The organism is Pseudomonas sp. COR18 (assembly GCF_048568395.1).
GTDB classification, from domain to species: domain Bacteria; phylum Pseudomonadota; class Gammaproteobacteria; order Pseudomonadales; family Pseudomonadaceae; genus Aquipseudomonas; species Aquipseudomonas fuscovaginae_B.
On the sequence record NZ_CP183808.1, the window covers coordinates 6,742,544 to 6,856,821 of the forward strand.

Annotated in this window: 103 protein-coding genes, 7 pseudogenes and 1 riboswitch (1 of these 111 cut by a window edge); of the genes and pseudogenes, 53 read left to right on the forward strand and 57 right to left on the reverse strand. The window is 63.2% G+C overall.

Translation table 11 applies throughout. From position 1 onward, the window contains the following. On the forward strand, positions 1–463 hold the 3' portion of the coding sequence (locus tag ACM62G_RS30205) for an aspartyl/asparaginyl beta-hydroxylase domain-containing protein (protein ID WP_054056454.1). Its footprint begins 362 nt before the window's first position; the window shows 463 of its 825 coding nt (coding positions 363–825); its start codon lies off the left edge, out of view; the stop codon is at positions 461–463. 389 nt (positions 464–852) lie between these two features. Here ACM62G_RS30205 and ACM62G_RS30210 read toward each other — a convergent pair whose 3' ends face one another. Beyond that, the gene (locus ACM62G_RS30210; protein ID WP_054056453.1) at positions 853–2,130 is read right to left on the reverse strand and encodes a serine/threonine transporter; all 1,278 of its coding nucleotides are present in this window, start codon (positions 2,128–2,130) and stop codon (positions 853–855) included. A 488-nt stretch (positions 2,131–2,618) separates the two neighbouring features. Here ACM62G_RS30210 and ACM62G_RS30215 point away from each other — a divergent pair, with 488 nt between their 5' ends. Continuing rightward, positions 2,619–3,164, forward strand: coding sequence for a DUF4946 domain-containing protein (locus ACM62G_RS30215; RefSeq protein ID WP_054056452.1), 546 nt, complete (start codon positions 2,619–2,621; stop codon positions 3,162–3,164). 10 nt (positions 3,165–3,174) lie between these two features. Here ACM62G_RS30215 and ACM62G_RS30220 read toward each other — a convergent pair whose 3' ends face one another. The 6 genes and pseudogenes from ACM62G_RS30220 to galU form a co-directional block, all read right to left on the reverse strand. Then, positions 3,175–3,633 (reverse strand): DUF2214 family protein, encoded by a 459-nt coding sequence (locus ACM62G_RS30220; protein ID WP_273820501.1) that lies wholly within the window; start codon positions 3,631–3,633, stop codon positions 3,175–3,177. A 210-nt stretch (positions 3,634–3,843) separates the two neighbouring features. Continuing rightward, positions 3,844–4,802: pseudogene (locus tag ACM62G_RS30225) on the reverse strand (quinone oxidoreductase family protein). A 34-nt stretch (positions 4,803–4,836) separates the two neighbouring features. Further along, the gene (locus tag ACM62G_RS30230) at positions 4,837–5,010 is read right to left on the reverse strand and encodes a DUF1427 family protein (RefSeq protein WP_017906538.1); all 174 of its coding nucleotides are present in this window, start codon (positions 5,008–5,010) and stop codon (positions 4,837–4,839) included. A 105-nt stretch (positions 5,011–5,115) separates the two neighbouring features. Then, positions 5,116–5,883, reverse strand: a complete 768-nt coding sequence (locus tag ACM62G_RS30235; protein WP_273820497.1) for an AraC family transcriptional regulator — start codon at positions 5,881–5,883, stop codon at positions 5,116–5,118. Between the two features lie 2 nt (positions 5,884–5,885). Further along, positions 5,886–7,244 carry a glutathione-disulfide reductase gene (gene gorA, locus ACM62G_RS30240; protein ID WP_054059650.1) on the reverse strand — a complete coding sequence of 453 codons (1,359 nt, stop codon included), beginning with the start codon at positions 7,242–7,244 and terminating at the stop codon, positions 5,886–5,888. Between the two features lie 131 nt (positions 7,245–7,375). Further along, positions 7,376–8,215, reverse strand: a complete 840-nt coding sequence (gene galU, locus ACM62G_RS30245) for a UTP--glucose-1-phosphate uridylyltransferase GalU (protein ID WP_054059651.1) — start codon at positions 8,213–8,215, stop codon at positions 7,376–7,378. Between the two features lie 280 nt (positions 8,216–8,495). Between galU and ACM62G_RS30250 the strand changes: the two genes are divergently transcribed. Together ACM62G_RS30250 and ACM62G_RS30255 are read left to right on the forward strand one after the other, a co-directional pair. After that, positions 8,496–8,672, forward strand: coding sequence for a hypothetical protein (locus ACM62G_RS30250; RefSeq protein WP_419736340.1), 177 nt, complete (start codon positions 8,496–8,498; stop codon positions 8,670–8,672). A gap of 19 nt (positions 8,673–8,691) precedes the next feature. Further along, positions 8,692–8,973 (forward strand): hypothetical protein, encoded by a 282-nt coding sequence (locus ACM62G_RS30255; protein WP_054059652.1) that lies wholly within the window; start codon positions 8,692–8,694, stop codon positions 8,971–8,973. A gap of 20 nt (positions 8,974–8,993) precedes the next feature. On the opposite strand, the gene ACM62G_RS30260 is transcribed toward ACM62G_RS30255, so the two are convergent. Further along, entirely contained in the window at positions 8,994–9,353 is a 360-nt protein-coding gene (locus tag ACM62G_RS30260; protein ID WP_054059653.1) for a hypothetical protein, read from the reverse strand. Positions 9,354–9,564: 211 nt separating this feature from the next. On the opposite strand from ACM62G_RS30260, the gene ACM62G_RS30265 reads away from it, so the two are divergent. Genes ACM62G_RS30265 through alkB form a run of 3 tightly spaced genes read left to right on the forward strand, consistent with a single transcriptional unit; the run spans position 9,565 to position 10,762 of the window. After that, entirely contained in the window at positions 9,565–9,870 is a 306-nt protein-coding gene (locus ACM62G_RS30265) for a DUF1883 domain-containing protein (protein WP_017906757.1), read from the forward strand. Positions 9,871–9,903: 33 nt separating this feature from the next. Then, the gene (locus ACM62G_RS30270; protein WP_162491336.1) at positions 9,904–10,065 is read left to right on the forward strand and encodes a hypothetical protein; all 162 of its coding nucleotides are present in this window, start codon (positions 9,904–9,906) and stop codon (positions 10,063–10,065) included. 31 nt (positions 10,066–10,096) lie between these two features. Further along, positions 10,097–10,762: a DNA oxidative demethylase AlkB gene (alkB, locus tag ACM62G_RS30275; protein WP_054059654.1), complete on the forward strand. Its 666-nt coding sequence runs from the start codon at positions 10,097–10,099 to the stop codon at positions 10,760–10,762. Here alkB and ACM62G_RS30280 read toward each other — a convergent pair. Both ACM62G_RS30280 and ACM62G_RS30285 read right to left on the reverse strand, forming a co-directional pair. Then, positions 10,752–11,735, reverse strand: coding sequence for an MDR family oxidoreductase (locus tag ACM62G_RS30280; protein ID WP_419736341.1), 984 nt, complete (start codon positions 11,733–11,735; stop codon positions 10,752–10,754). The genes alkB and ACM62G_RS30280 overlap by 11 nt on opposite strands. Positions 11,736–11,782: 47 nt before the next feature. Beyond that, the gene (locus ACM62G_RS30285; protein WP_273820490.1) at positions 11,783–12,418 is read right to left on the reverse strand and encodes a TetR/AcrR family transcriptional regulator; all 636 of its coding nucleotides are present in this window, start codon (positions 12,416–12,418) and stop codon (positions 11,783–11,785) included. A gap of 198 nt (positions 12,419–12,616) precedes the next feature. On the opposite strand from ACM62G_RS30285, the gene ACM62G_RS30290 reads away from it, so the two are divergent. From ACM62G_RS30290 to ACM62G_RS30310, 5 genes are all read left to right on the forward strand, one after another. Then, positions 12,617–13,681: an NAD(P)H-dependent flavin oxidoreductase gene (locus ACM62G_RS30290; RefSeq protein ID WP_419736342.1), complete on the forward strand. Its 1,065-nt coding sequence runs from the start codon at positions 12,617–12,619 to the stop codon at positions 13,679–13,681. Between the two features lie 133 nt (positions 13,682–13,814). Further along, on the forward strand, positions 13,815–14,582 hold the full coding sequence (gene modA, locus ACM62G_RS30295) for a molybdate ABC transporter substrate-binding protein (protein WP_273820488.1): 768 nt from the start codon (positions 13,815–13,817) through the stop codon (positions 14,580–14,582). Continuing rightward, complete coding sequence (gene modB, locus ACM62G_RS30300; protein ID WP_054062596.1) at positions 14,583–15,263, forward strand: molybdate ABC transporter permease subunit; 681 nt, start codon at positions 14,583–14,585, stop codon at positions 15,261–15,263. A 3-nt stretch (positions 15,264–15,266) separates the two neighbouring features. Continuing rightward, a complete protein-coding gene (gene modC / locus ACM62G_RS30305) occupies positions 15,267–16,355 on the forward strand; it encodes a molybdenum ABC transporter ATP-binding protein (RefSeq protein WP_419736343.1) in 1,089 nt (362 codons plus the stop codon). A gap of 70 nt (positions 16,356–16,425) precedes the next feature. Continuing rightward, the gene (locus ACM62G_RS30310; protein WP_273820486.1) at positions 16,426–17,445 is read left to right on the forward strand and encodes a DNA topoisomerase IB; all 1,020 of its coding nucleotides are present in this window, start codon (positions 16,426–16,428) and stop codon (positions 17,443–17,445) included. A gap of 15 nt (positions 17,446–17,460) precedes the next feature. Here ACM62G_RS30310 and otnI read toward each other — a convergent pair whose 3' ends face one another. After that, a complete protein-coding gene (otnI, locus tag ACM62G_RS30315) occupies positions 17,461–18,246 on the reverse strand; it encodes a 2-oxo-tetronate isomerase (protein WP_273820484.1) in 786 nt (261 codons plus the stop codon). Positions 18,247–18,424: 178 nt separating this feature from the next. Here otnI and traD point away from each other — a divergent pair, with 178 nt between their 5' ends. Further along, entirely contained in the window at positions 18,425–20,527 is a 2,103-nt protein-coding gene (gene traD / locus ACM62G_RS30320; RefSeq protein WP_419736344.1) for a type IV conjugative transfer system coupling protein TraD, read from the forward strand. 16 nt (positions 20,528–20,543) lie between these two features. Here the strand turns inward: traD and ACM62G_RS30325 are convergent, their stop codons facing one another. Then, entirely contained in the window at positions 20,544–21,455 is a 912-nt protein-coding gene (locus tag ACM62G_RS30325; protein WP_273820482.1) for an alpha/beta fold hydrolase, read from the reverse strand. Between the two features lie 40 nt (positions 21,456–21,495). Beyond that, positions 21,496–22,293 (reverse strand): crotonase/enoyl-CoA hydratase family protein, encoded by a 798-nt coding sequence (locus ACM62G_RS30330; protein ID WP_419736345.1) that lies wholly within the window; start codon positions 22,291–22,293, stop codon positions 21,496–21,498. Positions 22,294–22,430: 137 nt separating this feature from the next. On the opposite strand from ACM62G_RS30330, the gene ACM62G_RS30335 reads away from it, so the two are divergent. Both ACM62G_RS30335 and ACM62G_RS30340 read left to right on the forward strand, forming a co-directional pair. Further along, complete coding sequence (locus tag ACM62G_RS30335) at positions 22,431–23,006, forward strand: TetR/AcrR family transcriptional regulator (protein ID WP_419736346.1); 576 nt, start codon at positions 22,431–22,433, stop codon at positions 23,004–23,006. A gap of 84 nt (positions 23,007–23,090) precedes the next feature. Then, positions 23,091–24,536, forward strand: a complete 1,446-nt coding sequence (locus ACM62G_RS30340; protein WP_273820480.1) for a PucR family transcriptional regulator — start codon at positions 23,091–23,093, stop codon at positions 24,534–24,536. 57 nt (positions 24,537–24,593) lie between these two features. Here ACM62G_RS30340 and ACM62G_RS30345 read toward each other — a convergent pair whose 3' ends face one another. The 4 genes from ACM62G_RS30345 to ACM62G_RS30360 are packed head-to-tail and all read right to left on the reverse strand — an operon-like array spanning position 24,594 to position 29,357. Further along, a complete protein-coding gene (locus ACM62G_RS30345; RefSeq protein ID WP_419736347.1) occupies positions 24,594–26,105 on the reverse strand; it encodes a CoA-acylating methylmalonate-semialdehyde dehydrogenase in 1,512 nt (503 codons plus the stop codon). Positions 26,106–26,157: 52 nt separating this feature from the next. Beyond that, positions 26,158–26,508: a cupin domain-containing protein gene (locus ACM62G_RS30350; RefSeq protein WP_273820476.1), complete on the reverse strand. Its 351-nt coding sequence runs from the start codon at positions 26,506–26,508 to the stop codon at positions 26,158–26,160. A 12-nt stretch (positions 26,509–26,520) separates the two neighbouring features. Next, a complete protein-coding gene (locus tag ACM62G_RS30355) occupies positions 26,521–27,903 on the reverse strand; it encodes an NAD(P)/FAD-dependent oxidoreductase (RefSeq protein WP_419736348.1) in 1,383 nt (460 codons plus the stop codon). A gap of 59 nt (positions 27,904–27,962) precedes the next feature. Then, on the reverse strand, positions 27,963–29,357 hold the full coding sequence (locus tag ACM62G_RS30360) for an amino acid permease (RefSeq protein WP_419736349.1): 1,395 nt from the start codon (positions 29,355–29,357) through the stop codon (positions 27,963–27,965). 311 nt (positions 29,358–29,668) lie between these two features. Here ACM62G_RS30360 and ACM62G_RS30365 point away from each other — a divergent pair, with 311 nt between their 5' ends. Next, positions 29,669–29,965 (forward strand): chorismate mutase, encoded by a 297-nt coding sequence (locus ACM62G_RS30365; protein ID WP_273820473.1) that lies wholly within the window; start codon positions 29,669–29,671, stop codon positions 29,963–29,965. A gap of 41 nt (positions 29,966–30,006) precedes the next feature. Here the strand turns inward: ACM62G_RS30365 and gabP are convergent, their stop codons facing one another. The 6 genes from gabP to ACM62G_RS30395 all read right to left on the reverse strand — a co-directional run bounded on the left by gabP (position 30,007) and on the right by ACM62G_RS30395 (position 37,436). Beyond that, positions 30,007–31,413 (reverse strand): GABA permease, encoded by a 1,407-nt coding sequence (gene gabP, locus ACM62G_RS30370; protein ID WP_419736350.1) that lies wholly within the window; start codon positions 31,411–31,413, stop codon positions 30,007–30,009. 264 nt (positions 31,414–31,677) lie between these two features. After that, the gene (gene msrA / locus ACM62G_RS30375; RefSeq protein ID WP_419736351.1) at positions 31,678–32,136 is read right to left on the reverse strand and encodes a peptide-methionine (S)-S-oxide reductase MsrA; all 459 of its coding nucleotides are present in this window, start codon (positions 32,134–32,136) and stop codon (positions 31,678–31,680) included. After that, positions 32,133–33,044: a homocysteine S-methyltransferase family protein gene (locus tag ACM62G_RS30380; protein WP_419736352.1), complete on the reverse strand. Its 912-nt coding sequence runs from the start codon at positions 33,042–33,044 to the stop codon at positions 32,133–32,135. Before ACM62G_RS30380 ends, msrA begins: the two co-directional genes overlap by 4 nt. Continuing rightward, complete coding sequence (locus ACM62G_RS30385; protein WP_054062600.1) at positions 33,041–34,087, reverse strand: glycine betaine ABC transporter substrate-binding protein; 1,047 nt, start codon at positions 34,085–34,087, stop codon at positions 33,041–33,043. Before ACM62G_RS30385 ends, ACM62G_RS30380 begins: the two co-directional genes overlap by 4 nt. Positions 34,088–34,095: 8 nt before the next feature. Then, positions 34,096–36,153 (reverse strand): ATP-binding cassette domain-containing protein, encoded by a 2,058-nt coding sequence (locus ACM62G_RS30390; protein ID WP_419737582.1) that lies wholly within the window; start codon positions 36,151–36,153, stop codon positions 34,096–34,098. 227 nt (positions 36,154–36,380) lie between these two features. After that, positions 36,381–37,436, reverse strand: a complete 1,056-nt coding sequence (locus tag ACM62G_RS30395) for an NAD(P)-dependent alcohol dehydrogenase (RefSeq protein ID WP_054060787.1) — start codon at positions 37,434–37,436, stop codon at positions 36,381–36,383. Between the two features lie 442 nt (positions 37,437–37,878). Between ACM62G_RS30395 and ACM62G_RS30400 the strand changes: the two genes are divergently transcribed. From ACM62G_RS30400 to ACM62G_RS30450, 11 genes are all read left to right on the forward strand, one after another. Further along, complete coding sequence (locus ACM62G_RS30400) at positions 37,879–38,037, forward strand: hypothetical protein (RefSeq protein WP_160319901.1); 159 nt, start codon at positions 37,879–37,881, stop codon at positions 38,035–38,037. Positions 38,038–38,074: 37 nt separating this feature from the next. Next, positions 38,075–39,307: an alpha/beta hydrolase gene (locus tag ACM62G_RS30405; protein WP_054060786.1), complete on the forward strand. Its 1,233-nt coding sequence runs from the start codon at positions 38,075–38,077 to the stop codon at positions 39,305–39,307. A 79-nt stretch (positions 39,308–39,386) separates the two neighbouring features. Beyond that, positions 39,387–40,289 (forward strand): LysR substrate-binding domain-containing protein, encoded by a 903-nt coding sequence (locus ACM62G_RS30410; RefSeq protein ID WP_273820467.1) that lies wholly within the window; start codon positions 39,387–39,389, stop codon positions 40,287–40,289. Positions 40,290–40,444: 155 nt separating this feature from the next. Next, positions 40,445–41,371 carry an AEC family transporter gene (locus ACM62G_RS30415; RefSeq protein WP_273820466.1) on the forward strand — a complete coding sequence of 309 codons (927 nt, stop codon included), beginning with the start codon at positions 40,445–40,447 and terminating at the stop codon, positions 41,369–41,371. 74 nt (positions 41,372–41,445) lie between these two features. After that, on the forward strand, positions 41,446–42,294 hold the full coding sequence (locus tag ACM62G_RS30420) for an AraC family transcriptional regulator (RefSeq protein WP_054060783.1): 849 nt from the start codon (positions 41,446–41,448) through the stop codon (positions 42,292–42,294). Positions 42,295–42,342: 48 nt separating this feature from the next. Then, positions 42,343–42,729, forward strand: a complete 387-nt coding sequence (locus ACM62G_RS30425; RefSeq protein WP_054060782.1) for a cupin domain-containing protein — start codon at positions 42,343–42,345, stop codon at positions 42,727–42,729. 449 nt (positions 42,730–43,178) lie between these two features. Next, on the forward strand, positions 43,179–44,444 hold the full coding sequence (gene codB / locus ACM62G_RS30430) for a cytosine permease (RefSeq protein ID WP_054060781.1): 1,266 nt from the start codon (positions 43,179–43,181) through the stop codon (positions 44,442–44,444). Further along, positions 44,441–45,661, forward strand: a complete 1,221-nt coding sequence (locus tag ACM62G_RS30435; RefSeq protein WP_419736353.1) for a PucR family transcriptional regulator — start codon at positions 44,441–44,443, stop codon at positions 45,659–45,661. The genes codB and ACM62G_RS30435 overlap by 4 nt, the downstream gene beginning before the upstream one ends. Beyond that, the gene (gene codA, locus ACM62G_RS30440) at positions 45,658–46,893 is read left to right on the forward strand and encodes a cytosine deaminase (protein WP_419736354.1); all 1,236 of its coding nucleotides are present in this window, start codon (positions 45,658–45,660) and stop codon (positions 46,891–46,893) included. The genes ACM62G_RS30435 and codA overlap by 4 nt, the downstream gene beginning before the upstream one ends. Positions 46,894–46,985: 92 nt before the next feature. Continuing rightward, positions 46,986–47,627 carry a DUF2239 family protein gene (locus tag ACM62G_RS30445; RefSeq protein ID WP_273820462.1) on the forward strand — a complete coding sequence of 214 codons (642 nt, stop codon included), beginning with the start codon at positions 46,986–46,988 and terminating at the stop codon, positions 47,625–47,627. 34 nt (positions 47,628–47,661) lie between these two features. Next, positions 47,662–48,540, forward strand: coding sequence for an alpha/beta fold hydrolase (locus ACM62G_RS30450; RefSeq protein ID WP_419736355.1), 879 nt, complete (start codon positions 47,662–47,664; stop codon positions 48,538–48,540). Between the two features lies 1 nt (position 48,541). On the opposite strand, the gene ACM62G_RS30455 is transcribed toward ACM62G_RS30450, so the two are convergent. Next, a complete protein-coding gene (locus ACM62G_RS30455) occupies positions 48,542–49,408 on the reverse strand; it encodes an AraC family transcriptional regulator (RefSeq protein WP_054061235.1) in 867 nt (288 codons plus the stop codon). Between the two features lie 130 nt (positions 49,409–49,538). Here ACM62G_RS30455 and ACM62G_RS30460 point away from each other — a divergent pair, with 130 nt between their 5' ends. After that, positions 49,539–49,925, forward strand: coding sequence for a hypothetical protein (locus ACM62G_RS30460; protein WP_273820460.1), 387 nt, complete (start codon positions 49,539–49,541; stop codon positions 49,923–49,925). A 10-nt stretch (positions 49,926–49,935) separates the two neighbouring features. Next, positions 49,936–50,292, forward strand: a complete 357-nt coding sequence (locus ACM62G_RS30465) for an antibiotic biosynthesis monooxygenase (protein WP_273820459.1) — start codon at positions 49,936–49,938, stop codon at positions 50,290–50,292. A 19-nt stretch (positions 50,293–50,311) separates the two neighbouring features. Here ACM62G_RS30465 and ACM62G_RS30470 read toward each other — a convergent pair whose 3' ends face one another. The 5 genes from ACM62G_RS30470 to ACM62G_RS30490 all read right to left on the reverse strand — a co-directional run bounded on the left by ACM62G_RS30470 (position 50,312) and on the right by ACM62G_RS30490 (position 54,406). After that, positions 50,312–50,983: a DUF3313 domain-containing protein gene (locus ACM62G_RS30470; RefSeq protein WP_273820458.1), complete on the reverse strand. Its 672-nt coding sequence runs from the start codon at positions 50,981–50,983 to the stop codon at positions 50,312–50,314. Between the two features lie 98 nt (positions 50,984–51,081). Continuing rightward, positions 51,082–51,465 (reverse strand): DUF4180 domain-containing protein, encoded by a 384-nt coding sequence (locus ACM62G_RS30475; protein ID WP_419736356.1) that lies wholly within the window; start codon positions 51,463–51,465, stop codon positions 51,082–51,084. Next, complete coding sequence (locus ACM62G_RS30480; RefSeq protein WP_419736357.1) at positions 51,458–52,327, reverse strand: alpha/beta fold hydrolase; 870 nt, start codon at positions 52,325–52,327, stop codon at positions 51,458–51,460. The genes ACM62G_RS30475 and ACM62G_RS30480 overlap by 8 nt, the downstream gene beginning before the upstream one ends. After that, positions 52,324–52,746, reverse strand: coding sequence for a helix-turn-helix domain-containing protein (locus ACM62G_RS30485; protein ID WP_419736358.1), 423 nt, complete (start codon positions 52,744–52,746; stop codon positions 52,324–52,326). Before ACM62G_RS30485 ends, ACM62G_RS30480 begins: the two co-directional genes overlap by 4 nt. An 85-nt stretch (positions 52,747–52,831) precedes the next feature. Continuing rightward, positions 52,832–54,406, reverse strand: a complete 1,575-nt coding sequence (locus ACM62G_RS30490; RefSeq protein WP_419736359.1) for a L,D-transpeptidase family protein — start codon at positions 54,404–54,406, stop codon at positions 52,832–52,834. Positions 54,407–54,539: 133 nt separating this feature from the next. Between ACM62G_RS30490 and ACM62G_RS30495 the strand changes: the two genes are divergently transcribed. Continuing rightward, a complete protein-coding gene (locus ACM62G_RS30495; RefSeq protein WP_054061227.1) occupies positions 54,540–55,256 on the forward strand; it encodes a murein L,D-transpeptidase catalytic domain family protein in 717 nt (238 codons plus the stop codon). A 136-nt stretch (positions 55,257–55,392) separates the two neighbouring features. Here ACM62G_RS30495 and ACM62G_RS30500 read toward each other — a convergent pair whose 3' ends face one another. Continuing rightward, positions 55,393–56,604, reverse strand: coding sequence for an MFS transporter (locus tag ACM62G_RS30500; RefSeq protein WP_419736360.1), 1,212 nt, complete (start codon positions 56,602–56,604; stop codon positions 55,393–55,395). A 275-nt stretch (positions 56,605–56,879) separates the two neighbouring features. Between ACM62G_RS30500 and ACM62G_RS30505 the strand changes: the two genes are divergently transcribed. The 3 genes from ACM62G_RS30505 (at position 56,880) to ACM62G_RS30515 (ending at position 61,050) form a co-directional block, all read left to right on the forward strand. Then, positions 56,880–58,799, forward strand: a complete 1,920-nt coding sequence (locus ACM62G_RS30505; protein ID WP_419736361.1) for a HAMP domain-containing methyl-accepting chemotaxis protein — start codon at positions 56,880–56,882, stop codon at positions 58,797–58,799. 78 nt (positions 58,800–58,877) lie between these two features. Next, a complete protein-coding gene (locus ACM62G_RS30510) occupies positions 58,878–59,558 on the forward strand; it encodes a class I SAM-dependent methyltransferase (RefSeq protein ID WP_419736362.1) in 681 nt (226 codons plus the stop codon). A 35-nt stretch (positions 59,559–59,593) separates the two neighbouring features. Further along, a riboswitch (Fluoride riboswitch) is annotated at positions 59,594–59,664 on the forward strand. A gap of 78 nt (positions 59,665–59,742) precedes the next feature. Further along, complete coding sequence (locus ACM62G_RS30515) at positions 59,743–61,050, forward strand: voltage-gated chloride channel family protein (protein WP_419736363.1); 1,308 nt, start codon at positions 59,743–59,745, stop codon at positions 61,048–61,050. A gap of 70 nt (positions 61,051–61,120) precedes the next feature. On the opposite strand, the gene ACM62G_RS30520 is transcribed toward ACM62G_RS30515, so the two are convergent. The 5 genes from ACM62G_RS30520 to ACM62G_RS30540 form a co-directional block, all read right to left on the reverse strand. Next, positions 61,121–62,836: an amidase gene (locus tag ACM62G_RS30520; protein ID WP_419736364.1), complete on the reverse strand. Its 1,716-nt coding sequence runs from the start codon at positions 62,834–62,836 to the stop codon at positions 61,121–61,123. A gap of 234 nt (positions 62,837–63,070) precedes the next feature. Beyond that, a complete protein-coding gene (locus tag ACM62G_RS30525) occupies positions 63,071–63,544 on the reverse strand; it encodes a MarR family winged helix-turn-helix transcriptional regulator (RefSeq protein ID WP_419736365.1) in 474 nt (157 codons plus the stop codon). After that, positions 63,541–63,972 (reverse strand): SRPBCC family protein, encoded by a 432-nt coding sequence (locus tag ACM62G_RS30530; protein ID WP_419736366.1) that lies wholly within the window; start codon positions 63,970–63,972, stop codon positions 63,541–63,543. The genes ACM62G_RS30525 and ACM62G_RS30530 overlap by 4 nt, the downstream gene beginning before the upstream one ends. 128 nt (positions 63,973–64,100) lie before the next feature. Further along, positions 64,101–64,877: an N-acetylmuramoyl-L-alanine amidase gene (locus ACM62G_RS30535; protein WP_419736367.1), complete on the reverse strand. Its 777-nt coding sequence runs from the start codon at positions 64,875–64,877 to the stop codon at positions 64,101–64,103. Between the two features lie 139 nt (positions 64,878–65,016). Further along, positions 65,017–66,096 (reverse strand): hypothetical protein, encoded by a 1,080-nt coding sequence (locus ACM62G_RS30540; RefSeq protein ID WP_419736368.1) that lies wholly within the window; start codon positions 66,094–66,096, stop codon positions 65,017–65,019. A 933-nt stretch (positions 66,097–67,029) separates the two neighbouring features. Between ACM62G_RS30540 and ACM62G_RS30545 the strand changes: the two genes are divergently transcribed. Continuing rightward, on the forward strand, positions 67,030–68,016 hold the full coding sequence (locus tag ACM62G_RS30545) for a DUF1176 domain-containing protein (protein WP_419736369.1): 987 nt from the start codon (positions 67,030–67,032) through the stop codon (positions 68,014–68,016). A gap of 59 nt (positions 68,017–68,075) precedes the next feature. Here the strand turns inward: ACM62G_RS30545 and dinB are convergent, their stop codons facing one another. Genes dinB through speD form a run of 5 tightly spaced genes read right to left on the reverse strand, consistent with a single transcriptional unit; the run spans position 68,076 to position 74,169 of the window. Next, positions 68,076–69,188, reverse strand: a complete 1,113-nt coding sequence (dinB, locus tag ACM62G_RS30550) for a DNA polymerase IV (RefSeq protein ID WP_419736370.1) — start codon at positions 69,186–69,188, stop codon at positions 68,076–68,078. Beyond that, the gene (locus ACM62G_RS30555; protein WP_419736371.1) at positions 69,181–71,178 is read right to left on the reverse strand and encodes an ornithine decarboxylase; all 1,998 of its coding nucleotides are present in this window, start codon (positions 71,176–71,178) and stop codon (positions 69,181–69,183) included. Before ACM62G_RS30555 ends, dinB begins: the two co-directional genes overlap by 8 nt. Continuing rightward, the gene (locus tag ACM62G_RS30560) at positions 71,156–72,373 is read right to left on the reverse strand and encodes an MFS transporter (protein WP_419736372.1); all 1,218 of its coding nucleotides are present in this window, start codon (positions 72,371–72,373) and stop codon (positions 71,156–71,158) included. Before ACM62G_RS30560 ends, ACM62G_RS30555 begins: the two co-directional genes overlap by 23 nt. 15 nt (positions 72,374–72,388) lie before the next feature. Continuing rightward, the gene (locus ACM62G_RS30565) at positions 72,389–73,795 is read right to left on the reverse strand and encodes a coproporphyrinogen-III oxidase family protein (protein ID WP_419736373.1); all 1,407 of its coding nucleotides are present in this window, start codon (positions 73,793–73,795) and stop codon (positions 72,389–72,391) included. Then, entirely contained in the window at positions 73,771–74,169 is a 399-nt protein-coding gene (speD, locus tag ACM62G_RS30570; RefSeq protein WP_419736374.1) for an adenosylmethionine decarboxylase, read from the reverse strand. The genes ACM62G_RS30565 and speD overlap by 25 nt, the downstream gene beginning before the upstream one ends. A 1,150-nt stretch (positions 74,170–75,319) precedes the next feature. Here speD and ACM62G_RS30575 point away from each other — a divergent pair. Together ACM62G_RS30575 and ACM62G_RS30580 are read left to right on the forward strand one after the other, a co-directional pair. Further along, complete coding sequence (locus tag ACM62G_RS30575) at positions 75,320–75,664, forward strand: DUF6124 family protein (RefSeq protein ID WP_419736375.1); 345 nt, start codon at positions 75,320–75,322, stop codon at positions 75,662–75,664. 343 nt (positions 75,665–76,007) lie between these two features. Further along, positions 76,008–77,090, forward strand: a complete 1,083-nt coding sequence (locus ACM62G_RS30580) for a DUF1176 domain-containing protein (RefSeq protein WP_419736376.1) — start codon at positions 76,008–76,010, stop codon at positions 77,088–77,090. 14 nt (positions 77,091–77,104) lie between these two features. Here the strand turns inward: ACM62G_RS30580 and ACM62G_RS30585 are convergent. The 3 genes and pseudogenes from ACM62G_RS30585 to ACM62G_RS30595 form a co-directional block, all read right to left on the reverse strand. Further along, positions 77,105–77,344, reverse strand: a pseudogene (locus tag ACM62G_RS30585) (hypothetical protein); the annotation flags it as partial. After that, positions 77,319–77,750, reverse strand: a pseudogene (locus ACM62G_RS30590) (MFS transporter); the annotation flags it as partial. The pseudogenes ACM62G_RS30590 and ACM62G_RS30585, both read right to left, overlap by 26 nt. Positions 77,751–78,098: 348 nt before the next feature. Then, positions 78,099–78,923, reverse strand: a complete 825-nt coding sequence (locus tag ACM62G_RS30595) for a helix-turn-helix domain-containing protein (RefSeq protein WP_419736377.1) — start codon at positions 78,921–78,923, stop codon at positions 78,099–78,101. Between the two features lie 107 nt (positions 78,924–79,030). Here ACM62G_RS30595 and ACM62G_RS30600 point away from each other — a divergent pair, with 107 nt between their 5' ends. Then, entirely contained in the window at positions 79,031–79,345 is a 315-nt protein-coding gene (locus ACM62G_RS30600) for a DUF2834 domain-containing protein (RefSeq protein WP_419736378.1), read from the forward strand. After that, on the forward strand, positions 79,342–79,773 hold the full coding sequence (locus tag ACM62G_RS30605; protein WP_419736379.1) for an MAPEG family protein: 432 nt from the start codon (positions 79,342–79,344) through the stop codon (positions 79,771–79,773). Before ACM62G_RS30600 ends, ACM62G_RS30605 begins: the two co-directional genes overlap by 4 nt. A gap of 184 nt (positions 79,774–79,957) precedes the next feature. Here the strand turns inward: ACM62G_RS30605 and ACM62G_RS30610 are convergent, their stop codons facing one another. The 4 genes and pseudogenes from ACM62G_RS30610 to ACM62G_RS30625 all read right to left on the reverse strand — a co-directional run bounded on the left by ACM62G_RS30610 (position 79,958) and on the right by ACM62G_RS30625 (position 83,341). Next, on the reverse strand, positions 79,958–80,995 hold the full coding sequence (locus ACM62G_RS30610) for a GGDEF domain-containing protein (RefSeq protein ID WP_419736380.1): 1,038 nt from the start codon (positions 80,993–80,995) through the stop codon (positions 79,958–79,960). Between the two features lie 85 nt (positions 80,996–81,080). Continuing rightward, a pseudogene (locus ACM62G_RS30615) lies at positions 81,081–81,446 on the reverse strand (methyl-accepting chemotaxis protein); the annotation flags it as partial. A 174-nt stretch (positions 81,447–81,620) separates the two neighbouring features. Then, positions 81,621–82,349, reverse strand: a pseudogene (locus ACM62G_RS30620) (PAS domain S-box protein); the annotation flags it as partial. Between the two features lie 98 nt (positions 82,350–82,447). Continuing rightward, positions 82,448–83,341 (reverse strand): hypothetical protein, encoded by an 894-nt coding sequence (locus ACM62G_RS30625; protein ID WP_419736381.1) that lies wholly within the window; start codon positions 83,339–83,341, stop codon positions 82,448–82,450. Positions 83,342–83,865: 524 nt separating this feature from the next. On the opposite strand from ACM62G_RS30625, the gene ACM62G_RS30630 reads away from it, so the two are divergent. Then, entirely contained in the window at positions 83,866–84,057 is a 192-nt protein-coding gene (locus ACM62G_RS30630; RefSeq protein ID WP_054062621.1) for a hypothetical protein, read from the forward strand. Between the two features lie 13 nt (positions 84,058–84,070). On the opposite strand, the gene ACM62G_RS30635 is transcribed toward ACM62G_RS30630, so the two are convergent. Together ACM62G_RS30635 and ACM62G_RS30640 are read right to left on the reverse strand one after the other, a co-directional pair. Continuing rightward, entirely contained in the window at positions 84,071–85,033 is a 963-nt protein-coding gene (locus ACM62G_RS30635; RefSeq protein WP_419736382.1) for a bifunctional helix-turn-helix transcriptional regulator/GNAT family N-acetyltransferase, read from the reverse strand. A gap of 207 nt (positions 85,034–85,240) precedes the next feature. After that, complete coding sequence (locus ACM62G_RS30640; RefSeq protein ID WP_419736383.1) at positions 85,241–88,147, reverse strand: EAL domain-containing protein; 2,907 nt, start codon at positions 88,145–88,147, stop codon at positions 85,241–85,243. A gap of 228 nt (positions 88,148–88,375) precedes the next feature. Here ACM62G_RS30640 and ACM62G_RS30645 point away from each other — a divergent pair, with 228 nt between their 5' ends. Continuing rightward, the gene (locus ACM62G_RS30645) at positions 88,376–88,684 is read left to right on the forward strand and encodes a hypothetical protein (protein ID WP_419736384.1); all 309 of its coding nucleotides are present in this window, start codon (positions 88,376–88,378) and stop codon (positions 88,682–88,684) included. Here ACM62G_RS30645 and ACM62G_RS30650 read toward each other — a convergent pair. After that, positions 88,632–90,002 carry an MFS transporter gene (locus ACM62G_RS30650; protein ID WP_419736385.1) on the reverse strand — a complete coding sequence of 457 codons (1,371 nt, stop codon included), beginning with the start codon at positions 90,000–90,002 and terminating at the stop codon, positions 88,632–88,634. The genes ACM62G_RS30645 and ACM62G_RS30650 overlap by 53 nt on opposite strands. A gap of 94 nt (positions 90,003–90,096) precedes the next feature. On the opposite strand from ACM62G_RS30650, the gene ACM62G_RS30655 reads away from it, so the two are divergent. Continuing rightward, positions 90,097–90,957: a LysR family transcriptional regulator gene (locus ACM62G_RS30655; protein ID WP_419736386.1), complete on the forward strand. Its 861-nt coding sequence runs from the start codon at positions 90,097–90,099 to the stop codon at positions 90,955–90,957. 112 nt (positions 90,958–91,069) lie between these two features. Further along, the gene (locus tag ACM62G_RS30660) at positions 91,070–93,271 is read left to right on the forward strand and encodes an OsmC domain/YcaO domain-containing protein (protein ID WP_273820431.1); all 2,202 of its coding nucleotides are present in this window, start codon (positions 91,070–91,072) and stop codon (positions 93,269–93,271) included. Between the two features lie 77 nt (positions 93,272–93,348). Here the strand turns inward: ACM62G_RS30660 and mobH are convergent, their stop codons facing one another. Together mobH and ACM62G_RS30670 are read right to left on the reverse strand one after the other, a co-directional pair. Further along, complete coding sequence (gene mobH, locus ACM62G_RS30665) at positions 93,349–94,557, reverse strand: MobH family relaxase (protein WP_419736387.1); 1,209 nt, start codon at positions 94,555–94,557, stop codon at positions 93,349–93,351. Positions 94,558–94,750: 193 nt separating this feature from the next. Further along, on the reverse strand, positions 94,751–95,086 hold the full coding sequence (locus ACM62G_RS30670) for an ArsR/SmtB family transcription factor (RefSeq protein WP_054056713.1): 336 nt from the start codon (positions 95,084–95,086) through the stop codon (positions 94,751–94,753). A gap of 58 nt (positions 95,087–95,144) precedes the next feature. Here ACM62G_RS30670 and ACM62G_RS30675 point away from each other — a divergent pair, with 58 nt between their 5' ends. The 7 genes from ACM62G_RS30675 (at position 95,145) to ACM62G_RS30705 (ending at position 99,698) form a co-directional block, all read left to right on the forward strand. After that, a complete protein-coding gene (locus ACM62G_RS30675; RefSeq protein ID WP_054056693.1) occupies positions 95,145–96,236 on the forward strand; it encodes an NADH:flavin oxidoreductase/NADH oxidase in 1,092 nt (363 codons plus the stop codon). Between the two features lie 244 nt (positions 96,237–96,480). Then, positions 96,481–97,146, forward strand: coding sequence for a hypothetical protein (locus tag ACM62G_RS30680; RefSeq protein WP_054056694.1), 666 nt, complete (start codon positions 96,481–96,483; stop codon positions 97,144–97,146). Further along, positions 97,143–97,664: a hypothetical protein gene (locus ACM62G_RS30685; RefSeq protein WP_054062626.1), complete on the forward strand. Its 522-nt coding sequence runs from the start codon at positions 97,143–97,145 to the stop codon at positions 97,662–97,664. Before ACM62G_RS30680 ends, ACM62G_RS30685 begins: the two co-directional genes overlap by 4 nt. Next, positions 97,661–98,182, forward strand: coding sequence for a hypothetical protein (locus ACM62G_RS30690; RefSeq protein ID WP_054056696.1), 522 nt, complete (start codon positions 97,661–97,663; stop codon positions 98,180–98,182). Before ACM62G_RS30685 ends, ACM62G_RS30690 begins: the two co-directional genes overlap by 4 nt. 62 nt (positions 98,183–98,244) lie before the next feature. Continuing rightward, positions 98,245–98,472, forward strand: a complete 228-nt coding sequence (locus ACM62G_RS30695) for a hypothetical protein (RefSeq protein WP_273820427.1) — start codon at positions 98,245–98,247, stop codon at positions 98,470–98,472. A gap of 35 nt (positions 98,473–98,507) precedes the next feature. Then, a complete protein-coding gene (locus ACM62G_RS30700) occupies positions 98,508–99,086 on the forward strand; it encodes a DUF4291 domain-containing protein (RefSeq protein WP_054056698.1) in 579 nt (192 codons plus the stop codon). 51 nt (positions 99,087–99,137) lie between these two features. Beyond that, positions 99,138–99,698, forward strand: coding sequence for a hypothetical protein (locus ACM62G_RS30705; RefSeq protein WP_054056699.1), 561 nt, complete (start codon positions 99,138–99,140; stop codon positions 99,696–99,698). Positions 99,699–99,849: 151 nt separating this feature from the next. Here ACM62G_RS30705 and ACM62G_RS30710 read toward each other — a convergent pair whose 3' ends face one another. After that, the gene (locus ACM62G_RS30710) at positions 99,850–100,215 is read right to left on the reverse strand and encodes a winged helix-turn-helix transcriptional regulator (RefSeq protein ID WP_273820424.1); all 366 of its coding nucleotides are present in this window, start codon (positions 100,213–100,215) and stop codon (positions 99,850–99,852) included. A gap of 73 nt (positions 100,216–100,288) precedes the next feature. Between ACM62G_RS30710 and ACM62G_RS30715 the strand changes: the two genes are divergently transcribed. Next, positions 100,289–100,843, forward strand: coding sequence for a carboxymuconolactone decarboxylase family protein (locus ACM62G_RS30715; RefSeq protein ID WP_273820423.1), 555 nt, complete (start codon positions 100,289–100,291; stop codon positions 100,841–100,843). A 204-nt stretch (positions 100,844–101,047) separates the two neighbouring features. On the opposite strand, the gene ACM62G_RS30720 is transcribed toward ACM62G_RS30715, so the two are convergent. The 4 genes from ACM62G_RS30720 to ACM62G_RS30735 all read right to left on the reverse strand — a co-directional run bounded on the left by ACM62G_RS30720 (position 101,048) and on the right by ACM62G_RS30735 (position 111,269). Then, the gene (locus tag ACM62G_RS30720; RefSeq protein ID WP_419736388.1) at positions 101,048–101,518 is read right to left on the reverse strand and encodes a hypothetical protein; all 471 of its coding nucleotides are present in this window, start codon (positions 101,516–101,518) and stop codon (positions 101,048–101,050) included. A 16-nt stretch (positions 101,519–101,534) separates the two neighbouring features. Further along, complete coding sequence (locus ACM62G_RS30725) at positions 101,535–108,836, reverse strand: DUF637 domain-containing protein (RefSeq protein WP_419736389.1); 7,302 nt, start codon at positions 108,834–108,836, stop codon at positions 101,535–101,537. Positions 108,837–108,869: 33 nt separating this feature from the next. Continuing rightward, positions 108,870–110,585: a ShlB/FhaC/HecB family hemolysin secretion/activation protein gene (locus ACM62G_RS30730; protein ID WP_419736390.1), complete on the reverse strand. Its 1,716-nt coding sequence runs from the start codon at positions 110,583–110,585 to the stop codon at positions 108,870–108,872. A gap of 159 nt (positions 110,586–110,744) precedes the next feature. Then, entirely contained in the window at positions 110,745–111,269 is a 525-nt protein-coding gene (locus ACM62G_RS30735) for a hypothetical protein (RefSeq protein WP_054062634.1), read from the reverse strand. Between the two features lie 307 nt (positions 111,270–111,576). On the opposite strand from ACM62G_RS30735, the pseudogene ACM62G_RS30740 reads away from it, so the two are divergent. The 3 genes and pseudogenes from ACM62G_RS30740 to ACM62G_RS30750 all read left to right on the forward strand — a co-directional run. Then, positions 111,577–112,710 (forward strand): annotated as a pseudogene (locus tag ACM62G_RS30740) (cache domain-containing protein); the annotation flags it as partial. 339 nt (positions 112,711–113,049) lie between these two features. After that, positions 113,050–113,571 (forward strand): annotated as a pseudogene (locus ACM62G_RS30745) (methyl-accepting chemotaxis protein); the annotation flags it as partial. A gap of 139 nt (positions 113,572–113,710) precedes the next feature. Continuing rightward, a complete protein-coding gene (locus ACM62G_RS30750; RefSeq protein ID WP_273820416.1) occupies positions 113,711–114,175 on the forward strand; it encodes an SRPBCC family protein in 465 nt (154 codons plus the stop codon). The last annotated feature ends 103 nt before the right edge of the window (positions 114,176–114,278 follow it).

The following is a 114,278-nucleotide window of genomic DNA, read 5'->3' on the forward strand; positions in this document are numbered from 1 at the left end:
CCGCATGGCCCAGAACAAACGCGGCATGCTGTTCTTCCAGTGGTACGGGCGCAAGATCGACACCGAACTGGACATCCGCGAACTGCAGCAGAAATTCCCCTATGTGAAGACCGTCGGCGTCTCGGTGTTCAACGCCAACCAGTCGACCTCGTTCCACTTCGGCCCGCTGCGCATGATGTTCCGCGTGCTCTACAACATGGCGCCGGCACCGCATCATGACGGTGTCTACATCCAGTGCCGCAAGGACAAGCACTTCTGGCATGACGACCCGTTGTTCATCTTCGACGACACCCTGCTGCATGCCTCATTCAACAAGAACGACACCAAGCGCTACTGCCTGTTCATCGACATCGTGCGGCCGTCCCGCACGCCGTTCATCCTGCGCGGCGTGATCGCCGGCTTCGCCGGTGCGGTGTTCGCCCTGCGCCGGGTGTTCTACAAGAACTGGAAGCTGATCCAGTAAGCCCCACCCCACCCTGGGCGCCGCGTATCCGCTCGCCCAGGGCCCTCCTGCTCGAACACCACCCACTACCTGCCCACCCCCGCTGCCTGACGGTGGAACACGGCCCGGCCGAGGTCCGCCGGCATATCCAGACGGCCTTCAGCCGGGTCGGTTGCGAGGGATTGAGCGAGCGTGAGCACAAGACGGCGCACATGCTGCCGCGTGGCCATTGGGCGAAGGCCACGGCGAAGGAAATGAACAGTTCCCGCAGCCCGTGCGCCTGCACCGCAAGAATTTCTATCTGAAGCCTTGAGGTGGGAGCCGGCCTGCTGGCGATCCGGACAACGCGGCTTTCAGCTCTACCGCGTTGAGGCCATTGCCAGCAACCGTCTGCTGCAGGGGGTGTTGGATCAGGAGGCCAGCGAGTAGATCAGCGCCGAAATCGATACCAGACCGACCAGCGTGACGAACACGTTGGACAGCTTGCCCGAGTACTGACGCATCGAGGGAACGCGGCGGATCGCATACATCGGCATCAGGAACAGCAACGCGGCGATGATCGGCCCACCCAGGGTCTCGATCATGCCCAGGATGCTCGGGTTCAGCGTTGCCACCAGCCAGCAGACCACCAGCATGAAGGCCGCCGTCATGCGGTCCAGGGCCTTGGCACCGGGCTTGCGGCCGCTCTTGATGATCAGGCCCTTGAGTCCTTCACTGGCACCGATGTAATGGCCCAGGAACGACTTGGCGATCGCCACGAAGGCAATCAGCGGCGCGGCGAAGGCGATGGTCGGGTTGCTGAAATGGTTGGCCAGGTACGACAGGATCGACAGGTTCTGCGCCTTGGCTTCGGCCAGTTGGGCCGGCGACAGGGTCAGCACGCAACTGAACACGAAGAACAGCACCATCACCACCATCAGCAGGTGGGCGCGGGACAGGATCTGGCTGCTGCGCTCTTCGGCGTGCGCCCCGTAACGGCGCTTCTGGTCCACGGCGAAGGCCGAGATGATCGGCGAGTGGTTGAACGAGAACACCATCACCGGAATCGCCAGCCACAGCGTGTGCAGCAGTGCCGAGGGCTCCGGCAGGCTGCTGGCGGTGGCGAGAATACCGCCGTTCCAGTGCGGGATCAGGTACACCGCCAGGAGCGCCAGGGCGACGATGAACGGATAGACCAGCATGCTCATCGCCTTGACGATCAGTTGCTCACCACACCGTACCACCGCCAGCAGGCCGAGGATTAGCGCCAGGGACAGGATCGCCCGCGGCGGCGGCGCGATGTGCAACTGGTGTTCGAGGAAGCTGCCCACGGTGTTGGTCAGGGCGACACTGTAGATCAGCAGGATCGGGAAGATCGCGAAGAAGTACAGCAGGGTGATCAGCGCACCGGCGGTCAGGCCGAAATGCTCCTCGACCACTTCGGTGATGTCCGAACCATCGCGCCCGGAGAGCACGAAGCGGGTCAGGCCGCGGTGCGCGTAGAACGTCATCGGAAACGCCAGCAACGCCAGGATCAGCAGCGGCCAGAAGCCGCCCAGCCCCGCATTGATCGGCAGGAACAGGGTTCCGGCGCCGATCGCCGTGCCGAACAGGCCCAGCATCCAGGTGGTGTCGTGGCGGCTCCAGCTGCTCAGTGCAGCGGGAGCCGATTCATAGCGTTCGTCGACGCTGTTGGCCTGGTCATTCATCCGGTCGAGTCTCCGTTAGCCGGTCATTACCACGCGACCGGGGCGGAAAACAGCTTATTGGCAGCGCCCCGGCCATAAGAGGGGCGCGATTGTCCGGGATAACGCTTGAGAAGCAAAGGGCTAGCTGAGCAACGGTTGCCTGTGCCGGGGTTTCCGGGGGCGTCTGTGCCGTTGCCTGACGGCCTGTACGCCCTGGTTGCGACCTGTCGTCACAGCGCTGAAAAGCCGTACGTTCCTTGAACTTGCCGGCAATAACCCACGCAATCGCGCATGGAGCCTGGATCCACCCTGGCGCTCAACGGCGGGTTCGGATTAAGTTGCTGATTCAGCAGGAAAAATGGAAATTCCGATAAAAATACCCAGGGGCGCGCCCCGTCGGGCACCCGAAGGCGCTCTCCCCACCCGGCCCCGCAGAAGAATCGGCCTGTGGCGCCCAACTATTGATACACTGTAACAACCCATTTCATCCTCCCTTGCCAGTACCCTCCATGATCCCAGTGCAATGTCGTGTCTGTTTCACCGCCCTGCTCCTGCTGCTGGGCGGCTCGTCCGCCCTCGCCGATGACCTGATGATCACCTGGCCCGGCGACTGGGAAGTGCAGACCCTGCCACCCGCGCAAAACGCCGTGGGCGAGGTGATCAGCGGTCTGCGCCAGCGTGCGGTGAAGAACGATGCCAACGGCGACCCGCTGATGGTCATGGAACTGACCCAGTCCGCCCTCACGCCCGGGCATCAGGTCAACCTGCCCGGCGTGCTGCTGGAAATGCGCAAGGCGGTCCAGAAGAACTTCGTCGAGCGCGGTTTCATGAGCGTCTGCAACCGCATCCACGACAGCACCCTGGGCGGCATGCCAGCGGTGGAAACCACCTGCACCATCACCCAGAACGGCGGCCACGTGATGACCCAGACCCTGGTGGCCGCGGCGCGTGAGGGCAAGGCCTACTCCCTGCTGTACGCCGGCTCCGCGGATGGCTACAAGGCCCAGGAAGCGACCGTCAATGGCATCCGCGCCAGCCTGCACCTGGAGCCCTGAACCACGGCCCTCAACCGGCCAGGAAGCCTCGGGCCATGCCACTGGCGGCGATCACGATCAGCATGATCAGCAGCGCCTCGACATGGCTGAGCCGGGCGAACAGCCGGGCCCGGCCAATGTCGATAGAGGCGCCCTTCTTCTGCGCGATGCGCCACTTGATCAGGCTGATCATCGGTGTCAGCTCCAGCAGCAGGACAATCACGAACAGCGTCAGCTTGAGGTGAAACAGCGGCTGGTGCAGGTAATAGTCACTGCCCTTCTCGAAACCGCCGAAGGCGCGCAGACCACCGGTGATCAGCAGCACCGCGGCACTGGTCCCCCACAGGTTGTCCCAGACGAAGACCGGGCGCAGATCGGTCGCAGCGCTGCCGCCAAGACGCAACAAGGCACCACCCCGACCGAACACGGCGGCCAGGGCAATGCCGTAGGCCAGGAGGTGAAGAGCGGCCAGGAACCAGTGGACGAGCATGGTGGTGTCTCCATTGTTGGACACCACAGTTGTAGCTCACTCCCCCGATCTCTGCCGATGACTTCCTGCTGATGAGCGCCTGTAGGAGCCGGCGGTGCGGCGATCCGACTTGCCCGCGAAGCTTTCAGCGACCTCAAGGGCCTCTTCGCGGGCAAGCCGTGCTCCTACAGAGGGTCCTTCGTACGCATTTCGGTGCACGACTCCGTCATCTCAAGGCAACAGAATCACCTTCTCGCTGCTGCCCTGGTTGACCTCGGCATAGCGCGCCGGCCCTTCGGCCAGCGGCGATTCGCGCAAGCCCGACGGCAGCTCCAGCAGCCCCTCATCGAAGAAACGCCCGAACTGTTCGAGCATCCGCGCGCAGGCCGCAGTGCCATAGAGCAGCGAATTGATCCCGACCACCGAGCCACCCTTGCGATACAGCGCCAGCGCCGGCAATTGCACATGCCCGTCGACCGGTGCGGCGATGATCGCGATACGGCCGAATGTCGCCAAGGCACCGACTGCCGCCGGCAGCCAGAAGCCGGTGGTATCGAAGATCACCTCGGCCCCCCGGGGAACACGCCATTGACCGAGGCTGCCAGGTCTTCGGGCTGGCCCAGCACGACCGTCTCGAACCCCCGCGCCTGCAACGCCAGGGCCTGCTCCGGCCGACGGACTGCCGCCAGCACCTGCGCCCCACGGATCTTCGCCAGGGCGATCGCCGCACTGCCGACCGCGCCATTGGCGCCGATGACCAGCAGCCGGGTCCCGGCCTTCACCAGGCTACGCTCCAGGGCATCCCAGGCGGTGGTGTACGGCACACCGAGGCTGGCCGCCTGGGCAAAGCTCAAATGCGCCGGCTTGCGCGCCACCCCCTCGGCCGGCAGGGTCAGGTACTGCGCATGGGAACCGTCACCGGTGAAGCCCAGCTCCTTGCCGGTGCCCCAGACTTCCTGGCCGAGCAGCGCCTGCGGGCCCTCGACCACCACTCCGGCGAAGTCCCGCCCGGGTACCCGCGGCAAGGTGGTGTAGGAAAAACGACCCAGTACGTTCTTCACATCGCTGGGGTTCAGGCCGGCAGCCTTGACCTGTACCAGCACCTCGCCGGCGGCGGGCACGGGCATGGGCAGGTCAACCCATTGCAGGGCGCAAAGATCACCGGTTTTCGAAAATTGCAGAGCTTTCATGGAGTGCGTATCCAGACAGGGAACGGAAAGGGGTTCAGGACAACCAGCCAGCCACCAGTTGCTTGCCCAGCGGCCAGGCCTTCTCGCCCAACTGCATGCCGAGCAAGCCCACCAGGGCCACGGCGGGAGGCGCCGGGGAACGGAAATCGAGCCCGCCGTACAGCAGCCCGACAGCAAGACCGATAACGAGAGAAATCAGGTAGCTCATGATGAAATCCAGGCTCCGAAAGGGAATGCCTGCAGTTTATGGCCGACAAGCACGGGCTGTCGGCCAAAGGCTTCTGGATATCGGTCAAGCGCGGGAGAAAGGGGTTCAGTTCACCGGGTAATGCGAGGGCGAGATGCCCAGAGCCCGACGGAACATGTCGCTGAAGCTGCTGGGCGAATACCCCAGTGAACGGGCGATGCGGCTGACCGGTACGCCCTGGATCAGCTCGGCCACTGCGGTCGCCAACTGCACCTGGCGCCGCCATTCGGCGAAGCCCATGCCCAGTTCCGCCTGGAACAACCGCGCCAGGGTGCGCACGCTGGCCCCGGCGGTCTCGGCATGCTGGTCGAAGGAAATCGCCAGCGACGGGGCACTCATCACCGCCTGGCACACCGTCAGCAGGCGCCGGTCGCTGCCGGAAGGCAGGGCGATCTTCAACATCGAACGCCGCGCCCGCCGCAGCTCCAGCAGGGCCAGGCGGGTCAGTGCGTCGTAGTACTCGCCCTGGGTCTCGTCGGCCTGCGCCACCAGGCCGATGATCAATTCGCGCAGCAGGCCGCCGACCTCGATCACCTGCACCGTGCTTTCCAGCGTCGCGGCCAGGGCCGGACGCAGGTAGATGTTGCGCATCTGCAGGTCCGACACCACCCGGATCCCGTGGGAGACGCCCGGCGGCAGCCAGACTGCCCGCTGCGGCGGCACCGCCAGGGCCTCATGGGGCGTCTCGACCCACATCACCCCGGACATCGCATACAGCAACTGCCCCCAGACATGCTCGTGGGGCTCGATGAACAAGCCCCGCGGGTAGGTCCGTGCCAGCGGTTGCACCGGCCGGTCGGTGTCACTCAGGTCGGGCGGCGCGGCCAGGGCCATGGTCAGCCCGCGACAGGCGTACGCAGGGTGACGAATTCTTCGGCCGCCGTCGGGTGCACGCCGATGGTTTCGTCGAAGTCACGCTTGGTCGCCCCGGCCTTCAGCGCAATCCCCAGCCCCTGAATGATCTCGCCAGCGTCCGGTCCGACCATGTGGCAACCCAGGACCTTGTCGCTACGGGCATCCACCACCAGTTTCATCAGGGTTTTCTCCTGGCAATCGGTCAGGGTCAGCTTCATCGGCCGGAAGCGGCTCTCGAAGATCGTCACCTCATGGCCCTGCTCCCGCGCCTGCTCCTCGGTCAGGCCGACGGTACCGATGTTCGGCTGGCTGAACACGGCGGTGGGGATCAGCTTGTAATCGACCGGGCGATACTGCTCGGGCTTGAACAGCCGCCGGGCGACGGCCATCCCTTCAGCCAGGGCCACCGGCGTCAATTGCACACGGCCGATCACGTCGCCCAGCGCGAGGATCGACGGTTCACTGGTCTGGTACTGCTCGTCGACCTGGATGAACCCCTTCTTGTCCAGTTTCACCCCGGTGTTTTCCAGGCCCAGGTTGTCCAGCATCGGACGCCGCCCGGTGGCGTAGAAAATACAGTCGGCCACCAGCTCGCGACCGTCCTTGAGGGTGGCCTTGAGGCTGCCATCGGCCTGCTTGTCGATACGTTCGATATCGCTGTTGAACTGCAGCGTCAGGCCCTGCTTGGTCAGTTCCTCGGCCAGGTGCTTGCGCACCGCGCCATCGAAGCCGCGCAGGAACAGGTCGCCGCGATACAGCAACTGGGTCTCGGCGCCCAGGCCGTTGAAGATGCCGGCGAACTCCACGGCGATGTAGCCGCCGCCCACCACCAGGATGCGCTTGGGCAGTGCCTTGAGGAAAAACGCCTCGTTGGAACTGATGGCGTGCTCATGCCCCGGAATGTCGGGGATCTGTGGCCAGCCGCCAGTGGCGATCAGGATATGTTTGGCGCTGTAGCGCTGGCCGTTGACCTCGACCTGATGCGGGTCGACCAGCTTGCCATGGCCTTCGAGCAGGGTGACGCCGCTGTTGACCAGCAGGTTGCGATAAATGCCGTTGAGGCGGTTGATTTCCTTGTCCTTGTTGGCGATCAGGGTCGCCCAGTCGAAGTTCGCTTCGCCCAGGGACCAGCCAAAACCCTTGGCCTGCTCGAAATCCTCGGCGAAGTGCGATCCGTAGACCAGCAGCTTCTTGGGTACGCAACCGACGTTCACGCAGGTGCCGCCCAGGTAGCGGCTTTCGACCACCGCCACCTTGGCTCCGAAACCGGCGGCAAACCGCGCTGCCCGCACACCGCCGGAACCGGCGCCAATCACAAACAGATCAAAATCGTAGGCCATGTCTATCTCCTCGGCAGGCACACAGCATACCCGCTGTAGCCTCTCAGGTCAGTTAGCCATTACATAAGGGCGCATAACAAAAAAGCCACCCGAAGGTGGCTTTTTCTGGAACGCTACGAAGCTGAAGGCGCTTAGTAGGCCTTGCCAGTCTTGTAGAAGTTCTCGAAGCAGAAGTTGGTCGCGTCGATATAGCCTTCGGCGCCACCGCAGTCGAAACGCTTGCCCTTGAACTTGTAGGCAATCACACAACCGTCCTGGGCCTGCTTCATCAGGGCGTCGGTGATCTGGATCTCGCCACCCTTGCCCGGTTCGGTCTGCTCGATCAGGTTGAAGATGTCCGGCGTCATGATGTAGCGACCGATGATCGCCAGGTTCGACGGCGCATCTTCAGGTTTTGGCTTCTCGACCATGTTGCGTACGCGGTACAGGTCATCACCGATCAGGTCGCCGGCGATCACACCGTACTTGCTGGTTTCCTGCGGGTCGACTTCCATGATCGCCACGATGGTGCAGCGGTACTGCTTGTACAGCTTGACCATCTGCTTGAGGACGCCGTCGCCTTCCAGGTTGACGCACAGGTCGTCCGCCAGCACTACCGCGAACGGCTCGTCGCCGATCAGCGGACGGCCGGTCAGAATGGCGTGGCCCAGGCCTTTCATTTCGGTCTGGCGGGTGTAGGAGAACGAGCACTCGTCCAGCAGGCGGCGGATACCGACCAGGTATTTCTCCTTGTCGGTGCCCTTGATCTGGTTTTCCAACTCGTAGCTGATGTCGAAGTGGTCTTCCAGCGCGCGCTTGCCGCGGCCGGTGACGATCGAGATCTCGTTCAAGCCAGCGTCCAGCGCTTCTTCGACGCCGTACTGGATCAGTGGCTTGTTCACCACCGGCAGCATTTCTTTGGGCATGGCCTTAGTCGCTGGCAGGAAGCGAGTACCGTAACCGGCTGCTGGGAACAAGCATTTCTTGATCATATGAGTCCTTAAAAAGGGCGGTGTGTACGAGTTTCGGCGCAGTCTAATCAGGCGGCGGTCACCTTACAATGCCCCGCTGATAGCATCCTGACGCCAACATAGAGAAAAACGACGGCAGATAGTTCCAAGGCATCGACAAATAGTCTGACGCCCGGTATTCGAGGCGACTGATGAGCCCCTTCTGCCCCACCTTCAAAACCCTGATTCTAGCTGCTGATAGCAGCTCGCGCCGGGTTCTGCGCTATCATCGTGACATTTCCCCAACCAGTGAGACGAAGCGATGTCGGCAGCGAAGAAAGTGAACGGTTACCTGATTACCCAGGCCGCCGATGGCCAATGGTGGGTGGCCGGTGTCGACGGCGAGCAGATTGCCGGGCCGTTCGCGACCGAGGCCCTGGCCAGCGAAGTGGCATCGGTGTTCGAGGATACCCCCGCCCCAACGGCCAAGCGCCGCTAAAAATAAAGGGCTGAACGACATGAAGGGGTTTCTGGCATTGCTCGCGGTACTGGCCCTGGCGGGATGCGCAACGGCCTCCAAAACCTACCTGGACAACGGCCAGCAAGGCCTGGAAATCGATTGCTCCGGCGAAGCGATGTCCTGGGCCAAATGCTACGAAAAGGCCGATGACTCCTGCGCGGGTACCGGCTACACCATCGTCGGCACCGATGGCACGCCGCAGCCGAAGGAAAGCGACAAGACCCTGGGCGTGGACGTCGGCAACTTCAAGAGCCGCACCGTGGTCGTGATCTGCAAGTGACCGGCGTGGGCGGGCCGGCCTCAGGGCTGGCCTGAAATGCAGCGGGTCGCCGCATCGAGCACCGCGCTGGAACGCAGCGGGTTGTTCGACATGCTTTCATAGAGGCGGATGCTGCTGCCCCCCGAACGCTCCTCGATATCGAGCAGGGCCGCCGGCGAACTCGACAGACGATCGCGCACCACCATCCTGATCCCGCTCTTGTGCGGGGTCAGCAACGAAGGACCGCGGCTCTTGTTCAGAATCGTGTCCACACAGTTGGCATATTCATTGGGCTTCTTGCCCGAAATCACATTCAGCGTCGGCGGTGTCTGCTGGATTTCCGAAACACTTGCACATCCGCCCAACGCCAACATCGCAGCGACCCAAGCGCCCCACTTCATGAAAAACCCTCCAATAAAGACGCTCCGACAGCATCAATGCGATTTTTCTCCATTGCGAAGAGGAATTTAATCCAACTTTTATGGCGACAAGACGGTGTAATCCGTCAGACTTGTCACCCTACCCACAGAATCCATCCATCGCAGCGATAAAACCAGGCTGCGCCACATGCTATCTTTTTGATTTTGTAGAAAAAGCCTTCTGGAGGCGGTCATGAAATTCATCCACCAGCGCGAGCACCTCAACGAAGACGACATCGTCGTGATCGAATGCTCCCAGACCTGCAACATCCGCCTGATGAGCGACGCCAACTTCCGCAGCTTCAAGAACGGCGGCCGCCACACCTACCACGGCGGCGCCTTCGACACCTTCCCGGCCCGGATCACCGTGCCCAGCACCGGTTTCTGGAACATCACCCTGGACACCGTGGTGACCAAGCGCGCCATCAGCGTCACCCGCAAGCCGAACCTCAAGCATTCGATCCGCATCATCCGTCGCTCCGCCTCGAAGCTGCGCTGAATCTCCCCTTTCCTTTTAATGAGTGGAATGACCGTGACTACCAAATACGTCATCAAGTACACCCTCAACGGTGAACGCCGTTTCGAGTTCGCCCAGTTGGAAAATGGCACAGAGGCCGAGGCCCGTGCCGCGCTGGAAGCCGTGCATGGCAAGGACGATGTGATTGCCGACGTGAAAGTCAGCAAGGCGCTGTAAGCGCCGCGCCGGACAATGCCGCGAGCAGCGCATGACCCTTGATCTGTTTGCCGACGACGAACTGCGCCAACCCGAACGCCACGAGCGGATCGGCGAGCAATCGTGGGTGCTGCGCGGCTTTGCCCTGCCCCGGATCGAGCAACTGCTCCCGGCCCTGCGCGAGGTGTTGCGCCAGGCGCCGCTTCGTCAGATGGTCACCCCCGGCGGCTTCACCATGTCGGCCAGCCTGAGCAGTTGTGGCCGTTGGGGCTGGACCAGTGACCGCGACGGCTATCGCTACAGCGCCGTCGACCCGCAAAGCGGCCAGCCCTGGCCGGCGATGCCCGAGGTGATTCGGCAGTTGGCCGTCGACGCCGCCCGGGCAGCGGGTTTCGAAGACTTCGAACCCGATGCCTGCCTGATCAACCGTTACGTGCCGGGAGCGAAGATGTCCCTGCATCAGGACCGCAACGAGCGCGATCTCGGCGCCCCGGTGGTCTCGGTCTCGCTGGGGCTGCCGGCGATGTTCCTGTTCGGCGGCCACGAACGCGCCGACAGGAGCCAGCGCATCCCGCTGCTGCACGGCGATGTGGTGGTCTGGGGTGGCGTCGACCGCCTGCGCTTTCACGGCATCCTGCCGGTCAAGGACGGTCACCATCCAGTACTGGGGGCCCAGCGCATCAACTTCACCCTGCGCCGTGCCGCCCTCAACGGTTGACGTCCACCACCACTCGTCCACGCACGTGCCCGGCGAGTAGGCGCGGCGCGACCTCCAGGGCTTCCTGCAGACCGATTTCGTGACTGATCAATGCCAGTTGCTGGAGATCGAGGTCTCTTGCCAGGCGTTCCCAGGCCAGGATGCGCTGCGCCCTGGGCTGGGTCACGCTGTTGATCCCGGCCAGGGTCACGCCACGCAGGATGAACGGCGCCACCGTTGCCGGAAAGTCCATGCCCTGAGCCAGGCCGCAGGCGGCGACGGTGCCATTGGCGCGGGTGCTGGCACAGACATTGGCCAGGGTATGGCTGCCCACCGAATCGATGGCGGCGGCCCAGCGTTCCTTCGCCAGCGGCTTGCCCGGTTGCGACAGGGTCTGGCGATCGATGATCTCGGCGGCGCCCAGCCGTTGCAGATAATCATGCTCGCAGGTGCGCCCGGTCGAGGCCACCACCCGATAACCGAGCCGGGCCAGCAGCGCCACGGCAAAGCTGCCGACACCACCGTTGGCGCCGGTCACCAGCACTTCGCCCTGGTCCGGCGTCAGGCCATTGCGCTCCAGCGCCAGGATACTGAGCATCGCGGTGTAGCCGGCGGTGCCGACGGCCATGCTCTGCGCCGGGGTAAAACCCCTGGGCAGCGGGATCAGCCAGTCGCCGCTGAGCCGGGCCTTCTGCGCCAGGCCGCCCCAATGCCCTTCGCCGACACCCCAGCCATTGAGCAGCACCCAGTCGCCGGCCTGATAGTCGGCATGACTGCTGTGCTCCACCGTCCCCACCAGGTCGATGCCCGGCACCATGGGGAAACTGCGCACCACCGGGCTGGCCCCGGTGATCGCCAACCCGTCCTTGAAGTTCAGAGTGCTGTAGGCCACCCGCACCGTCACATCGCCTGGCGGCAATTGTGTTTCGTCGAGAGAGGCCAGGTTGGCCCGGTAACCGCTTTCGTCCTTTTCGATCAGGATGCCGCTGAACATGCTCACCTCCAATTTAGACCGATCGTCTAGAAATAGTCCTGAAAAAACTACCGCGCCAGGCTGCCCATGAACCCCTGCATGAAGGTCTCCAGCGGAGCCTCGCTTCCCACCAGCCGGGCCCGCAGTACCGCGCCTTCCCAGCCGATCCAGAAGAAACTCGCCAGGGCCGGACAATCGGCGGTCACCGCCAGCTCACCGGCCTGTTGCGCCGCCTGCAGGCAAACGCTCAGGCGCTGCTCCCAACTGCGCAGCACCGCCTCCAACTGCTCACGGTAGCTGTCCGGCAGTTGGGTCACTTCCTGGCCCAGGTTGCCCACCAGGCAGCCGCGGCGAAAACCGTGCCGGGCCATGCCGGCCTTGGCCTCATCGACGAAACCGCGCAGACGCTGCAAGGGCGACAGCGATTCGTCCAAAAGCCAGCGGTCGAGCTTGCGCGCGAAGTAGTCGGCGTAATTGGCCAGCACCGCCTGGCCAAAGGCTTCCTTGCTGTCGAAGTAGTGATAGAACGAGCCCTTGGGCACACCTACCCGCTTGAGCACGACATCGATACCGGTGCTCATGAAGCCTTGCTCGGTGAGGATTTCCGTGCCACAGCGCACCAGCAGCTCGCGGGTCTGCTGGTGTTCCCGAGGCACCTTCGGCGGGCGGCCGGGCTTGCGTGGCAAAACGTTGCGGGTCGTCATGGGAACAATATAGACCGATCGTCTCAAAAATACATCCGACCCGGGTCGTGATATCGGCTCGACCGACCAGGCCGAGGCTTTCGCAACGATGCCGAGCCTGCTCAGGCGCAGAAGTCACTGGCCTGGCCGATGGCATTCCTGATACAAACCTGTGCTGTTCCCGTCGTCATTCCCTTATCTGCCCGGAGAGAAGTCGTCATGAGCAACTGGCCTGACACCCGTCTGCTTGAGCTGTTCGACATCCAGCAACCGATCATCCAGGGCCCCCTGGCGGGAGTGACCACGCTGGCGATGCTGGTCGGGGTCGCCAGGGCTGGCGGCCTGGCCTCCCTGCCCGCCGCCATGCTGACCGCCGAACAGATCCGCCAGCACACCGAGGCGTTTCGCCGCGCGGTCCAGGCTCCCCTGAACATCAACTTCTTCTGCCACTCGATGCCCACCCCGGACCCGGAGCGGGAAAAGCGCTGGAAGGAACGCCTGGCGCCCTACTACCGCGAGCAGGGCCTGGACTTCAACGCCCCCACACCGGTGTCCAGCCGTGCGCCCTTCGACGAAGGCAGTTGCCAACTGGTGGAAGAACTGCGTCCGGAGATCGTCAGCTTCCACTTCGGCCTGCCGCCCCAGCCCATGCTCGACCGGGTCAAGGCCACCGGCGCGACCCTCGTCGGCTGCGCCACCACCGTGGATGAGGCACGCTGGCTGCAGGAACGCGGCTGCCACGCGATCATCGCCATGGGGGTCGAGGCCGGCGGCCATCGCGGCATTTTCCTGAGCAACGACCTCAACACCCAGGTCGGCACCATGGCCCTGGTTCCGCAGATTGTCGACGCGGTGAAGGTCCCGGTGATCGCCGCCGGCGGCATCGGTGATGCACGGGGCATCGCGGCGGCCTTCATGCTCGGCGCGAGCGCGGCGCAGTTGGGCACCAGCTACCTGTTCACCCCGGAGGCGAAGGTCTCGGCGTCTCACCACCAGGCGCTGCGCACCGCCAAGGAAAGCGAGACGGCCCTGACCAACCTGTTCACCGGCCGCCCGGCGCGCGGGATCATGAACCGGGTCATGCGCGAACTGGGACCGATCAGCGACATGGCGCCGGCGTTCCCGCTGGCCGGCGGCGCGCTCATGCCCCTGCGGGCCAAGGCCGAGGCGGACTTCAGCAACCTGTGGTCGGGCCAGGCCCTGCGGCTGGGGGTGCAATTGCCTGCCGAGGAACTGACCCGGCAACTGGCGCAGCAGGCACTGGCCAGGTTGCAGGGCCGCTGATCGTGGGGGATGGCCCACTCGCCATGGCCATGAAATCGCTATATATTTCTCTATATAGCGTTTCATCCCAGCCGGCGCCGCACACGTCCTATAACAAGCGACGCCCGTCCCACCCCTTGAACGGAGCCGCTTCATGATCACTCGTGCCTCACGCCTTGCCCCGACCTGCCTCGCCGCCCTGCTCGGCGTGTTCGCCTTCGCCCCGGTCCAGGCCGCCGAAGTCCAGGTGGCCGTCGCCGCCAACTTCACCGCGCCGATCCAGGCGATCGCCAGCGACTTCGAGAAAGACACCGGGCACAAGCTGATCGCCGCCTACGGCGCCACTGGCCAGTTCTATACCCAGATCAAGAACGGCGCGCCATTCGAAGTGTTCCTCGCCGCCGACGACACCACCCCGGCCAAACTGGAGAAGGAAGGCGACATCGTGGCCGGCTCGCGCTTCACCTACGCCGTCGGCACCCTGGCCCTGTGGTCGGCCAAGGACGGTTACGTCGATGCCAAAGGCCAGGTGCTCAAGGACAATCACTACCAGCACCTGTCCATCGCCGACCCGAAGGCCGCCCCCTACGGCCTGGCCGCCACCCAGGTCCTGGCCAAGCTGGGCCTGACCGACAAGGTCAAGGACAAGCTGGTCACCGGCCAGAACATCACCCAGGCCTACCAGTTCGTGTCCACCGGCAACGCCGAGCTGGGCTTCGTCGCCCTGTCGCAGGTCTACAAGGACGGCAAGCTCGCCAGCGGTTCGGCGTGGATCGTCCCGGCCGACCTGCATGAAGCGATCAGGCAGGACGCGGTGATCCTCAACAAGGGCAAGGACAATGTCGCCGCCAAGGCGCTGGTGGAATACCTGAAGGGCCCGAAAGCCGCGGCCATCATCCACGCCTATGGCTACGCCCTGTAAATGCCGCTCGACAGTACCGACTTCGCCGCGATCTGGCTGACGCTGAAACTGGCGTCGCTGACCACGGTGATCCTGTTGCTGGTCGGCACCCCCATCGCCCTGTGGCTGTCGCGCACCCGATCCTGGCTGCGCGGGCCGATCGGCGCGGTGGTAGCCCTGCCGCTGGTGCTGCCGCCGACGGTAATCGGCTTCTACCTGCTGCTGGCCTTCGGCCCTCACGGTTTCATCGGGCATTTCACCCAGGCCATCGGCCTGGGCACCCTGACCTTCAGCTTCACCGGCCTGGTCATCGGTTCGGTGATCTACTCGATGCCGTTCGTGGTCCAGCCGCTGCAAAACGCCTTCAGCGCCATTGGCACCCGCCCGCTGGAAGTGGCCGCGACCCTGCGCGCCAACCCCTGGGACACCTTCTTCAGCGTGATCCTGCCGCTGGCGCGTCCCGGTTTCATCACCGCCGCGATTCTCGGCTTCGCCCACACCGTCGGCGAGTTCGGCGTGGTGCTGATGATCGGCGGCAATATCCCGGACCGGACCCGCGTGGTTTCGGTCCAGATCTACGACCACGTCGAGGCCATGGAATACCTCCAGGCCCACTGGCTGGCCGGCGCCATGCTGGTGTTCTCCTTCCTTGTCCTGCTGGCGCTGTACTCGAGCAGAAAAACCAGGATGGGCTGGAGCTGAGCCATGACCGCCTCGATACAGACCCGCCTGAAACTGCACTACCCGGGCTTCGCCCTGGATCTGGACCTGCGCCTGCCCGGCCGCGGTGTGACCGCGCTGTTCGGCCCCTCGGGCTCGGGCAAGACCACCTGCCTGCGCTGCCTCGCCGGCCTGGAAAAAGCCCCGCAGGCCTTCATCCAGGTCAACGACGAAATCTGGCAGGACAGCGACCGCCAACGCTTCGTGCCCCCGCACAAGCGCGCCCTGGGTTACGTGTTCCAGGAAGCCAGCCTGTTCCCGCACCTCTCGGTGCGGGCGAACCTGGAGTTCGGCCTGCGCCGCATTCCCCGGGCCCAGCGGCGGGTGGACATGAGCCAGGCCTGTGAGCTGCTGGGCATCAGCCACCTGCTGGAACGTCACCCGCAACACCTCTCCGGCGGCGAACGCCAGCGTGTCGGCATCGCCCGGGCGCTGCTCACCAGCCCTCGCCTGCTGCTGATGGACGAACCCCTCGCCGCGCTCGACAGCCAGCGCAAGAACGAGATCCTGCCGTACCTGGAACGCCTGCAGGACGAGCTGGATATTCCGCTGCTCTACGTCAGCCATTCCCAGGACGAGGTCGCCCGCCTGGCCGATCACATCGTCCTGTTTTCCGCCGGCAAGGCGCTGGCCAGCGGGCCGATCGGCACCACCCTGGCGCGGCTCGACCTGCCCCTGGCCCTGGGCGACGACGCCGGCGTGGTGATCGCCGGCCAGGTCAGCGCCTACGACCCGCATTATCAGCTCGTGACCCTGCAACTGCCCGGCAGCCCATCGAACATCCGCGTGGCGCACACCCCGCAGGCCATCGGCAGGCAATTGCGCTGCAAGGTCCAGGCGCGCGACGTCAGCCTCAGCCTGCAGGTGGAAGAACACAGCAGCATTCTCAACCGCCTGCCGGTCACCGTCACCGGCGAAACCGCCGCGGACAACCAGGCCCATGTGCTGGTGCGGCTGGATGCCGACGGCACCCCGCTGCTGGCGCGGATCACCCGCTACTCGCGCGACCAGTTGCAACTGCGGACCGGCCAGCGGCTCTGGGCACAGATCAAGGCGGTGGCGGTACTGGCCTGATAAAAGGCACCTCCGGGCACGGCCGCGGTCAATCGGTCATACCGTCTGATTCTCCTTCAAGGACGCCGCCATGCCCGATGCTTCAGCACCCGCCGAGCTGTCACCCGACCTGCATTACGTCGACGACACCCAGCCAGGTATCCGTCGCAGGAAATGGCGCAAGCGGTTCGCCTATTTCAATGCCGAGGGCGAGCGCATTCGCGACCCGCAGGAGATCCGCCGCCTCGACGCCCTCGCCGTGCCCCCGGCCTACACCGACGTGTGGATCTGCGCCGATCCGCAAGGCCACCTGCAAGCCACCGGGCGCGATGCCCGGGGCCGCAAGCAGTACCGCTATCACCCGCGTTGGCGGGAGATCCGCGATCAGGACAAGTACGCCCGGCTGCTGGCCTTCGGCAAGGCGCTGCCCAAGTTGCGGCAACAGTTGCAAACGATCCTGGCGAAACCGGGGTTCAACCGCGACAAGGTCATGGCCACGGTGATCAGCCTGCTCGACACCACCCTGATCCGCATCGGCAACAGCCGCTACGCCCGGGAGAATCGCTCCTACGGCCTGACCACCCTGCGCAACCGGCATGTCGCGATCAACGGCAGCGCCATCGTCTTCCAGTTCCGCGGCAAGAGCGGCGTCGAGCACCGGGTCACGGTCAGGGACCGGCGCCTGGCCACGGTACTCAAGCGCTGCCTGGAACTGCCCGGCCAGCACCTGTTCCAGTATCTGGACGAAAACGGCGGGCGGCATGTCGTCAGTTCCTCGGACGTCAACGCCTGCCTGCAGGAACTGACCGGTGCCGATTTCACCGCCAAGGACTTCCGCACCTGGGCCGGCAGCGCCATGGCCCTGACGGTACTACGTGAACTGCACTGGGAACCGGAGGCCGAGGCCAAACGGCAGATCGTCGAAACGGTCAAGAGCGTCGCCAGGCAGTTGGGCAATACCCCGGCCGTGTGCCGCAAGTGCTACATCCATCCCGGCGTCCTCGAGGCCTTCGTCCTCGGCGAGCTGGCCAGCCTGCCCAAGCCGAGGCTGCGCAAGGGCCTGCACCTGGAGGAAGTCGGCCTTGCGATGTTTCTGCAACGCCAGGCGTGACACAGCCCCCGTCGGTCAGTGCCGGGCCTTCCAGTCCCGCAGCCATTGCAGGCCGGCCGAGGTGTTGCCCCGTGGGCGATACTCGCAACCGATCCAGCCCGGGTAGCCCAACTGGTCGATCAGTTCGAACAGCCAGGGGTAGTTCACCTCGCCCAGGTCCGGCTCGTGGCGATCCGGTACTCCGGCGATCTGGATATGGCCGATATGGGCCAGGTCGCGGCGCAAGGTGGTGGCCAGGTCACCTTCGACGATCTGGCAGTGGTAGCAGTCGAACTGCACCTGCAGGTTGGCTGCGCCGACCGCCTCGCGAATGGCATGGGCCTGGTCCTGGCGGTTGAGGAAAAAGCCGGGCATGTCCCGTGGGTTGATCGGCTCCAGCAGCACCGTCACCCCGACCTTGGCGGCCGCCGAAGTGGCATGGGCGAGGTTTTCCAGGTAGGTCGCCTGATGGCGTTCGCGGCTGGCATCGGCGGGCAACAGGCCGGCCATCACATGGATATGCCGGTTGCCCAGTACGCTGGCGTACTCCAGGGCCCTGGCAAAACCGTCGCGGAACGCCTGCTCACGGCCGGGCAAGGAAACGATACCGCGCTCTCCCGCCGCCCAGTCGCCCGGCGGTGCATTGAACAGCACCTGGTGAAGGCCATGATCGTCCAGGCGTTGTTTCAGCTCCTGCACGGGATAGTCGTAGGGAAACAGGTACTCCACCGCCTCGAAACCATCGGCGGCGGCGGCCTGGAAACGATCCAGGAAGTCGTGTTCCGGGTAGAGCATGCTCAGGTTGGCAGCAAAACGGGGCATGGGAATTCTCGGTGTCCGTGGCGAAAGGCGTAGCAATACACAAGGTTGGCGGATCGGGCAATGACGGAGGATGGCCGCGAACGGGCAAACCCGCCCGGCCCGTTCCGGTTTTACCGCAGCGCAGGGCCTTCCGCCCTGCCACCTTAGGCCTTCGAGATCACTATGGAGCGCCACTCCCATGACCCAACAGCATACGGTCGAGGTGCTGCTGCGCCCGGCCGTGGAGTTGTACACCGTCGCCGTCTGCGCCGGCTGCATCGGGCTGTGCCTGTTCGCGCCCTGGGTACTTGGCCTGACACCGCTGTTCGGTGCACTGACGGCACTGGGTTATCTGCTGCTGGGCTGGATACGTTTGCGCCAGGCACTGATGGTACTGCGCTTTCGCCGCAATATCCGGCGCCTGCCACGCTATGTCATTACCAGCCAGCGCATCCCGGTCAGTCACCAGCGACTGTTCGTCGGTGCGGGTTTCAAATGGGAGCAACGGCATACCCAGCGCCTGATGCAGACCTACCGTCCGGAATTCCGTCGCTATGTCGAGCCTTCGCCGCTGTTCCTGCAGGCCCGTCGACTGGAGCGACGCCTGGAACAGGCGCGTTTGCCCCTGAGCCTGCTGCCTCGCCTCACCGCCTGGGACAGTCCGTTGAACCCGGTACGGCCACTGCCACCGGTAGGCGGCTCGCCCCGCCTGCATGGCGTGGAGCCCGATGAAGTCGAGGTGTCACTGCCCCTCGGCGAACGCGTCGGCCACAGCCTGGTGCTGGGCACGACCCGGGTCGGCAAGACCCGCCTGGCCGAGCTGTTCATCACCCAGGACATTCGCCGGGTCAAACGCATCGAGGGGCGCACGGAATTCGAACCGGTGATCGTCTTCGACCCCAAGGGCGATGCCGACCTGCTCAAACGCATGTACGTGGAAGCGCGCCGCGCCGGACGCGACAAGGAGTTCCATGTGTTCCACCTCGGCTGGCCGGATATCTCCGCCCGCTACAATGCCGTCGGCCGCTTCGACCGGATCTCCGAGGTGGCCAGCCGGATCTCCGGGCAACTGTCCGGCGAAGGCAGCAGCGCCGCGTTCCGCGAGTTCGCCTGGCGCTTCGTCAATATCATCGCCCGGGCCCTGGTGGAGCTGGGCAGCCGCCCGGACTACCTGAAGATCCAGCAGCACGTGATCAATATCGATGCCTTGTTCATCGACTACAGCCACCACTACTTCGCCCGTCATGACCCGGATGCCTGGGAGTTGATCGCCGGCCTCGAAGGCAAGCTCAACGAAAAGACCACCCCGCACAACATGCGCGGCCGCCAGCCACGGGTCACGGCCATCGACCAGTACCTGTCGCGCACCCGGGTCGCCGACCCGGTGATGGACGGCCTGCGCTCCGCCGTACGCTACGACAAGACCTACTTCGACAAGATCGTCGCCTCGCTGCTGCCGCTGCTGGAAAAACTCACCACCGGACGCATGGCCGAACTGATCTCGCCGGACTACGGCGCCCTCGACGATCCGCGACCGATCTTTGACTGGATGCAGGTGATCCGCAAGCGCGCAGTGGTGTATGTCGGGCTCGATGCGCTGTCCGACCCGGAGGTCGCCGCGGCGGTGGGCAACTCGATGTTCGCCGACCTGGTCTCGGTGGCCGGGCATATCTACAAGTTCGGCGTCGACGACGGCCTGCCCCACGCCGACCGCGAACAGAAGATCCCGATCAACCTGCACGCCGACGAATTCAACGAACTGATGGGCGAGGAGTTCATCCCGATGATCAACAAGGGCGGCGGCGCCGGCATCCAGGTCACCGCCTACACCCAGACCCTCAGCGACATCGAGGCCCGGCTCGGCAACCGTGCCAAGGCCGGCCAGGTGGTCGGCAACTTCAACAACCTGTTCATGCTGCGGGTACGGGAGACCGCCACGGCGGAACTGCTGACCCGACAATTGCCCAAGGTCGATGTGTACTCGACCACCCTGGTCAGCGGTGCCACCGACAGCTCGGATGCGTCGGGCAGCACCGACTTCACCAGCAACACCCAGGACCGGGTCAGTTCGACCTGCGTGCCGCTGATCGAGCCGGCCCACGTCGTCAGCCTGCCCAAGGGCCAGGCCTTCGCCCTGATCGAGGGCGCCAACCTGTGGAAGGTCCGCATGCCCCTGCCCGCCCCCGATCCGGACGAGAGCATGCCCAGGGACCTGCAGGCCCTGGCCGCCCACATGCGCAGGCGCTACGCCGACGGCGGTGGCGAATGGTGGAGCGCCTCGACGCCCTCCTGCGCCCCCTGAGCGATGTCCCCCGGCATCATGGCCCCGCTGCCCGCCATGTCGCCTGCGCCTCGCGCTGTGCCAGAAGCCAATCCAGTGCCTCGTCCCAGATCGCCGTGGCCGTGGGACGGAAGTAGCCCATGTGGCCGATGGGCTCTGCGGGCAGTTCCGAGCCCAGGTCACGCGTCGACCTGGGCGCATTGCGATAACCCTGGATGAAGGCATCCCGCGACACCGGTGGCGCCCATCGATCGTCCACCGCATTGGCGAACAGACAGGGTACGCACACCTGCGCATAACGTTCGGTGATGCCCGCCATCGCCGGATCGTCGAAGAAATAGCGGGGATACGCGCACCAGCGCTTCCAGTCCCGATAGACCCCCAGGGGCAGATCATCGCCCATGCCCAACAGGCTCCAGGCCATGTAACCCTTGCACCGGACGATCAGCGGCAGGACCCAGCGCCACAGCAGGCGGACCTTGAAGGCCTCGATCCTGGGCATCCAGCCGGCCCAGCCGGCGCCCGTGCCGAAGCAGTAGGCCGCAGTCAACCTGTGGTGATTGGGCAACAACCCCAGGGCGTGCCCGCCAAAGGAATGGCCGACCCAGAAGGTCGGCATACCGCCTTCGTCCATGCAGTCGACGGCTGCCGCCAGGTCGCGCAGCCCCCAGTCCAGATAAGACATCTCGAAGCCCTTGAGCGACGCCGGTGCGGAGTCGCCGACACCCCGGTAGTCCAGGGTCAGGACGTTGAAACCGCGGGCACACGCATGCAGGGCAAAACGACGATAGAAGCGCCGCTGCACGCCGGTGGCACCCGCCATGATCAGATTGCCTTTCACCGGTACGCGGGTGCGATAGCGAGTCGCGGCGAGACGAAAGCCGTCGTCGGCCAGCAGCGACAATGGCTCGATCAGCGCCAGGTTCGTTGCAGGGTCGGTTTTGTTCATACGAATGATTCCAGTCGTTGGATCGTAAACGCAGCGTCGCTCAGCGTCCCCTAAATACCGGCTCGCGCTTTTGCATCATCGCCATGACTCCCTCACGGACGTCCTCGCTCCCGATCAGCGAAAGCAGCAGCTCATTGAGCTGCGACAACGCGGCATCGTCGCCCTGGTCACGGGCCAGGAAAGCCGACTGCAAGGTGGCCCTGATGGCCAGTGGCGCGGCCTTGGCAATCCGCTCGGCATATTCGAGCGCACGGGCCAGTTCCTGACCTGGCTCAACGACCTCGGTCAGCACGCGCATGGCCAGGGCCTGCTGCGCATCGAAGGCTTCGCCGGTCAGCATGTAGCGCATGGCATTGGCCCAGCCGGCAGCCTGGGTGAAACGCACGGTGGAGCCGCCCGACGGCGCAATGCCACGCAGAACCTCCAGGTGGGCGAATCGCGCATTGCTGGCGGCAATGGCGATATCGGCGTTGAGCACCAGTTCGATGCCGGCCGTCCAGCAGGTGCCCTGCACCGCCACCACCACCGGCTTGCTGCGCCGCGGCCGGGCAAGGCCCCAGGGGTCGATACCCTCCGCCGGATAACTGAAGCCGCCACCGGCCAGCCGCGGCGCCAGTTCCATCAAGTCGAGGCCGGCAGTGAAGTGCTCGCCATGGGCGAACAGCACAGCACAACGCGACAGGTCGTTGCGCTCGAACTCGCCGAAGGCCAGGGCCAGATCGGTCAGCATGGCGCTGTCGAAGGCATTGCGTTTGCCGGCCCGGTCCAGGCCGATCAGATACAGGTGGCCACGCTGTTCCCGGGTGACGCGCCCCGGACCGCTGTTTGCCTCGTTCATTGCCAGATACTCCAGGTGAAGTTACTTACCATTTGTTTGGTTACTAGAAACTAAACAAACATTCGGTAACCGTCAAATTGAGGCGCCATGGCTTATGACATACAATCAACGCGCATGATCGAGACCAGGAGCCGTCCGTGCGCCCACTGAAAATCCCTCGCGACGAACTGCTGCAGCGCTGCGCCAATACGTTCAAGCGCCTCGGCTACCACGGCACCACCATGGACGCCCTGTCCAGTGCCTGCGGCCTGACCAAGGCGTCCTTCTACCACCACTACCCGAACAAGGAATCGCTGCTGCGGGATGTGCTGGGGTGGACCCACGAACGCCTGAAGCAGTCGCTGTTTTGCATCGCCGACGATGACAGTCTGCAAGCATGGGAACGGCTCGCACGCATGGGTCGCCGCGCCAGGAAGCTGTTCCAGGACGACTCGATCGGCTGCCTGATGGGCGTCGTGGCCGTCGATGCCAGCTATGGCAAGGTCGAGCTGATGGAGCCCATCCGCCACTTCCTCGATGACTGGACGGCAGCCTTCGCCACACTGTACCGCACCCGCTTCGACCAGGAGGCTGCCCAGCGCCTGGCCCGGCAACTGGTCGCCGACTTCGAAGGCGCGATTCTGCTGGCACGCATCTACAACGACGCCAGCTACATCGACGCGGTGATCGAGCGCGGCGTACAACAGTTGCAATCGGCACAAGCCGTAACCTGAAGCAGCCTGCGGGGTGACGTGACCATGGTCCGACAGCGCTTTACCCGGTAGCATGGCATACCAAAAACGGCCGGACGGTACCCCATGCTCACGGTGCAGGACCTGATCGATATCGACTTGCTGAAACTGCAGGCCGTCGCCGGCCTGGCCGGGACGGGCCGGCTGATCACCTGGGCGCACGCCGTCGACCTGCCGGACCCGTGGCGCTGGGTATCTCCCGGCGACCTGGTGATGACTACCGGCATGGGCATGCCCAGCGCCGCCGAGGAGCAGGTCGCCTGGCTGGAACAGTTGGTGCAGAGCAACGCCAGCGCGCTGGTCTTCGCGCCCCGGCCGGGTGCACCGAAGCTGTCGCGCAAGCTGCTCAAGGCTGCCGACCGCCTGCTCTTCCCGATCCTCCTGGGCAGCTTCGAACTCGAGTTCGTCAAACTCTCCCACCATGTGATCGAAAGCGTCCTGCAGGCCCAGCGCGAACGCTTCAATGCCAGCGAACGGCTGTTCCAGACCTATGCCGAAGCCTTGCGCAAGGAGTCCGGCATGGCCGGCCGCCTGGCGATCCTCGCCCAGACCCTGGACCTCGACCTGGCCATCGAGGACGCGGCCAGCGGCGTCAACCTCGTCGAAACGAAAACCGCCGTACCGCAGGCCGCGGGACGGGTCGAGCGCATCCCGATCGCCGGGCGCGCCCGGGCCAACCTGGTGCTGGCCCGCCAGGGCAAACGGACGCCGGAGGACCCGATCCTGGTGCGCTCGCTGGTCGGCCTGCTCGGCGTCGAACTCGAACGCCTGATGATCCACCGCGACCTGCAGCGCGAGGAAGGCTCGGCCCTGCTGCGCAGCCTGCTGGATGGCGAGACGGAATTCGCCCTGGCCCGCCCGCTGCTCGAACGACGTGGCCTGGGCGGCACGCTGGTCAGCCTGGCGATCCTGCCGGGCAGCACCGGCCCCTGGCGCGCCGACGAACTCCATCAGGCCCCTGCCCTGCACCCGTGCAGCCCGATCCTGCTGAGCGACAAGGGCCTGCTGCTGGCGATCAGCCGTGACCACAGCGATACCTTCAACGCCTTGATCGACGCCCTCGGCACAGACAGTGTCATCGGCATCAGTGGCCCGATCGCGACCGCCACCGGCTTTCGCGAAAGCGTCCGCCAGGCCCGCCTGGCCCTGACCCAGGCGCGGGAAACCGATGCCCGGATGTTGCGCTACGGCGAGGCCGAAACCGGCCTGATCATGGCGCCCAAGTCCCTGGCCGAAGCCCGGGCCCTGGTCGGTCGCTACCTGGGGCCGCTGATCGAGCACGACCGCACCCAGGGCGCCGCCCTGCTGCCCACCCTGATGAGTTTCCTGGAGAACGACGGCAACTGGAAAGCCGCCGCCTTCGACCTGGGGATTCATCGCCAGACATTGGTCTACCGGCTCAAGCTGGTGGAGCAGCTGACCGGCCTCAAGCCCACCACCACCCAGGGCATCGCCCGCTTCTGGATCGCGATCCAGGCCGGGCGGAACACCGAGCTGTTCGACACGCCCTGAATGCAAACGGCCCCGCTGCGTGGGCGGGGCCGTTTACCTTTCGACTAGCCGGTCACCTCAATGACTGGTCGGCATCGCGAACTCCGCACCCTTGGCGATGGCCTGCGGCCAACGCTGCATGATGCTCTTCTGCTTGGTATAGAAGCGCACACCCTCTTCGCCATAGGCATGCATGTCGCCAAACAGGCTCTTCTTCCAACCGCCGAAACCATGCCAGGCCATCGGCACCGGAATCGGTACGTTGATGCCGACCATGCCGACCTGGATACGCCGGCCGAACTCGCGGGCGACGTGACCGTCACGGGTGTAGAGGCTCACGCCGTTGCCAAACTCGTGGTCGTTGATCAGTTGCACCGCCTCGGCGAAATCCTTGACCCGCAGGCAGGCGAGCACCGGGCCGAAGATCTCCTCCTTGTGAATGCGCATGTCGGTGGTGACGTTGTCGAACAGCGTGCCGCCCATCCAGAAGCCGTCGCCGCAGCCCTCGCCGGCGGTCTGGCCGTTGAACGCTCGGCCATCGACCAGCAGGGTCGCCCCCTCTTTTACGCCCAGGTCGATGTAACCGGTGATGCGCTCGTGCGCGGCACGGGTGACGATCGGGCCCATCTCGGCCTCGAGGTTGGTGCCGTTGAGCACCTTCAGCTCACGGGTGCGCTCGATCAGTTTCGGCATCACCTTCTCGGCCGTCTCGTCGCCGACGAACACCGCCACGCTGATCGCCATGCAGCGCTCGCCGGCCGAACCATAGGCCGCACCGATCAGGGCGTCGACGACCTGGTCGATATCGGCATCGGGCATCACCACCAGGTGGTTCTTGGCGCCGCCCAGGGCCTGCACGCGCTTGCCGTGACGGGCACCGGTCTCGTAGATATGGTTGGCGATCGGCGTCGAGCCGACGAAGGAAATCGCCTGCACATCCGGGTGCTCGATCAGCGCGTTGACCGCGTCCTTGTCGCCCTGCACGACGTTGAACACGCCATCGGGCAGGCCGGCCTGCTTGAGCAGTTCGGCGATGAGCAGGCTCGGGCTCGGGTCGATCGGGCTCGGCTTGAGCACGAAGGTATTGCCGGTGGCCAGGGCCACGGGGAACATCCACATCGGCACCATCACCGGGAAGTTGAACGGGGTGATGCCGGTGACCACGCCCAGCGGCTGGCGCAAGATCCAGTTGTCGATGTTGGTGCTGACCTGGTCGGTGAAATCGGTCTTGAGCAACTGCGGTGCGCCACAGGCGAACTCGACGATCTCGATACCCCGCATGACCTCGCCCTGGGCATCGGTGAACACCTTGCCATGCTCGGCGGTGATCATCCGGGCCAGGTCGTCGCGATGGTCGTTGAGCAGCGCCAGGAACTTGTTGAGGATGCGCGAGCGGCGCAGCGGCGACAGGTTGCTCCAGGCCGGGAACGCCGCCTTGGCCGAGGCCACGGCCGCCTCCACGTCCTTCGGCGCGGACAGTTGCACCTGGCCGGTCACGACACCGGTGGCCGGGTTGTAGACCGGCAGTTGCTGGCCACTGGTGGTTTCGACCGGGGCGCCGGAGATCCAGTTCATGATGGTTTGGGTCATGGTTTTTCTCACATCGAAAAGTAACGGTGGCAGCATGCGGCCGCCGGTGAAGTCAGTAGATCGCATAGACCTTGCGGACGGTTTCCAGCACATCCCAGCGGCCGGTCCAGCCCGGCGGCAGGATGATCAGGTCGCCGCCGGTCACTTCCACCACTTCCCCGCTGCTGCTGTCGGTGAGCAGGGCCTTGCCGGAAATGATGTAGGTGAACTCGGTGTCGGGACGCTCGATCACCGGCCAGCCGCCCGGCTGGCACTCCCAGACGCCCAGGTTGCCGACCGCTTCGGGGGCCAGGGTCTGGATGGCGATCTGCGGGTCGCCCTTGTCGGCGCCGGCACGCTGGCCGGCTGGGGTCAGGGGCAGCGCCTGGATGGCGGCATGCTTGATGATGGTGAAGGTAGTCACGGCTTACTCCTGTTAGTGCGCACCGGTCAGCTTTTCCAGCAGCATGGCGGTGCGAGAGGGACGATGGGTGAAGCGCTCCTCGATATCGCTCAACGAGGCGGCGGCCAGGCCGCTGTTGATGCCGAACCAGCGCAGTGGCTCGCGCTCCCAGGACGGCGAGCGATGGTTGACGAAAGGCAGCGTGTTGATGTCTTCGTCGCGTTCAAGAATCAGGTTGCGCAGGATCCGTCCCGCCAGGTTGCTGGTGGCCACACCGTCGCCGACGTAGTTGCCGGCCCAGGCGAGGCGGTGCTTGCGATCGATGCTCACGGTCGGGCACCAGTCGCGGGACACGCCCAGTGCGCCTCCCCAGCGATGAGTGATCCGCGCATCGGCCAGCGCCGGGAAGAACTCGGTCAGGGTTGTGTGGATCTTGCCGTGGATGCTGTCCACCAGGTCGTTGCTGTCGGACATCCGCGAGCCCCATTGATAGGGTGCCCCACGACCGCCGAATACCAGCCGCCCTTCGGCCGTGACCTGGCCGTAGACCCGCAGGTGGCGCATGTCGTTGAACGCCAGGCGATGGTCGAGCCCGAGCGAGACCAACTGCTCGCGGGGCAACGGTTCGGTCGCCAGCACCAGCGAATAGAGCGGGATGACGAAACGTGACTTGCCCGGCTGCTGCGAGGTGAACGCCTCGGTGGCACGCACCGTGATATCGGCCCGGACCGAGCCCCGCTCGGTATGAACGACGCCCGGTGCCATCTGGATAACGGCGGATTGCTCGAAGATCTTCGCGCCCATGCCCTCGACCAGCCGGGCCAGGCCGCGGACCAGCTTGCCAGGATGAATCAGCGCGCAATGCTCGGTGTACAGCCCGCCCTGGACATCCTCGGCACCGATGCGCGAGCGTGCCTCGGCGCCATCGAGCGCCCGCCACTGGCTCGGCAGCCCGAATTGCGCCGAAGCGGCCACCGCCGCCCGCACCCGTTCCATCTGCGGGGCGCTGCGCGCCAGGGACAGGAAGCCCTGTTTCGCATAGTCGGCCTCCACGCCTTCCAGCGCCAGGACCCGGCCGATCTCGTCGACGGTGTCGTTCATCGCCGCCTGCAGCTTGAGGGCCGCGGCCTGGGAATACATCTGGGCCACCCTGGGCAGGGAGATCGGGAAGATCGCCGAGGCCCAGCCACCGTTGCGACCGGAGGCGCCGAAACCGACTTCCCGCTTCTCCAGCAGCACCACGCGCAGCGACGGGTCGCTCTTGAGCAGGTAGTAGGCCGTCCACAGGCCGGTGTAGCCGGCCCCGACGATGACCACGTCGGCCTGCTGCGTACCTTCCAGGCGTTCACGCGGCTGGCCGGGTTCGAACCAGAGCGGTTTGTTCGGTAGCTGGGACAAATCGAATTTCGCTGACATGCTGTTGGCTTCCCATTGACGCCCCGCGATACGGGGGATGTCCGATAAAACGTGAATGACTAGCTGCTCGCCGACGGCGCCTTGATCCCGCTGACCCGCCGGCTGCGGGACAACTGCAGCAGCGCATACGAGGCACCGATCGCCACGATCGCGATCAGGCACTGGGCTAGGCTGATCTGCATCGTCGGGTCGAAGGCCATGCTCACCAGCACCGCCACGATCGAGGCGGTCACCAGCAGCGGCAGCCAGGGATGCCCCCACATGGCGAACTTCAGCGAGCCCTCTGCCACCCACCGGCGGCGCAGCTTGAGTTGCGACAGGCAGATCACCAGGTAGACGAAGAGGAACACCGTGCCGGAGGAGTTGATCAGGAACTGGAACACGGTGTCGGGCCACAGCGCCGCGATGACCACGCAGCCATAGCCGACCAGCGTCGAGGCGATCACGCCACGCACCGGTACACCCTTGCGGTTCACCGCGGTGATCCAGCGTGGCGCCTCATCGTTGGAGGCCAGCACATAGAGCAGGCGCGAAGAGGTATAGAGCCCGGCATTGAGCACCGACAGCACCGCGACCAGAATCACCGCCGTCAGCATGTGTCCGGCCCCCGGGATGCCGATATGCTCCAGCGTGGCCACGAACGGCGACTTGCCGGGCTTGATGTCGGTCCATGGCTGCACCACCACGATGAAGAAGGTGGCCATCACGAAGAACACCAGGATGCGCAGCATCACGGTATTGACCGCCTTGCGGATGTTGCGCGACGGGTCTTCGGACTCGGCGGCGGCCAGGGTCGCGACCTCCACGCCGGTCATGGAAAAGATCACCACGACCACCCCGGTGAACAGCGACGTCACGCCGTGGGGCAGGAAACCACCGTGCTCGACCAGGTTGCCGAAACTGGCATCCGAACCCGGCCACAGCTTGAACGCATAAAGTCCTGCCACGACCAGAAACACCACGATGGCCGCGACCTTGACCCCGGCGAACCAGTACTCGGCCTCACCGAAGGAATGCACCGACATCAGGTTCAGCAGGGTCATGCCCACCATCAGCCCGAGCGCGATGACCCACACCGGAATGTCCGGCAGCCAGGCATTGATGATCTGCCCGCCGACCACGGCTTCGAAGCCGACGACGATGACCCAGAAATACCAGTAGAGCCAGCCGGTCATGTACCCCGCCGGACGGCCAAAGGCCAGGCGGGCATAATCGACGAAGGAACCCTTGGCGGGATGTGCGGCGGCCATTTCGCCCAGTATGCGCATCACCAGCGCAACGATGAGGCCGGTAATGGCATAGGTGATGAAGGCACCAGGGCCGGTTGAGGCGATAACGGCACTGGAACCCACGAACAGACCGGCACCGATCACACCGCCCAGGGCGAGCATGCTGATGTGCCGAGTCTTGAGTGCACGCTTCAAACGCGGATCATGTTCCGACTGAATAGGCATAAGTCGTCTCCTTTTATTATTTAGTAATCAACGCTGCCTGCGCGGAAGGTTATGCGCCGCCCCGGGGGCTGAACATCGTGAAAATCCAGGTGCCGGATCGTTCATTTGTACAAATGTATGAACGAAATCCTCACGCAGCCGAGCACGCCGGGGGCGGGTGAGAAAGCCCTCGGCGCAGCCAGGGAAGATGGGGGGATGGTGAGACAGCCACTGCCACAGCATCGACAGGGTTGAATGGACGTGCGTTGACTGACTGGTTAAGGTCCCGTGGCAGGACACACCTTCCACACGTTTACCAGAGAGACCGTCACATGGACGTACGCTGCACATCGATCGAAGAAGTTCGCCAGCATATCGACCGGATCGACCGCGAGGTCGTCACCCTACTGGCCCGCCGCGGTGGCCTGGTGGCGCAGGCCGCCACCTTCAAGAAAACCACGGACGATGTTCGTGCGCCGGCCAGGGTCGAACAGGTCATCGCCAAGGTGCGTGGCATCGCCGGTGAGGTCGGTGCCTCACCCGAGGTGGTCGAGCAGGTCTACCGGGCGATGATCGCCGCGTTCATCGAACAGGAACTGCAGACCCACGCGGCCCTGCAGGAGCAGTGAAGCCGCCGGTTGCCCGCTCGACCGGGCAACCGGCCCGGCGTTCAGGCATCGCTCAGCAGGCTGGCCTTTTCCGGCTGCCCATGCTGACGGGCCGTCACCAACCCGATAAAGGAAATCGCCAACGCCAGGACGATGGTCGAGGTCACTTCCGTGCGGTGCTCGGGCGTTGCCATCATCACCCCCAGTGCCGCGCAGATGAAGGCGATCACCAGATAGGTCAGCCACGGGAACAGCCACATGTGAAAGGCCAGCTCGATGTTCTGCCGCTGCAGGTGCCGACGCATGCGCAACTGCGAGATCGCGATCACCAGGTACACCAGCAGCGCGATTGCACCGGAACTGGCCAGCAGGAAATCGAACAGGCCAGCCGGGGCGAAGTAGCTGAACAGGGTCACGCCGGCACCGAGCACACTGCTGGCGATCACCGCCGCACGCGGCACACCGGCCGACGAGGTTCGCTTGAGTGGCCGGGGCGCATCACCGCGCTTGCCCAGCGAGAACAGCATGCGCGAGGCGATATAGATCGACGAGTTCATGCAACTGGCCACGGCGATCAGCACCACCGCATCCACCATGAACTTGGCGTGGGGAATGTTCATCAGTTCCAGTGCCCGCTGGTAGGAGCCCACCGTCGTCAGTTGCGGATCGTTCCAGGGCACCACGGAGATGACCACGAAGATCGACAGCAGGTAGAACACGCCGATCCGCCAGATCACCGAACGGGTCGCCTTGGCGATGTTGCGCGACGGATCGTTGGATTCGGCTGCGGCGATGGTCACCGCCTCGGTACCGATGAAACTGAACATGATGGTGATGAAGGCACCGACCACCGCCGACAGGCCATTGGGTGCAAAACCACCGTGCTCGGCCATGAGCCGGCTCAGGCCGCTGGCCTCGCGCTCGGGAACCCAGCCCATCAGCACGGCGAAACCGACGCCGATGAAACCGATGATCGCCACGACCTTGGCCATGGCGAACCAGAACTCGAACTCGCCGTACTTGGACACGCTGAACAGGTTGGTCACCACCAGCAGCACGATCGACAGCAGGGCGAACAGCCAGGCATCGATCCCCGGGAACCACTGGTTCAGCACATGCCCGGCGGCCAGGGCCTCGATCGGGATCACCAGCACCCAGAACCACCAGTAGAGCCAGCCGATGGTGAAGCCGGCCCAGCGGCCGATGGCCTGGTCGGCGTAGGTGGAGAAGGAACCGGTGTCGGGATTGGCGACGGCCATTTCGCCGAGCATGCGCATCACCAGCACCACCAGCAGCCCGGAAAACAGATAGGCCAGCAGCACGGCGGGACCGGCCGCGGCAATGGCATGCCCCGAACCGACGAACAGGCCTGCACCGATGATCCCTGCAATAGACAGCATCGTGACATGGCGCGGCTTGAAGCCCTGCGCCAATTGGCCGTTGGAATCCTTGGGGTTCAGGCTATGCATTGTTTTTCTTCCCTAAAGCGTCGCAACGAGACGGCACGCCACTTTACGGACTTTGAACGACAGGCAAATGTCCTGAGCACGTCGCTCATCGAACTGATTTCGACATGGAACGATCGTGCCTGGAGCCGGCGATCCGGCGTCCGGATTCATTCACGAACGGGGTCAGCGGAAACATCCGGAGCCATTGATTCGGCCGCCCGCCAGAGCCGGATCCTGTAGCCTCCAGAGGCTCTGGCAGCAGGAGCAGCAACAGCTGCAAAAGGTTCAGGCGTGGCTGATCGAGCAGGCCGTCAGACCGTTTCTCTCCAGATAACGCTGCTGGTCCTCTGCCGCCAGCTCGAACGTTCCCAGCGGCACGACGACCGTGGCGATGGCCCGGTTGAACCGCCTCGAAGCCTCGAGTTCCGCCCGTGCCAATTCGGCAATGGCCGCCTGCTGCGGCGAGTGGACAAAGATCGCCGAACGATATTTCACCCCGATATTATCGCCCTGACGGTCCTGCGACGTCGGGTCATGCAGCCCCCAGAACGCCTCGACCAGCGCCGGATAGTCGATGACGCCAGGATCGAAATCGACCTGAACCACCTCGATCAGCGGCTCGCTGCGACCCGCTTGCGCCGCGTAGCCGACCCGGCTGTCCACCACTCCGTGCAGCTCGCGCAAGGCCGCTTCGGCGCCCCAGAAACAGCCCGCGCCGAAGTTGGCCTGTTGTAACCCGCTCATGAGCTCACCTCCCCTGCTTGCAAGTGCTCGTTCAATTGCCGGATGTGCTCCGGGCCGATACCGCAGCAGCCACCGACGATCAGCGCGCCTTCATCGACCCAGCGCTGCGCCCATTGCAGGTAGGCCGCCGGGCCCAGGTCGGCACGAATATCGAGCAGGGTGTCGTTGGCCTGGGCGTCTTCGCTGACCGGCGCAAACGCGTTGGCATAGACCCCCAGTTGCAATTCGCCGGCCTGCGCCGCGAGTGCCTGTCGCGCGCTGATCAACGCCGGGCCCATGCTCTCGGGCTGGCTGCAGTTGAACAGCAGCGCACTGGCACCCAGTTCCAGCGCCACCTGCGCCGCCTGCTCGATGCTTTCGCCGGAGCGCAGGCGCGGTACATCATCTGGCAAGGCGTCCACCAGGGTGAAAGACAGCCACAGCGGCTTGTCGTCACGGCCCAGCGCCTCGCGTACCGCCCGGGCCTCGGCCAGGGAACTCTGGGTTTCCGCCAGCCACAGGTCGACATGCGGGCCCAGGCCGGCAATCAGCTCACGGTGAATGGCCAGCGAACGCTGGTGGTCGAACAGATCCGGCCGATAGGAACCCAGCGCCGGGGGCAGCGAACCGGCCACCCGCACATCGGTCCCCTCGGCCGCCTCCCGCGCCAGTCGGCCGGACAGCGCCGCCAGCCCACGGCCATCGCTGGCGAAACGCGCCTCACCGATATGAAACGGCACCACCGCGTAGCTGTTGCTGGTGATCACCTGGGCACCGGCCTCGATAAAGGCGCGGTGTACCCGGGTCACATGCTCCGGGCCCTGCAACAGCGCCAGCGCCGACCACTCCGGCTGCCGGAACGGCGCTCCGATACGCTTGAGTTCGCGCCCCATGCCGCCGTCGAGCAGCGTCAATGCGCGCCGGCTCATTGCGCCGCCACCTTGTCGCCAGCAGCCTGCAGCCACTGGTTGACGGTCGCCGGGTTGGCCGCGACCCAGGCCTTGGCGGCCTTCTCGGCCGGTTGCTTTTCACGCTCGATCTTCAGGATCAGTTCGTTCAGCGAGGTCGGGTCGATGCTCACGTTCTCGAGGAACGCGGCGATACGCGGCGCGCGCTGGCGCAGGCTGGCGGATGCGAGAATGTGCACCTTGGCATCCGGATAGGCGCAGGTGATGCTGCTCTTGTTCAGCCAGTCGGTATCGACGGTCGGGCTGATGAACTTCCAACAGCCGTCGGCCTTGTACAGCGGGTCGCCCTTCTTGTTGTCCTGGGCGTAGCCGTCGAACGGCGGCTCATCCAGGCGACGCAGGTCATAGGCGGAGAAGATCCAGTCCGGGGTGTAGGCATAAAACACCACGCCACGCCCGGCCTTGTAGGCGGCATCCAGGCGCGCGTAGGTGACCGCGGCCTCGGTGGAGACCGACTCGAAGTTCCTGGCGAAGCCGAAGTCCTTGGCCTTGATCTCGCCGATGTAGGTCGACTCCCAGCCGGCCGGTCCCACCAGCAGTTGCGCCTGGCCACCGCCGGGCGGCGCGAACAGCTGGGCCACCTCGGGTTTGCGCAGGTCATAGACCGACTTCACACCGTACTTGTCCTGGATGTAGCCGGGAATGTAGAAGCCCTGCACACCAAGGTAAGGCTGCTTGTTGGGGACCAGCGAACGGGTACCGCCGGTGACGTACCTGGCCCATGCCGCCGACTGGTTCGGCAGCCAGATGTCGGTGAGCACGTCGACCGAACCATCGCCCTTGGCCGCGGCGGCGAACAGCACCGGCACGTCACCGGCCAGATAGGAGACATCGCCGTCGAGCCGGGAACTGATGATGTCGCCAAGGATGTACTGGATGGCGACGGCGCCGGTCCAGTTCTGCTCGCCGATGACGATCTTGTCCTTGGCCAGTGCTGCCGTGGCCGGCAGCAAGGCCCCCAGCAGAGCGGCGCCGGCCAGGGCGCGGGAGAGGAACTTGGGCATGAACGGGGTTACTCCTGAATGAAACGATGACGTTTGCGAAGGGAAGCCTGGATGATCCGGTCCGGTACCAGGGCACAGAAAACGATGGCGATGCCGGCGAGAACGCCCTCACCGCCCTTGATGTTGCGCAGCGCGGTCATGACGTCGTAGCCCAGGCCGCCCGCGCCGATCAGCGCTGCGACGACCACCATCGACAGGCTCATGACGATGGTCTGGTTGACGCCCAGCAGCAGCGAACCGGCCGCCAGGGGCAACTCGACCCGGGTCAGCGTCTGCCAGGGTGTCGCCCCATGGGCCACGGCTGCCTCCACCGCCGCCTTGGGCACCTCCTGAATGCCGAGAGCGGTGAGACGAATCATCGGTGCCAGGGCGAAGACCACCGTGGCGATGACCGCAGGCGTCTTGCCCACGGAAAAGAACGCCACCGCCGGAATCAGGTAGACGAAGGTCGGCAGGGTCTGCATGACGTCCAGCCATGGCGTGATCAGGCGCCGCGCCAGGGGCCGCTTGGCCAGCAGGATGCCGGTGGGAATGCCAATCAGCAGCGACAGCAGCACGGAGGCGCCAACCAGGGCGATGGTCGAGACGGTGTGTTCCCAGAAGCCGAACAGGCCGATATAGCCCAGAGCCAGGGCACAGGTCAGGGCCAGCGGCGCACCGGCGCTGCGCCAGGCCAGGTAGACCAGCGCCAGTGCCGGCACCGGCCAGGGGATCCAGCTCAATGCGCCTTCCACGCCCTCGATGACCGAGCGCACCGCGACAATCACCCCGACGAAGGCGCTTTCGAAGGTCAGTTGGGACCAGCCGATCAACCGGTCGATGCCACCCGCAATCGCCAGCATGCTGTCGCGGTCGGCCGGAAACTGCAGCCAGGCACCGGCCGCGTCAGGGGTGAAGGCGCGCCACAGGGTCAGCACCTGGCTTGCCAGCAACAGGGCTGCGGGCAATGCCCAGGCGTGCGGCGCACGGCCCTGAGCGTGACGGCTCAACCCGGCACTGGCGGCGCGGTTGCCCAGCAGTACGGCCAGGGCAACGGCCACGCCCACGGTGGAACCGCTGCGCCAACTGCCGCCAAGCAATGCCAACGATGCCAGTTCGATCAGCAGTGCCAGCCAGAACAGCCCATTGCGTCCGACCGCAGCCAACGCAGCCGGGCCCAGCAGCCAGGAAGTGAGGCCCGTCTTGCCCGATACGGTCTGCGTCACGTGCGCCGGTGCTGCGTCCTCTGGCGCGCCAGGCACCGCCAACGGCGCGGCAGCGCGCGGCCGCTCATCGAAGAAGTCCGCCACGCCGGCATCCGCCGGGTGTTCGAGCAGTTCCTGCGGCGTGCCGACCTGGATCAGCTCGCCAGCGCGCAACACGGCAATGCGATCGGCCAGGCGCAGGGCCTCGCCCGGGTCATGGGTGACCAGCAAGGTGGTGATGCCGCGCTCACGTACCAGTTGCAGGAAGCGCCCCTGGAGGTCGCGGCGGATGGTCGGGTCCAAGGCGCTGAACGGTTCATCCATCAGCAGGATGTCGGGCTCGGTCACCAACGCCCGCGCCAGTCCGACCCGTTGCTGCATGCCGCCGGACAGCTCATGGGGAAAATGCTCGCCCCACTCCGCCAGCCCCACCGCCTGCAATTGTCGCTGTGCCGCAGCCAGCCGGGCGGCCTCCGGCTCGCCGCGCAGTTCGAGGGGCAGGGCCACGTTGTCACGCACGCTGCGATGGGGCAACAGGCCGAAATGCTGGAACACCATGCCGATGCGCTGCGAGCGCAACTCGCGCAGCGCCTGGGCAGACAGGCTGCCCAGGGCCGTGCCCTCGATCAGCACCTCGCCGCTGCTCGGTTCGATCAACCGGTTGACGTGGCGCAACAGTGTCGACTTGCCGCTGCCCGATGTACCCATCAGGCACAGCACTTCGCCGCGCCGTACCGCCAGGCTCACGTGCTCCACGGCATTGTTCGAGGTGTGCCGCCCATTGCCGGCATAGCACTTGGTCACGCCGCGGAACTCCAACGCGATATCGGAGGCCGAGGACGGCAGCGGGGAGAGGGTTGGCGCGTGGGAAGGCACCGGCACGGCGGCACTCTCCCGGCCCCTGGCAATCAGTTGGTAGTCACTAGCGCTCACGTGTGCCCCTGGAATTCATAAACTTTCCAGGTGTACATGGCAGACTTCATGCCAACCATAAAATCTTTGAAATACAATGGCTTGCCAACATATCAGCGCAACGCGCCTGCTGCTAAACCAGCATCGCTGCCCGCCAACTGTTGGCGGGCGAACAGCGTTTACACTTCAGTCGGCGATCAGCGCTGCGGGTTCAGCGTGGCGTTGTCGATGACGAAACGGTACTTCACCTCGCCCTTGAGCATGCGCTCGTAGGCATCGTTGATCTCGTCGGCGCGGATCAGTTCGATGTCGGCGGTAATCCCGTGTTCGGCGCAGAAATCCAGCATTTCCTGGGTTTCGGGGATGCCGCCGATCATCGAGCCGGCAATGGTGCGACGCTTCATGATCATGTTGAACACGTTGGGCGACGGATGCGGCGAAGCCGGTGCGCCGACCAGCGACAGGGCACCGTCACGCTTGAGCAGGACCAGGAACGCATCGAGGTCGTGCGGGGCAGCCACCGTGTTGAGGATCAGGTCGAAGCTCTTGGCATGGGCGGCCATCTCGTGGGCATCGCGCGACACCACCACTTCATCCGCGCCCAGCGCCTGGGCGGCCTCGCGCTTGGAGGCCGAGGTGGTGAACGCCACCACGTGCGCGCCCATGGCGTGGGCCAGCTTGATACCCATGTGCCCCAGGCCACCGATACCGACCACACCGATCTTCTTGCCGGGCCCGGCATTCCAGTGCCGCAACGGCGAATAGGTGGTGATGCCGGCACACAGCAGCGGCGCAACAGCGGCCAACTGGTTTTCCGGGTGAGCGATGCGCAGGACATAACGTTCATGCACGACGATCTTTTCCGAGTAGCCACCCTGGGTCCAGCCCGGGGCATCGGGCGTCGGGAAGTTGTAGGTGCCGATCATCCCGTCGCAATAGTTCTCCAGGCCCTCGTCGCAGTCGGCGCAATGCCTGCAACTGTCGACGATGCAGCCGACCCCGACCAGGTCGCCGGCCTTGAAGCCGCTGACGTGGGCGCCGACCGCACTGACGCGACCGACGATTTCGTGGCCGGGTACGCAGGGATAACGGGTACCCTCCCACTCGGAACGCACCTGGTGCAGGTCGGAATGGCAGACGCCGCAGAAGGCGATGTCGATCTGGACATCGTGGGCACCGGGCGCACGACGGGTGATCTGCAGGGATTGGAGTGGTTTATCGCCCGCATGGGCACCATAGGCATGCACTTGCATCGGAATTTTCCTCTGGCCGTGAATCGAACGGGCGGTTGCACGCGGCAACGACCCGGCTACCCATATTCACAGGGAGGAGGCGGACCGCAGTAGCGCAATCCGGTCGTATTCTTGCCTGATCCTCTCGATAGCACAGGCAAGACCGGAGAGGACACTGGACTATCGGCCGATCGGCATGGGGCGCAGGTCCTGATCCGCCACAACGGGTCGAAAATCTTTTCCTGCCCGGGCAGGCCCGGCATGAACCGGGACGGCGCTGCTGCACAGGCAGCAGGCCAGCAGCAATCGATGCTTCCCCACCATCATCCGCCTCTCCCCGCCCATCCCTGCCGTTCCCACAGGCCACGTCCTGCAAGGGCTGCAGCCTTGCCCGGGGCGCTGGCACACATCCTGCTCACCCCCCCGGGACTGCCGGCCCGCCCGGTGCCCATGGAGCGACACGATGATGAGAACCGCTGACGCAGCACGCCTACTGATCCTGGCTGCCCTGTTCGGTGGCGCAGTGATCCTGGCTCCGGCACAGCCGCGCCAGGACGGCTTCGCCAATATCGCTCCAGGGCATGCCGCATGGGCCCCCAAGGACTACTGGCCGGGCCCCTGAGCCCTGCCGACGTCTTCATCCAACCAGGAAGCAATCCATGAAACTGCCGTTCAAGCTGGCCTGCGGTGCCGGCCTTCTCGCCCTGTCGCTGCAGACCCTGGCCGCCGTGCATGCGCCACGCCCGGATCCGCAACAGGGCGATGGCCGCGTGTCGCCCTTCTACACCTGGCAACAGGAGATTCCGGCCCAACCCGGCAAGCTGCTGCGCAGCGAGCCTCTGCCGGTACAACTGAGCCTGGCCGAGGCCGGCGCCCAGCAACGCATCCTCTACAGCTCCACCAACGGCATCGACGGCAAGACGCCGATCGTGGTGTCCGGCGCGCTGTTTTTGCCCAAGGGCAAGGCTCCCACCGGTGGCTGGCCGGTGGTGTCCTGGGGCCATGGCACGGTTGGCGTGGCGGATATCTGCGCGCCGTCCTGGGCCGGTCGTTCGATCCGTGACGTCAACTACCTCAACGCCTGGCTGCGCGAGGGTTATGCCGTGGTCGCCACCGACTACCAGGGCCTGGGCGTGCCCGGCGGGCATCCGCTGCTCAACAGCCGCGTGGCCGCCTACGGCATTCTCGATGCCGCACGTGCGGTGATCGCCGGCACACCGGGGCTGGCCAACAAGGTGCTGATCGTCGGCCAGTCGCAAGGCGGCGCCGGTGCCTATGCGGCGGCAGCCTATGCGCCGGACTACAGCCCGGCCCTGGGCGTCAAGGGCACGGTGGCCACCGGGGTGATCTACAAGATCACCGATAACAAAACCCGCCCACCGAAGGACCCGAACCAGGTCGATGAAACCCTCGCCTACGGCTTCTACACCCTGCTCGCGCAACAGCAGTACGACCCGAGCATCGATCCGCAGGACTATTTCACCCGCGAGGCCCTGCCGTTCGTGGAGCAGGCCCGTACCAGTTGCCTGGCTGCGCTGGAGGCAGACACCGTGTTCAGCGGTCGGACCCTCGCCAACACCCGCAAGCAACCCAGCGCCGAAGCCGCGGCAAAACTGCGGCCGTGGATCCAGGCGATCGACTTCCCGACGCTGAAGCTCAAGCAGCCGATCTTCATCGGTGCCGGCGAGACCGACCCGAGCACCACCGCGCAAAGCCAGAGCAGCCTGGCCCGCGACAGTTGCGCGGCGGGCAGCGTGGTCGAGGCCCATGTGTATGCCGGGCTGGAACACAGCGGCACGGTCAACGCCTCGCTGAAGGACTCGATTCCCTTCGCCCGCAAGGTGCTCGCCGGTGAACCGATCACGCCGGTCTGCAACCCGACTCCGCAGTAGCCACCGCTTGAGGCGGTACATGCCCGGGGATCAATTGGGGCACAATGGCCACTGATCCCCGGAGCAAGAACAACGCCCAATGTCCCTACGCGAATTCCGCACCCTGGTCGCCATTGCCCAGTACGGCTCCTTCGCCCGTGCCGCCGAAGCCATCCACCTGACGCAATCGGCGGTCAGCCTGCACGTGAAGAGCCTCGAGGACACCTTCGGCGCGCCATTGTTCGACCGCACCCGGCGTATCCCGCTAATGACGCCGGCCGGTCACCTGGTGCTCGATCGGGCCCGGGAGATCCTGGCGATCCACGACAGCATCGCCGCCGACCTCAGCGACGGTTCACAGCTGCGCGGCACCTTGCGCATCGGCGCGATCCACACAGCCCTGTCCGGCTTCCTGCCGGCCGCGCTGGCGGCACTGAGCGCCGAGCATCCGCACCTGCGGGTGAACGTGGCGTCCGGCATGTCCGCTGAGCTGGCCATTCGCATCGACAACGGCGAACTGGATGCGGCCATCACCACCGAGCCGGTCAAGCCCTACCCCTTCGGGCTGGTCAGTACCCCGCTGTACCAGGAAGGGTTCTGGATCGTCGCCCCGGCCAACCTGCCCTGCCGCGATCCGCGCGGCTTGCTGCAGGACTACCCGTTCATCCGCTTCGACCGCCGGGCCTGGGCCGGCAGGACGATAGAGCGGGAACTGCGCAGGCTGCGCATACGGGTACAGACCAGCATGGAACTGGACAGCCAGGACGCCATCCTGCAGATGGTCGCCAGCGGTCTGGGTGTGTCGATCATCCCGCTGTCGCGGCAGAACCTGCCGGCATCGCGCAAGATGCTTTGCCTGCCCTTCGGCGAACCGCAGCAGATGCGCACGGTGGTTCTGCTCGAACGCGAGGATCGCCCGGCGGGACGCTCGGCCCAGGCCCTCGTGCAAGCGGTGCGCGCCCAGGCCGGGCACGCGACAACCCATGAGAAATTATCAAGCTAGCGGCAATTTTATATCGTTTTTTATTGTCGATCGTGAACGCTATCGTGGGGCGGTTCGTTGCCATCCGAGAGCGCCATGCCTGCTACCACCGATCAACCGACCCTCACCGCGCAGAAAACCCGACAGCGCCCTCATCCGGCACCGGGAGCCTGTCGATGAACGCCACGCTGATCCTGGCGCTGGTGCCCATCGCCTTGCTGATCGCCCTGGGAGCGTGGTTGCGACATGCCCGCTTTCTCGCCGAAGGCTTCTGGCCCCAGGCCGAACGCCTGGGCTACTACGTGCTGCTGCCGGCGCTGTTCTTCCACGGCCTGTCCAGCGCGCAATTGGGCGACATTCCGGTCAGGGAGATGATTCTCGCACTGGTGCTGCCCACCCTGGCGGTAGCGGCCATTCTGGTACTGGTACGACGCAACCTGGCCGTCGACGACCCGGCCTTCACCTCGTTGTTCCAGGGTGGCGTGCGCTTCAACAACTACGTCGGAGTCTCCGCTGCCGCCGGGCTGTTCGGCAGCCACGGCATCGCCCTGGCCGCAGTCGCCAATGCAGCCATCGTGCCCACGGTGAACATCCTCTGCGTACTGGTCTTCGCCCGTTATGGGAGTGGTACGAGGCTCGGCCTGGCAGGCGTGGCCCGGCAGCTCGCGCTCAATCCACTGGTGGTGGCCTGTACCCTGGGCATCCTCATGCAGCTCACGGGTACCCGCTTGCCGGCCGGCCTCGAACCGACCCTGAAGGCGCTGGGCCAGGCCTCACTGCCCCTGGGCCTGCTCTGCGTGGGGGCCGCCCTGGACCTCGCCGCCTCACGCAGTTGGCTACGACCGGTGGGCGTTTCGTCAGTCGCCAAGTTCATCGCCATGCCCCTGACGACCCTGCTGATCTGCCACCTGCTGGGCCTGCGTGGCGAAGCCGCGATTGCCGCTATCCTGTTCCAGGCACTGCCCACCGCGTCGTCCTCGTACATCATGGCCCGCCAGTTGGGCGGCGATGCGCCGTTGATGGCCGGCATCATCGCCAGCCAGACCCTGCTCGCGGGCATCACCCTGCCGCTGGTGGTCATGGGCTGCACCCAGTGGTTGTAAGGGAGCCGGGGCTGACGCCAACCGGCCATCACGGGTATCGTGGCGCCTGACACCCGCCCCCGGATATCGCACTGATGGACACAGACACACCGCCCCCCGTCTCGGACTGGGTGGTACGCAACGCACAACCCGGACGAGTGGAACGGATCGAAGCCTGGTTCGGCGGCCACGGCTACGATCCGCACCGCCATGACACCTATTCCATCGGCCGCACGCTCGCCGGCGTGCAGAGCTTCCACTACAAGGGCTCGCTGCGCCATGGCATCCCCGGCAACACCCTCGTCCTGCACCCCGATGAGCTGCACGACGGCATGGCCGGTACCGAGGCCGGCTTTCGCTATCGCATGGCCTACGTCGACCCGGCGTTGATCCAGCAGGTGCTCGGCGGCGAGCCGCTGCCGTACATCGCCGGCGGGCTTTCCCAGGATCCGCGCCTGTATCACGCCAGCGAGGCGTTCGTGCAAGGCATGGATCATCCGCTCGATACCCTGGAGGAACAGGACGCCCTGTTCGACCTGGCCATGGCCCTGCGGGCGGTCGCCGGCAAGCCCCGTGGACGCAAGCGCCTGGACTACCCGGCGGCCGAAAGGGCCAGGGAGTTCATCGTGGCGCACCTGAACCAGGAGATTACCCTGGAGATGCTCGAGCACGTCAGCGGCCGCGAGCGCTGGAGCCTGTCCCGGGATTTCCGGGTCCTGTATGGCACCAGCCCCTATCGCTTCGTGACCCTGCGCCGCCTGGACCAGTTCCGCCGACTGATCCTCGACGGTTTCACCCTGGTCGACGCCGCCCTGATCAGCGGTTTCCACGACCAGAGCCACATGACCCGCCACTTCACCCGCTGCTACGGAGTCCCGCCTTCACGCTGGCTGGAGCGCCTGCGGGCCAGCGGCCGACTTGCAGGATCGTACAAGTGCCACTGATCAGCCTTTGGCTAGACTGACGGCTCCCATTCATAAAGAGGATTCGTCATGTCCCATTCCCTGCCCGAGCCGAGCCTGCAAGCCGTGAACCTGGCCCACAAGGTGTCGCTGATCGATGAGCACTGGAGTCCGAAAGTGGTCGCCGAGATGAACGACTATCAGTTCAAGGTGGTGCGCATCGAGGGTGAGTTCATCTGGCATTCCCACCCGGAAACCGACGAGGCGTTCATCGTGCTGGACGGGACCCTGCGCATCGACCTGCCCCATGGCAGCGTGTACGTCGGCCCGGGCGAGCTGTATGTGGTGCCGCGCGGCGTGGAACACCGGACGGCCGCCGACAGCGAGGCCCGGCTGATGATCATCGAGCCGCGGGGCATTGTGAACACAGGCCATGAGGGCGGCGAGCTGACGGCGCCCAACGATCTCTGGATCTGAGTCAGAGCGATCAGGGCCGTGCCCCTCACCGGCTTCAGAGACAGGCCCAGGTGAGGCCGGCCAGGGCTGCGGCCAGCAGGTATCCGCAACCGGGTTGGAACAGCAGCAACAGCACCGTCACCCCCAAGGCTTGTGTAACCGCTTGCCGGGGGTGAGCCAAAGACAGTTGGCTGCCATAGGCAGGGAGCGTGCACCGCCGAACACTGCGGCAAAAAAAATGTTACGACAATGGACTCACTTGGTGCACACTCGCCCCGCCTTGAAGCATCCTGCACATATTCAACGGTGATTTCCCCCTAAAAATGTGCGCTTCGCACATAAAAAAATGTCAGACCTGCCCGCTTTTTCTGCCCATCCCGAGCCGCTGAAAGTGGGCCTGGTTATTGCTCATGCCCCGGCAACGCAAGCCCACCTTTCATTGCACCGTTTTTCGGTTCGGAGAAAAGCACATGAGTTCCACCGGCGAATTTCCCCTGAGTGAAGCACCCTCCCATGCCCGCAAGGGACTGCTGTCCATTTCCATGGTGCTGTTCAGCTTCACCTTCTTCACCGGCACCATGTTCGCCGGCGGCAAACTGGGCATGGCCTTCAATTTCGTCGACATGCTGTGGGTCGCGGCCATCGGCAACAGCCTGCTGGCGCTGTATGCCGCGGTGCTGGCCTTGATCGCCTCGCGTAGCGGCCTCAATACCGTCCTGATGGGTCGCTTCTGCTTCGGCGAAGCCGGCAGCCGCCTGTCCGACTTCATCCTCGGTTTCGCCGAACTGGGCTGGTACGCCTGGGGCACCGCCACCGTGGCCATCGTGCTGGTGAAGATGCTCGGGCTGGCGAGCGGCCTGACCATTCCATTGATGATCCTGTTCGGCCTGGGCTTCAGCCTGACCGCGATCATCGGCTACAAGGGCCTGGACGTGCTGTCGCGGGTTTCGGTACCGCTGATGTTCATCCTGCTGGTGATCTCGATGGTCATCGCCACCCGCAAGATCGGCGGCCTGCAGGGCCTGGCCGCAGTGATCCCGCATGAGGCCATGAGCTTTTCCGCAGCGGTGACCATGGTCTTCGGCACCTTCGCCAGCGGCGCTACCCAGGCCACCAACTGGACCCGGCTGGCGCGCAGCGGACGGGTCGCGGTCATCGCCAGCGTGATCAGCTTCCTGGTCGGCAACGGCCTGATGATCGTCGCCGGCGCCTGGTGCGCGATCGTCTACCAGCAGGCCGACATCGTCGAGGTGATGATGTTGCAGGGGCTGTCCTTCGCCGCCGTGGTCATGCTCTGCCTGAACCTGTGGACCATCCAGGGCCCGACCATCTACAACGTCTCGGCCGCGGCCTGCCACCTGCTGCGCAGCGAGCGTCGCCGCAGCATGACCCTGGCCGCGGCCGGTGTCGGCATCCTGCTGGCCATCGGCGGCATGTACGAAATGCTCATCCCGTTCCTGGTACTGCTCGGCTCGATCATCCCGCCGATCGGCGGCGTGATCATGGCCGATTTCTGGTACCGCCATCGCGGCAAGTATCCGCAACTGGCGAGCGTCAAGCTGCCGCGCTACAACTTCAATGGGCTGGCGGCCTATGCCGTCGGCGCCCTGCTGGCGTACAGCTCGCCCTGGGTCGCGCCACTGGTGGGCATCGCCGCCTCCGCGGTGTGCTACATCGGCCTGGTGGAACTGCGTGGCCGGGACAGTGCCCTTCACCCCATGCAAGGTGGTCAATGAGCCTGACGGTCGAGGAAATCCTCAAGCTTCCCGGGCTTGAGGAACTGCGCGTACGTGCCGGCGCCGCTCACCTGCAGCGCAGCGTGCGCTGGCCCTACGTGGCCGAGAACGAAGGCATCGCCGAGTGGGTAATGGGCGGCGAACTGGTGTTCGTCACCGGCATCAACCACAGCCGCGAGGAAGGCAACCTGCTCAGCCTGGTGGAGGATGGGGTCGCCGTCGGCATCGCCGGGCTGGTGATTCTCACCGGCGAGGCCTTCATCCAGCGCATTCCCCAGGCGGTCATCGAGCGCGCCGAACAGCTCGGCCTGCCGCTGATCGAGCAACCCTACCTGCTGAAGATGGTGGTGGTCACCCACGCCATCGGTACCGCGCTGGCGCACATGGCCCAGGCCAGGCGCTCGCGGCAGGATATTCTCGGCCAGTTGCTGACCGGCGACTACCCGAGCCTGGCCATCGCCCGCCAGCGCGCCGCCCATGCGCAACTGCCGGTCGAGGGACCGCGGCGCCTGCTGGCCTTGCGGCTGTCGGCGGTCAACCTGCTGTTCGAACGCCACGCGCCCGACCAGGCGGAACAGTTGCTGCAAAAGACCCGCCAGGCGTTGCAGGATCACCTGGAAGCCTGGAGCCGGCAGCAGCCCGAGCCGCTGCCGGTGATCCTGCAAGGCGACCTGTTCGTGCTGCTGCTCGCCGAGCATGCCGAGCTACCCCAGGCCCTCACGGCGCTGTATCGCAGCGCCAGCGGGCAGATCGGCGAGCTGAACCTGTTCATGGGCCTGGCCAGCCGCGTCGAGGACTGCGGGCAGTATCGCCGGGCCCTGGGCGAGGCCCGCCAGGCGCTGGACGTCGCCGAAAGCCTGCGCCCGGCCAGCGGCCTGTGCGACTTCAGCGAGCTGGGCGTGCTGCGCCTGCTGCAGGGTATCGGCGACCGCACACTGATCGATGACTTCGTCAGGCAGACCCTCGGCCCGCTGATCGGCACCGGGCGCAAGCAGCCACTGACCCTGCTCAGAACCCTCGACGCTCTGCTCCAGGAAAACGCCAACACCTTCAAGGCGGCCAGCCGCCTGCAGATCCACCGCAACACGCTGGCCCAACGCATCCAGCGCATCGAACAACAAAGCGGGCAATCACTGGACGACCCGCTGTTTCGCATGAATGCCGCCGTGGCCCTGCTGGCCTGGCGCATGACTCAAACCTGTAAGGAGCCTGCATGAACATCATCAATGCCCGCCTGCGCGGCAAGACCGGCCTCTATCGCATCGAACTCGACGGCGAGCGCATCAGCGCCATCGTCGCCCAGCCCGGCGTGGCCCAGGCACAAGCGGCGGACCTGGACGCCGACCAGAACCTGGTCACCGCGCCCTTCATCGAACCGCACATCCACCTCGACGCCACGCTGACTGCCGGCGAACCGAGCTGGAACATGAGCGGCACGCTGTTCGAGGGCATCGAGCGCTGGGCCGAACGCAAGGCCCTGGTCACCCATGAAGACACCAAGACCCGCGCACGCAAGACCATCGACATGCTGGTCGACCACGGTATCCAGCACGTGCGCACCCACGTCGACGTCACCGACCCGACCCTGGCCGCACTCAAGGCCATGGTCGAAGTCCGCGAGCAAACCCGCCACCTGATCGACCTGCAGATCGTCGCCTTCCCCCAGGAAGGCATCGAGTCGTACAAGAATGGTCGTGAGCTGATGACCGAGGCCGTGGCGCTGGGTGCCGACGTGGTCGGCGGCATTCCGCACTTCGAGAACACCCGCGACCAGGGCGTGTCCTCGGTGAAGTTCCTGATGGACCTGGCCGAACGCACCGGCTGCCTGGTCGACGTGCACTGCGACGAGACCGACGACCCGCAGTCGCGCTTCCTCGAAGTGCTCGCCGAAGAGGCGCGGGTCCGCGACATGGGTAGCAGGGTCACCGCCAGCCACACCGTGGCGATGGGTTCCTACGACAACGCCTATTGCTCCAAGCTGTTCCGCCTGCTCAAGCTGTCCGGGCTCAACTTCGTCTCCTGCCCGACCGAGAGCATCCACCTGCAAGGACGTTTCGACACCTTTCCCAAGCGCCGTGGCGTCACCCGCGTGGCCGAACTGGACCGGGCCGGCCTGAACGTCTGCTTCGGCCAGGACTCCATCGTCGACCCCTGGTACCCCCTGGGCAACGGCAACATCCTGCGGGTACTCGAAGCCGGCCTGCACATCTGTCACATGCTCGGCTACCAGGACCTCACCCGCGCCCTGGACCTGATCACCGACAACAGCGCCCGTACCCTGAACCTCGGCGAGCGCTACGGCATCGAGACCGGGCGCCCGGCCAACCTGCTGATCCTGTCGGCACCGGACGACTACGAGATGATCCGCCGCCAGGGCCAGGTGCTGGTATCGATCCGCGCGGGCAAGGTGCTGCTCAAGCGGACGCCGGCGACGGTGGAACGCTTCTGAGGACGAACCGAGCCGAAATTAATACCCGGATAATATTGAATTTATATTTTAATCCGGGTATTAATTACCTCCTTGACTGGAGGGATGATCAAATGTCCGATCTGCTTACAAAACCTGCTACTGCCTTCGAAGCGTATCGCCTGTTGAGTTCCGGGCCGCTGGTGGAAGTGGCACTGGCCGTCAAGGCGGCCAACGAAAGCGACTCGCACCAAACGGTGCTGGTATTCGACGATGTCACCGGCCGGGTCATCGACCTGGACCTGCGTGGCACCAAGGCCGACATCATCGAGCGCCTGTCCCAGCCACCCAGGCCATCTGCCGGGCGCTATCGTCCACGCAAGGACGCGCCCACCGAGCCCGCGGCGGACCAGCCCACGGAACCGAAAGGCCGTGGCCGGCCGAAACTCGGCGTGGTGGCCCGCGAAGTGACCCTGCTGCCCCGACAATGGGAATGGCTGGCGGAGCAACCCGGCGGCGCTTCCGCCGTGCTGCGCCGCCTGGTCGACGACGCGCGCAAGAACGGCGGCTCACGCCAGCAGCGGCGCGCGGCCCAGGAGGCCGCCTACCAATTCATGCTGGCCATCGCCGGCGACTTCCCCGACTACGAGGAAGCGACCCGGGCACTGTTCGCCGACGACCGCGCGGGCCTGGAACAACGCATTGCGACCTGGCCCGAGGATATACGCAGCCATGTGCTACGCCTGGCGTTCGAACACCCGGCCAACCTCCAGTAAACCGGCCACCGAACACTGTCGCATGGAGCACGTCATGACCACCCTGCACGCCAATGGCCTGGAACTGGCCTACGACAGTTTCGGCAACCCCCACGACCCGGCGATCCTGCTGATCGCCGGGCTCGGTAGCCAGATGATCCGCTGGAGCGAACCCTTCTGCCGAGCCCTGGCGGTCGAAGGGTTCCGGGTGATTCGCTTCGACAATCGCGACAGCGGCGGCTCGACCCACTTCGGCCAGCACGGCACGCCGGACCTCGGCGCCCTGATGGCCGGGCAACGCCCCCAGGTGCCCTACAGCCTGCACGACATGGCCGGGGATGCCCTGGGCCTGCTCGACGCCCTCGCCATCGACCGAGCCCACGTGGTGGGCCGCTCCATGGGTGGCATGATTGCCCAGTTGCTGGCCTGCGAACATCCCGAACGGGTGCTGTCGCTCACCTCGATCATGTCCAGCACCGGCAACCCGGCCCTGCCCCAGGCCGCCCCTGAGGTCATGGCGATGCTGATGCGTCCGGCACCCGACCCGGCCACCGACGAAGCCGCGTTCCTGGCCCACAGCCTGGCATTTGCCCGGCGTATCGCCGGCAGTGGCCAACCCTTCGACGAGGCAGCCCATCGCGAGCTGGTCCTGGAGGAGCGCCGTCGCGCCCGCGGCAGCGGCGGCACGCCACGGCAGATCGCGGCCATCGCCGTCACCGGCGACCTGCGTTCGCGCCTGGTGGCTGTCCGTGCCCCGACGCTGGTCATCCATGGCGCCGACGATCCGCTGATCCTGCCCGCCTGCGGCCAGGACAGCGCGGCGTCGATCCCGGGTGCCGAGTTCCTGCTGATCGAAGGCATGGGTCACGACCTGCCGCCCGCGCACTATCCGGCCATCAGCACAGCGCTCGTGCGCAACGCCCGCCGGGCGTGAATCATTGCCGGTCCGGCTCGCCGGCCAGCACGATGCCCGGCACCCTGGCGAAGTCGCCCTCGCGGGACAGTTCCGCGGTCCGTTCCAGCAGGTAACGCGCCGGCGGCTTGCCGACGGCCTTGCGGAACATGGTGACGAAACCGCTGGAGCTCTCGTAGCCCAGGTCCAGGGCCACGGTCTGCACGCTTTCACCCCGGCTCAGGCGGCGCAACGAAAGAATGACATGCAGTTGCCTGCGCCAACGGCCGAAGCTCACCCCGGTTTCCTGCAGCAGCAGGCGGCTCATGCTGCGCTCGCTCATGCCGATGCGACGCGCCCACTCGCCCATGGCAATCCTGGCGCTGGGCTCGGCCAGCAGTGCCTGGGCCAACTGACGCAGGCGCCGATCCCGCGGCATGGGCAGATGCAGGTCTTCCACCGGGGCCTGGCACAGTTCGTCCAGCAGCGTCGCCACCAGCCGCGCCTCACGCCCCTGTTCGGCATACAACTGGGGAAAGCTCGCCGCCCGCAACAGCAGTTCACGCAGCAGCGGCGACACGGTCAGGGTGCAGCAGAACTTCGGCAGGTCCGGTGCGGCATCGGGCTCGACGAACAGGCAGTAGCACTCCGTCTCGCCGGCACTGCGCGCCACATGCTGCAGGCCACCGGGGATCCAGACCGCGCACTGCGGCGGCACGATCCAGACCCCCTCGTCGACCTCGCAACTGAGGATGCCACGCACCGAATACAACAGCTGCGCCTTGCGATGCTGGTGGAGGTCATACTCCCAGCCGTCGGAGACCCGCGAAGCATGCAGGGCATAAACGGGACGGGGGATTTCGTCGACCGCCCCGTAGCCTGCCGGGTCGTCGAAAGGAATCTGTAGCATGCCGGGCTGTCCTTGAATGATGAACGGCCCTTGGCCGTTTTGAACAATAGTGTGGCCATATTGCGCAATGACGTCCAGCCAGGGGCCGGGTATCGTGAAGTCATTGCAGTGAAAACCCAGGAGAACGGACATGCAGGTCGATGACACCCACTTCCCACTGGTCTGGATGCAGGCAAACCGGACAGGCCTGGCCGCCGACGACAACCCCTTCGCCGGCTTCGAAGCCTTGCTGGAACGTCAGCAGCCCTTCGTTCTGCTCAACGAGGAGGGCCTCGGCGAAGGTCGTTATGAGCACACCCACGAGGAGCGAAAGCAGGTTTCGCTGTGGATGAAACGCCACAAGGAGCCGCTGCGGGCCTTCGTGAAGGTGGCGATCTATGTCGAGGCCGATGCGGCGACCCGGGCGGCGACCGAGTCCTTCGCCCCCGCCTACGAGAAATTCTGGGGCTACCCGATGCTGATCGTCGCCAGCCGCGACGAAGCCCTGGCACGGGCCCGGGACTACCTGGCGAACTGAGGCGAAGGCCGTGCAACCCATTCCATCCACGATAGAGGGGGCCCTGCCCCTGGTTGCCATCAGCACCGTTGAAATCCGCGCACTCGGCCAGGCGACCACAGCCCTGCAGGATCGCCTGGGCCACCTGCTCGAGGCCCTGCAAACCGGCTCCGGCTGCACGGCCTACAGCCTGGCGCGCAGCACCTCATGCCCGCGTGCCTGGATCCTGACCGGCTACTGGAGCGCCCTGGCACCCATGCGAGCGCATTTCGAACTGCCCTGCCTCAAGGAGCTGTTCGCCCTGACACGGGAGCGGCTGGCCGACCGGCTGAGGTTCGCCACCTTCGAACTGAGCCTGCCTCCACTCGAGGAACGACCGGGCAGGTGAAACGCCTGCCCGGCCCGGCTCAGTGTCGCTGCAGCCGGAGGTAGGACTGGTGCATGTCCGCCGCCCAGCCGTCGATGACCGCTTTCACATCATCGGGTTGCATCACCTGGCTGGTGTTTTCCAACGGCTTGCCGGTACCCTGGCGGACCACTTCGCCAATCACCGCATGGCTCTGGCCATCGAGAAAGGCGGTTTCCGTCGCCAGCGTGGTTTGCTGGTCACGAATCCCCGAAGCCGTGCTGACCGCCGCCGCTACCAGGGCGATCGGCACCAGCTCGTAGGGCTTGAGGCTTTCGGTCTTGCTGCTGACCGCGGTGATCGCCGCGCGGACCACCACCACGCCGGGGCCAGGCCCGTTGGCCAACGGCAGGGATTTGCCCAGCTCACGCTGCAGGGCCTGGTCGTAGTAGCGGGTGATGCCCTGCAAGGTCGCCAGGGGGATCTGCGCCGTGGGCTGGGGCGCGGGATACAGCTGGGTCGGTTCGATATAGACCCGGGTGTATTTCCTTGGCTCAAGCCGGGGGTCGACCCAGCGCATCACCTCGGCCCCCGAGGGGGTCTTCTCCCGCTTGAGCAGGCTGTAATCCTTGAGAAAACCCGAGTAGTGATCGGATTGAGCGGACTGGCCCGCACAACCGACCACCGCAAGCGCGGCGACGCACAACGCACCGATCATCAATCCTGACTTCATGCCGACACTCCTTTTGGCTGGCCACTACCGGTACAGGAAAGGTAGGTATAGCCAAGGAACACCGTCTCGGCACCTGCCGCACTGGCGCAATCGTCGTGTCAGCGCTCAATTGCAGTTTCCGTCAGGCGGGCCAGCAAGGCCGCCCGGGAGGAAACGAACCAGACGTTCCCACCGGCATTGGACTCGGCCACGAACTCGGCCAGGGCCTTGCTGCCTCGGGTATGGGCGGATAGGTCACCGATGACGGCCACATGCAGCCGGTAGTTGACGAACTTCTGCAACAGCGCGCCGGCCAGGCCGCTGCGCAAATCGAAGAACGTTGGGGCCAGGCGTTCCACGGGAATTGCCAGCCAGCTCGCCTGCACCGCCCAGGCGGCGGCGATCAGCTCGCGAGCATCCTGCTCATGCACCAGCACTGCGCCGCTGTCGGCGCAGGCCAGCACCCGCACGGAGCCCATTCGAAGCACTGTGTTCTCATGCATGGGGGGCCTCCTTCCCGCTGCGCAGAAACGCCAGTACCTCGTCGCCCTGCCCCCGGACATAGTGCGGCGCCTCGGCAACCAGACGGGTAACCGCGTGGGGCACATGAGCCGCCACACGCGCCATGGTCTCACGGCTGTCGAGCAATACGTCTCTGCCCCCGGCCACCACCAACAGCGGCATATTCAGGCGACGCAGTGCCGCATCATCGAGGACCGGTACCTTTTCCAGGCGGGGCTTGAGGCTGCGGCCGATCAGTTCCATCAACTCGAATACCCCGAGCGCCTCGGCCGACAAGCCCCGGGGAGGAGCCCCGAGTACCTGTCGCCGAACCCGACGGCGCCCCCACTCCCCCAGCAACAGCAACGGCAGCGCCTTGTACCAGAACGCCCGTTGCCGGCCGATGCCCGAGGGATAGAGCAATACCAACTGCCCCACACGCTCGGGATGGCGCGAAGCAAAATCCACGGCCAGCCAGCCACCCAGAGAAGCGCCCACCAGCGCCGCCCTATTGATCCCCAACTGCTGCAGCACCTCGGCCAGCCAACTGGCATAGGCGCCACTGGCCAGGGCCGGTCTGGTCGCGGCGCTGAAGCCCGCCTCGCCGATCATATCCAACGCGTAGACGCGCAAATGCCGGGACCAATCGGCCGCCTCGAACATCCATGCGGCCGCGTTGGACAGCGAGCCGTGCAGCAGCACCACCGGCGTTGCGCTCGGGTCACCACACGCCACGACAAAGGTTTCCCCATGCGACGTCTGCAACCGCAACTGCTGGTTCGGCACCGGCCAGCTCGACAGTACCTCCCGGCAACGGTCGAGCACCTGCCGCTCAAGGGCCGCCGGCTTGTAGAAACGGTTCATTGGAAGTCGTCCACCAGTGCCTGGATCGTCGCCAACAGCGCCGCCGCATCGGCGGGTGCCGCGATCAGCACGATCTTGAGCAGCGAGCGCGACAGGTCATGGGCGGTCTGGCACTGGATCGGTTCGGCCTCGCCACGGCGTCCCATCAGCGTGGCCTGCAACAGGGTGACCAGACGCTCGGCCTGCGGCACCGACAGGGCGGGCACTTCGACGATACAGGTGGCGCGAAGCGGCTCAGGTGGCAGGTTTTCGGCCGCCGCCCTGCCGACAAAGGCCGCCACGTCTGCGGCCTTCAACCGATAGGATTTGCCAATGCGAGTCGCCGCCAGGCGGCCCTCGCGGATAAAGCGCAGGACCGTCTTGGCGTGCAATTGCAAACGCTCGGCAGCCTGGGCAACGGTGTAGAACTCTTCAAACATGTGAATACCAAAACTCCCTATTGCTACCTAATATACAAAAACAGGTAGCAATAGGGAACAAATCAGTCCTTCACCTTCGCCGCGATCAGGAGGAACTGCCCAGGGCTTTCAAGAGCACGGGGTCACGCCCATAGATATCCGGCGCGTAGAGCAAGGCGCCATCGTGGTCGACCTGCACGGTCCAGTACCCCAGCACGATCGGCACCGGGGCTGTCAGCCGGTACTCATGGGTGGTACCGCTGGCCAGCAGGTCATCGGTGCGGGTTCGCTCGGTGCTGCTCAACAGCAGATCACGCAGGTGCAACGGCTGCTCGACCCGCACGCAACCCGAGCTGAACGCCCGCGGCCCCTTGGAGAACAGCGGCTGGCTGGGGGTGTCGTGCAGGTACACCGAGAACGGGTTGGGGAAACGCAGGACGATCTTGCCCAGCGGGTTGCGCGGGCCGGCGCCCTGGCGCAGGAGGATGTTGCCCGGTCGTTCCCAGTCGACTTCGTTCGCCGCCAGCAGGCGCCCTTCGCTGTCGAGCACCTGCAGGTTCTGCTGAGCGAGGTAGGCCGCGGGGTCAGGACGGATGGCCGGCAGCTTGTCCTCGCGAAGGATGGTCGGCGGGACGGTCCAGGTCGGGTTCAGGGTCAGGCGGGTGATGCGCGACTTGAGCAGTGGCGTCTGCCGATCGGCCCGGCCAACCTGCAGGCGCGTCTGCCACAGCGGTTCACCGTCACGATAGAAGCTCAACTGCGCCGCCGCGACGTTCACCAGCACGCCCTCGGGCTCCAGGTCCGGAGCCAGCCAGCGGAAACGTTCAAGGTTCAGCCGCAACTGTTCGCGGCGCAGCGCCGGGCTGATGTTCAGCTCGACCAGCGTGCCCGGCCCGATCACCCCGTCGGCCTGCAGCGAATGCCGGTACTGGAAGTGCTTGACCGCCTCGGCGAGGTCCTCGCCGTAGACCTTTTCAGGACCGGCGGGCAGGCGCTGCAGGTAACCTTCGGCCAGCAGGCGCCGGGCCAGGGCCGGCACCCGTGCGTCCTCCATGCCGGGCCGCAACAGCGGACCGGAGGCGAGTTCCGACCAATGCGGCAGCGGCTGCTGGCGCTGCGCCGCATAGGCGCTGCGCAGGCTGCGGTACAACTCGGCATGCGGGCGAGCCTGATCAAAGGCCTGGGCCATGTCCTGCAAGCCGGTCGCGGCCAGCGTCAGCAGCTCGGCATCGGGTTCGCCGGTGGGTGGCTGGGAACGCCAGAGCGGCTCGAAACGCGCCTGTGACAGGCGCCCATAACGCAGGTCATGCAGGGCTTGCAGATACTGCCGGCTGATCTGGATATCACTGCACAGCGGATCACCCGCGCCCGGCTCCCGGGCCAGCGGATAGCGTGCCGGGTCCAGCCCATCGTCAGCCAATAGCGGCAATTGGGCCTGCAACGCCGCCAGACGCCCCTCGACGGACCAGAGCGGAACATTACCCTGCTGCTGGTAGAACGCCTGCAACCTCAGCTGTGTCGGCGCATCCAACTGCGCGGCCAGGCCCGGACAACTCGTCGGCAACTGGGCAAGCGCCGCCTGCAACGGCGTGGGGGGATCGCCGAGCAGATCGTCGGCCGTCGCGACCAGTGGTGCAACGAGCAGGCAAAGGCTCAAGTAACATGCGTGTTTTTTGAACAAGGGCTAGGCTCCCATCCACGATTATCGCGCGGGCGGTCTAAGGTTATAACAGAGGCGAAAACCCTCGAGACAGCCGGGATCGCACAACCCATGGGATGCATGAACCTGCACTGAAGGCGGAGACGCTCTCTACATGCTGACATCTTGCTATCGACTCTGCCTGATTATTCTGACCCTGGCCGTGCCCTTCGGTTCAGCCCTGGCCGCCAGCGCGGCAAAACCGACGCTGTACGGCAGCCTCGCCCACGCCGCGCCGGAACTCAACCCCCTGGTGCTCAAAAGCGCGCTGAATGCCATGCAGTGTGCAGTCGGTCGCGGCCATGAACAGTCCGAGCGCCTGGCGGTGATCGACTATTCACTGCCCTCCACGGCCCGCCGCCTGTGGATCTTCGACCTGCGCAAGCGCACCCTGGTACTACGTGACCTGGTCGCCCACGGGCAGAAATCCGGAGAGAACTTCGCCACCCGTTTCTCCAACCGGGTCGGCAGCTACCAGTCGAGCCTGGGGCTGTTCCGCACCCAGGAGAGCTACGAGGGCACCCATGGCTACTCGTTGCGCATGGACGGCCTGGAACCGGGCTTCAACGACCGTGCCCGCGACCGCGACATCGTGATCCACGCCGCAGACTACGTCAGCCCCCTGTGGAGCCAGCGCGAAGGCCGCATCGGCCGCAGCCAGGGCTGCCCGGCCGTGCGACCGCAAGTGGCGAAACAGGTGGTCGACAAGCTCAAGGACGGCCAGTTCATGTTCTCCTGGTACCCTGACCGGCACTGGCTGAAGTCCTCGACCTACCTCAACTGCAAGCCGCAGCAGATGGCCAGTGCCAAGGCCAAGGGCGTCACCCGGTAAACCTGCTGGGTTCACGCCACACCGCCCCTGTGCCTGGCGCGCCCTCCTGTGGGAACCGGCTTGCCGGCGAAGGCGGCCGTGTGGACGGTGCAGGGCTTGCCCGCGAAGGGCCGCCCAGCCTTGCACCTGAATGCCGTCAGCGCCCGCCCTGCCCCGCCGCCTCATGCTGGCGCGCATAACTGGCCCCCATCAGGTAGAAACAGCCACCGGCAATGATGAACCCGGCCAGCATGTAGAACATGAACTGCGGCGCCCACCAGGCCAGGGCAAAGCCGCAGAGCACCGGCCCCATCGCGCCACCCAGGGCCGACAGGTTCTGTGCCCCATAGTACATGCCGCGCAGGTGCGCCGGGGCGATCCGGTCGATGAACATGTACTCGGCCGGAAACACGATGATTTCCCCCAGGGTGAACACCGCCATCGCCAGCGACCAGTGCAACACCGTGCTCGACAACGCAAAACCCGTCACCCCCAGCAGGAACAGAGTGAAGCCGGCCGTCAGCCACAGGTTCAGGTGCTCATGGCTGATGCGCTTGCCCACCAGGAACTGCAAACCGATGACCACCACCGCATTGACCGCCACCACCGCACTGATGATGCGGTAGGTGAATTCCGGGCTGGTGGTGGTCACCAGATATTGCGACAGGTACGCGGTGAACTGCCCGAACACCACCGCGCTGAGCAGGCCACCGAGGGTGAAACAGACCAGGCGCTTGTCCCTGAGCAGAATCCGTCCCACGCCGATGAAGGACACCGGCGCGCGGGTCCGGTCGACCGGCGCCAGGTGCCGCTCGCCGAAGTGGTAATACGCCAGGAACGCCAGCGCGCCCAGCAGCGCCGAGACCACGAACGGCAGCCGAACATCCAGGTGCGCCAGGCCCGCGCCCACGAACGGCCCCACCGCATAGCCGATGTTGATCAGCGTGTAGCGCGCCGAGAACACCCCGGCCTGCTCCGCTTCCGCCAGGACGCGGCCGAGGGTCGCCTTGACCACCACGTCGACCGCCGCATAGGCGAAGTTGAACAGCACCAGGAAAAGGAAGAACAACCAGAGCCGATGGGTGATGCACATGCCGATGAAACCGAGCATGAACAGCACGGTGAAACCCAGGATCAGGCGAAAGCTCGAGCCGCGGTCGGTCAGGTAGCCGCTGTAGACACTCAGCAGCGAGCCAGCCACCAGCGCGCAGCCGACCGTCAGGCCGATCTCGCTGATCGCCAGGGAAAACTGGGTGGACAGGAAAATCACCAGGTAAGGCAGGGTAATCGCCCGCCCCAGGGTGAGGATCAACGTTGAAAACAGCAGCAGATTGACCGAAGTCGGATAACGCTTGAGTACCGCCAACATCCTTATTGCCTCCTGGTCCCACGCCACTCAGGGCAGGTCCCTGCAAGGCTCGACGCTATCTTCTGACGAAAGGCCCAAAGTATCCCAGAAGCGGCCTGCCCCGTCATGCCCTCACACCGCGTGCACCTCACGGCATTCGCGCCAAAAGCCCGTGGGAAATTACACGCCCTGAAACATAAAGTTTCAATTTCCTCGACCGATACTCCGGCCGTGCCCCTTCGATCGGCACGTATCCCCTTCCATACCAGCGGTTTATCCCGGCGGAGATTGCCCGAATGCTTGCCCCACTCAACAGGCTGTTGGAAAACATCAGTGTCAGAGCCAAGCTCACCCTGGGCTTTGGGGTCGTCATGCTGCTGACCCTGCTGATCGCCACCACCGGCTGGCTGGGCATCCGGGCTCTTGGCGACCGCAGCGACCGCATCCTCGACATTGCCAAGCTCAACGACCTGACCCGCGACGTGCGCAATGCCCGGCTGTTCTACAGCATCAACCCGAACGCCGAGCGCGCCGCCGCCGTGGTCAAACTGCTCGACAGCCTCGACAGTCACCTGGCCAACGACCGCTCGGTGTTCCGCTCCCCGGCCAGCCGACCCCTCCTCGAAAACGCCAGCACGGTCGCCAAGAGCTACCGGGCGCATTTCAACGACTTCAGCCAGGCCGTCCAGGCACGGGATGCGACTCGCGCGGTGTTTGGCGGTCACGCCGACGAAGCCGTCGCCCAGTTGAAGAAACTGATGGAGATGGCCACTTCGCCGAACGGCGACCAGGCCCAGATCGACAGCCTGGTGAAAGCACAGACGGTGGTCCAGCAGGCCCGTTTCCAGTTGCGCGGTTACAGCTACAGCCTCAAGCCCGAGTTGCAGAAGCCGGCCAAGGAGGCGATCGATGACGCTATCGCCTACATCAAGACCCTCTTCAGCCACCTCCCGGCCGCCATGACCGCCGACGTGCAGCGCCTGCAGCAGGCCATGAGCAGCTACCGCGACACCGTTGCCCTGTTCTCCGATGCCCAGGACAAGGCCGACAGCGCTCAGGTGCAACTCGATGGCGACATCAAGAACCTGCTCGCGGCCACCCAGCAACTGTCCCAGGACCAGATCGACCAGCGTCGCGACGATGTCGAGGCCGCCCGTAACCTGCTCGCCGGCGCCCTGTTCGCCGCCCTGCTGCTCGGCATCGTCGCCGCCTGGGCCATCACCCGGCTGATCGTCGGCCCGCTGATGGAAACCCTGCGCCGGGCCGAACAGGTGGCCAACGGCAACCTGAGCGACAACGCGACGGTTTCGCGCCGTGACGAACTGGGCCTGCTGCAACTGAGCATGCAGCGCATGACCCTCAACCTGCGCGAGCTGATCGGTGGCCTGCGCGACGGCGTGATCCGCATCTCCGGCGCCGCCGAGCAACTGTCGGCTGTCACCGAACAGACCCGTAAGGGAGTCAACAACCAGAGACACGAGACCGACCAGGTCGCCACCGCCATGAACGAAATGGCGGCGACCGTACAGGAAGTGGCACGCAACGCCGAACAGGCTTCCAGCGCCGCGGTCAACGCCAGCCACGAGGCGCGCGCAGGCGACGAGGTACTGGCCCAGGCCATGACGCAGATCGAGCGGCTGGCCGACGAGGTCGGCAACTCCACCCTGGCGATGAGCGACCTCAAGCAGGAAAGCGAGAGGATCGGCAGTGTGCTCGACGTCATCAAGTCGGTGGCGCAACAGACCAACCTGCTGGCGCTCAACGCCGCCATCGAGGCGGCCCGGGCCGGCGAGGCCGGTCGCGGTTTCGCCGTGGTGGCCGATGAGGTACGCAGCCTGGCGCAACGCACCCAGAGTTCCACCGAAGAAATCGAACAACTGATCACCGGCCTGCAGGGCGGCACCGACAAGGTCGCCAGCAGCCTGGACAGCAGTCGTACCCTGACCGACAGCAGCGTCGAACTGACCCGCCGGGCCGGGGCCTCGCTGCATGGCATCAGCGAATCGGTACAGGCCATCGAGTCGATGAACCACCAGATCGCCACCGCCGCCGAGCAGCAGAGCGCGGTGGCCGAAGAAATCAACCGCAGCGTGATCAACGTGCGCGACATTTCCGAGCAGACCTCGACCGCCAGCGAGGAAACCGCCGCGTCGAGTGTCGAGCTGACCCGTCTGGGCAACCACCTGCAGACGCTGGTGGGCAAGTTCACCCTGTAACCCCGCAAGACGTACTGGTCACGAACGTGCATTCGGCCGCACACTGCCGGGGAGAATCCTCCCGGCAAGGCGGCTGACATGCACGACGATCCCTCGAAAGCCCTGATCGACAGTTGGACCGGCAACGCCCGGGCCTGGTCCACGGCGATCCGCGAGGGGCAGATACGCAGTCGCCAGGAAGTCACCAACGCCGCGATCATCAACGCCGTGCGGCCCTGCCTGCCGGGCCGGGTGCTGGACGTCGGCTGTGGCGAAGGCTGGTTGTGCCGGGCTCTGGCCGAACACGGCGGCCAGCTCACCGGCGTCGATGTCTCGCCACCGCTGCTGGAGTTGGCGACACAAGCCGGCGCGGGCGATTTCCACTGCCTGTCCTACGCCCAGATCATTGCTGAACCGCAACGGCTCGGCACAGACTTCGACGTGATCGTCTGCAACTTCTCCCTGCTCGACGAGCAGACCGCCGAACTGCTGGCCGCCCTCGCCCGCACGGCCCGCCCCGACGCCCACCTGATCATCCAGACGCTACACCCACTGTGCTCGGAGCTACCCTACGCGGACGGCTGGCGAATGGAACATTTCACCGCGATGGGCCCCGGCGACTGGCAGCCGATGCCCTGGTTCTACCGCACCCTGGGCAATTGGCTCGCCACCCTCGCCCCGGCCTGGCGGCTGGAGTCCATTGAGGAACCGCGCCTGCCCGAAGCGCCGTTGCCAGCTTCATTGATCATCAAGGCCCAACACACTGGGCCGAACACGTAACAAGATTTTACAAGCCCATTGCCACTGGCTATGATCAGCGCTCCGGAGATGGCATTCCTCCGTTCCCAACCGCTGTGCTGCTGCAGCTGATGATGCCTACAGACACCTGATCAGTTCGGGTCTGTAGGCGCGCGCGTGCAGAATCCCTGCTGGTCAGACCCAAACGATGACTGTGGCTGACCCTATGTCCAGACTTTCACGCCCCGAACAACTCGATCTCCTGCCCTACCTCGGCAAATGGCTGCTGTTGGCCAGTGCCATAGCCCTGCTGGCCGGCAGTGCCTCGGCGTTCTTCCTGTTCTCGCTGGAGCATGCGACCCAATGGCGCGAAAGCCATCCGTGGGTGATCTGGCTGTTGCCGCTGGCCGGCCTCGCCGTCGGCCTGGTCTATCACTGGCTGGGCAAGCCGGTGGACGCCGGCAACAACCTGCTGATCGACGAGATCCACGACCCGAAGAAGACCGTGCCACTGCGCATGGTGCCGCTGGTGCTGGGCGGCACACTGGTGTCGCACCTGTTCGGCGCCTCGGTCGGTCGCGAAGGCACCGCGGTGCAGATGGGTGGCGCCCTGGCCGATCAGATCACCCACTGGCTGCGTCTGCGCCGGGAAGACCGGCGGATCATGCTCATGGCCGGTATCAGCGCCGGCTTCGCCTCGGTGTTCGGCACACCGCTGGCCGGGGCGCTGTTCGGGCTGGAGGTGCTGGCCATCGGCCGGATGCGCTATGACGCCCTGTTCCCCTGCATGGTCGCGGCCATCGTCGCCGACCAGGTCGGCCTGGCCTGGGGCGTGGCGCATACCCATTACCCGATCGGCGAAGTGGTGCCGGTGCAGTTCTGGAGCATCACGGCGACGATGCTGGCCGGTGTCGTCTTCGGCCTCGCCGGCCTGCTGTTCGCCACCGCCACCCACCGGTTGGGCGCCTGGGTGAAACGGCGGGTCGGCTACCCGCCGCTGCGGCCACTGCTCGGTGGCGTGGTGATCGCCGTCGCGGTGTGGGCACTGGATGCCCACCGGTACATCGGCCTGGGCATTCCCGGTATCGTCCAGTCATTCCAGATGCCGCTGGCGCCGTGGGACTGGTTCGGCAAGCTGGCGTTCACCGTGGCTTCGCTGGGCTCAGGGTTCAAGGGCGGGGAAGTGACGCCGCTGTTCTACATCGGCGCCACCCTGGGCAACGCCCTGGCACCGCTGCTGCACCTGCCGTTCGCCATGCTCGCCGGGCTCGGCTTCGTCGCGGTATTCGCCGGGGCGGCCAACACCCCGCTGGCAACCATCGTCATGGCCATGGAGCTGTTCGGTGCCGAGATCGCGCCGTTCGCCGCCATCGCCTGCATCGCCAGCTATCTGGTGTCGGGCCATACCGGTATCTACAACGCCCAGCGCGTCGGCCACAGCAAACATCGTGGTGGGCTGCCCGAAGACCTGCGCTTGGGCGAAGTGAAGCAGTACCGGGCGCAGGCCAGGTCCGCCGAGAAAGACCAGGCATAAGGCCAGAGAGCTCTGGTTCGAGGTGAACAGACGGATTGGCGCCAGCGTGACGCCAATCCCGTTTCGGTGCTTACTGTTTGCCGGCGCCCAGCGGCGGCGTACGCGGCGGAACCAGGCGCTTGCTGCCGGTCGCTTCGAACGCCGCGGCCAGTTGCAGCAGCGCCGAGTCGTCATAGGCACGGCCGGCGAAGGTCAGCCCCACCGGCATGCCGATATCGGCCATCACGCCCATCGGCACGGTGACCGTCGGCACGCCCAGGTGACGGATCGCCAGGTTGCCGTTGGCCACCCAGATACCGTTGCTCCAGGCGATGTCGGCGGACACCGGATTCACATCGGCATCGGCCGGGCCGACGTCGGCCACGGTCGGGAACAGCACCGCATCCAACCCCTTCTCCTGCATCCAGTCCTCGAGGTCGATGCGCCGGGTCTGCTCCAGCCCGCGCAGGCCATCAGGCAGCGTGCTGATCTCGTTCCACGGGGTGATACCACGTTCGGCCATGCGCACGTACTCGTCCATGCCGGCGGCCAGGTCGCCCTCGCGGTTCGGCAAGGTGCCCGGGTCATGCGGGAAAATCTTCGGCCCGTCGACATCCACCAGACGGTTCAGCTTCGGATCGCCGTTGGCCCGCAGGAAATCGTCGAACGCCCAGGCGCTCAGGTCCCACAGTTCATGGTGCAGGAACTCCTTGGACACCAGCCCGCGGGTGAACACCGTCGGCGCTCCGGGGCGGTCGCCCTCGCAGTTGGACACCAGCGGGAAATCCACCTCGACCACTTCGGCACCGGCCGCTTCCAGGGCCTGGCGTGCCTGCTGCCACAGGTCGATCACCGAAGCGCGGGTGTGGATGCGCTGCCCGGTCGGGCCACCGATACCCGGCGCTGCGCTGGTGCCCGCCTCAGGGTCGGCGTTGATGAACATGCGCGGCACGCCCAGGCGCTTGCCGGCCAGGGCCCGCGTGCCAACCGCCAGCGCCGGATAGGACTCCGGCCGCACCGAGGCCACGCTCGGAATCGGCACCCAGGGCTGCAGGCGCCACAGGTCGCCACGGGTGTCCGGGTCTTCGGCGACCACCACATCGAGCACTTCCAGCAGGTCGGCCATGGTCCGGGCGTACGGCACCACCACGTCCATGGTCGGCGTCAGCGGCCAGTTGCCGCGGACCGAAATCACCCCGCGCGACGGGGTGTAGGCACACAGGCCGTTGTTCGACGCCGGCCCGCGGCCGCTCGACCAGGTTTCCTCGGCCAGGCCGAAGGCGGAAAAACTCGCGGCGGTCGCCGTGCCGGCACCGTTCGACGAGCCCGAGGCAAAGGGCGCGGTCAGGTAGGCGGCGTTGTACGGGCTCTCGGCCCGGCCATAAACGCCACGCTGCATGCCGCCGTTGGCCATCGGCGGCATGTTGGTCTTGCCCAGGCAGATCGCCCCGGCGGCGCGCAGGCGCTCGATGGTGAAGGCGTCGCGATAGGCGACCAGGTCCTTGAAGGCGGGGCTGCCCGACGCCGCAGTCAGGCCCTTGACCAGGTAACTGTCCTTGGCGGTGTAGGGAATGCCATCCAGTGGGCCCAGGGTCTCGCCGCGCGCACGGCGGGCATCGGAGGCCTGCGCTTCAGCGAGCGCCTCGGGGTTGCGCACCACCACGGCGTTGAGCGCGGTGGGCGTGTCGGCGCCATCGTAGGCATCGATCCGGGCGAGATAGGCCTGGACCAGCTCCACCGCCGTGGTCTGGCCGGATTCGAGCGCGGCGCGCAATTGCGCGATGGAAACCTCGGTTACTTCGATCATGCTGTTACCGTCGACTGCTTAAAGGGGGACGCGGTGATTGGAATCGCCACATCTTACCCCAGCCACCGACGCGGCTCACGTGCTGGAAGGCGACTGTGGCGTACCGGGGTTCAGTTGCTGGTGCCGGATCTGCCGGCCAACGTCCAACTGAATACAGTCCTCTGATGCGGCTTGCGCAACACCGTTTCTGCCCGGTCGAGCGCAAGCGCCTTCTTCCTGCTTCTGGTTACGTGCTCAATCGGTGTGGTGCCTCTGTTCGAGCAGCGTCTGGAAAAGACCGACGAGGCTCGATTGCTGCTCGCCCAGCGCGGCAAAGAACCTGCGATCGACCTCCTCCACCACGACGATTGCCTTTTGGGCAATATCCCGACCGGCCTCGGAGACGGAGATAATCTTGGCCCGCGTGTCAGTGGGGTGGATTTCCCTGACGAACAACCCATTGGCAAGCAGCGTCCTGACCACCTGGGAGGTGGTCATCGGATCGCTGCCGGTCAATTGCGAAAGGCGCGCCTGGGTCAGGGGCTCCTGGGCGCCGAACCAGGTGGCGACCGCCAGCATCACGAACTGGGTGTGGGTCAGACCCAACGGCTGCAAGGCGGCACGCTGCTCGCGCTGCCAACTGTTGGAGATACGCCAGAGCAGAAAACCCGGGCTCTCTGACGGCCCCTCATGACGGGTTGGCAGCGGCTTCGGTTGGCTCGGGCTCATGCGCCCACCGCACGCTCTGCTCGGGCCACCAGTGCGCGCAAAACGTCAGGAAAGTCGCTGGACACTTGCGCGCAGACTTCCTCGGCCCCCTCTCCCGTCACCTCGATCGAATAGACGATCAAGTGGTTGCCATTGGCCAACGGCATGATTTCGTGCCTGACACGAACGGTGATATCACCCAGCACAGTCTCGTCCGTAAACCCGATCGGTGCATTGACCTCGACCAGTTGCGACCGGATGACCTCCTGGTCGGGCAGCACCATCGTCATCCACGTGCCTGCGGCGAACGGCCCGTCAAGCGCACATGAATGGACGCCCGCGTTCCAGTCCTTCCATAGGTGAACCGCCTCAAAAAAGGCCCAAATGGTTGCCGCAGAGGCGTGGGTCTCGTGGTTGTATGAAGCGCTGGCGTGCAGGCGGTTGGGCATGGCGAACTCCTTTTCTATAAGTAAACTTATAATAAGTATACATATAAAATCCGCCAATCGTGATTGACATGAGATTCGATTGATTTCCACGGGATGAGCCGGCTATCCGCATGAACCTCACTCGATATCTATGCCGTCACCGGAAAATACTTCGCCACCAGTGCCGCCAGGATGGCTGCGCTCTCGGCGTCCATCACCCCGTCGTAGTTCGTCGGCCGGAAGTGCAACTGGAAAGCCCTGACCAATTGCTTGAATCCCTCGGGCGTATCCGCGTCCGTTACCTCATAACCGTACTGCTGGAACAGCGCCAATACCGCGGTTTGGGAAGGCAAACCGTCGCGAATGTATTGCTGCTGGTAGCTATCGCGGGTCGCCTCGTCGAACCAGGCCCCGACGCCTGCCAGGAACAGCTCACGCCAGGGAAAGGCCGCCCCCGGATCGCTCTTGCGGCGCCAGGCGATATCCGAGTGCCCGAGCACCTGGGTTGGGCCGATGTTGGGGTAGCGGGCGAGGATATTCAGGGCCAGCTGTTTCACGGCTTCGATCTGCCGGGGTTCGTAGGGCGGGAAGTGAAACGCTCCCTCGCTCTCGGAGGCCAGGTTGACGATCTCGATGCCGATCGAGGAGTCATTGAGTCGGGTTCTGCCGCCCCAGGCACTGACGCCCGCGTGCCAGGCACTCTTTCCCTCGTCGACCAGGCTGAAGACTTCCTGCTGGCTGAAGCCAGCCTGGATATAGCTTGGGTCGGTGACATCGGGTACCAGGTAATGGCAACTGACACTGGGTCCGGTGAGCGCGGCGACGGAAGTGGCGAAGTCACCGGCGGTGTAATGCAGCACCAGCAGGCGCACGCGTTCGTCGAGGCTGCGTGTACTGCGGTAGGCCTTGTAGTTGATGGGTTTCATGAGCGGTTCCTTTCCCTGTGAGTAGACATTCAAGGGAAATAGCGTGAACCGCACTGTCGGCAGATAAAAATAGGTCGAATACTCTACCACTATAGGAGATGTCTGCAAGGCTCCTAAACCTTAGGAGCCACCGGCCCTTTCAATTTGCCGCATATGTCGTCATGCACCTATCAAAATCATCATTTATCCGAATCAGCTCAGCATAAGGAATTTTATCATCTTCTGCCTTGGCCACATATAGGGAATCCAACAACCCAATATACATATCGTAAGAACCACTCGCATCATCAGAAACAAGAGACTGATATTTTTCAGAGCTCTTTATGGAAAAAATTATTTTATCCTTATCACCTGAGCCACCACCCCGACCAACATGACTAGCCTTTATAGGCTGAGTAGCACTCTCCACATTGAAAGCCTGCGAATTTAGGGTAGCCAATATTTTCCCATAAATACTTCTCAAGCTTTCATCAGTCAGTGTTTCGATATTCTTCAAAAACTCCAATGCTGCCTTTTTACTTTCTGCATCAGCATCCGGATCAGACGCCTGATTCAACAAGCTCAAAACCTCTGGGCCTGGCGCCGTGGAAATCAGCGCAGACTGCATTTCAGGATTGTATTTTATTTTATTCAAACCCCCACGAACATCTTCAATAGCCTTTTCAGTCGACGCCAAATCGCCTAATAAAATTTTGTTCTGAACCGTCAACTTATTCAACCTTTGAAGGCTTCCACCAAGACACTGGGTAGCATTTGCCGCCTTTATATAAGTTGAAATCTGCACATTGGGGTTTGCATAAACTCGCAAGCCAGCTGTCAACCCTGTCAACCCGGCCATTGATTTTACAAAGTCAGAGTGGCTATCAGTAAGAGCACCTATCGCTGTAATGGACGCAAAACCAAGAGTTGCCTCATCAGAATACGCCTTGAAATCCTTCACCTTGTCACTGTAGAAAGCGTATTGGCATGACCTGACATAGGTCTTCTGAAGCGCTCGTACCACGAATTTCGTTGCATCATCAGGACTGGGCACCACACCGACGAGCTTACAAACCTGCTCAACCCTGTTCTTGAGATTTTCCGGAACCGGCTCCGAACCAAACTGGCTCACCGGTCTGTAGTCCGTTAATGCGTCAGGAGGCGCCATGGGTGGGGTTGTACAGCCTGCACTCATGAGAAGAACCGCGCCCACGCAAGCAAACGACAAAAGCTCTCTCATCATTCCCTCCCTGGCTAGAGTCATTTTGACATCAGCCTAGAAGACTGTTCGCGACCTTCAAGCCTCAGGTGAAAATTTCTTCACCCATCTGCCTTATGGTGGTCGTGCGCAGGGCGTCTTCGGGCGCGCCGGTTTCCAATTGCACCGGTCTGCTAATCTGCGTACGGCTGCCACCTCTCGTCTAGCAGCGACGGTGATAGCTCCCAATCAAGCACTTGGAGGATTGGGCGGGAAGCTACCCTTCCCGCTCGGCACTGCCTGCCTGCACGCTTCCACGCCTCACCTCTCATAGAACCAAGGATCTCGAAGCATGAAAGCAGCCCGGATAGCGACACTGCGGCCGATGATGACCGTCGGGGGAGCTCTCCAGCCTGATGGGCAGCCAGGGGTCGCCGCCCGACAGCAAGGGGCGCGTGCCCGATACCTTCTCAAAGGGGCTCGGCGTACGAGTAAATGCAACTGACAAAATCGGCATGGTGGGCTTCTACAGGACGTTCCAGGCCAGGGAGATTGAACATCGGCATGTCCCCTGGCAGATGCCCTGGTTGCCAGGTGAAGGCCGTGCGGCGGGTCCAGAAACGGGGTTCGCCATCAGCACGCAGATGATCCCTTCGGTGGCGGCAATGGGCAGTTGGACCTGCAGAAGATGGAACTGCATTGGGCCTTTGGCTGACGGCTGCCGTGAGCAAACCTCTGGTCAAGTCGAAGCAGTGGTCCGCCGAGCCTCAAGGCGCTGTTGTGACAACGGCTCTTTTTCCTGTGCCGCGCGGCCAACGGTTAACCCTGCGGGTTGACTCATGGCCTAATATCGCCGCCCCCATGCCCAGGTAGTGCTCTATGGCCCGCCCTCTCGTCACCCTGCTGCTCGTCGTCACCAGTTGCGCTGCCTATGCAGAAGAACAGGTACCGCTCTACCGGGAGATCAAGGATTGAGTGGTCGCGTGCGACAACATTCGCTCGTGCACCGCCATCGGCGCAGTTCCCATGCGCGACGATACGGGCGCCAGGCTCACCTTCAGCCTGCGTATCATCCGCGAAGCGGGGCCCGCAGGCGTATTACGGGTCGGGATGTTCAGCTATAACCCCGCTACCGGAAAGCCGCTGCTCGACGGCAAGCCGCTGCGCACTTCCCTGGCCGCTGGCGAGTTGAAAGAGGGTGATGTGCCCGAGGTCCTGAGTGCGGCTGGCGATCAGGCCAGAGCACTGATCGCGGAGCTGCGTAATGGCAACGAACTGACCCTTCCCACCCAGGACGGCCAGTCGTTCGCCTCCCTGGCCGGTATGAGCGCAGCACTGCTGCTGATGGACTCGGTACAGGGCCGGGTCGGCACCGTCACGGCGCTGGTACGCCAGGGGGCGGCCAGCGCCAGCACTGTAACACCCGCCCCACCCCGTCCGACCCTGCCCCCATGGTATCCGCCAGTGGCGCTGACCCCGCCCCAGGCCCAACACATCCGGGATGTGGTCATGGCGACCACGCGCGCGTCATGGCAGCAGGACCAACTCGACGACACCCCCGCCGAAGGCGAGGCCTTTGCCCTGAGTGATCGCCAGGCGCTGGTGATCATCAAGACCGATTGCGCCGCGTACAACTGTTCATACCGCCTGTATGAAACGCCCATCGCCCATCCCGAACAGGCCCGCCCAGCCAGGATCGATGCAGTGCCGCGGATGCCGGACATGTTGCCCAACGGCAGCATCCGGTTCGATCCGGCCAGCGGGGAACTCAGCAGCCATGAACTGGCAATGGGCATGGGTGGATGCGGCACGTCACTGCGCTGGCAGTACGACGGCAGCGCGTTCAGGCTGACCCGCGCCGCGCAAATGACCCTGTGCATGGGGCTGAACGAAGCCTACTGGCCCGTGCTGTGGCGAAGCCCGGCGCTCCCAGCCGCCGTTGGGCCTGCCCATGTTGAATGAGGCAGGTTTTTTCGCCGAGAGGGAGAGGCAGCTCGCCCACCTTCAACGCTGCGGCTTGCTTACCAAGGCAACTCCAATTGCAGTCGATTCGCCTCTTTGCGCCTGATCTTGACCGAGACACCGACCAAACGCACTGCTCGCCCCTGCCGCTTGGTGTCCCAAAGCCTGCGACACAGGCCACTTACCACCTCAGGACACAGATCCAATGCGGGAGCCTCAGTGCTGGCGATGGAAAAATCGGCGAACTTGAGTTTGACCTGGTTGCGGACGATGTGAGGTTCTTCATCCAGTTCGGCCAGGCGAGCCCGTAACTCTGCCATCAATGCCTCAAGCTGCTCGCCACAGGCTGCCAGCTCGTGGCAATCGGCCGACAATGTATGCTCCACGCCGACCGAACGTAGTTCACTGATCTTCTCCTCATACTCCTCCTTACCCTGGCAACGCTCCCAGACGTAAAAGCCATGCACTCCCAGATAACGAAGTAGAGCCGGGATCTTGTCATGAGTGACATCACCGCACAGGTGACAACCGAGGTTGTCGAGCACAGCCCAGGTCTTCGGGCCTACGCCGGGGATCTTGCGGATGTCCAGGGTTGAGAGAAATTCCCTGACCTCATTGGGCGCGACCACGAACTGTCCATTAGGCTTGTTCACTTCGGAGGCGATCTTGGCGAGGTACTTCAACGGTGCAACCCCAGCCGATGCCGTCAGGTGAAGTTCCTGCTCGATGGCGGCACGGATCTGCATGGCCATATAAGTGGCCGAACCGTTGCAATGGGGCTGTCCCGTCACGTCCAGGGTGGCTTCGTCCAATGAGAGGAATTCGACTCTGTTGGTATAGCGCCTGAAGATGGCATCAAGCTGGTGGGTGATCTGTTCATAGCGCTCAAAGTGCACCGGTAGCAGTACCAGGTCCGGACACAAACGCTGAGCCGTGGCCGTGGCCATGCCACTCTTTATCCCGAACTGCCTTGCCTGATAACTGGCAGTACTGATCACTCCGCGTTCAGCGGCGCTGCCGCCCACCGCCACGGGCAGATCACGCAACCATGGGGCCTGAAGCAGCTCGACGGACACGAAGAAGGAGTCCATGTCGACATGAATAAACTTGCGCTCATCATCCTGCCGGGCAGCACCAGAAGCAGGCAGCCGGACATCATCCAGATCAATCAAGCACATATACCCCAAATGCGCTCGCGCCCTCTGCACCCGACATTTCGTGAATGCCCTGAATATGAGGTGCAAAGGCTGGATAGGCCATCACCATGGCCTCGATGGCGCGCAGGTACTCCACGAGGGCATTGGTCCAGCGCTCCCCAGGTGCGATACACATGACCCCGGGGGGGTAAGGAATAACCCCTTCTGCCGCCACCTTGCCAAAGGCCAGATCGATTCTCGTCAGCCTGGCCTCTCCACGGACGAACTGCTGGTTGGCCGCATAGGGTGAGCGGTCGCTGACTGCCAAATCGATGGCACTGAAAATGTCACTCTGCCGTTGTTCCACTTCATGAGCGGCATAAAGACCGCTGATGCGCTGACAGAGAGCCAAGAGGGAAAGCCCCTCGTAGGCATCTGGAGCATGCTGCAGTGAAGGCAACGCCACTAGGGCAGGAACGTGCTCCCGCAGGTACCGCTCGAATGTATTCAGACACGCGGCCAACCGCCTCAAGCCATCCAGATCACTTGAAGGGGTCATAAGCAACGTAAAATTATAGAAGTCGGTTTTCTCCGGGGTGAACCCGTTGTCACGCAAGAACATCGTCACGACACAAGCCGGAATGTCCAGTTCGCCACGGGTGATGAAGATCGCCTTGCAAGGGTCGATATGATGCAGGCCTGGCTCTATCGCCCCCCCCTGCGGGTGGTACGCCGTTCCCCCCTGCGGGCAAGCCTCACCTGCCAAAGGCTTGATAAACCGACACTGCCGACTCATCTCCTCACGCAACAACCGTGCGGCATCAGAAGCATGTCGCCACTGATGCTCTCCTCCGCCATCGGCAAGCATTGCCGCGTTTACTTCGAGCGACATGAACAGCGCATAGGACGGACTGGTCGAAGCATGCTGCATGAAAGCCCCATTAAAGACTGGCCTGGCGCAATAGCGAGGCAAATGCTGGATATGCCGGTCCTTCTTGTGGATCTGCGAAGTTTGCGAAAGCCCTGACATTTGCTTATGCACCGACTGGGTCACAAGAATGCCCGGAGAGTGTTCGGTCAGTGTTGCGACCAACGGCGATAATCCAGCCAGCTCCGGGATAAAGGGTTCATAACCTGCCCAGGCACTGTCAAATAGCACGTAATCACAGAGGTGCCCGATCCGCTCCAGTAGCGCCGACGCATCGACCATCACCCCATCGCAAGTGGCATGTTGAACTACAGCCAGACGAAATGGCCGGGGTTGCCGAGCCCTTTGTCCGCAGAGGTTCGCAGCCTTTTTACGCAAGCAGGTCTCGTCGAGCGCCCCCGTACGATACCCCCCCAAGATACCCCGCTCATCGCGGACGTTCTCCAGATACACTGGCTGAGCACCGCACTGCACAAGGGCGCCGAGATAAACGGATTTGTGATTGTTACGATCCATCAGCACCAGGTCACCCGCTGCCAGCAAAGCGCTGGCAACCACTTTGTTGGCGGTGGAGGTGCCATTGAGTACGAACCAGGTTTCATCCGCACCAAACACCCTGGCAGCCAATTTCTCGGCATCATCCACAGGTCCTTCATGGCACAAGACATCCCCCAATTCCGGAGCGGCATGAGGCACGTCGACCCTGAACACACCGGGCCCCAACAGTTGCCTGAAACGCGCACCGGCGGGGTGTCGCTCCAGGCAATCCCCCCCTTGATGTCCCGGACAGGCATAGGTCGGCCGCTTCTGGGAAACGAAATCCGCCACTGTACGAGTGAACGACGGTAATGCCCGTCGCTCATAGGCCAGCGCGGCAGCGATGACGCTGCTCTTTTCCGAGCCAGGCGCACCGCTGATGAACATCGGTATCCCCCAACGCGTGACGGCATCGACGACACGTTCATCCTGGGCATCGTCAGGCTCGAGCAACAGCGCAGAGGCGTACACCAGGTTATCGAGCGTGTTAAAAGTGACCATGTCGACATCACCCCAGCCATCCATGGCAAGGCCCGCACTAAGCACGATTTTTGGCATCATCCGAGCTTCCTTTCATATTCCAGCGCAAGGGCGCAATGAACAGCATCAACGTCATCCAGATGAAAGTCGCCGGCCCCGCCAGTACGAAAACCAGGCTGGCGATCAGGCCAGAGACGGCATCACCGATGACTGCGGTGAAGTAATAGAGGGAGAAATTCCGACCCACCTGGTGATCGTCGGACAGGCACTGGATATTGGTCACGATGGCGATATCGACGAAGGCGCCAACGAACCCGACAACGAACAGGATCGCCAGGAACAGCCAACTGTGGAACTGCAGAGCGATTGCAGCGGCGAAGAACAACGCGCCGTACAACGCCCAGTAGCGCAACACCAGACGAGCCGTAGTCTGCCTGTTGAACCGGGTATACAGCATGCCGCCCAACACGGTACCAGCCGCCAAGAGCGAGAAGACATAGCCGACGGCCGCTTCCGAGCCAAAGTACTCCAACACCGACGCCGGCAAAATGAAGCGGATCACCGATGTGGCGAACATGGCGCACAGCGTGGTGCAGCAGATCACGGCGAACAACGGCGTGTTGCTCTTGCGCAGCTCACCTACGCTGCGGACCGCATCGCCAATCACTGATCTTCCGTCGAAGGCGACCTTCACGCTCACCTTTCCTGGCAACAGTGTGGAGATGCTGATGGCCGACAGTGCAAGGCATACGGCGAAGAACAGGAAAGTCGATGTGCTCCCCAGAGACAACGCAAAGGCAGAGAACACCAGCGGTCCGAGAATGGAGGAAACGTCTTCGATGACCTGCACGCCACTGTTCACCGACGACAGTTGGTCCTTTTCCACGATGTCCGGGAAATATGCCCGAAAGGTCGGTACATAGAGGCAATCCAGGGCCGTCATCAACATCCCCAGGCTGGTGACCACCGCCAACCCCGGTGTGGAAGAAGCAAAAAGAGCAAAGAAGGTCAATGCCAACAGGCCCTTGGCAAGCTCCACCCCAACCAGCGTGCGACGCTTTTGGCAGTTGTCCGCCAACCAGCCGCCAATAGGAGAAAACACCGCGCTGGGCAGGTAGCGAAAGAAGTACACCATACCGATCAGCAACAGGTTCGCTTCGACCATGGACACCACAGCAACGGCAAATGCCGTTTCGAAGGCGAACTCACCACACTTGGAGAAGAAGTAGCCCACCGAGAGCCTGCGTGTGCTGCGGTTGAGATTCAACGCTTGCATGTCGATACTTAGCCCTCAACCCGCCGCATAAATCAATTCGTCCTGAGTGATATCGCGCCCGGAGGTATCGAGCCGCTCGAACACCAGTTGCTTGAGGATGTTCTGCTCACTCTCGGGAACCAGGTAGAACATGATGTTGCTATACCACAGCCAGCCCAGGCGGGTCAGACGGTAGTCATGCTCCCCTTCAATAACCAAATCCGCCTCGATCAAAGCCAAGATCCGATCCATCAATCCTTGGGGCATTCGTTGCATTTCAACCAAGCGTTTATCCACGCTGCCATGGTAGGCCAAGCGCAACACAAGGGGCTTCACAGCATCGAGCACGGGATCATGCTGACTGACTTGGCAAATGCATTCGCCGCCCATCATCGATCTGATGTACTTCTCACGCAGGGAAGTATTGGTGATTACATTACCCGCCACTGACGAAATGGCCCCGACACCAAAACCGAGCAAGTCGTGATCGGCGTATCCATAGACATGCTCGTGGTAAATGAAGGAGTAATCATCGGTAATCAATGGGACATCAGCCCCTGGCCGATAGACATAGCCATGTCCGTTGTAAGGTACGTAGCCACGCTGGCGCATGTGCGCGTCGATCATGAACTTCATGTTGAGTTTGCGCATCGCCGGCATGACTTCCGGGAAGCGTGCGCGGATCTGCCTATGCAGTTTCACCGAGGTAGCTGCATTGTTGATCGGATAGATATCGATATTGCTCAGGCCCAATTCGATGGCCTTGTCAATGTCTGCCAGGGTCTGGCGCTCGCTGCTGCCATTCATACCGTACATGATGTCGCACAGTACATGTTCAAAGTGCTCACGCAACAATGCCGCGGCTCGTTCAATCTTGCCGATGTCAGGGTCGAGATTGAATAACTGCCGCCATTGTGGATCGATGGTTTGCAGGCCAAAACGAGCATGGGTCACACCGATGTCAGCCAACGCCTGCACACGGGCTTTAGTCACACTGGTAACGTTGAATTCGAACGAAAACTCCTCCACCGTCTCCATTTCGAAATGCTCATGCAGCGACTCGCCAATGGTTCGAATATTATCTGCAGAAAGCAGTGAAGGCGTACCGCCCCCAAAGAAGACCGCTCGCACGGGGACAGCCTTAAGATCTGTCAGGCGTGATTTGTATTCGATTTCCCGGATCAGCGCCTGAGTATATCGATCGATTTCTTGATCGTCCTTATATAGCCCACGGGTAAACGGGCAAAATGAACAGATAGCTTCACAAAACGGAACATGAAAGTACAATGCTCGCGAACGGGCCTGTCGATTGGCACCCTCAAGAATTTCCGTCAACTGCGCTTCACTGGGTTGAAAAACGTTAAAGGATTGTGAAGGAAAGAAAAAGTTGTACAGAGGAAACTGATAGTCAAACTTTATCAAGCCATTATTGACAAGCTGCATGCTCTACCCCCCCGCAGACTGTTCAGGGCGCTGCCTCGCAATAATGTGCGCCGATTGACATCGACATCCCGCCCGAAAAACTCGGCGATGCCTTCATTTATAGCATTATTATGTTTTCCGCACGTATAGACATCGATGCTGATGTAGCCGCTTTCCGGATAGGTATGATAGGAAAGGTGTGACTCCGACAACAGGAACAGTCCCGTAACCCCCTCACCGCCGGCAGAAAACTTGTGAACCATGTCACTGATGACAGTGAACCCCGATGCTCGCAGGGTAGCCAGAAAGAAACGGTGCAATGCGTCTTCGTTACGCAACAACTGCGCATTCGCACCGGTAATATCCCAAATAGTGTGATAGCCTCGATCATCCATAGACCATGACTCCCTCTTTCAGGAGAAAATAAAAGGGGGGGTCACACGGACCACCCCCAAGGCGTCACCACATGCAAACACCCTTGGTGGTTACGCCGACCACATCAGTTTTGAAGAGTTCGATTGCAGATTTCATGGCACATCTCCTTATTTGTTTAAGTTTTAGCCCCACTTTCCGAAGGGGCGAAGGAAATTTAGCAATCACCCCATTCAAAAACAAACGCAGGCCTGTAAGAAATAATTTCCAAAATCGGATAAAAATTCAGAAACAAATTAATAAACCTCGACATCTCCTACTCACCTCACACAAATGAAATATTAATAAACATTTTTATTGAGCAATATCTTAAAACTCAACTAGCGCTCAAGTAAGAACTAAACATCCGCAACGTAACGCTCATGACTCTTGCCCCACCTGACGGCCGTAGGGGAGGTACTGGATAGTGGTCACGATGGCGATATCGACGAAACGCTGGTGATCGACTGTGTATATAACCTGTACGCCCCATCGCCCAACTCGAGCAAGCCGCCGGCCAGCGACCAGACATCCAGCAAAAATGGGATCTATTCCCCGCACAGGGTCGCGAGCCCCGAGCGCACCGCCCCGCTCATTCAACGGACAATTCGCAAACGCTGTCAGCTCGCTTACCTCAGTCGTCGGCCGACTTTTTACGCCTGCTGTCGGCCGCTTGAGTTAGGTATGCAGCGGCCAGCAAGAGAGCTGCTCTTCCATTAGCTGAAATCCCCGAACCTCAAGCGTTTGTCGGATTTTTCCCAAATAACGACCACACCGTTAGCAAGAGCCAAAAAACGAGGCTCATTCAAGCCGCGGCAAGACAACTCTCTTTTCCTTGACTGAAATTTCCTAGAAAATCCCGAGCGCTTGTTTTGCGCGCAATCCCCCCGCTAGTCTTCGGCTCGTCACTGCTCATCAGTGATCGGGTTTAGCAGCCTGTCGTGCACTTGCATTGCGCAAAACACCACCTTGAGAGGCTCTTTTCGGTCCTCGCCTTTATGGTGGTCGTGCGCAGGGCGTCTTCGGGCGCGCCGGTTTCCAAGTGCACCGGTCTGCTAACCTGCGTACGGCTGCCACCTCTCGTTTAGCAGCGACGGTGATAGCTCCCAATCAAGCACTTGGAGTTATCGAATCATGTTCAAACCAACTCCCAACCCGCCAGCCTCGGCAAACATCGACTCTCGAATCGCCGACTGGGCACTGTCCCACCACAACCTCGGCCCGGATGCAGGGCCAAATCCGCTCCCCTCACCCGCCGCGACACGACCACACAACTCACCGACGCCAGAGAGCCAGGAAGACGCCCTGGTCGACATCCACTCGATTCTCCAATCCGCCGCCGCTACCGCCTACGAGCACGCCGACAACCAGACCGGCTCAAACCGCAAGCTGGCAATGGGCATCGTGCACCTGATCGAGTTGGCACAATTGAGAATGGACTCGGTACTGGAGAAACAGAGCGCCAACGCGGTCTGTTGATGGGGCTAGGTGACTGTTTGTACCTCGGCATGTCCCCTGGCAGATGCCCTGGTTGCCGCTGAAGGCCGTGCGGCGGATCCAGAAACGGCGTTCGCCATCAGCGCGCAGATGATCCCTTCGGTGGCGGCAATGGGCAGTTGGACCTGCAGAAGATGGAACTGCATTGGGCCTTTGGCTGACGGCTGCCGTGAGCAAACCGCTGGTCAAGTCGAAGCAGTGGCCCGACCAGCCTCAAGGCGCTGTTGTGACAACGGCTCTTTTTCCTGTGCCCCGCAGCCAACGGTTAACCCTGCGGGTTGATTCATGGCCTAATATCGCCGCCCCCATGCCCAGGTAGTGCTCTATGGCCCGCCCTCTCGTCGCCCTGCTTCTCGTCGTCACCAGTTGCGCTGCCTACGCAGAAGAACAGGTACCGCTCTACCGGGAGATCAAGGACTGGGTGGTCGCGTGCGACAACATTCGCTCGTGCACCGCCATCGGCGCAGTTCCCATGCGCGACGATACGGGCGCCAGGCTCACCTTCAGCCTGCGTATCATCCGCGAAGCGGGGCCCGCAGGCGTATTGCGGGTCGGGATGTTCAGCTATAACCCCGCTACCGGACAGCCGCTGCTCGACAGCAAGCCGCTGCGCACTTCCCTGGCCGCTGGCGAGTTGAAAGAGGGTGATGTGCCCGAGGTCCTGAGTGCGACAGGCGATCAGGCCAAAGCGCTGATCGCGGAGCTGCGTAATGGCAACGAACTGACCCTTCCCACCCAGGACGGCCAGTCGTTCGCCTCCCTGGCCGGTATGAGCGCAGCACTGCTGCTGATGGACTCGGTACAGGGCCGGGTCGGCACCGTCACGGCGCTGGTACGCCAGGGGGCGGCCAGCGCCAGCACTGTAACACCCGCCCCACCCCGTCCGACCCTGCCCCCATGGTATCCGCCAGTGGCGCTGACCCTGCCCCAGGCCCAACACATCCGGGATGTGGTCATGGCGACCACGCGCGCGTCATGGCAGCAGGACCAACTCGACGACACCCCCGCCGAAGGCGAGGCCTTTGCCTTGAGTGACCGCCAGGCGCTGGTGATCATCAAGACCGATTGCGCCGCGTATAACTGTTCATACCGCCTGTATGAAACGCCCATCGCCCATCCCGAACAAGCCCGCCCGGCCAGGATCGATGCAGTGCCGCGGATGCCGGACATGTTGCCCAACGGCAGCATCCGGTTCGATCCGGTCAGCGGGGAGCTCAGCAGCCATGAACTGGCAATGGGCATGGGAGGATGCGGCACGTCACTGCGCTGGCAGTACGACGGCAGCGCGTTCAGGCTGACCCGCGCCGCGCAACTGACCCTATGCGTGGGGCTGAACGAAGCGTACTGGCCCGTGCTGTGGCGAAGCCCGGCGCTCCCAGCCGCCGTCGGGCCTGCCCATGTTGAATGAGGCAGTTTTCTCGCCGAGTTTATCCCGAACGGCCTTGCCGGGTGACTGGCAGTACTGATCGCTCCGGGTTCAGCGGCGTTGCCACCTACCGCCACGGGCCGATCACGCAACCATGGAGCCTGAAGCAACTCGACGGACACAAAGAAGGAGTCCATGTCGACATGGATAAACTTGCGCTCATCATCCTGACGGGCAGCACCCGAAGCAGGTAGCCGGACATCATCCAGATCAATCAGCACGATGTTTGGCATCATCCGAGCCGCCTTTCATATTCCAGCGCAAGGGCGCAACGAACAGCATCAACGTCATCCAGATGAAAGTCGCCGGCCCCGCCAGTACGAAAACCAGGCTGGCGATCAGGCCAGAGACGGCATCACCGATGACGGCGGTGAAGTAGTAGAGGGAGAAATTCCGGCCCACCTGGCGATCGTCGGACAGGCACTGGATATTGGTCACGATGGCGATATCGACGAAGGCGCCGACGAACCCGACCACGAACAGGATCGCCAGGAACAGCCGACTGTGGAACTGCAGAGCGATTGCAGCGGCGAAAAACAACGCACTGGGCAGGTAGCGGAAGAAGTACACCATCCCGATCAGCAACAGGTTCGCTTCGGTCATGGAGACTACCGCAACGGCAAATGCCGTTTCGAAAGCGAATTCACCACACTTGGAGAAGAAGTACCCTACCGAGAGCGTGCGTGTGCTGCGGTTCAGATTCAACGCTTGCATGTCGATACTTCACTTTCTGCCAGCTCAGGCGGCTCAGACGTCATTGATCATCGTGAGTCCCGAAGCTCGCAGAATGGCCGGAAATAAACGATGCAATACGCTGTCATTACGCAACAACTGCGCGTCAGCACCCGTGATACCCAAGGGACGAAGAAAACTTAACAACCGTCCCTTTCAAAGACAAACGCATGCCTGTAAGTAATCATGTCCTGATGGATCGCCGGCACGCGAGAGGCAGACACACCACTGCCGCGCCAAGGCAGCGCTCACCGCCACTCAGAACTGGCCGTGGGCCGCACTCCACTGTTCGAACGCATCCATCATCCGGCGCCGGGTCAATGGATCGGCCGGTATCAGGTGTTCGATTCTCAATGACTCCACGGTGATATCCAGCGGCATGCCGAAGGTCGTGAAGGTGGAGAGAAAACTCAACTCCCCCTCAGGGGTGCACACACGAGTCAGCAGCACAGGATTGGCAGCCAGTGCCTGCGGAGCGATGGCGGGCGCCGGCAGGTTGCGCAAGCGCATGGCAAGTTCCGGATTGCCAACCGACTCCCTGGAAGCGCGTTGCCAGGCAACCGCACGGATCTCGTCGGCATTGGCCAGCCGGTCGCCCAGGCCACCGGGGCACAGCAACATGTCCAGCAGGTTGAGGCCTGAGGCCAGGTCCTGGGCAACGCCTGCCATCGCCAGCAGCAGGCCGGTGCTCACATTGGCGGCGGTGACATTCCAGTGGCTGTCGATCACGATCGCCGGCGCCGGATTGTTCGCCTGCAGGATGTGATCGATGGCCCCATGCACCATCTCCAGGGCGGGCGCATCGAGCGGCGAGGCGGCGTAACGGGGCGCGTAACCGGCGGCGAGAAAGACTTCGTTGCAATGCTCCAGCGAGGCGCCCAGGGCCGAAAGGATGGCGTGCAAGGTGCTGGGGCCGGCCTTCGCGCGCCCGGTTTCGATGCAACTGAGGTGGCGCTGCGAAACCCCGGCCATCAGCGCAAGGTCGAGCTGACTGAGCCCCGCCTGCTGCCGCAACTGCCGCAGGTGTTGACCCGCCGCCAGGCCCTGCGCGGGCCGCTTGTGATGGAACAACTGCTGATTCATGCCTCGCCTCCGACCGTCCCTGTGCCTGGCGTCCATGACCTCACAGGTCATTGAGCGCTCATCACCCTACCACTAGTGTGCCTGCAACCCCTACCCAGGAGAGGACAATGGCACTTCGTTTCATGGCGCTGGCATTGCTGGTGCTCTTTTCGCTTTATACCGGCTGGACGATGCTGATCGCCGAGCAGTCGCTCGTGGCCTTTGGGCTTGAGCTGATGTCGCGGCCTGACACCGCCCAGGTGGTCGTCGACTTGTACCTGATGGCAGCCCTTGCCTGCATCTGGATGCTGAAGGACAACCTATCGCGCGGAGGTTCAGGCATTGCCGTACTTCCCTACCTGCTGCTGACAGCCGTGTTCGTTTCCCTGGGGCCGCTGCTGTACCTCGTGGTCAGGGGCCTTGATGGGGGGCGCCAGGCATGAACACGGCCTTGAACCTCTATGCGCTCTGCGTGGTTGTGCTGTTCCTCAAGATGTTTGCGCTCTCCTGTTATCAGGGCTTCTTCCGCTTGCGACATAAGGCATTCACCAATGCGGAAGACGCCGCCGTTTTCAATCAGGTCGCACAAAAAACGGAACGCCCGGAAGTGATTCGCGCCGCCAAGGCCTGGGCGAACGACCTGGAAAACATCCCGGCCTTCTTCGCATTGGGCGGGCTGGCCATCGCCCTGGATGCACCGGCATTCGTCATCGCCGGGTCGAGCCTGCTGTTCACCCTGGCCAGGGTGCTGCACACGCTGGCCTATCTGACGGGCATCCAGCCTTGGCGAACCGTTTTTTATGGCGTTGGAACCCTGTGCCTGCTGGGGCTCTGCGCGGCTGTCGCGATGAGGGTGGTGATGCCTGGGTAACACCAGCCGGCAAGACAACTCCCGTTCCCTTGCCGGAGGTGTCCTGAACGATTGTTTACCCCCTGATCAGCGAACCCGCCTCGTCGGGGAATGGCCATGAGGCCACGACTCACGCGATGCTTCCGGCAGCCCTGCTGGTTCCCCCAGCGCTGCCGGTCGAGATCAGGTCCGCCAGAATCGCTCGTTACGCCGCCGGAGGAAATGGCGGCGCAAGCGGCTTGCCATCCTGAAAGACCCGGTCCTTGCCGTCCTGCTTGGCTTTATACATATTGCTGTCGGCACACTTGAGCACGGCCGACATATCGGAGGTCGCCGAAAACCGTGCGATGCCCGCACTGCAGGTGTAGTGGTGCGGCGGCGAGACGCTGACGCGGATGGCGGCCAGCAGACGCAGGGCATATTCATGGGCAATCGCGTCATCGTCGCCCAGCAGCAAGACACCGAATTCCTCGCCGCCGAGCCGCCCGACACTATGGCTGCCCGGCGTCGACTTCAGGCAGGTGGCCATGGCGCATAAAATCCTGTCGCCGATATCGTGACCATATTGATCGTTTTTCAGTTTGAAACTGTCGATATCCAACATGATGAAGTAGCCACTATTCCCCTGTGCCAGCACCTTCTGGAAACTACCCATGAATGCACGCCGATTGAGCAGAGAGGTGAGAAAATCCGTCTCCGCCAACGTTCTGAACTCACTTTCGATCAACAGCACCGACCGCATATTCCTCAAGTAGGTCAGATTCAGGATAAAGCCGATCATCATGGAGAAGATGCAAAACAGCACCAGATAAATCTCCAGCCCCTGGTACGCACCGACATCGAGACTGGGCCATATCAATATCCAGACGGCCGTGGTGGAGATCAGGTAATCCTGAATCGTGATAAATAATATGGCGCTGCCTACTACCATGATCACCGCAAGCGGAAGAGAAAAAATACGCAATGCCACGTGAGCCTCGATCACCTGTACAAAACCGAGGGCCAGGAAAAAAATATAAAGGCCACCCAATACTCGCCATACGGGAAAGCTGGTCACCACACGATGGAAGTACCAGAGAGCCAGCAGGCACGCCGTGACCAGTACATTTGCAAGATTCAATCCCGACAGGGGATCAAGCAGCAGTACCCATAACCATGCGACCAGTCCTGCCAATTCCGCCTTGGTTACCGCTGGCGATAATAATGTACGCATTCTCGGCCTGATCTTGAAAGTCGCCGGCATTGTTCAACTCCTCTTCCCGTAACGACTCAAGTGCAATGTCCAAAGGAAACGCCCCGTTTCCCATGACAGATACCCATGGCGCAGATCAACTCAAGTCGCTGGTGACCCTGCCAATGGCATCAACCACTTGCTTGGCGCCCTGCTGGATATCTCCCATTGCCATGCCTGCCTGCTCCGCCAGCCCCAGCAAATGGTCGGCCTGGTCCCTGCTGCCCTGGACAAGCACCGCGGCTTGATCGGCCAGTTCCCGGTTTTGTCGCACCACGTGGGTAATCTCTTGCGTGGCCGCGCTGGTACGGCCGGCGAGCTTGCGTACCTCATCCGCCACGACTGCGAAACCACGCCCATGGGTTCCTGCGCGCGCGGCTTCGATAGCAGCGTTAAGCGCCAGGAGATTGGTCTGGGTGGCAATGGCGCCGATGGTGTCCACGATGGAGCCGATCAACTGGGACTGCGACTCCAGCGCTGTCATGCTGTCGGTCACTGAAGCCATCTGCTGCGCAATGGTTTGCGTGCCAAGAATCGAAGCAGCGGCCAGTTCCATGCCTCGATTCGCTTTCACATCGGTATCGCGCGATACGTCGTAGGCCATGTTCGCGGCCTGCTTGATCACCTCGGCTTTCTCGACCTGTTCGGTCACTACGCTGGCGAATTTGGTGATTTTGTACACCCGGCCGGAGGCATCCTTGACCGGGTTATAGGTGGCCTCCAGCCATACCACTCGACCGCGTTTGTCCACCCGACGAAAACGTCCGGCACTGAACACGCCCCGATTCAAAGACTTCCAGAACTCGGCGTAATCTGCCGAAGCCACGTCCTCGGCCAGACAGAACAGGCGGTGGTGCCGCCCCTGGATCTCCGCCAGGCTATAACCCATCGCCTGGATAAAGGCCTCGTTGGCAGAGAGAACCTCACCCGCAAGATTGAACTGGACCATGGCCATCGAACGGTTCAGCGCACTGAACATTTCGATGACCTCCTGCTCCTTCTGCGCCAAGGGCGGCGTGATGAAACCGTACCCCTGGAAGGCGCGATCCGCCGCGTTGAGCCAACACATGCCGAGTACCACGGCACGACCGTCGGCGGCGGTATAGCATTGCTGTTCAATGGCTCGCGGATTCGCCGCAAATCCACCCTGCGGCTCAGCCATGAGCTCGCCCATCGCCCTGCCTGACAGATCACTCGACGAGTACCCCAGTGCCTCTGCGAAACGCTGGTTGGCCGAGACGATCCGGCCCGTTCCATCGACCCTTACTGAAAGAAAAACCGAGTCGATGTCGGTGATCGTCCCCAGCAATGTGGTCAGATCCTGCCGACAGTCGAACAGGGCATTCTTGATGCGACGATTAAACACACTGACCTCCGGTATCAATGAGTACAACGAACAAGGACGGTACCTGGCGATCAAGTCGCTCTCAACGGCGCGGCCAAGGAACAGGCCCGCTCATCGGCCTAGAGGCCGCGAAAGTTCCAACCTTCGACAGTCTCGCTATTCGCACAGCTGTCTTTGACACCCAACTCCATGCTCACCCGTGCCACCGCAAAATTGATGGACATGGCCCGCCGAATCAGTTCGAGGAACGCAGGACTCAGTTCGACCAGATTCTGGTGGCATTTGAAATATCCCTGCAGTTTTCCCTCTTTGATCATGCGTCGCATATGAGTCTTGGAGACCCCGAGGCGCGATGAGAGCTCAATATAAGACGATACGTTATAACCTCTCTCCAGCGAGCCGTTGCGCAAGGCATCGGTATACAGCGCGAGCATCGGCAGGTGGCCGCCATCACGATTCATGATCCACTTAGCTTCGGGCAAGAGCTTGTCGAGCATCAGGTCCGCTTCCAGTAACCTGGCAAACCCGCGGAAAAAAATCTGCAGCAAATCCGTAGATCCTCCAAGCTCCGCCAACCAACTATCGTAGGGAGGAATGATCTGCGAGGGCAGCAAGTACGACTTGATAATACGGCTGGCTTCAAGCAACGCCATTTCGGTAGGCCCGAAAATACGCTGGCGCCCATCTTCGGCATGCAGGCCAATATGCATATAACCGGTAATAAACAAGAATGAACAATAGGAATCCAGACTGTTGCGCGACAGATAGCCACGCTCCTGACAAAAAGCCTTGACTCTGGACAGAGGAATCCGATTATCGCTGAAATTAAAACTCAACAACGAGAGAGCCACCATGAGCCTGTCATATTTTAAAAGATTTTTATAAAAAAGGGGCTTTCTCCGATAACTTTCCATTACCAGGTCGAAATGCAAAAGAATAGCTCCATCCATATCGCCCTGGGTCATCTCGGAACTGGTCTCTTTCAAATACTCAAGCAGATCAGTTTTATTCATCAACGCTCAACAACCCTCACAAGACGACCTTAAACAGCTGCTACAGCGTTGCTGACAGTATAGGCATATTCGATCAGCTGGTTAGTTCACCCCAAAAATGTTCCATGGTTTTCCCTTGCCGGAATTACCCTTGATTTCGTACGGATACGGTCAATTTCTTTAATCGATCTCTGCCTGGTAGCCAGCGACTGTACTGGCAGTTCAAATGGGCTTGCCCGATCTTCAGACCTTCCGTTTACACCCATTCACTTCAATACGGCAGTCCTCGGTTATTTCATCCAGATAAGGGGCTATCTTCTCTTCATCCAGCATGATCAGGGTCCGCCCGGCCGCAGCTCGCAAAGGCGCTCCTTTTTAATTCAACCGAAACAACACCCGCGCAAGCACGAATGCGTGCTCTATGGGCAAAGTGATGGTAGCGTGTGCCCGCGCCCTGTCGCCGGCAGGCAAGCGGCGTCGAGCGCGGATTGGCCGAGACCAGCCCATGACGATCAGCAAAGCACAGACAGGTAGTTGTCCTCACCATGCCATTCACCCGCCCACCCGAAGCGCTGGCACGCCAGATCGAGCAACTCGAGGAGGCGGTCGTGCGTATGCGCGAACAGGCATCGGTGCTGGCCGGCGAGAGGCTGTTCGTCGCTGCGGAACAACTCCTGGAAAACGCCAGCACGCTGGAGCATGCCACGGCAAACCTGAAATCCACGGCCGGTCGATAGCCGCTCGCGCCCCTCAACGAGCGAGCCGGGCCCTGGTGCGGATGAATTGCTGTTCAGTGACAACCGTCCCCCACTGGCTGCCCTGCTCCTGCTTCACCAGCTCGAACCCCTGGGCCTCATAAAGTCGCCGCGCAGCGTCGAGGCCGCTGAACGTCCAGAGTCGAGTCGCATCGAACCCGGCATCGTCACAGAAGCCCAGCGCCTCGCTCAACAACCGACGCCCCACCCCACTCCCTCGACAGCCATCGTCCAGGATGAACCAGCGCAGGTGGGCCTCGTTGTTGCCCAGGTCCTGCCCGTCGATGGCGATCGAACCCACAATGCGTCCATGGTGAGTCGCGAGCAATAACCGGTTGCACGGCTGGTCGAGACGCCCGACGAACTCGGCAACAGCGGTGGCCACCTGGCTTTCGAACACTTGGCCGAACCCTGCCAGCCGGGAGTAGAACGCCGCATGCATCTCGGCTATCCGGCCCACCACGCCTGGTCGATATCCGCTAATGATGCTGATGCCATGGGCTGCAGGCTCGGCAGAACCCAGTCGCCTTGCGGACAAGGCGCGAGCATAGGCCGCCAGGCCCTGCGCGACCACCTGCTGCTCGGTCGGGTTCAGGTGGCCCAGCGCGGCGCTGACTTGCAACTGGCCATAGCCATGGATGTCTGCAACGGTCTTTCTACCGTGAGGGGTCAGACGCAGCAGCTTGGCGCGGGCATCGTCATGACTGGCCGTCTCTTCCAGTTCGCCGGCCTCGATCAGCTTGCTCACCATGCGGCTCACACTGGATTTCTCAAGCCCCAGAACCTGCACCAGTCGGGCGGCCGTCATTACTCCCTGCGCGTCGATCTCCAGCAAGGTGTGCACGGCGGATGCCGAATGGTCGGTCCCCGCCAGTGTCGTGCGCATGAACCCCAGTTCACGCACCATGGTGCGTGAGGCCGAGCGTATTTCATCGATCAGTAAGGAGCTGTCGTTCATGGGAAATGCCCGCCGCCAAATAGTTGCATCATACAACCATTACTTTGACGGCCTGTCCAGCGCTCCCTGGCCCCTCCGTAAGCCATCAGCCCTCAACACCCGTGTAGGAGCGGGCTTGCCCGCGAACACCGGCGCAGCCGGTGCCACCCACCGAGTTGTCCGCTTCGCGGGCAAGCCCACTCCCACAGGGGCGCGCCGAAGCCGCCACTAGGGGATCCAGGACCGGGCGTTCTCCCCGCACCCTCTCAGTGCTTCCAACCCCATCGGTTTGGCGAAGTAATAGCCCTGCGCCTGCCCCGCCCCCATTTCGCGCAGCAGTTCCAGGGTCTCCTGATCCTCGACCCCTTCCGCCACCACACTCAGATCCAGCGATTCCGCCATCCGTACGATGGCCCGTACGATCGCCCGGCTGCGCGCGCTGCCGGTCAGCTCGAAGATGAACGACTTGTCGATCTTCAACCCGCTGAAACGGTACTGGTGCACATAGCTCAGCGACGAGAACCCCGCACCAAAGTCATCGAGTACCACCGACATGCCGTTGTCGGCCAGCCGCTGCATGGTCTGCCGGGCAATCGCCGGTTCGGCCACCAGCGCGCCCTCGGTCAGTTCCAGGCAGATCCGCGACGGCGAGACGCCATGCTGCGCCAGCAGCGCCAGCACATCACCGGCAAAGTCCGGGCGGGTGATGCTGTAGCTGGAGCAGTTGACGTGCACCGCCGGCCAATCGGCGTGCTCGGGTTGGGCAAGGATCGCGGCGACGCTGCCGAGCATGTACAGGTCCAGCCGGCCGATCAGGCGCAGGCCCTCGAAATCCGTCAGGAATTCGCCCGGGGCGATCACCCGCCCGCCCGGCTGGTGCCAGCGGACCAGCGCTTCCAGGGCCAGCAGTTCGCCGGTTTCAACGTTGACGATCGGCTGGAAGTACGGCAGCAGCTCGTCGCTGCGCTTGAGTGCGTTGCGCAGGGCCCCTTCCCGCTCGACCTGGTCCGAGACCTCGCGGCGCAGTTCCTGGTTGAACACCGCGTAGCTGTCGCGCCCGGCGCTCTTGACCCGGTACATCGCCGCATCGGCGTCGCGCAGCAGGTCGGCGGGCTCGTGGTGGAACTGGCTGTCGGCACTGACGATGCCGATGCTGCAGGAAGAAAAGACTTCATGGCCGTTGATCAGGAACGGCAGGTCGAACGCCACCAGGATCCGTTCGGCGACTTCGGTCACCACCTCCAGCGGCGCATCGGGGACGAGTACCGCAAACTCATCGCCGCCCAGCCGTGCCAGCATGTCGCTTTCGCGCAGGCAACCGCGCAGACGCTGGGCCGCCTGCATCAACAGCAGGTCGCCAAAGTGATGGCCAAGGCTGTCGTTGACCATCTTGAAGCGATCGAGGTCGATGAACATCACCGCCAGGTGCCCGCCTGCGCTGTCGAAGTGCGACCAGGCCAGGTTCAGACGCTGCTGCAGGTAGGTACGGTTCGGCAGCCCGGTCAGCGCATCGTGGGTGTTCTCGTGCTGCAGCTTGGCGTTGGCATGGTCGAGTTCGCGGGTGCGGCTCTGCACCCGGGCCTCGAGCATGAGGTTGGCGGCATGGATCGCCTCGGCTGCGCTGCGCCGCGACAGCGCGGTGTCGATGTGCCGCGAGACGAACGTCAGCAGTTCCTGGTCGCGCTGGGTGTAGCGCACCTGCGCGGTGTAGCTTTGCACCGCGAGCACGCCACGCACCACGTCGCCATCGAACAGTGGGATGCCCAGCCAGGAGTGGGAACGGACGTTGTCTTGCGGCGCGTCGATCTCGCCGATCGAGGTCAGCCGGTCGACCTCGTCGACGTCGAACAGGCAGGGCCGGCGCTGGCGGATCACGTACTCGGTCAGGCCGCGGCAGCCGCGCCGGGGGGCCGGACGGTTGGTCTGGCGTTCGTCGACGTAATAGGGAAAGGTCACCTCGCCCGTCGCGTCGTCGAACAGCGCAATATAGAAGTTCTGCGCGAACAGCAGCGCACCCACGATGTCATGCAGGCTCTGGAACAACTCGGCCATGTCGCCGGGCCGGCTCGACAATTCGGCGATCTGGAACAATACGCTCTGCAGGTGCTCGGCGCGCTCGCGGTCCAGTATTTCCTGGCGCAGCGCGTCGTTGAGCGCCGACAGTTCGAGGGTGCGGCGCATCACCGTTTCTTCCAGGTCCGCGCGGTGCAGCATGCGGTCCAGCGCCATCGCCACATGGCGGGCCACCACCAGGAACAGCGCGCGGTCCTCGGCGCTGTAGATGCGCGACACGTCGTAGACCTGCATGGCGAGCATGCCGAACACCTCGTCCGAGGCGTTTTTCAGCGGCGCCCCCATCCAGAACTCGGGGCGGTCGCCCACGCAATAGAAGCGCTGCTCGGCCTGGGCGGCGAGGATCCCGGCGGCGTCGATCAGCAGCGGCTGGCCGCTGGTCAGCACCTGCCCGGTCAGGGACAGGTGATCGGGGTCGAGGTATTCGTAGTTTTCGGACTGCAGGGCCTGGGTGTCGATGATGTCGACATAGTACGGGTAGTCGATCTTGCCGGTGTGCGGGTCGTACAGCGCGAGGTAGAAGTTCTCGGCGTCGATCAGGCTGGCCAGCAGCCGGTGAATGCCCACCAGGAACACCGAGCGGTCACGGGTCGAACTGGCCAGGTAGATGATTTCATAGAGCACCCGCTGGGTGACCTGCGCCCGCGCCAGGGCATCGGCCTGCACCTGGACACCCAGGCGTCGGGCGAATTCGGCAAGTGCCGGCTGCGTGGCCTGCTCGAGCGGCGCGAGCAACCAGCCCAGGACGCTTTCGCCACGGCCGGTGGGCCAACGGTGCAGGTGTCGGGCCCGGCAAAAGGCTTCGAATTCGTCATTCGAGACAATGGACGGCCACTGCGCCCGGGGGTCGCCCTGCCCGACCAGGTGCAACTGTTCGCCGGCGCGATAGACCGCCCAGGCGCTGGTGTGAACCCAGTTGCGCGCCGAGTCCAGCAGTTGCTCGATCGTGTCCTCGTTGTCCGCGGCAATCGCGGCAATGTCCGAGTGACCTTCCTGTTGATCGGCGACGGTATCGCAATCGTTCGATTGCCCAGAGGAGTCGGTCAAGCGACGAAAACTCATCAACACTCCCAGAGCCAAAACTGGCGATACTCAGTGACTGACCGCTAGCGATCCGCTCTCAGGTCAACCCCATGGCGTTCTTTGAATCGTTTATATGTCGGGTGCCAGCCATAGTGCCTTAATGCCATATTGACAGTATCGAGGCGCGTTGAGAATGGGTCTGAGACAGGAGTTTTCCGAACGGTAAATGGGGCCTGATAGGCTCACTCGGACGTGGGTGACGGGGGGATGGCCGCCATTGGCGGTTCGCGGTCAAGGCCAACGGCCGTGTGCATCCGGCCAATCAACGCAACTACCTGGAGTTTCAGGGTTTTCGCCGCGCTCGACGACGTCCATGAAACCGTCGCCGAGGGCGACAACGCGGTCCTGGCGATGCCTGCTCATGTCACCCGGCTCAACGCAGATATTGGCCGCTTCGAAGCCATGCGGATGCTTTCATTCGACCGGGATGAGTTGGTGACGCGGTGGTATGCGGTTGAATCCCTCATTCCAGGCACAACGGAGCATCGCGGCAAGCGCTCGGTTTCAGTCCACTGAAAGCGATTGCCATCGCCAACAGCAAGGCCGCCACGCAACCACCGAGCGCCAGGTTGATGCCAGGTAGACTCGCCGTGCCACCGAGCAGCGCAACCCCCATCACACCGCCCATCTGCCGGGCCGCGTTGAGGGTGCCGGAGGCTGTTCCGGCATAGTGTGCCGGCACCGCTTCGAGCATCGAGTGGGTGAGCGTGGGTATCGCCAGCGCGATACCGCCTCCAGCCAGCAGCATCGGCAGGATCAACAGTCGGTAAGACTGCTCGGCCAGCGCCGCCAGCATCAGCCCGTAGCCACAGGCGGAAATGCCCAGGCCCAGCATCACCAGGGTGCGACCCGACCAGCGCCCTGCCAGATGCCCGGCCAGCAGGTTCATCACCATCAGCACTCCCATCATCGGCAGGAAGGCCAACCCCGTGCTCTCGGGCGTCCAATGCCATTGCGCCTGGAAGTACAGGCTGAAGGTAAAGACCATGCCGTAGAACACCAGGTTGGCGATCAATCCGACGCTCATCGTGCACCTGACCACCCGGTTGCGCAGGACAGCTGGTGGCAGCATGGCATTGGGGTTGCCGTTCTGCAGATGGAGAAACAACCCTGCGGCCAACAGGCAGACCACGAAGGCCGCCAGCACCAACGGATTGCTCCAGCCCTCATGACCGGCTTCGGTCAGCGCCAGCGTGAGCATGACCAGGGCCAAGGCGCCACAGAGTTGCCCGGGCAAGTCCAGCTTGCGCCCGGGCTGCCCCGTTCCGGCGGGAATGCCGCCGAGCGTGAGCCACAGCCCCAGCAGACCGATCGGCAGGTTGATCAGGAACACACTGCGCCAACCCCAGTGCTCGACCAACACCCCGCCGAGCACTGGCCCGGCCGCCAGCGCAATACCACCACCGGCACTCCACCAGCCCACGGCCCGACTACGCTGGGCAGGATCGATATAGAGCTGGCGCAGCAAGGCGAGTGACGTCGGCACCAACAAGGCCGCGCCGAATCCCTGGATGACCCGCCAGCCGACCAGCCCCCGGAGCGTCGAGGCCACCCCAGCACCCAGCGAGGCGCCGGTGAACAGCACCAGGCCGATCAGGTACAGGCGCCTGGCGCCCAGGCGATCACTCAACGTACCCGCCAGCAACAGCGAGGCGGCAAACACCAGGGCATAGGCATTGACCACCCATTGCAAGCCGCGCACATCCGTGTCCAACGCGCTGCGCAAGGTATCGAGGGCCACATTGACGACGCTCACGTCGATCAGAACGATGGCGAAACCGAGGCAGGCCGCCAGCAACGCTCGGGTGGAAGGGGATTGCGGATGCTCAGTCATGTCCGACTCCTCAAGGAAAGAAGCGACGATACAAGCCGGACTATCCGTGCGAATATTCCGTAAATGCTCACGGCATATCGGGAAAAACGCACAGATGCTGGACTGGGAAAACCTGCGCTACTTCGTGGCGATCGTCGAGGCCGGTAGCCTCTCTGGCGCCGCACGGCACATGAAAGTCGACCATGGGACGGTCAGTCGGCGCCTGTCGGCGCTCGAAGCCGAACTGGGCGTGAGGCTGCTCGACCGACTGCCGCGCCGATGCAGCCTGACCGCCATGGGCATGCAGATCCACCGGCTCGCCCAGGACATGGAGCGGGCCGCATTCGGCATCGAACGCCTGGCCAGCGCTGAACAGGCGAACATGTCCGGCAAGGTCACCTTGAGCGTACCGCCGGTACTGGGCACGAACTTCTTCGCCGATCGGCTCGCCCCCTTGAGGACACGTCACCCAGGCATTCAGCTGTCGATGGCCAACCAGGCGCAGAGCGTATCCCTGGAACGCCGCGAGGCCGATATCGCGGTCCGGCTGTTTCGGCCGAGCGAACCGGCCAACGTCACCCGCCGCATCGGGCGCATGCCGTTCGGGCTCTATTGCGCCCACGACTATGCCCACGCGACACAGCCACAAGACTGGGGTTTCATCGCCTATGACGCGCAGTATGCCGACATGCCGCACCAGCAATGGCTGCTGTCCGTGGCGGCAGGCCGCCCGGTGGTCTGCGAGGTGAGCGACATCAGCACCCAGCAACGGGTCGCGCGCTCGGGCCTTGGCGTGGCCGGACTGCCGCTGTTCATCGGCGACCCTGACCCGGCGCTCAGGCCCCTGCCCTGCGATGGCGAAAGCTTCTACCGCGATATCTGGCTGGTGGTGCATGGCGACCTTGGCAAGTCACCGCTGATCCGGGCCGTACTCGATTATGTTTCGGAAACGGTGGAGCAGGTGTTTGCCACCTGAGCCAGGCGGCGCAACCGCGAAGATCCGCAGTCTCGTCCGCTATCGCTTCCTTCCCGGCGAAAAGACCGGATAATAGCGGCCATTCGTATTTTCGCTCTTCTGGTAATCCCGCATGGAAATCAAGGTCAACTTTCTCGACAACCTCCGACTCGAAGCCAAATTCGATGACTTCACGGTGGTGGCCGATCAACCCATCCGCTACAAGGGCGATGGCTCGGCACCGAGTCCCTTCGACTATTTCCTGGCCTCCTCGGCCCTGTGCGCGGCCTACTTCGTCAAGGTGTACTGCGAAACCCGCAATATCCCCACCGACAACATCCGCCTGTCGCAGAACAACATCGTCGACCCGGAGAACCGCTACAACCAGATCTTCAAGATCCAGGTCGAGCTGCCCGCCGACATCTCCGACAAGGACCGCCAGGGTATCCTGCGCTCCATCGACCGCTGCACGGTAAAGAAGGTCGTGCAGACCGGGCCGGACTTCGTCATCGAGGAAGTGGAAAACCTGGACGCCGATGCCCAGGCCCTGCTGATGCCGAGCAGCGATTCGCCCACCCGCACCTACATTCCCGGCAAGGACCTGCCGCTGGAACAGACCATCGCCAACATGTCCTCGATCCTCTCGGGCCTGGGCATGAAGATCGAGATCGCCTCATGGCGCAACATCGTGCCAAACGTCTGGTCGCTGCATATCCGCGATGCGCAGTCGCCGATGTGCTTCACCAACGGCAAGGGCTCGACCAAGGAAAGCGCCCTGGCTTCGGCCCTGGGCGAGTTCATCGAGCGCCTGAACTGCAACTTCTTCTACAACGACCAGTTCTGGGGCGAAGAGATCGCCAACGCCGAATTCGTCCACTACCCGGACGAACGCTGGTTCAAGCCCGGGCGCCAGGACGCCCTGCCCAAGGAAATCCTCGACGAGCACTGCCTGGCGATCTACAACCCCGATGGCGAGCTGCGCGGTTCACACCTGTACGACACCAACTCCGGCAACACCGAGCGCGGCATCTGCTCGCTGCCGTTCGTGCGCCAGTCGGATGGCGAGGTGGTGTACTTCCCGTCCAACCTGATCGAGAACCTGTTCCTCAGCAACGGCATGAGCGCCGGCAACACCCTGGCCGAAGCGCAGGTACAGTGCCTGTCGGAGATCTTCGAGCGTGCGGTGAAGCGTGAAATCCTCGAAGGCGAAATCGCCCTGCCGGACGTGCCGCAGGAAGTACTGGCGAAGTACCCGGGGATTCTGGCCGGCATCCAGGGTCTCGAGGAACAGGGCTTCCCGGTGCTGGTCAAGGATGCTTCCCTGGGCGGTGAATTCCCGGTGATGTGCGTGACCTTGATGAACCCGCGCACCGGCGGTGTGTTCGCCTCGTTCGGCGCGCACCCGAGCTTCGAAGTGGCGTTGGAGCGCAGCCTGACCGAACTGCTGCAGGGGCGCAGTTTCGAGGGGCTGAACGACCTGCCGCAGCCGACCTTCGAAAGCCAGGCGGTGATGGAGCCGAACAACTTCGTCGAGCACTTCATCGACTCCAGCGGCGTGGTGTCGTGGCGTTTCTTCAGCGCCAAGGCCGACTACGAATTCGTCGAGTGGGACTTCTCCGGCCAGGGCGAAGACTCCAACGCCGAGGAAGCCGCCGCGCTGTTCGGCATCCTCGAAAGCCTGGAGAAGGAAGTCTACATGGCGGTGTACGAGCACCTGGGCGCGTCGGCCTGCCGCATCCTGGTGCCGGGCTACTCGGAAATCTATCCGGTGGACGACCTGATCTGGGACAACACCAACAAGGCACTGTTCTTCCGCGAAGACATCCTCAACCTGCACCGCCTGGACGAGGAAGGCCTGCAAGGGCTGGTCGGCCTGCTGGAAGAAAGCGAACTGGACGACTACACCGACATCACCACGCTGATCGGCATCGAGTTCGACGAAAACACCGCCTGGGGCCAGTTGACCATCCTGGAGCTGAAGCTGCTGATCCACCTGGCGCTGCAGAACTTCGAGGAAACGAAGGAGTTGGTCGAAACCTTCCTGCAGTACAACGACAACACCGTCGAGCGCGGCCTGTTCTACCAGGCCCTTAACGTGGCGCTGGAAGTGGTGCTGGACGACGATTTGGAGATGGCCGACTACGAAGTCAACTTCCGCCGCATGTTCGGCAACCCGCGCATGGACGCGGTGCTGGGCTCGATCGACGGCAGCGTGCGCTTCTTCGGCCTGACGCCGACCAGCATGAAGCTCGAAGGTCTCGACCGCCATCAGCGGCTGATCGACAGCTACCGGAAACTGCACGCGGCCCGGGCCAGGATGGTCGCCTCCCGCTGAGCCCTGTCGAGAGAAAAAAGCGCCCCGTGCGCTCTTTTCTCCCTGGCGACCGAAGCAGCCTGGACCCGCTGCGCGAGTCACTCCTTCAACCGCAAGGAGGGATTGTCCGCCGGGGCCTCGGCAAAGATCAGCAGCGGGTCCTTGAGCAGGTAGCCCTTGAGGTCGCGGACCTTGCGCAGGTCCTGAAGCTCGCAAGTCCAGATGTTCAGGCCCTTGCTGCCCTTGCGATGCACCCGCTGTTTCTCGAAACAGCGCTGAACCCAGCGCCAATCGTCGGTGTCCTGCGACTTGGCCAGCTCGGCTATCTCGGGGTGCTCCTGGACATAACGGTGAAAGATGGCCGGGGACACCATGAACGCCGTGCCGGCAACACTGTGAACCTTTGCCGCAGCGGTGTTGGTCACGATCCTGCCGGTGAGGATGCCGTCGCGAAGCCAACGGATGAAAGCCTCCCCCCTGGCCTTGTCGCCCCCATCGTCGCTTGCCTCGGCACAGGCCAGCGCAACCACCGGCTTCGGAACCACTTCGGCGGGTGGCGGTTGAGACATCCTCGCCGAACTGCCCTCCTGCCCATCGGCAATCGATGCCTGGTCAGCCTGGGTCAGCAGTTCACCCAAGGCGCCGGCCTTTTCATCGTGCCCCGCCAGAACATGGATCAAGGCCCTCCAGAGCTCGGGGTAGCCACTCAACCACTGGAGTGTCGAATGAGACACCAACTGGGTGAACAACAGGCCAGCCGCGGCGACATGAGCCTGGTCCGGACTGTCGTTGAGGTACTTGAAGCGGTAGGGTCGCTCGGGTGGCCCCATCCAGGGATACCATGCCGCACCGTTGGACAACTGCACACTCATGTCGACGATGATCCTGCCGAGATCGCGCAACAACGCGCCATAGGCCGTGGCGACGCTCCAGGCCTCCGCCTGGACGCCCTGCACTTGCGTACTGGCCCCAGCCGGCAGCAGGCGCGACTGGCGCAACTTCAGCACATAGACCGTGGTAGTCAGGCAGTGGTCGAGCAAGCCGCCGGGGTAGGCGTGATGAGCGTGCCGCGAGGCGGGAAACTGCTGGGCCAGCTCGGCACAGCGCTCGATGGGCTTGAGATAGAGCCCATCGAACTGGTCGCGTGACAGCGAAACGAGTTGCCAGATCTGCCCGAGCAGCGCTTGCCGGCGCGGCGTCGCAAGGAGTTCGGCAGCCGACTGCGGGATGAAGTACCCGACTGCCGGCCCTGCCCCATGGGAGTCTGAATCTGCGGGGTTTATTTTCAGCAACCGGCGCCAGAACATCGAAGTGTCATCCGTATCCGTGGAAAGACCTTTAGAATTCCCGGACAGCCTGCGACGAACCCGGCCGCCCGTGAATCCTCGTTTTCTACCTGGATTTACGCACTTGCAGGGGGAGGATAACCATGGAGAAACAGGTTTGCGGCTTGCGTGTTTTCAGCCGCTGAAAGCGTTGCGCACCCGGCAGGCGCCTGGATCAGCGCTGGGACAGAATGCAGCCGAGCAACCCGGGAAAACGCGTGTCGAGCATTTCCAGGCGCAATGAATTCATGTGCGTGGTGCCGACGTTGCGAGTGTGCACCAGCCCCGCATCGCGCAGCACGCGAAAGTGGTGGGACATGCTCGACTTGGGCCGCCCGCCATCCAGCTCACCGCAGCTCGCCTCGGCCACACCGGCCAGGCTGCGGACGATTTCCATGCGCACAGGGTCGCTCAAGGCGTAGAGCACGCGTTCGAGCATGAGGTCTTCGGGGGCCGGGTGTTTGAATTCTCGCATGCCGGGAATGATAACAAGACTTCCCTTTATTGCCATAGTTCGATTACCATCGAACAAACGAATCAACCCATCCATCGTCTCCTGGAGATTTTCCATGTCGGCACTGTTCGAACCCTACAAGCTCAAGGACGTCACGCTGCGCAACCGCATCGCGATCCCACCGATGTGCCAGTACATGGCCACCGACGGCCTGATCAACGACTGGCACCAGGTCCACCTTGCCGGCCTGGCCCGTGGCGGCGCCGGCCTGCTGGTGGTGGAGGCCACCGCCGTGGCACCGGAAGGCCGCATCACCCCCGGCTGCGCCGGCATCTGGAACGACGAACAGGCCCAGGCCTTCGTTCCCGTGGTCAAGGCCATCAAGGCCGCAGGCTCGGTGCCCGGCATCCAGATCGCCCACGCCGGCCGCAAGGCCAGCGCCAACCGGCCATGGGAAGGCGATGATCACATTGCCGAGTCCGATGCCCGCGGCTGGCAGACCATCGCGCCGTCCGCCCTGCCCTTCGGCGCGCACCTGCCCAAAACACCAAAGGCCATGACCCTGGAGGACATCGCCCGGGTCAAGCAGAACTTCGTCGATGCCGCCCGTCGCGCCCGCGATGCCGGCTTCGAGTGGATCGAGCTGCACTTTGCCCACGGTTACCTGGGCCAGAGCTTCTTCTCCGAGCATTCCAACCAGCGCACCGACGCCTACGGCGGCAGCTTCGAAAACCGCAGCCGCTTCCTGCTGGAAACCCTTGCTGCCGTGCGTGAAGTCTGGCCGGAAAACCTGCCGCTCACCGCGCGTTTCGGCGTGCTGGAATATGACGGCCGTGACGAGCAGACCCTCACCGAGTCCATCGAACTGGCCCGCCGATTCAAGGCTGGCGGCCTGGACCTGCTGAGCGTCAGCGTCGGCTTTACCATCCCCGACACCAACATCCCATGGGGCCCGGCCTTCATGGGTCCGATCGCCGAGCGCGTGCGGCGCGAAGCCGATATCCCGGTGACCTCGGCCTGGGGCTTCGGCACCCCGCAACTGGCGGAAGGCGCCCTGAAGGCCGGGCACCTGGACCTGGTCTCGGTAGGCCGTGCGCACCTGGCCGACCCGCATTGGGCCTACGCCGCAGCCAAGGAGCTGGGCGTCGACAAGGCCGCCTGGACACTGCCGGCGCCTTACGCGCATTGGCTGGAGCGCTATCGCTGAGTCGTTGTCGCGTTGAACCGGAAAGGCACCGATGTTCCGGTGCCTTTTCTTGCCCGGCTCGATGCCCCCAAAAAAACCGCGACGGATTTCGGGCGTCAATAACTCGAAAATCACGACCGATCGCTAGCAAAACGCCAGCACTTCCCTTAGGCTTCGCCTCGCAAAACCCGTGTGCCAGGAAGGCCGCCATCATGACTTTCCAATCGACACCGGTGCTTGACCGTCAGTTCAATCAGGGAAGTCCATGTTCCGCGTCATCAAGGCTTCGGCCATCCTCTTTCTCGTCGGCCTGCTCAGCGGCTGTATCACCCACAGCGCCTCACTCGTCAGCGACCCGCTGCAACCGGCCAGCGGTGAGCCCGTGGCCTACCTGGTCGGTTCCATCGGCCCACAGTCGTTCAAGCTCTCCCCGGCCGACAACCAGCGCCTGCTTATCCGCAAACGCGGCTCCGCCTATGGCGCCGCCGGCCTGTGGATGCGCGGTGGCAACCAGACCCCGCAAGACATCGAGGATGGCGACGGCGCCGCCAGTGTCTTCGTACTGCCCCTCAAGCCCGGCGACTACGAGTTCTACGATTTCCAGTTCTTTTCCGCCCAGTACACGCCTGGGCTTGGCACCACCTTCACCTCGCGCCAGGCCCGGGAAAAATTCAACCTGCCGCTACGGCTCGAAGCCGGCAAGGCCTACTACCTCGGCGAATTCCGCTCGATGTGCCTGATGGGCGACCGCTGCGCCTTCCTGTGGCGGGACCAACTCGCCCGCGATGGTGCCATCGCCCTGCGCCAGCAGCCCGCCCTGCCGCCGCTGCAGCGCCTGAACCTGGATCTCAAGAGCGCCGCCCCCTACCTGTTCATCGCCCCCACGTCGACCACCGGCAAGCCTGCCGGCGCCACGGAAGTCAAACCATGAGAACACTTGCCGGCCTCGTCGCCGCGAGCCTGCTGACCGGCTGCACCGCGACCAACACCCTGCCCGACAGCACCTTGGCCGATGGCCAGGACTACCTGCAGCCCATCCATGTGATGGTCGACGACCCCCTGCAGTCGTCGACGCTGCGCAACCACCTGCGCGAGACCGGGGTTTTCCGCAACATCGAAACCGGCAGCGGCAAGGCCGACGAGTACAGCGTGCAGGTCAAACTGAAGATGCAGCGCGAGTACCCGCCGTTCCCGGTGGTTCTGCTCAGTTGCGCCACCCTGTTCATGCTGCCGTTGTCGAAGGAAATCGATACCGACACCGAGTTCACCGTCCTGCGCGGCGACCAGCGTCTCAAGCAATACCGCTATCGCAACAGCACCCGCAAATACACCTGGCTGCTGGATCAGGGAGGCGAGATGGAAGGCCAGAACCTCGGCCGCATCGCCCGCGCCTTTGCCCGGGACGTGCGCCAGGACCAACTGATCCCTGCCGTCGGAGCTGCACAATGAGCCTGAAGCCTTCAGCTGCCGCTGCGCTGCTTGGTGCCGCCCTGCTGACCAGCGGCTGCACCAACAACCTGAAGCCGCTCGACTACCACGCCGAGCGCGCCTACGTCCCGGTCACCCTGGACCTGGGTTCCATCAACAATCGTTTCGACGAGCAGCGTCATCGCCAGATGATCGGCGTGCTCAAGGACACCGGCGCGTTCTCCATGCTCGACGGCGGCTACAGCCGCAGTGGCTACAGCCTGTCGATCCGCGAGCCCTATGACGGTGGTCCGAGCTACCTGGGCCTGCTGAACGTCTTCACCCTCTTCACGTTCCCGATGCCCTACCCTTACAAGGACAACCTGCGTGGCCAGGTCTACAAGGACGGCGAGTTGCTCAAGACCTACAACTATTCCCGCGAAGGCTGGAGTGTGCTGGCCTGGTACGTGCCACTGTCGAGCGTGGAAAACCGCCGGCAGATGCTCGATCAGTTGATGAACGAAATGGACAAGGATCAGGTGATTCCCCATCAACCTTGAACCCCGGCCTGGTCAAGACCACTGACTTTTGCACCCCTCTCAGACGCTCGGGAGAGCCATGGATGTCCGCCAATATCGGTAACGAGTACCTTCACGCAGTGCTGACCGGCCTGCGCTTCGTCTTTCTGATGGTCCTCTCGGCCTGGCTTGCCGGCAAGTTGCAGGGCCTGTTCCACAACCACAACACCTTCGTGTTCATCGGTTTGTTGATGACAATCTGGTTTGTCCTCAACGAACTGTTGGAACGGGCCGGCAGTAAGCGCCGTCGCGCGTCATCCGAGAAACACTGATTACCCCATAGCCAAAACAACCACAGGACTATCATTTGCCTACACCTCCACTTCGCCAGATCCGCGCGCAGTACGACGAGCAGACCATTCGCGTCTACCAGGCCTATTCGGACTCCATCGCCGAGGCCGCCCTCGCCCACGGGACCTTCGTCTCGCCGCCGTTCAAGATGGAACGGATGACCTGGATAAAACCTTCCTTCCTCTGGATGATGTACCGCGCCGGCTGGGGCCTGAAGGACGCCGGCCAAACCCGCATCCTGGCGATCGACATCACTCACGAAGGCTTCGCCTGGGCCCTGGAACACAGTTGCCCGAGCCACCCCGACGAATCGATGAGCCAGGAACAATGGCAGGCCCTGAAGGACAACTCCCCGGTCCGCATCCAGTGGGACCCGGAGCGTGACCTGCACCTGCAACCGCAGACCCACCGCGCCATCCAGATCGGCCTGGGCAAGGAAGCTGTCGCGCTTTACGTCAACGAGTGGATACGGAACATCACCGACGTGACCCCGCTGGCTCGCCATATCCATGGGCTGGTAGCCGGGAACCGGCTTGCCGAGGCACAGCAGGCGCTGCCGGTGGAGGTCGAGTACAGACGACCTTCAGTGGCCTGAGCAGTACCTTTTCATCATTCAGACGAACATGTTCAAGGATATTCATAAGTCATGAAGAACCCCAAACTGCTGACCCTCGCTCTCGTCCTGGCATTACCGGCCTGCCACTCCAATGTCCGGGACTCTTCGCCCAGTTTCGCGAAGGATGGGGTGCAACTGGGTCAGAAAAAGGTGGCGGTCGATGCCGAGCACGCCAAGGTGATCCTGAAGTCATCCGGCAGCACCGCTCCCGTGGAGTATTCGATCAGTCGCGCCAATGACCCCGACCAGCGCCTGGAAGTCCTTGGACGCGTGGTGGACTCGGGCCGCGGGAAAGTATTTGGCTGGATCGCCAAGCTCAACGAAACCAGCAGCAGCGCGCTGCTGAAAAACTTCCCGCAGTTGGAAGTCCAGGCCGATGCCAACCAATCGCTGCTGGTATCGGGTTACGGCCGCAGCCTAGGGACCGCCAATCATTATACCTGCGGCCCGATCAACACCCGCTTTACCCCGCAGAGCGGCAAGGTTTACCTGGTGGAATTCCAGTACATCGAACAGCGCTGTGAACTGCATGTCTATGACGTGACGAAGCCCAAGGAGCGCATTCCTGTGCAGAGTACCCCTTCGACGTAAAAAGCGTCGGCGTCTTTCATAGGCTGATGACGAATCGACCTGCATCGCCCTCCACACTCAACGAACGAAAGGCTCCATCAGGAGTTCCCCCGAAGGCCTGAGGAACGACCCTCGGATGTCCGAACGGGCCGGCCGGCTCGGCATTGCGCTTTCATGATTTCGTCGCGGCAACTGCCTTATTTTGGGCAGGCCGTGAATTGACGGCTTCATCCCACTTTTCCGCGAAGCGGTAAAGCGGCAGAAACGCTTGCGTGAGTTCGATGCCCAGCCGGGTTAGACCGTAACCGCTTTTCCCGGACTCAACGATACCCGCCTCGCGCAACTCATGAATTCGAGCCTGAAGGACTGTGGGAGAAATCTCACCAGCGGCAGTACGCAGTGCCCTGGAGCTGAGTTCGCCGCCTTGAAGCTCCCAAAGTATTCGCAAAGCCCATTTTTGCCCCAAAAGATCCAGCAGCGCCATGATAGGCCGGCGTGGGGTTTCAATTGATGGGCTGGTAGGTCTGTCATCACTCATGCTGATTGGCCTTGACTGCTACGGTTACTGTAGCAATCCTCACTGCTACATTATCAGTAGCGGAGGATACACCATGTCACGCATTTCGCCTCTCAGTGCTCCATACCCGCAAGATATCCAAACCGCATTCGATCGAATCATGGGACCGGGCGTACCGCCCCTGGTGCTTTTCTCGACCCTTGCAAAGAGCGAACGAGCCTGGCGCAAATTCATGGGAGGCTCGCTGCTGGACGGTTCTGTCCTCACCCTTCGCCAACGGGAGCTGGTGATCAACAGAGTCTGCGCACGCACGGGGTGCGAGTACGAGTGGGGGGTGCATGTCCTGGCCTTCTCAAGAGCTGCCGGCCTCTCCAGGGAAGACATCGCCGAAACCTTGCGGTATCCGCTCAATGGGACTCACTGGTCTGCCGATGAGGCGGCCCTGCTAAGCACCATCGACTCCCTGCATGATCGAGCTACGTTGAGCACCGCCGAGTTCGAACTGGCAAGAGAACACTTGAACGAGGAGCAAATTCTGGAGGTGCTGATGCTCGCCGGCTTCTACCGCACAGTTTCGTACATCGCCAATGGGCTGGATCTCCCACTGGAGAAGCACGCAGCCCGATTCAGCGCGTTCAATCCCGGCTGAAGGTCAGCTCGCAAGGTGCAGCCCATGGCCCAGGTCGAGCTCAAGAGTCCAGGCACTGGCACCCTCAGCGACGGGTTTATTTTCACACCATCAAAATCAGAAAATAAATCCATCCCATTGTCCTTACGCTCTCCAATGGGGTAGAGGCCGAAATATCGCTGCTATAGCCGCCTTCACCTTCAGGAAAACACTACACAGGACAAATCATAATGAGATGGCCATTTCCAGAACAGTCTCCACATGGGTCTCATTGCCACTTACCGCTCCCGGTTTCAACTCATCCAGGACATAAGCAATCTGGACCTTGGCCCCCACAACAAAAAGCTTACGATCCTCCTTGGCGGTAGCACTGTAGATGCTTTCATTCCTCACAGAACCATCGTCCAGCAACAAGCTGAATGAATTAACCCCCGTAGAAGAATCCTGCCCTGCAAAATAGACTTTTTTTACAATACCAGACACAAGCAGAAGAGGAATTTTCCGTTCCTCGATATTTTTCCACCATTCTTCCGACCCAAAAAGACCATGAGTCCCGTTAAGTCCTAAAAATGGCTTATTGGGATTCAACGTTAAGGCTTGTGTCAAAGCGACCCGATCCGGATTCCTTTTCAAGTCCTCAGATAGCAGATATACGGTCTTCATAGGCCCATCGGCCTCATTAAAACTCAAAAACACGAAACCACCTCAAAAATCACTTAGGAACCACTTCAAATTTAACTATGTTTTCATTAAAAATATCTAGCGCCTTGCCTTTGCCAAGCTGCGTTGTCATCTGACCCTTCTCAACCTTAAAACGCGCATTCTCCTGGTTCCAGGGCCCCTTGACGATAGGCATGGAAAGCTGATTCATCGCAGGCTCGTTTGCAGCAATACCAATGCTTTGGAGCTTTGCAGAGGTCCCCGGGGCAGTCGTTATCCGAACGGTTACACCATCATAGCCAGACGAGTAAGACAACAGCGGAGAGGTGGACGTTTCTCCTGTTCCTGACAGAGAACCTGTAGCTTTGAGAGTATTAAAATGCTCTAAAGACATCGTACGGTAAACAATTTCATTGCCATAGGCATCAAACTCCAATACCGGGCTCAGTGGGTTTTCGGCTCGGGAAACCGGCACCCCCACACCAGGCCGCCCTGAATTTCCTGGCAGAACATCGACATAGCCACTGTTCACAGAGGAAGACGCTCCCTTGCTTCCCCCCGGGACTACAGTTGCCGACAAACCTGGTGCGCTGACGGAAAACGGATTGAATCCTGTCTGGTCCAGCCATTGCCCAAACGAAGGAGCCCAGCCCGACTCCCCATTTACGAACATATGAGCGACTTGATCGATATGCAACTGGCCAGCAGTAGTCCAGTCGCGAGTATTGCCACCACCAAAACCAGTAAATTTCCCAAGAATATCCGCTGCCTTTCCGTCAGGAAGTGTCGCAACGAACTCATCCACGGCTTTTGAGCCGGCATCAATTTCAGCTCGGATTTCAGGGCAGTTCCCGGTCTTTTGACAAGCCATGAGCCGCTCGCGATTCGCAGCATCTCTGGCATTGGCTTCTGCCTGCAGCTGATCGCAAGTACCTTCGGCCTGACAACGTCGTGCTTTCTCGGACAGCTCCTGAATATCTCTATGATTCAAGAAGTTATATTGCGTTGCGTTCTCTGCAACCGAAGATGCGATACCAGAGTCACCTCCCGAGGCAACAGCACCCAAGACTCCAACAATCTGCGAAAGTGCCTTCAGGTTCGCTTCAGCCCTGATGTACTCGGTCGATCCTGGGATCAAGTTCGCCGGCATCAGCTTGTCGCCGACCGCTCCGAGCAATAGCTCGTTAACCCCACCCGAAATCGCCCCAGTCTGGAAGTCGCCGCCCATTGCCTTGGAGAGCAGACCACCCAGGCCAGCATGCAGGAGGATCTTCTCCAGGCTGCCCTCGTCGAGGCCAAGGTCACCGATCTTCCCGGCGCCCACCGCGCCGCCGATGCTGATTGCCGTGCTCGTCGCGGCACTGGCAAGGTTGTCCTTGAGACTACCCCCGTACACCGCCGTCTTGATCAGCGCATCGGCCGTCACCTTCATTGCAACGGTCTGCGCGCTCGGAAGGTCGAAGCCTATCTTGTCGGGACTGTAGCCAAGGCTCTGCGTCACCCCGGCGGTCGCGAACGAAACGGCATACCCCTTCATCGCATCGGACGAGGTCACGTCCTTGAACACCGCGCCCAGGTTGCCGCCATTGTTGATGAAGCTGGTGGTGGCATTGGTCGCTGCGCTGGTCGACACCGCAGCTACACCTGCCGCCAACACCGGCGAGCTGCCCGCCATGGCGGTCATGACTGCCGGCCCGACCACTGCCGCCATGATGATGGCGATAATCAGCTGCGAAGCCGGCCCCAGCCCCGAGGTGTTGTACTTGAAGGACTCGTGGATCTCCTTCACCTGCCGCCAATCCACGTCGCCGCGCTGCTCGGCGTCCTTCAGCCAGGCCAGTTTCGGGTCGGCCTTGACCATGGCGTCGATGGTCTGGCTGACCGTCTGCTGGTTGACCTCCTTGACATCGATCTTCAGGCCTTCGACCGCCTTGATGGTGATCTTGCCCTCGGCGATCATCTGGGTCTGGCGCAGGGTTTCATCGGTGTTGCCCTTGCCCTTGGCCGAGTTCCAGAACGAGTTGTTGTTGGTCTTGGTATGGCTCTCGTCGTGCAGGTCCTTCACGCCCTCGAAGACGATGGCCCCGCCACTGTCCAGCGTGATGTCCTTGCCACTCTGCAACTGCGCCACCTGGTAGCGCTGGTCGCCACCGCTCTTGAGCGTCAGGTCGCCGCCGGTGGTGATCTGGCTGCCGACGTGGGTGACCTGGGTCACTTCGTCATGCTTGAGTTTCAGGTTGCCGAAGCCACCCTTCTCCTTCATGTCGTACAGGGTATGGTCGGTGTTCTGCGCCGCCAGCAGTTGCAGGTTGTTCCCCGCATTCACCCCCACATCGCCACCCGACTTCAGGTTACTGGCGACCAGCGTCACATCCTGCTTGGCCTGCGCCGTCAGGTTGCCACCAGCGGTGAACTCGCTCGCGACCTGTTGGGTATGGCTGTCCAGCTCGTGGATGCGCTTCTTGCCTTTCTTGCTGCGAGTGTCGACGCTGTCCTCGTCTTCAGCCGACATCAGCGTCAGGTCACGACCGGCGCTGACTTCAAGGTCCTTGCCCGCCTTGGCGGTACTGGCGACGGCGTTGATGTCCTGCCCCGCCTCCAGCACCAGGTCACCTTCGGCGCTCACGCCGGAACCGAGGTTCTTGACCCGCGTGGTCACGGTGTTGTTATGCCCACCGTTCTTGATGACATGGGTCTCGCTGCTGTCAGTCACCGCCAGCAGGTTGATGTCGCGACCGGCCTTGAGCGTCGCGCCGCCGCCGCTGCTGATCTGGCTCTTGTTGGTCAGGTCCTGCCCGGCAATCATGCTCAGGCTGCTGGTGGCCGAGATATGGCCACCGTCATCGAGGATGGTGCGATGGCCACTGCCATCGCTGACCAGGATGGCGGTGCGGTCGTTGACGATGTCGCCGTTCAGCGCCGTCAGGTTGACCTGGTTGCCGCGGATGTCGCCGGCCATGGCATTGCGGATGCTGTCCTGGGCCATCATCGAGAAATGCTGGCCGGCTTCCATCAGGCCGCCGTTGTACACACTTTCGCCGGCGATCACGCTGGCATCGTTGCTGGCACGCAAGGTGCCGACGCTGACCAGGTTATTGCCGGCAATCACGCTGATGTCGCGCCCCTGGACCAGGCTGCCGCCGCGAATGTCGCGGGAATCGACCTTGGCCAGGTAGAGCACCGGCACCAGGACTTTCTCGCCCTGCACCTCGCGCTCTTCCATCCAGACGATGTCGTGGGTCAACGACGCTACCTGGGCCGAGGTCAGCCCGACACCGACGGTCAGGTTGAGCTGGTCCTTCGAAGCGATGCCGTTGTCCATCAGGTAGCGGAACTGGTCGTACTCGCTGGTCAGGCCGTTGGCCAGGAAACGCTGGCCGGTCTGGGCGAATACCGCGTCGCTGACCAATCGGGTTTCGTAGCCGCCGTCACCGAGCCGGCGCCAGGCCTGCTGGTTGTCATAGCCCAACTGCCCGAGCATGTAGTCCGAGCTGAAGAAGCTCTTCAGGTCGGTCAGTTGCGGGTTGGTCTCGATCAGGTACTGGCCCTTGGGGTTACGGCTCTGGGTGAACATCCCGTAGTCGCCCTGGGGCAGGCGGAAAGTCGGCAGCGCCGTCGGATCGACGGACACGAATGGCGAGCCACTGAAGTCGGCCGGCACGAAGCTGACTTCGACGCTACCATCCGCGTTGACGTGCTCGACCCGCGTCACATCCTTCGGTGCCTGGGCCGGCGGGCTGCTCGCGTTGACCGCGATGTCGATACCGCCGACTTTCGCGCCCAGCTGGTTGTCGCCCAAGGTGCCCGTCAGTTGCGCCAGGGTGTTGTCCACCAGGCTGCCGTTCTGGATGTTCTGGGCGACGTTCAGGCTGACCTTGCCGCCCGCCTGGATGGTGGCGGCATAGACAGTGTTGCCATCCGCACTCCAGGTGGTGACGTCGCTCATCAGGCTGAAACGACTATCGGAGGAACGGCTGATCAGCTCGTTGAAACGCGCCTCGTCGAAATGGCCAGCAGCGACGGCGGCGTTGAAAGCCGGCACATCGGAGGACTCCATCTGGTCCCAGTAGCCGGTATCGATCCGGCCTGGCGTGCCGATCTGAATGACGTTGTAGCCCTTGCGCGATACCGCCCCCTGGTTGAGCAGGCTGCCTGCGGTCAGGGTCAGGTCGCCGTTGGCCGCCATCAGGCTGTAGCGGTTCTCGATCTTGTCCGCCTGGGCCGTGAAGCCCTTGCCCGCCACCAGGCGCGCTGCCGCCGAGTCCTTGAGCGCCTGTTCGTTGAAGACCTTGGTGATGGTGATGGTGCCGCGCTTGAACGAGTCATGCCCGCCACAGTGCTGGCCACAGACCCAGGACAGGCTGCCGGAAACCGCCCCGCCCTTGCTCATCTCGAACTCGGCCTTGGCGTTGGTCAGCTCGCTGGCCTTGAGGTCGATATTGCCTTCGCTCTCGACGCTGCCGGAGAGGTTGCTGAACACACTGGCCTTGCCGTCATCCAGCGCGGCGAAGCTGAGGTCGCCCTTGCTATAGATGTCGCCGTAGAAGTTGCTCAGGCTGTCGCCACGAACGCGCAGGTCGGCGCCGCTGAACAGCAGGCTGTCCTTGTCGTTGTAGACGCCGTTGGCCGCCGTCAGCCTGACAGCGCCAAGCGCACCGAGGGTGCCGTGGTTGTTGATCCGTGCCGCCTGGATCGCCAGGGCCTGGTCGGCCACCAGTCGGCCGAGGTTTTCCAGGGTGCCTTGCAGCGTGAGGCGGGTATCGCCACCGCTCGCCAGACGACCACCGGACTGGTTCAGGTCGACAGCAGTGATCTCCAGCGCCTTGAGGGAGGAGATCACCCCGCTGTTGCTCAGGTTGCCCGCGAGTTTGAGGGTCAGGTCGTTGTCGCTGACCAGTTCGCCGGCGTTGCTCAGGCTGGCGATGTCGAACTTCAACGCACCGGCACTGGCGATACGCTCGCCTGCGGCGAGCGCCAGGGCCTGGCTGCTGGTGTAGGTCAGCCCGCCATTGAGCTGCCAGGTGCCCACACCCTCCACGCTACCGATCTTCCAGTCGCCAGCGCCCAGGCCGGTCATGCGGCCCTGGCCGCTGCGCAGGCTGGCAAGACCCAGGCTGAACAGCCCCTGGCCACCGTGCTCGATACGGCCGCCGGTATTATTCAGCGATGCCGCGGAGAGGCCGAAAGTGGTGCCACCGACAACGATCAAAGCATTCTGGTTATTCAACTCGCCATTGAGCGCGATATGGCTGGCGTCGCCCTTGAGCGCGCGCAACTGACCAGCGCCGTTGTCGAGGCTGTCGCCGTCGACGGTCAGGTTGCCCGCCGACTCCACCAGGCCGCCCCGGTTGATGATCCGGTCCACGGTCAGTTCGAGGTTGCCCTTGAGGCTGGCGATCAGGCCCAACTGTCCGTTGAGGGCGCTGTTGTCGAGATCCCCGGCAATGAGCTGGACATCCGAACCCTTGATACTGCCAGCCTGGTTGTCCAGCGAGCCCTTGTTCAGCAGCAGCGAAACCTGGCTGCCTTCGGCAAGCAGGTTGCCCTGCTGGTTCAGCACCTTGTTGGCGGCGAGCTTCAGTCCTTCGCTGCCGGCCAGGACCTTGCCTTGCCCGCTGTTATCGATCTCGGCGGCCGACAGCTCGATCCGGCGGGCCAGGACCTGGCCATTGCGGTTGTCGATACGGCCCTGGTCAGCCGAGACCCGGACCTGCTCGCCGACCACGACACCCTCGCGGTTGTCGAGGTTCGTCGCCGTCACGTCGACTGCACCGCTGGTGGACTGCAGGCGACCGCCCTGGTTGTTCAGGTCCTGTCGGGCCGTGATCTTGAGCGTGCCGGACTCGGCACTGAAACGGCCCTTGAGGCTGTTGTCGAGGCTCAGGATATCGGCGGTCAGGCGATTGGCGATCAGGGCGCCGTTGCGGTTGATGACCTCGCCGCCCGTCAGCAACAGATCGGTACCGGCCAGCAGCTTGCCGTCGGTGTTGTCCAGTTGCTCGTCGGCATGCACCTTGGCCGCGCCGCCATTGGCGTTGATCAGGCCCTGGCGGTTGTCGATGCGGGCTGCGCGCACCTCGGTCTCGGCCGACACCAGTTGGCCGCCACGGTTGTCCAGGGTCTGCCCGGCCTTGGCGTCGATCTTGCGGCTGGCGATCACATTACCGCTGTTCCGGATCGTCTTGCCCAACAGCGTGACATCGCCTTCGACGTTACGAGTGCCATCCTGGTTGACTCCGGCATCGATGCTGCCGCTGTTGACCAGTTGGCCGCCACTTTCCAGGCGGATGCCGTCATGGGCCGCCAGGCTCTTGCTGCTCTGCAGGTCGCCGGTGGTCTTGATATCGAGCTGGCTGCCGGCATAGACCGCCTCCTTGGCCTCCACGCTCTCGGCCGTGACCTTGACCGCCTCGCTGGCAATGGCCTGGCCCATGGTCAGCTTGCCGTTGGCATCGATCTGGATGTCGCCGGCGCTGGTGGCCATGTTGCCGGCCAGGCGCACGCCAACACCTTTCTCCGTGCCCACCAGGCGGATCGCCCCGGCATACATGCCGCCCAGGGCGGAACTGTCGATGGCCAGCGCCGGGGCCGCACTACCGTCGTCGGCCCGCGCCACAGCGGTCAGATCATCGGCCTTTACATCATTGCGGCCGGTGATGACGTTGAGCTGCCTGGCGTAGATTTCGGCGTTGATCCGGGCACTGCGGGTGATCAGGTCGAACTGCTCGACGGTCCCGGCCTTGAAGCCCGCTCCGTCGATGTCGATGGCCCCGCCATCCACCTGGAAATGGTCGACCCGGCCATTCTCGATGACCGCCTTGCCGGTGCTGAGGGTGACCCGCGGGGTATTGATGAAACCGCAACCGTTGCAACTGATGCCATAGGGGTTGGCGACGATCACATGGGCCGACTGCCCCGCCACTTCGGTATAGCCACGCAGCTGGCTGGGACTGCCGCCGTTGACCTCGTTGAGGATGGTCGACGCGGCGCGACCGTTGAGGTTGCTGTTGCCGAGGATGATCCCGCCCAACTGGGTAGACTGAGTGCGGTCGGTGGCGTTGTTGAGGATGACGCCGTTGCTGCCGACGTTGTAGTCCTTGAACTGGTTGTGCGACAGCCCGTTGGCATTCGGGGCGGCGATGTTGACGATGGGCACGCCATTGCCCGCCTGCCCGAGCGTGGTTCCCGGTGCACTGACGACGATGCCATCGGCCTGGGCCCACAACGGCTGCCAGAACATCACGTTCGCCAGCAGGAAGGCGACCCCGCGCTTGGGCAACCCGAGGAAATGGTCACGGTTTTTCAGGGCAGCAGAAGGCTGCCCCGCGAGGAAGGCGAACTGGCGAACGTCCATGTCGGAAAATCTCGAATCGGTCGAAGCAAAAAATTAAAGGAAGAAGTCCAGGCGGAAGTAGATCGGCGCCTCACGCTCGGTAATCGGTGCCGGGCGTTCCAGGGAATGGGCAAAGGTCACCGTCGCCGCCACGTGCTGGCCGCGGGCGAACAGTTCCAGCGAGTCGCTGGTCATGCGCCCGTGCTGCTCGGCGTTGTAGCGGTCGCGGCGGATCACGCCCTGGTCATAACCGATACTGGTGCCATACTCGGCGAAGACCGGACGCATCCAGTCCCAGGTCACCGGCCGGCTCCAGCGCAGGTCGTTGCGCCAGTAGCCACCACTGTCCCCTGCCAGGGTCTGGTCCTTGTAGCCGCGAATCGACGACTGGCCGCCCAGGCTCATGCGCTGCGGGCTGAACAGCACGTCTTCGCTGCGCTGGCCGGTCATCAGGCTGCTGAAACTGAAGGACTCACCCCACAGCTTGAACGGCTGCAGGTAGCTGACGGTGGCGGTGTACTTGCGGTAGCGGGCATCGGCCTGACCCGGCTTGGGGTCGTGGTTGGCCTGGGCGTCGAAGGCGCCGATGCCGTTCTGCATGCCCAGGTCGACGTTGACGAACGCGCCGCCGATGCGCCGGCCATGGTTGATGCCGAACTGCGCTTCGCTGATGCGGTTGCTGCTGACCGCCAGCTTGCTGTCTTCGATGAAGTTGTTGGTGCGCAGGTAGGACACGCCGGTGTTGAGCGAGGTCTTGCTCATCGCATCGCGGTAGATCACCCGTTCCAGCTTCAACTGGTGGTTCTGGCTGTCGCCGGTCTGCTTGAAGTCGAAGCCGCTGGCCTTGGCCAGGGAACGGTATTCGCTTTCGCTGTAGGTGTAGCTGAGGTTCCACCAGCCGAACGGCAGGTTGTAATAGAACATTGCGTTGCGCGAGGTCTTCTGGTGATCGCTGATGGCATCGTGGCCGGCACGCAGCGACAACTGGTCGGCCAGGCCCAGCGGGCTGTCCCAGTCGAGGCTGGTGCCCCATTGCTGCTCGCCGGTGCTGCGCTGACCATCATTGTGGCGCGACAGGCCGACCCGCCAGGGTTTCTGCGGGTTGTTCCTGACCAGTACCTCGCTGCCGCCCACTTCCCTGCCCGGAGCCAACTCCATCTGGGCCTGGTTCGACGGCAGGCGATTCAACTGGTCGACCATCTGCTCGATCTCCCGCAGGTTGAGCAGGTCGCCCTGCCGGCCGGGAAAACTCATCTTCAACTCGCGCTCGGAAATGCCGCTGCCCTCGGCGCCCTTGAGCCCTTCGAGCTTGCCTTCGACCACCAGCACTTTGAGGTTGCCGCTGGACAGGTCCTGCTGTGGCAGGTAGGCGCGACTGGTGACCAACCCCTTCTCTATATAGAGGTCGGTGATGACCTTGAGCAGTTCGTTGAGTTGCGGCACGCCCAGGCACTGGCCGATGTAGGGCTTGAGCAGGCGCTCGCGCTCACCGCTGGAGAGCGAGTCCGCGCCCTGCAGGTCGATGGTCTTGATCGGGAAGCAGCGGCTGTCCACCGGTGCCTGGGGTGCCACGGGGGTGGCACTCTTGCCAGGCAGGTCCTTGAGTTCTTCGAGACGGCGGCGCTGTTCTTCGAGGAGGCGATCCTGACGATCGCGGATCAGGTCAGTGATACCGGGGGTATTATCAAGAGAAGCGGCTTGAGCGGTATTCAGAGCGGAAACACACAGCAGCGCAACGCAAATCCTCGTCCCGAAGGCGAGTGGAGACATGTTCGATCCCTCGAAAAACAACTGGTAGCAAAATGGTGGCGCGATGGTAGAGAGACGTATCCTTGACGTCAACAAATGCTACTTTTTATTTCAGCGCCGACACACCCGGGAGGGCCCGGCATGCCCCCGGCAGGAGTGCATGCCTTGGCAGGGGGCCGGTCAGGCCTTGGTATTGACCGTCACGGCAGCGCCGGTGCTGCCGAACTGCTGCAGGTTCTGCAGCACGTTGATGGCCTTCTTGTAAGCCGGAACCATGTAGTTGGAATACGCGTCCTTTTTCATGGCGCGGTCCTGGATCGTGGTGATCTGGGTCGCGAAGTATTCCAGGGCATTGAACTTGTCGTCGGGGTTCTTCTGCACCCCGAACTTGTCGAAATCCTCACCGGCATTGAGCATCAGGCTGGCGGTGAAAGTATCGATCAGGCCATTGTCCTTCAGGAAGGTACTGATTTTTCCCAACTGCGCGGGCGTGACCTGTTCCGGGTTGAAGTCCTTGAACTTGGGCCGCAGCTTGGCGGCCGCCATCTTGCCGAGATCAAGTGCCAGCGGGTCCTTGCCGACCGTACGCAGCAGTTGCTGGGCCTTCTCGCTCTGGATCTTGTTCTGCTGCGCGGGAGCGCCGTCCTTGACAAAAATCTTCAGACCCGCCGCCGAGGCCCAGGCCCCCACCGTCCCCATGCTCATGGTCGGACTCCCTGGCTCAGGTGAGTGAAAATCTGCTGCTGCGGTTGACGTGCTGGTGAGGCAGTCATAGGAAACGTCCCTGATTTAGGTATGAAAGGCGAAATTCTAGTCAATGTTCCAATCAGGATACAATCTATCTACATTCCATTACATAAAGATGGCGCCTGCTCCCACCGGGTGAAATCCGGTGCCAGAACCCCACAATCCTGCACGATCGTACCTAAAGACCCTCCAGACCAGGCCGATAACCTCTCGCAGCCCTGAAAAGCTGACGAATAATAAAAGCCGCTCTGCAAGGACAGGTCCCATGCCCACGTTCCGTACGATCCAAGCCCGCTACACGCTGTTTCTGGTCCTGTTTGTCCTGCTGCTGTTCGTCCTGACCGTGGTCGGCATCGGCCAGTTGGTAGCACCCAAGCTGCGCCACACCGAAGAGCAGGTGGCACTCAATCGCATTGCCGAAGTGGCGGAGCAGATCCAGGGCGAACTGAACAAGGTCCAGGCCCAGCAACGCAGCATCACCCAGACCATTCCCCTGCTCGACAGCGACGCCATCGACAAGGTCCTGCCCGGCCTGGTGGACCAGTACGGGGAGCTCAAGGTGTTCGGCGGCGGCATCTGGCCCCTGCCCGGCCAGCGCACGCCGGGGCAGAACAAGCACAGTACCTTCTGGCACCGCGATGCCAACGGCCAACTGAAGGTCAATACTTTCTGGAACAGTGCCGAGGCCCCCAACTACTACGACCAGCCCTGGTACAAGGGCGGCATGGCCACGCCACGCGGCCAGTGCGCCTGGGCGGCGGCCTACAAGGATGACGCCAGCCAGGAACCGCGCACCAACTGCGCCATGGCGATCCAGCGCAACGGCGCGCCCTACGGCGTATCGACCATCGACGTGACCCTGGGCTTCTTCAACGACCTGGTGGCCCGCAAGGAGAAAGACCTGGGCGCCGAGATGCTGATCGTCGAGGCCGACGGCAAGATCATCAGCAACAGCACCCACATCAGCAGCCCGGTGGTGCTCAAGAACATCAACGACCTGGCCGGCAACTCGCCCTTCGCCGCCCAGATCAAGGCCGCCCTGCAGGAACGCGACAATGGCCGGCGGCGAGTGGAGTTCGATAACGCCGGTGTCGCCAGCACCTTCTTCATGCGCCCCATCGAAGGTTCGCCGTGGTTCCTCGCCACCGCCCTGCCGACCCAGTCGATCACCGCCCAGCGCGACGACGTGCTCAAGACCCTGAGCCTGCTGCAGGTGCCGATGATCGTGCTGCTGGTGCTGCTGCAGATCTACGCCATCCGCAAGCTGGTGCAGCGCATGCGCGTGCTCAAGGGCAATATCGATGCGCTGTCCAGTGGCGATGCCGACCTGACCCGGCGCATCGTCATTCGCGCCGAGGACGAACTGGGCGCCATCGGCCATTCGGTCAACCGTTTCATCGTCTACCTGCAGAACATGATCGGCGAAGTCACCCAGGCCACCGGCGACATGTCCAGCAGCCTGGAAAAACTCCAGCAGACGTCGGCGCAGACCAACCAGATTCTCGCTCGCCACGCCTCGGAGACCGACCAGACGGTGACCGCCATCACCGAGATGAGCAGCACCGCCGAAACCGTGGCGCACAACGCCGCCGAAACCGCCGCCTTCACCCGCCGCGCCAACGAAGACGCCGACCGTTCGCGGGTGGTGGTGGGCGAAGCCTCCGGCAGCGTGATCGCGCTGATCGACGAAGTCTCCAGTGCCACCCAGAAGGTCGGGAGCATGCAGGAGGATGCCCAGCGCATCACCGAGATTCTCGGGGTGATCGGCGCCATTGCCGGGCAGACCAACCTGCTCGCCCTGAACGCCGCCATCGAGGCCGCCCGGGCCGGCGAGCAGGGTCGCGGTTTCGCCGTGGTCGCCGACGAAGTCCGTGCCCTCGCCGCCCGGACCCAGGCCAGTACTTCGGAAATCAACGAAATGCTGACCCGCCTGACCCAGGGCGTCAGCTCCTCGGTCAGCGCCATGGAGAACACCCAGGCCAGTTGCCAGTCGGCCGCCGACGCCACCGCCCGGGTCAACGCCGGGCTGGACGAAATGGCCGGCTCGGTCAGCCACATCAACAGCCTGAGCACGCAGATCGCCACGGCCGCCGAGCAGCAGAGCGCGGTGACCGAGGAGATCAACCGCAGCATGGTGCAGATCCGGCACATGGTCGAGGAACTGGTGCACAGCGGCCAGGCCACCGACGCCAACACCCGCAGCCTGCTGGAGGCCAACAACCGCGTCAGCGCGCTGATGGGACGCTTCAAGGTCCGCTGACCCGCCACAACGCAGTACCCCGCGACCGTTCGGCGTGGGGTACTGCAACACTCATCGACTGCCCGGGTGCAATGCTGGCTCATCGCCTATGCTCACTGCTGCTTCTTCCCTTTAAACAAGGAATGCAGTAGGAGCTAACATGGAACAGCCCTCTTTCCAGACCTATGCCAAAAGCCTGAGCAACGAGATCCATATAGAAGCCGATATTGCCGTGGTCTACGCCTACGTGACCCAGCCGGATCGCTGGCACGAATGGCACCCGACCTCCGTCAGCGCCGAAACCGGCATGCACGGTCCCGTGCCCAGGGATCATCGCTTCACCGAGGTCATCGACCTGCTCGGGTTGCGCGTCGACATGAACTACCGTGTTGTCGTGGCCGACCCGCCCCACACCTTCAAGACCGCCTTCACCTCCTCCGTCGTCGACGGCTGCATCTATTACGAACTCCAGCGTCAGGGCCGCGGCACCCACTTCTGCCGAACCCTGCAGTACATCACCGAACTCAACCTCAACGGCCTGCAGGGCCGCATGCACGAACTGTCGGCCCGGGCACTGAACAACCTCAAGTACGTCCTGGAAACCTCGCGCCATACCCTTGCCTGACAAATCCGTCATCTTCCCCTCAGGTTGCCGACAGCGGCGACGGCGCATCATCGATGCCCGTCGCCGCCTCTCCCGCCCGCAAGAATGTTGCTGACTGTTTCAG

Coding starts and splice junctions, on each gene's coding strand:
- ACM62G_RS30210 (WP_054056453.1), bottom strand. CDS start 2,130: ATGAATGACCAGGCCAACAGCGTCGACGAACGCTATGAATCGGCTCCC.
- ACM62G_RS30215 (WP_054056452.1), top strand. CDS start 2,619: ATGATCCCAGTGCAATGTCGTGTCTGTTTCACCGCCCTGCTCCTGCTG.
- ACM62G_RS30220 (WP_273820501.1), bottom strand. CDS start 3,633: ATGCTCGTCCACTGGTTCCTGGCCGCTCTTCACCTCCTGGCCTACGGC.
- ACM62G_RS30230 (WP_017906538.1), bottom strand. CDS start 5,010: ATGAGCTACCTGATTTCTCTCGTTATCGGTCTTGCTGTCGGGCTGCTG.
- ACM62G_RS30235 (WP_273820497.1), bottom strand. CDS start 5,883: ATGGCCCTGGCCGCGCCGCCCGACCTGAGTGACACCGACCGGCCGGTG.
- gorA (WP_054059650.1), bottom strand. CDS start 7,244: ATGGCCTACGATTTTGATCTGTTTGTGATTGGCGCCGGTTCCGGCGGT.
- galU (WP_054059651.1), bottom strand. CDS start 8,215: ATGATCAAGAAATGCTTGTTCCCAGCAGCCGGTTACGGTACTCGCTTC.
- ACM62G_RS30250 (WP_419736340.1), top strand. CDS start 8,496: ATGTCGGCAGCGAAGAAAGTGAACGGTTACCTGATTACCCAGGCCGCC.
- ACM62G_RS30255 (WP_054059652.1), top strand. CDS start 8,692: ATGAAGGGGTTTCTGGCATTGCTCGCGGTACTGGCCCTGGCGGGATGC.
- ACM62G_RS30260 (WP_054059653.1), bottom strand. CDS start 9,353: ATGAAGTGGGGCGCTTGGGTCGCTGCGATGTTGGCGTTGGGCGGATGT.
- ACM62G_RS30265 (WP_017906757.1), top strand. CDS start 9,565: ATGAAATTCATCCACCAGCGCGAGCACCTCAACGAAGACGACATCGTC.
- alkB (WP_054059654.1), top strand. CDS start 10,097: ATGACCCTTGATCTGTTTGCCGACGACGAACTGCGCCAACCCGAACGC.
- ACM62G_RS30280 (WP_419736341.1), bottom strand. CDS start 11,735: ATGTTCAGCGGCATCCTGATCGAAAAGGACGAAAGCGGTTACCGGGCC.
- ACM62G_RS30285 (WP_273820490.1), bottom strand. CDS start 12,418: ATGACGACCCGCAACGTTTTGCCACGCAAGCCCGGCCGCCCGCCGAAG.
- ACM62G_RS30290 (WP_419736342.1), top strand. CDS start 12,617: ATGAGCAACTGGCCTGACACCCGTCTGCTTGAGCTGTTCGACATCCAG.
- modA (WP_273820488.1), top strand. CDS start 13,815: ATGATCACTCGTGCCTCACGCCTTGCCCCGACCTGCCTCGCCGCCCTG.
- modB (WP_054062596.1), top strand. CDS start 14,583: ATGCCGCTCGACAGTACCGACTTCGCCGCGATCTGGCTGACGCTGAAA.
- modC (WP_419736343.1), top strand. CDS start 15,267: ATGACCGCCTCGATACAGACCCGCCTGAAACTGCACTACCCGGGCTTC.
- ACM62G_RS30310 (WP_273820486.1), top strand. CDS start 16,426: ATGCCCGATGCTTCAGCACCCGCCGAGCTGTCACCCGACCTGCATTAC.
- otnI (WP_273820484.1), bottom strand. CDS start 18,246: ATGCCCCGTTTTGCTGCCAACCTGAGCATGCTCTACCCGGAACACGAC.
- traD (WP_419736344.1), top strand. CDS start 18,425: ATGACCCAACAGCATACGGTCGAGGTGCTGCTGCGCCCGGCCGTGGAG.
- ACM62G_RS30325 (WP_273820482.1), bottom strand. CDS start 21,455: ATGAACAAAACCGACCCTGCAACGAACCTGGCGCTGATCGAGCCATTG.
- ACM62G_RS30330 (WP_419736345.1), bottom strand. CDS start 22,293: ATGAACGAGGCAAACAGCGGTCCGGGGCGCGTCACCCGGGAACAGCGT.
- ACM62G_RS30340 (WP_273820480.1), top strand. CDS start 23,091: ATGCTCACGGTGCAGGACCTGATCGATATCGACTTGCTGAAACTGCAG.
- ACM62G_RS30345 (WP_419736347.1), bottom strand. CDS start 26,105: ATGACCCAAACCATCATGAACTGGATCTCCGGCGCCCCGGTCGAAACC.
- ACM62G_RS30355 (WP_419736348.1), bottom strand. CDS start 27,903: ATGTCAGCGAAATTCGATTTGTCCCAGCTACCGAACAAACCGCTCTGG.
- ACM62G_RS30360 (WP_419736349.1), bottom strand. CDS start 29,357: ATGCCTATTCAGTCGGAACATGATCCGCGTTTGAAGCGTGCACTCAAG.
- ACM62G_RS30365 (WP_273820473.1), top strand. CDS start 29,669: ATGGACGTACGCTGCACATCGATCGAAGAAGTTCGCCAGCATATCGAC.
- gabP (WP_419736350.1), bottom strand. CDS start 31,413: ATGCATAGCCTGAACCCCAAGGATTCCAACGGCCAATTGGCGCAGGGC.
- msrA (WP_419736351.1), bottom strand. CDS start 32,136: ATGAGCGGGTTACAACAGGCCAACTTCGGCGCGGGCTGTTTCTGGGGC.
- ACM62G_RS30380 (WP_419736352.1), bottom strand. CDS start 33,044: ATGAGCCGGCGCGCATTGACGCTGCTCGACGGCGGCATGGGGCGCGAA.
- ACM62G_RS30385 (WP_054062600.1), bottom strand. CDS start 34,087: ATGCCCAAGTTCCTCTCCCGCGCCCTGGCCGGCGCCGCTCTGCTGGGG.
- ACM62G_RS30395 (WP_054060787.1), bottom strand. CDS start 37,436: ATGCAAGTGCATGCCTATGGTGCCCATGCGGGCGATAAACCACTCCAA.
- ACM62G_RS30400 (WP_160319901.1), top strand. CDS start 37,879: ATGATGAGAACCGCTGACGCAGCACGCCTACTGATCCTGGCTGCCCTG.
- ACM62G_RS30405 (WP_054060786.1), top strand. CDS start 38,075: ATGAAACTGCCGTTCAAGCTGGCCTGCGGTGCCGGCCTTCTCGCCCTG.
- ACM62G_RS30410 (WP_273820467.1), top strand. CDS start 39,387: ATGTCCCTACGCGAATTCCGCACCCTGGTCGCCATTGCCCAGTACGGC.
- ACM62G_RS30415 (WP_273820466.1), top strand. CDS start 40,445: ATGAACGCCACGCTGATCCTGGCGCTGGTGCCCATCGCCTTGCTGATC.
- ACM62G_RS30420 (WP_054060783.1), top strand. CDS start 41,446: ATGGACACAGACACACCGCCCCCCGTCTCGGACTGGGTGGTACGCAAC.
- ACM62G_RS30425 (WP_054060782.1), top strand. CDS start 42,343: ATGTCCCATTCCCTGCCCGAGCCGAGCCTGCAAGCCGTGAACCTGGCC.
- codB (WP_054060781.1), top strand. CDS start 43,179: ATGAGTTCCACCGGCGAATTTCCCCTGAGTGAAGCACCCTCCCATGCC.
- ACM62G_RS30435 (WP_419736353.1), top strand. CDS start 44,441: ATGAGCCTGACGGTCGAGGAAATCCTCAAGCTTCCCGGGCTTGAGGAA.
- codA (WP_419736354.1), top strand. CDS start 45,658: ATGAACATCATCAATGCCCGCCTGCGCGGCAAGACCGGCCTCTATCGC.
- ACM62G_RS30445 (WP_273820462.1), top strand. CDS start 46,986: ATGTCCGATCTGCTTACAAAACCTGCTACTGCCTTCGAAGCGTATCGC.
- ACM62G_RS30450 (WP_419736355.1), top strand. CDS start 47,662: ATGACCACCCTGCACGCCAATGGCCTGGAACTGGCCTACGACAGTTTC.
- ACM62G_RS30455 (WP_054061235.1), bottom strand. CDS start 49,408: ATGCTACAGATTCCTTTCGACGACCCGGCAGGCTACGGGGCGGTCGAC.
- ACM62G_RS30460 (WP_273820460.1), top strand. CDS start 49,539: ATGCAGGTCGATGACACCCACTTCCCACTGGTCTGGATGCAGGCAAAC.
- ACM62G_RS30470 (WP_273820458.1), bottom strand. CDS start 50,983: ATGAAGTCAGGATTGATGATCGGTGCGTTGTGCGTCGCCGCGCTTGCG.
- ACM62G_RS30475 (WP_419736356.1), bottom strand. CDS start 51,465: ATGCATGAGAACACAGTGCTTCGAATGGGCTCCGTGCGGGTGCTGGCC.
- ACM62G_RS30480 (WP_419736357.1), bottom strand. CDS start 52,327: ATGAACCGTTTCTACAAGCCGGCGGCCCTTGAGCGGCAGGTGCTCGAC.
- ACM62G_RS30485 (WP_419736358.1), bottom strand. CDS start 52,746: ATGTTTGAAGAGTTCTACACCGTTGCCCAGGCTGCCGAGCGTTTGCAA.
- ACM62G_RS30495 (WP_054061227.1), top strand. CDS start 54,540: ATGCTGACATCTTGCTATCGACTCTGCCTGATTATTCTGACCCTGGCC.
- ACM62G_RS30500 (WP_419736360.1), bottom strand. CDS start 56,604: ATGTTGGCGGTACTCAAGCGTTATCCGACTTCGGTCAATCTGCTGCTG.
- ACM62G_RS30505 (WP_419736361.1), top strand. CDS start 56,880: ATGCTTGCCCCACTCAACAGGCTGTTGGAAAACATCAGTGTCAGAGCC.
- ACM62G_RS30510 (WP_419736362.1), top strand. CDS start 58,878: ATGCACGACGATCCCTCGAAAGCCCTGATCGACAGTTGGACCGGCAAC.
- ACM62G_RS30515 (WP_419736363.1), top strand. CDS start 59,743: ATGTCCAGACTTTCACGCCCCGAACAACTCGATCTCCTGCCCTACCTC.
- ACM62G_RS30520 (WP_419736364.1), bottom strand. CDS start 62,836: ATGATCGAAGTAACCGAGGTTTCCATCGCGCAATTGCGCGCCGCGCTC.
- ACM62G_RS30525 (WP_419736365.1), bottom strand. CDS start 63,544: ATGAGCCCGAGCCAACCGAAGCCGCTGCCAACCCGTCATGAGGGGCCG.
- ACM62G_RS30530 (WP_419736366.1), bottom strand. CDS start 63,972: ATGCCCAACCGCCTGCACGCCAGCGCTTCATACAACCACGAGACCCAC.
- ACM62G_RS30535 (WP_419736367.1), bottom strand. CDS start 64,877: ATGAAACCCATCAACTACAAGGCCTACCGCAGTACACGCAGCCTCGAC.
- ACM62G_RS30540 (WP_419736368.1), bottom strand. CDS start 66,096: ATGAGAGAGCTTTTGTCGTTTGCTTGCGTGGGCGCGGTTCTTCTCATG.
- ACM62G_RS30555 (WP_419736371.1), bottom strand. CDS start 71,178: ATGATGCCAAAAATCGTGCTTAGTGCGGGCCTTGCCATGGATGGCTGG.
- ACM62G_RS30560 (WP_419736372.1), bottom strand. CDS start 72,373: ATGCAAGCGTTGAATCTCAACCGCAGCACACGCAGGCTCTCGGTGGGC.
- ACM62G_RS30565 (WP_419736373.1), bottom strand. CDS start 73,795: ATGCAGCTTGTCAATAATGGCTTGATAAAGTTTGACTATCAGTTTCCT.
- speD (WP_419736374.1), bottom strand. CDS start 74,169: ATGGATGATCGAGGCTATCACACTATTTGGGATATTACCGGTGCGAAT.
- ACM62G_RS30575 (WP_419736375.1), top strand. CDS start 75,320: ATGTTCAAACCAACTCCCAACCCGCCAGCCTCGGCAAACATCGACTCT.
- ACM62G_RS30580 (WP_419736376.1), top strand. CDS start 76,008: ATGGCCCGCCCTCTCGTCGCCCTGCTTCTCGTCGTCACCAGTTGCGCT.
- ACM62G_RS30595 (WP_419736377.1), bottom strand. CDS start 78,923: ATGAATCAGCAGTTGTTCCATCACAAGCGGCCCGCGCAGGGCCTGGCG.
- ACM62G_RS30600 (WP_419736378.1), top strand. CDS start 79,031: ATGGCACTTCGTTTCATGGCGCTGGCATTGCTGGTGCTCTTTTCGCTT.
- ACM62G_RS30605 (WP_419736379.1), top strand. CDS start 79,342: ATGAACACGGCCTTGAACCTCTATGCGCTCTGCGTGGTTGTGCTGTTC.
- ACM62G_RS30610 (WP_419736380.1), bottom strand. CDS start 80,995: ATGCCGGCGACTTTCAAGATCAGGCCGAGAATGCGTACATTATTATCG.
- ACM62G_RS30625 (WP_419736381.1), bottom strand. CDS start 83,341: ATGAATAAAACTGATCTGCTTGAGTATTTGAAAGAGACCAGTTCCGAG.
- ACM62G_RS30630 (WP_054062621.1), top strand. CDS start 83,866: ATGCCATTCACCCGCCCACCCGAAGCGCTGGCACGCCAGATCGAGCAA.
- ACM62G_RS30635 (WP_419736382.1), bottom strand. CDS start 85,033: ATGAACGACAGCTCCTTACTGATCGATGAAATACGCTCGGCCTCACGC.
- ACM62G_RS30640 (WP_419736383.1), bottom strand. CDS start 88,147: ATGAGTTTTCGTCGCTTGACCGACTCCTCTGGGCAATCGAACGATTGC.
- ACM62G_RS30645 (WP_419736384.1), top strand. CDS start 88,376: ATGGCCGCCATTGGCGGTTCGCGGTCAAGGCCAACGGCCGTGTGCATC.
- ACM62G_RS30650 (WP_419736385.1), bottom strand. CDS start 90,002: ATGACTGAGCATCCGCAATCCCCTTCCACCCGAGCGTTGCTGGCGGCC.
- ACM62G_RS30655 (WP_419736386.1), top strand. CDS start 90,097: ATGCTGGACTGGGAAAACCTGCGCTACTTCGTGGCGATCGTCGAGGCC.
- ACM62G_RS30660 (WP_273820431.1), top strand. CDS start 91,070: ATGGAAATCAAGGTCAACTTTCTCGACAACCTCCGACTCGAAGCCAAA.
- mobH (WP_419736387.1), bottom strand. CDS start 94,557: ATGTTCTGGCGCCGGTTGCTGAAAATAAACCCCGCAGATTCAGACTCC.
- ACM62G_RS30670 (WP_054056713.1), bottom strand. CDS start 95,086: ATGGCAATAAAGGGAAGTCTTGTTATCATTCCCGGCATGCGAGAATTC.
- ACM62G_RS30675 (WP_054056693.1), top strand. CDS start 95,145: ATGTCGGCACTGTTCGAACCCTACAAGCTCAAGGACGTCACGCTGCGC.
- ACM62G_RS30680 (WP_054056694.1), top strand. CDS start 96,481: ATGTTCCGCGTCATCAAGGCTTCGGCCATCCTCTTTCTCGTCGGCCTG.
- ACM62G_RS30685 (WP_054062626.1), top strand. CDS start 97,143: ATGAGAACACTTGCCGGCCTCGTCGCCGCGAGCCTGCTGACCGGCTGC.
- ACM62G_RS30690 (WP_054056696.1), top strand. CDS start 97,661: ATGAGCCTGAAGCCTTCAGCTGCCGCTGCGCTGCTTGGTGCCGCCCTG.
- ACM62G_RS30695 (WP_273820427.1), top strand. CDS start 98,245: ATGTCCGCCAATATCGGTAACGAGTACCTTCACGCAGTGCTGACCGGC.
- ACM62G_RS30705 (WP_054056699.1), top strand. CDS start 99,138: ATGAAGAACCCCAAACTGCTGACCCTCGCTCTCGTCCTGGCATTACCG.
- ACM62G_RS30710 (WP_273820424.1), bottom strand. CDS start 100,215: ATGAGTGATGACAGACCTACCAGCCCATCAATTGAAACCCCACGCCGG.
- ACM62G_RS30715 (WP_273820423.1), top strand. CDS start 100,289: ATGTCACGCATTTCGCCTCTCAGTGCTCCATACCCGCAAGATATCCAA.
- ACM62G_RS30725 (WP_419736389.1), bottom strand. CDS start 108,836: ATGGACGTTCGCCAGTTCGCCTTCCTCGCGGGGCAGCCTTCTGCTGCC.
- ACM62G_RS30730 (WP_419736390.1), bottom strand. CDS start 110,585: ATGTCTCCACTCGCCTTCGGGACGAGGATTTGCGTTGCGCTGCTGTGT.
- ACM62G_RS30735 (WP_054062634.1), bottom strand. CDS start 111,269: ATGAGCATGGGGACGGTGGGGGCCTGGGCCTCGGCGGCGGGTCTGAAG.
- ACM62G_RS30750 (WP_273820416.1), top strand. CDS start 113,711: ATGGAACAGCCCTCTTTCCAGACCTATGCCAAAAGCCTGAGCAACGAG.